104 protein-coding genes and 6 pseudogenes (2 of these 110 cut by a window edge) are annotated in these 113,671 nt (G+C 67.1%); 60 read left to right on the top strand and 50 right to left on the bottom strand.

Annotated elements, in window-relative coordinates:
- The 6 genes from HWX39_RS02630 to HWX39_RS02610 all read right to left on the bottom strand — a co-directional run.
- Positions 1–1,367, bottom strand: the 5' end (the start) of a protein-coding gene (locus HWX39_RS02630) for a hybrid sensor histidine kinase/response regulator (RefSeq protein ID WP_175965427.1). Its footprint begins 1,699 nt before the window's first position; only the first 1,367 of its 3,066 coding nucleotides appear in the window; it begins with the start codon at positions 1,365–1,367; its stop codon lies beyond the left edge, outside the window.
- Between the two features lie 181 nt (positions 1,368–1,548).
- Entirely contained in the window at positions 1,549–2,220 is a 672-nt protein-coding gene (locus HWX39_RS02625) for a response regulator (protein WP_175965426.1), read from the bottom strand.
- Between the two features lie 341 nt (positions 2,221–2,561).
- Positions 2,562–2,759 (bottom strand): hypothetical protein, encoded by a 198-nt coding sequence (locus HWX39_RS36060; protein ID WP_244134880.1) that lies wholly within the window; start codon positions 2,757–2,759, stop codon positions 2,562–2,564.
- A 104-nt stretch (positions 2,760–2,863) separates the two neighbouring features.
- Positions 2,864–5,968, bottom strand: coding sequence for an ATP-binding protein (locus HWX39_RS02620; RefSeq protein WP_175965425.1), 3,105 nt, complete (start codon positions 5,966–5,968; stop codon positions 2,864–2,866).
- Between the two features lie 584 nt (positions 5,969–6,552).
- On the bottom strand, positions 6,553–10,062 hold the full coding sequence (locus tag HWX39_RS02615; RefSeq protein ID WP_175965424.1) for a GLUG motif-containing protein: 3,510 nt from the start codon (positions 10,060–10,062) through the stop codon (positions 6,553–6,555).
- A gap of 63 nt (positions 10,063–10,125) precedes the next feature.
- Complete coding sequence (locus tag HWX39_RS02610; RefSeq protein ID WP_244134879.1) at positions 10,126–11,883, bottom strand: ShlB/FhaC/HecB family hemolysin secretion/activation protein; 1,758 nt, start codon at positions 11,881–11,883, stop codon at positions 10,126–10,128.
- Between the two features lie 304 nt (positions 11,884–12,187).
- Between HWX39_RS02610 and HWX39_RS02605 the strand changes: the two genes are divergently transcribed.
- The 3 genes from HWX39_RS02605 (at position 12,188) to HWX39_RS02595 (ending at position 13,649) form a co-directional block, all read left to right on the top strand.
- The gene (locus tag HWX39_RS02605) at positions 12,188–12,820 is read left to right on the top strand and encodes a LysE family translocator (protein ID WP_175965423.1); all 633 of its coding nucleotides are present in this window, start codon (positions 12,188–12,190) and stop codon (positions 12,818–12,820) included.
- Between the two features lie 188 nt (positions 12,821–13,008).
- Complete coding sequence (locus HWX39_RS02600; protein WP_175965422.1) at positions 13,009–13,377, top strand: type II toxin-antitoxin system RelE/ParE family toxin; 369 nt, start codon at positions 13,009–13,011, stop codon at positions 13,375–13,377.
- Positions 13,374–13,649 (top strand): helix-turn-helix transcriptional regulator, encoded by a 276-nt coding sequence (locus tag HWX39_RS02595; RefSeq protein ID WP_244134923.1) that lies wholly within the window; start codon positions 13,374–13,376, stop codon positions 13,647–13,649. Before HWX39_RS02600 ends, HWX39_RS02595 begins: the two co-directional genes overlap by 4 nt.
- 122 nt (positions 13,650–13,771) lie before the next feature.
- On the opposite strand, the gene HWX39_RS02590 is transcribed toward HWX39_RS02595, so the two are convergent.
- Both HWX39_RS02590 and HWX39_RS02585 read right to left on the bottom strand, forming a co-directional pair.
- Positions 13,772–14,341, bottom strand: coding sequence for a hypothetical protein (locus HWX39_RS02590; RefSeq protein WP_175965421.1), 570 nt, complete (start codon positions 14,339–14,341; stop codon positions 13,772–13,774).
- A gap of 232 nt (positions 14,342–14,573) precedes the next feature.
- Entirely contained in the window at positions 14,574–15,032 is a 459-nt protein-coding gene (locus tag HWX39_RS02585) for an Lrp/AsnC family transcriptional regulator (protein WP_012365188.1), read from the bottom strand.
- A gap of 124 nt (positions 15,033–15,156) precedes the next feature.
- Here HWX39_RS02585 and HWX39_RS02580 point away from each other — a divergent pair, with 124 nt between their 5' ends.
- The 3 genes from HWX39_RS02580 to surE all read left to right on the top strand — a co-directional run bounded on the left by HWX39_RS02580 (position 15,157) and on the right by surE (position 17,154).
- Positions 15,157–15,891: an AzlC family ABC transporter permease gene (locus HWX39_RS02580; RefSeq protein ID WP_175965420.1), complete on the top strand. Its 735-nt coding sequence runs from the start codon at positions 15,157–15,159 to the stop codon at positions 15,889–15,891.
- Positions 15,884–16,192, top strand: coding sequence for an AzlD family protein (locus HWX39_RS02575; RefSeq protein WP_069250570.1), 309 nt, complete (start codon positions 15,884–15,886; stop codon positions 16,190–16,192). The genes HWX39_RS02580 and HWX39_RS02575 overlap by 8 nt, the downstream gene beginning before the upstream one ends.
- A 182-nt stretch (positions 16,193–16,374) precedes the next feature.
- Complete coding sequence (gene surE / locus HWX39_RS02570; RefSeq protein ID WP_175965419.1) at positions 16,375–17,154, top strand: 5'/3'-nucleotidase SurE; 780 nt, start codon at positions 16,375–16,377, stop codon at positions 17,152–17,154.
- Positions 17,155–17,233: 79 nt separating this feature from the next.
- Here surE and HWX39_RS02565 read toward each other — a convergent pair whose 3' ends face one another.
- The gene (locus HWX39_RS02565; protein WP_175965418.1) at positions 17,234–18,061 is read right to left on the bottom strand and encodes an SDR family oxidoreductase; all 828 of its coding nucleotides are present in this window, start codon (positions 18,059–18,061) and stop codon (positions 17,234–17,236) included.
- A gap of 121 nt (positions 18,062–18,182) precedes the next feature.
- Here HWX39_RS02565 and HWX39_RS36750 point away from each other — a divergent pair.
- Positions 18,183–18,475 (top strand): annotated as a pseudogene (locus HWX39_RS36750) (metalloregulator ArsR/SmtB family transcription factor); the annotation flags it as partial.
- Positions 18,476–18,483: 8 nt separating this feature from the next.
- On the opposite strand, the gene HWX39_RS02555 reads toward HWX39_RS36750, so the two are convergent.
- Both HWX39_RS02555 and HWX39_RS36745 read right to left on the bottom strand, forming a co-directional pair.
- A complete protein-coding gene (locus HWX39_RS02555) occupies positions 18,484–18,951 on the bottom strand; it encodes a cupin domain-containing protein (protein WP_175965417.1) in 468 nt (155 codons plus the stop codon).
- Positions 18,952–19,070: 119 nt separating this feature from the next.
- Positions 19,071–19,202 (bottom strand): annotated as a pseudogene (locus HWX39_RS36745) (Zn-dependent hydrolase); the annotation flags it as partial.
- A 17-nt stretch (positions 19,203–19,219) separates the two neighbouring features.
- Between HWX39_RS36745 and HWX39_RS36610 the strand changes: the two are divergent.
- Positions 19,220–19,345 (top strand): hypothetical protein, encoded by a 126-nt coding sequence (locus HWX39_RS36610; RefSeq protein WP_279613057.1) that lies wholly within the window; start codon positions 19,220–19,222, stop codon positions 19,343–19,345.
- Between the two features lie 83 nt (positions 19,346–19,428).
- On the opposite strand, the gene HWX39_RS02550 is transcribed toward HWX39_RS36610, so the two are convergent.
- The 3 genes from HWX39_RS02550 to HWX39_RS02540 all read right to left on the bottom strand — a co-directional run bounded on the left by HWX39_RS02550 (position 19,429) and on the right by HWX39_RS02540 (position 22,162).
- Positions 19,429–20,781: a pyridoxal-dependent decarboxylase gene (locus HWX39_RS02550; protein WP_175965416.1), complete on the bottom strand. Its 1,353-nt coding sequence runs from the start codon at positions 20,779–20,781 to the stop codon at positions 19,429–19,431.
- Between the two features lie 20 nt (positions 20,782–20,801).
- Positions 20,802–21,101, bottom strand: coding sequence for a helix-turn-helix domain-containing protein (locus tag HWX39_RS02545; protein ID WP_175965415.1), 300 nt, complete (start codon positions 21,099–21,101; stop codon positions 20,802–20,804).
- 173 nt (positions 21,102–21,274) lie between these two features.
- A complete protein-coding gene (locus HWX39_RS02540) occupies positions 21,275–22,162 on the bottom strand; it encodes a LysR family transcriptional regulator (RefSeq protein WP_175965414.1) in 888 nt (295 codons plus the stop codon).
- A 130-nt stretch (positions 22,163–22,292) separates the two neighbouring features.
- Between HWX39_RS02540 and HWX39_RS02535 the strand changes: the two genes are divergently transcribed.
- Positions 22,293–23,330 (top strand): aldo/keto reductase, encoded by a 1,038-nt coding sequence (locus HWX39_RS02535; RefSeq protein ID WP_175965413.1) that lies wholly within the window; start codon positions 22,293–22,295, stop codon positions 23,328–23,330.
- Between the two features lie 33 nt (positions 23,331–23,363).
- On the opposite strand, the gene HWX39_RS02530 is transcribed toward HWX39_RS02535, so the two are convergent.
- Positions 23,364–25,025, bottom strand: coding sequence for an ABC transporter ATP-binding protein (locus HWX39_RS02530; protein WP_175965412.1), 1,662 nt, complete (start codon positions 25,023–25,025; stop codon positions 23,364–23,366).
- Between the two features lie 278 nt (positions 25,026–25,303).
- Between HWX39_RS02530 and HWX39_RS02525 the strand changes: the two are divergent.
- The 5 genes and pseudogenes from HWX39_RS02525 to HWX39_RS02505 form a co-directional block, all read left to right on the top strand.
- A pseudogene (locus HWX39_RS02525) lies at positions 25,304–25,537 on the top strand (zinc-binding dehydrogenase); the annotation flags it as partial.
- A gap of 263 nt (positions 25,538–25,800) precedes the next feature.
- Complete coding sequence (locus HWX39_RS02520) at positions 25,801–26,277, top strand: GNAT family N-acetyltransferase (RefSeq protein ID WP_175965411.1); 477 nt, start codon at positions 25,801–25,803, stop codon at positions 26,275–26,277.
- Between the two features lie 330 nt (positions 26,278–26,607).
- Complete coding sequence (locus tag HWX39_RS02515; RefSeq protein WP_175965410.1) at positions 26,608–27,603, top strand: hypothetical protein; 996 nt, start codon at positions 26,608–26,610, stop codon at positions 27,601–27,603.
- 220 nt (positions 27,604–27,823) lie between these two features.
- A complete protein-coding gene (locus HWX39_RS02510; protein ID WP_175965409.1) occupies positions 27,824–28,417 on the top strand; it encodes a DUF4410 domain-containing protein in 594 nt (197 codons plus the stop codon).
- A gap of 334 nt (positions 28,418–28,751) precedes the next feature.
- Positions 28,752–29,561 (top strand): TlpA disulfide reductase family protein, encoded by an 810-nt coding sequence (locus HWX39_RS02505; protein WP_175965408.1) that lies wholly within the window; start codon positions 28,752–28,754, stop codon positions 29,559–29,561.
- A 346-nt stretch (positions 29,562–29,907) separates the two neighbouring features.
- Here HWX39_RS02505 and HWX39_RS02500 read toward each other — a convergent pair whose 3' ends face one another.
- The 4 genes and pseudogenes from HWX39_RS02500 to HWX39_RS02485 form a co-directional block, all read right to left on the bottom strand.
- Complete coding sequence (locus tag HWX39_RS02500; protein ID WP_175956806.1) at positions 29,908–30,312, bottom strand: peptide ABC transporter ATPase; 405 nt, start codon at positions 30,310–30,312, stop codon at positions 29,908–29,910.
- A gap of 126 nt (positions 30,313–30,438) precedes the next feature.
- Positions 30,439–32,022, bottom strand: a complete 1,584-nt coding sequence (locus HWX39_RS02495; protein ID WP_175965407.1) for a DHA2 family efflux MFS transporter permease subunit — start codon at positions 32,020–32,022, stop codon at positions 30,439–30,441.
- Positions 32,019–32,877, bottom strand: a pseudogene (locus HWX39_RS02490) (HlyD family secretion protein). Before HWX39_RS02490 ends, HWX39_RS02495 begins: the two are co-directional and overlap by 4 nt.
- 87 nt (positions 32,878–32,964) lie before the next feature.
- The gene (locus HWX39_RS02485) at positions 32,965–34,383 is read right to left on the bottom strand and encodes an efflux transporter outer membrane subunit (protein WP_244134877.1); all 1,419 of its coding nucleotides are present in this window, start codon (positions 34,381–34,383) and stop codon (positions 32,965–32,967) included.
- Between the two features lie 134 nt (positions 34,384–34,517).
- Here HWX39_RS02485 and HWX39_RS02480 point away from each other — a divergent pair, with 134 nt between their 5' ends.
- Positions 34,518–35,291, top strand: a complete 774-nt coding sequence (locus HWX39_RS02480; RefSeq protein WP_175965405.1) for a helix-turn-helix transcriptional regulator — start codon at positions 34,518–34,520, stop codon at positions 35,289–35,291.
- A 423-nt stretch (positions 35,292–35,714) separates the two neighbouring features.
- Here HWX39_RS02480 and leuA read toward each other — a convergent pair whose 3' ends face one another.
- The gene (gene leuA, locus HWX39_RS02475) at positions 35,715–37,424 is read right to left on the bottom strand and encodes a 2-isopropylmalate synthase (RefSeq protein WP_175966050.1); all 1,710 of its coding nucleotides are present in this window, start codon (positions 37,422–37,424) and stop codon (positions 35,715–35,717) included.
- A gap of 945 nt (positions 37,425–38,369) precedes the next feature.
- Between leuA and HWX39_RS02470 the strand changes: the two genes are divergently transcribed.
- Positions 38,370–38,759: a fucose-binding lectin II gene (locus HWX39_RS02470; RefSeq protein ID WP_175965404.1), complete on the top strand. Its 390-nt coding sequence runs from the start codon at positions 38,370–38,372 to the stop codon at positions 38,757–38,759.
- Between the two features lie 119 nt (positions 38,760–38,878).
- Positions 38,879–39,712, top strand: a complete 834-nt coding sequence (locus HWX39_RS02465; RefSeq protein WP_175965403.1) for a fucose-binding lectin II — start codon at positions 38,879–38,881, stop codon at positions 39,710–39,712.
- 99 nt (positions 39,713–39,811) lie between these two features.
- Here the strand turns inward: HWX39_RS02465 and HWX39_RS02460 are convergent, their stop codons facing one another.
- Positions 39,812–40,096 (bottom strand): DUF3144 domain-containing protein, encoded by a 285-nt coding sequence (locus tag HWX39_RS02460; protein ID WP_175965402.1) that lies wholly within the window; start codon positions 40,094–40,096, stop codon positions 39,812–39,814.
- Between the two features lie 306 nt (positions 40,097–40,402).
- Between HWX39_RS02460 and HWX39_RS02455 the strand changes: the two genes are divergently transcribed.
- On the top strand, positions 40,403–41,242 hold the full coding sequence (locus tag HWX39_RS02455) for an AraC family transcriptional regulator (protein WP_175965401.1): 840 nt from the start codon (positions 40,403–40,405) through the stop codon (positions 41,240–41,242).
- Positions 41,243–41,535: 293 nt separating this feature from the next.
- On the opposite strand, the gene HWX39_RS02450 is transcribed toward HWX39_RS02455, so the two are convergent.
- Entirely contained in the window at positions 41,536–42,900 is a 1,365-nt protein-coding gene (locus HWX39_RS02450) for a M23 family metallopeptidase (protein ID WP_175965400.1), read from the bottom strand.
- Positions 42,901–43,241: 341 nt separating this feature from the next.
- Here HWX39_RS02450 and HWX39_RS02445 point away from each other — a divergent pair, with 341 nt between their 5' ends.
- The 6 genes and pseudogenes from HWX39_RS02445 (at position 43,242) to dbpA (ending at position 48,689) form a co-directional block, all read left to right on the top strand.
- Positions 43,242–44,111 carry a mechanosensitive ion channel family protein gene (locus HWX39_RS02445; RefSeq protein ID WP_175965399.1) on the top strand — a complete coding sequence of 290 codons (870 nt, stop codon included), beginning with the start codon at positions 43,242–43,244 and terminating at the stop codon, positions 44,109–44,111.
- 39 nt (positions 44,112–44,150) lie between these two features.
- Positions 44,151–44,298 (top strand): annotated as a pseudogene (locus tag HWX39_RS36740) (Lrp/AsnC family transcriptional regulator); the annotation flags it as partial.
- A 64-nt stretch (positions 44,299–44,362) separates the two neighbouring features.
- The gene (locus tag HWX39_RS02440; RefSeq protein ID WP_175965398.1) at positions 44,363–44,650 is read left to right on the top strand and encodes a hypothetical protein; all 288 of its coding nucleotides are present in this window, start codon (positions 44,363–44,365) and stop codon (positions 44,648–44,650) included.
- Positions 44,651–45,161: 511 nt separating this feature from the next.
- Complete coding sequence (mqo, locus tag HWX39_RS02435) at positions 45,162–46,823, top strand: malate dehydrogenase (quinone) (RefSeq protein WP_175965397.1); 1,662 nt, start codon at positions 45,162–45,164, stop codon at positions 46,821–46,823.
- A gap of 274 nt (positions 46,824–47,097) precedes the next feature.
- Complete coding sequence (locus HWX39_RS02430) at positions 47,098–47,295, top strand: hypothetical protein (RefSeq protein WP_175965396.1); 198 nt, start codon at positions 47,098–47,100, stop codon at positions 47,293–47,295.
- A complete protein-coding gene (gene dbpA, locus HWX39_RS02425; protein ID WP_060358332.1) occupies positions 47,292–48,689 on the top strand; it encodes an ATP-dependent RNA helicase DbpA in 1,398 nt (465 codons plus the stop codon). The genes HWX39_RS02430 and dbpA overlap by 4 nt, the downstream gene beginning before the upstream one ends.
- Positions 48,690–48,856: 167 nt before the next feature.
- On the opposite strand, the gene HWX39_RS02415 is transcribed toward dbpA, so the two are convergent.
- Entirely contained in the window at positions 48,857–49,684 is an 828-nt protein-coding gene (locus HWX39_RS02415) for a PhnD/SsuA/transferrin family substrate-binding protein (protein ID WP_175965395.1), read from the bottom strand.
- Positions 49,685–49,984: 300 nt separating this feature from the next.
- On the opposite strand from HWX39_RS02415, the gene HWX39_RS02410 reads away from it, so the two are divergent.
- Both HWX39_RS02410 and HWX39_RS02405 read left to right on the top strand, forming a co-directional pair.
- A complete protein-coding gene (locus tag HWX39_RS02410) occupies positions 49,985–51,010 on the top strand; it encodes a fatty acid desaturase (protein WP_175965394.1) in 1,026 nt (341 codons plus the stop codon).
- A gap of 182 nt (positions 51,011–51,192) precedes the next feature.
- Entirely contained in the window at positions 51,193–52,395 is a 1,203-nt protein-coding gene (locus HWX39_RS02405) for a benzoate/H(+) symporter BenE family transporter (RefSeq protein ID WP_175965393.1), read from the top strand.
- 34 nt (positions 52,396–52,429) lie between these two features.
- Here the strand turns inward: HWX39_RS02405 and HWX39_RS02400 are convergent, their stop codons facing one another.
- Positions 52,430–53,317, bottom strand: a complete 888-nt coding sequence (locus HWX39_RS02400) for an NAD(P)H-binding protein (RefSeq protein ID WP_175965392.1) — start codon at positions 53,315–53,317, stop codon at positions 52,430–52,432.
- A 217-nt stretch (positions 53,318–53,534) separates the two neighbouring features.
- On the bottom strand, positions 53,535–54,452 hold the full coding sequence (locus HWX39_RS02395) for an AraC family transcriptional regulator (protein WP_175965391.1): 918 nt from the start codon (positions 54,450–54,452) through the stop codon (positions 53,535–53,537).
- 193 nt (positions 54,453–54,645) lie between these two features.
- Between HWX39_RS02395 and HWX39_RS02390 the strand changes: the two genes are divergently transcribed.
- A complete protein-coding gene (locus tag HWX39_RS02390; RefSeq protein ID WP_175965390.1) occupies positions 54,646–54,852 on the top strand; it encodes a hypothetical protein in 207 nt (68 codons plus the stop codon).
- Positions 54,853–54,885: 33 nt separating this feature from the next.
- Here HWX39_RS02390 and HWX39_RS02385 read toward each other — a convergent pair whose 3' ends face one another.
- A complete protein-coding gene (locus HWX39_RS02385) occupies positions 54,886–55,839 on the bottom strand; it encodes a LysR family transcriptional regulator (protein ID WP_175965389.1) in 954 nt (317 codons plus the stop codon).
- A gap of 100 nt (positions 55,840–55,939) precedes the next feature.
- Between HWX39_RS02385 and HWX39_RS02380 the strand changes: the two genes are divergently transcribed.
- From HWX39_RS02380 to HWX39_RS02370, 3 genes are all read left to right on the top strand, one after another.
- Entirely contained in the window at positions 55,940–57,298 is a 1,359-nt protein-coding gene (locus HWX39_RS02380; RefSeq protein WP_175965388.1) for an NAD(P)/FAD-dependent oxidoreductase, read from the top strand.
- Positions 57,299–57,623: 325 nt separating this feature from the next.
- Positions 57,624–58,058, top strand: a complete 435-nt coding sequence (locus HWX39_RS02375; RefSeq protein ID WP_175965387.1) for a phosphatase — start codon at positions 57,624–57,626, stop codon at positions 58,056–58,058.
- A gap of 179 nt (positions 58,059–58,237) precedes the next feature.
- Positions 58,238–59,857, top strand: a complete 1,620-nt coding sequence (locus HWX39_RS02370) for a histidine-type phosphatase (protein ID WP_175965386.1) — start codon at positions 58,238–58,240, stop codon at positions 59,855–59,857.
- Between the two features lie 89 nt (positions 59,858–59,946).
- Here the strand turns inward: HWX39_RS02370 and HWX39_RS02365 are convergent, their stop codons facing one another.
- The 3 genes from HWX39_RS02365 to HWX39_RS02355 all read right to left on the bottom strand — a co-directional run bounded on the left by HWX39_RS02365 (position 59,947) and on the right by HWX39_RS02355 (position 62,435).
- A complete protein-coding gene (locus tag HWX39_RS02365) occupies positions 59,947–60,477 on the bottom strand; it encodes a YcxB family protein (RefSeq protein WP_175965385.1) in 531 nt (176 codons plus the stop codon).
- A gap of 229 nt (positions 60,478–60,706) precedes the next feature.
- Positions 60,707–61,153, bottom strand: coding sequence for a hypothetical protein (locus HWX39_RS02360; RefSeq protein ID WP_347879562.1), 447 nt, complete (start codon positions 61,151–61,153; stop codon positions 60,707–60,709).
- A 262-nt stretch (positions 61,154–61,415) separates the two neighbouring features.
- Entirely contained in the window at positions 61,416–62,435 is a 1,020-nt protein-coding gene (locus tag HWX39_RS02355; RefSeq protein ID WP_175966048.1) for a sterol desaturase family protein, read from the bottom strand.
- Between the two features lie 94 nt (positions 62,436–62,529).
- Between HWX39_RS02355 and HWX39_RS02350 the strand changes: the two genes are divergently transcribed.
- Both HWX39_RS02350 and HWX39_RS02345 read left to right on the top strand, forming a co-directional pair.
- Positions 62,530–63,576: an AraC family transcriptional regulator gene (locus tag HWX39_RS02350; protein ID WP_175965384.1), complete on the top strand. Its 1,047-nt coding sequence runs from the start codon at positions 62,530–62,532 to the stop codon at positions 63,574–63,576.
- A 74-nt stretch (positions 63,577–63,650) separates the two neighbouring features.
- On the top strand, positions 63,651–63,956 hold the full coding sequence (locus tag HWX39_RS02345) for a hypothetical protein (RefSeq protein ID WP_175966045.1): 306 nt from the start codon (positions 63,651–63,653) through the stop codon (positions 63,954–63,956).
- A 35-nt stretch (positions 63,957–63,991) separates the two neighbouring features.
- Here HWX39_RS02345 and HWX39_RS02340 read toward each other — a convergent pair whose 3' ends face one another.
- Positions 63,992–64,285, bottom strand: coding sequence for a hypothetical protein (locus tag HWX39_RS02340; protein WP_175965383.1), 294 nt, complete (start codon positions 64,283–64,285; stop codon positions 63,992–63,994).
- Positions 64,286–64,774: 489 nt separating this feature from the next.
- Between HWX39_RS02340 and HWX39_RS02335 the strand changes: the two genes are divergently transcribed.
- On the top strand, positions 64,775–66,349 hold the full coding sequence (locus tag HWX39_RS02335; RefSeq protein ID WP_175965382.1) for an EAL domain-containing protein: 1,575 nt from the start codon (positions 64,775–64,777) through the stop codon (positions 66,347–66,349).
- Positions 66,350–66,643: 294 nt separating this feature from the next.
- Here the strand turns inward: HWX39_RS02335 and HWX39_RS02330 are convergent, their stop codons facing one another.
- The gene (locus tag HWX39_RS02330; RefSeq protein WP_175965381.1) at positions 66,644–67,018 is read right to left on the bottom strand and encodes a nuclear transport factor 2 family protein; all 375 of its coding nucleotides are present in this window, start codon (positions 67,016–67,018) and stop codon (positions 66,644–66,646) included.
- A gap of 103 nt (positions 67,019–67,121) precedes the next feature.
- On the opposite strand from HWX39_RS02330, the gene HWX39_RS02325 reads away from it, so the two are divergent.
- From HWX39_RS02325 to HWX39_RS02310, 4 genes are all read left to right on the top strand, one after another.
- The gene (locus HWX39_RS02325) at positions 67,122–68,102 is read left to right on the top strand and encodes a LysR family transcriptional regulator (RefSeq protein ID WP_175965380.1); all 981 of its coding nucleotides are present in this window, start codon (positions 67,122–67,124) and stop codon (positions 68,100–68,102) included.
- Between the two features lie 334 nt (positions 68,103–68,436).
- Positions 68,437–70,821 (top strand): DNA polymerase II, encoded by a 2,385-nt coding sequence (locus HWX39_RS02320; protein ID WP_175965379.1) that lies wholly within the window; start codon positions 68,437–68,439, stop codon positions 70,819–70,821.
- Between the two features lie 153 nt (positions 70,822–70,974).
- A complete protein-coding gene (locus HWX39_RS02315; RefSeq protein WP_175965378.1) occupies positions 70,975–71,298 on the top strand; it encodes a DUF4148 domain-containing protein in 324 nt (107 codons plus the stop codon).
- 108 nt (positions 71,299–71,406) lie between these two features.
- Positions 71,407–72,534, top strand: coding sequence for a molecular chaperone DnaJ (locus HWX39_RS02310; protein ID WP_175965377.1), 1,128 nt, complete (start codon positions 71,407–71,409; stop codon positions 72,532–72,534).
- A 70-nt stretch (positions 72,535–72,604) separates the two neighbouring features.
- On the opposite strand, the gene HWX39_RS02305 is transcribed toward HWX39_RS02310, so the two are convergent.
- Together HWX39_RS02305 and plcR are read right to left on the bottom strand one after the other, a co-directional pair.
- Positions 72,605–73,981, bottom strand: coding sequence for a pectin acetylesterase-family hydrolase (locus tag HWX39_RS02305; protein ID WP_175965376.1), 1,377 nt, complete (start codon positions 73,979–73,981; stop codon positions 72,605–72,607).
- A gap of 66 nt (positions 73,982–74,047) precedes the next feature.
- On the bottom strand, positions 74,048–74,767 hold the full coding sequence (gene plcR / locus HWX39_RS02300; RefSeq protein WP_175965375.1) for a phospholipase C accessory protein PlcR: 720 nt from the start codon (positions 74,765–74,767) through the stop codon (positions 74,048–74,050).
- A gap of 430 nt (positions 74,768–75,197) precedes the next feature.
- Between plcR and HWX39_RS02295 the strand changes: the two genes are divergently transcribed.
- The 5 genes from HWX39_RS02295 to HWX39_RS02275 all read left to right on the top strand — a co-directional run bounded on the left by HWX39_RS02295 (position 75,198) and on the right by HWX39_RS02275 (position 81,549).
- Positions 75,198–76,424 carry an amino acid deaminase/aldolase gene (locus tag HWX39_RS02295; RefSeq protein ID WP_175965374.1) on the top strand — a complete coding sequence of 409 codons (1,227 nt, stop codon included), beginning with the start codon at positions 75,198–75,200 and terminating at the stop codon, positions 76,422–76,424.
- Between the two features lie 73 nt (positions 76,425–76,497).
- Positions 76,498–77,916, top strand: a complete 1,419-nt coding sequence (locus HWX39_RS02290) for a D-arabinono-1,4-lactone oxidase (RefSeq protein ID WP_175965373.1) — start codon at positions 76,498–76,500, stop codon at positions 77,914–77,916.
- On the top strand, positions 77,913–79,097 hold the full coding sequence (locus HWX39_RS02285; RefSeq protein ID WP_175965372.1) for an MFS transporter: 1,185 nt from the start codon (positions 77,913–77,915) through the stop codon (positions 79,095–79,097). Before HWX39_RS02290 ends, HWX39_RS02285 begins: the two co-directional genes overlap by 4 nt.
- 135 nt (positions 79,098–79,232) lie before the next feature.
- Positions 79,233–80,429 carry a porin gene (locus HWX39_RS02280; RefSeq protein WP_175965371.1) on the top strand — a complete coding sequence of 399 codons (1,197 nt, stop codon included), beginning with the start codon at positions 79,233–79,235 and terminating at the stop codon, positions 80,427–80,429.
- Between the two features lie 100 nt (positions 80,430–80,529).
- Entirely contained in the window at positions 80,530–81,549 is a 1,020-nt protein-coding gene (locus tag HWX39_RS02275) for an AraC family transcriptional regulator (protein WP_175965370.1), read from the top strand.
- Positions 81,550–81,563: 14 nt separating this feature from the next.
- Here the strand turns inward: HWX39_RS02275 and HWX39_RS02270 are convergent.
- From HWX39_RS02270 to HWX39_RS02240, 7 genes and pseudogenes are all read right to left on the bottom strand, one after another.
- Positions 81,564–81,656, bottom strand: a pseudogene (locus HWX39_RS02270) (allantoate amidohydrolase); the annotation flags it as partial.
- A gap of 29 nt (positions 81,657–81,685) precedes the next feature.
- Positions 81,686–82,591 carry a LysR family transcriptional regulator gene (locus tag HWX39_RS02265; RefSeq protein WP_175965369.1) on the bottom strand — a complete coding sequence of 302 codons (906 nt, stop codon included), beginning with the start codon at positions 82,589–82,591 and terminating at the stop codon, positions 81,686–81,688.
- Positions 82,592–82,667: 76 nt separating this feature from the next.
- Positions 82,668–83,912, bottom strand: a complete 1,245-nt coding sequence (locus HWX39_RS02260; protein ID WP_175965368.1) for an acyl-CoA dehydrogenase family protein — start codon at positions 83,910–83,912, stop codon at positions 82,668–82,670.
- A 36-nt stretch (positions 83,913–83,948) separates the two neighbouring features.
- The gene (locus tag HWX39_RS02255; protein ID WP_175965367.1) at positions 83,949–84,707 is read right to left on the bottom strand and encodes a glucose 1-dehydrogenase; all 759 of its coding nucleotides are present in this window, start codon (positions 84,705–84,707) and stop codon (positions 83,949–83,951) included.
- A 7-nt stretch (positions 84,708–84,714) separates the two neighbouring features.
- A complete protein-coding gene (locus HWX39_RS02250) occupies positions 84,715–85,479 on the bottom strand; it encodes an SDR family oxidoreductase (RefSeq protein WP_175965366.1) in 765 nt (254 codons plus the stop codon).
- A gap of 43 nt (positions 85,480–85,522) precedes the next feature.
- Complete coding sequence (locus HWX39_RS02245; protein WP_175965365.1) at positions 85,523–86,554, bottom strand: phosphotransferase; 1,032 nt, start codon at positions 86,552–86,554, stop codon at positions 85,523–85,525.
- A 19-nt stretch (positions 86,555–86,573) separates the two neighbouring features.
- On the bottom strand, positions 86,574–87,248 hold the full coding sequence (locus tag HWX39_RS02240) for a histidine phosphatase family protein (RefSeq protein ID WP_175965364.1): 675 nt from the start codon (positions 87,246–87,248) through the stop codon (positions 86,574–86,576).
- Positions 87,249–87,457: 209 nt separating this feature from the next.
- Here HWX39_RS02240 and HWX39_RS02235 point away from each other — a divergent pair, with 209 nt between their 5' ends.
- Together HWX39_RS02235 and HWX39_RS02230 are read left to right on the top strand one after the other, a co-directional pair.
- Positions 87,458–87,613 (top strand): DUF3309 family protein, encoded by a 156-nt coding sequence (locus tag HWX39_RS02235; protein WP_175965363.1) that lies wholly within the window; start codon positions 87,458–87,460, stop codon positions 87,611–87,613.
- A 142-nt stretch (positions 87,614–87,755) separates the two neighbouring features.
- Entirely contained in the window at positions 87,756–88,094 is a 339-nt protein-coding gene (locus tag HWX39_RS02230; RefSeq protein ID WP_175965362.1) for a hypothetical protein, read from the top strand.
- A 763-nt stretch (positions 88,095–88,857) separates the two neighbouring features.
- On the opposite strand, the gene HWX39_RS02225 is transcribed toward HWX39_RS02230, so the two are convergent.
- Entirely contained in the window at positions 88,858–89,871 is a 1,014-nt protein-coding gene (locus HWX39_RS02225) for an NAD(P)H-quinone oxidoreductase (RefSeq protein ID WP_175966043.1), read from the bottom strand.
- A gap of 173 nt (positions 89,872–90,044) precedes the next feature.
- On the opposite strand from HWX39_RS02225, the gene HWX39_RS02220 reads away from it, so the two are divergent.
- From HWX39_RS02220 to HWX39_RS02210, 3 genes are all read left to right on the top strand, one after another.
- Positions 90,045–90,938 carry a LysR family transcriptional regulator gene (locus HWX39_RS02220; RefSeq protein ID WP_244134875.1) on the top strand — a complete coding sequence of 298 codons (894 nt, stop codon included), beginning with the start codon at positions 90,045–90,047 and terminating at the stop codon, positions 90,936–90,938.
- A gap of 95 nt (positions 90,939–91,033) precedes the next feature.
- Positions 91,034–91,771, top strand: a complete 738-nt coding sequence (locus HWX39_RS02215) for a response regulator (protein WP_175965361.1) — start codon at positions 91,034–91,036, stop codon at positions 91,769–91,771.
- 2 nt (positions 91,772–91,773) lie between these two features.
- A complete protein-coding gene (locus HWX39_RS02210) occupies positions 91,774–92,859 on the top strand; it encodes an ATP-binding protein (RefSeq protein ID WP_175965360.1) in 1,086 nt (361 codons plus the stop codon).
- A gap of 39 nt (positions 92,860–92,898) precedes the next feature.
- Here the strand turns inward: HWX39_RS02210 and HWX39_RS02205 are convergent, their stop codons facing one another.
- Entirely contained in the window at positions 92,899–93,585 is a 687-nt protein-coding gene (locus tag HWX39_RS02205; protein WP_175965359.1) for a hypothetical protein, read from the bottom strand.
- A 193-nt stretch (positions 93,586–93,778) separates the two neighbouring features.
- Between HWX39_RS02205 and HWX39_RS02200 the strand changes: the two genes are divergently transcribed.
- Entirely contained in the window at positions 93,779–95,056 is a 1,278-nt protein-coding gene (locus HWX39_RS02200; RefSeq protein WP_175965358.1) for an MFS transporter, read from the top strand.
- Positions 95,057–95,460: 404 nt separating this feature from the next.
- Here HWX39_RS02200 and HWX39_RS02195 read toward each other — a convergent pair whose 3' ends face one another.
- Entirely contained in the window at positions 95,461–96,408 is a 948-nt protein-coding gene (locus HWX39_RS02195) for a LysR family transcriptional regulator (RefSeq protein ID WP_175965357.1), read from the bottom strand.
- Positions 96,409–96,523: 115 nt separating this feature from the next.
- On the opposite strand from HWX39_RS02195, the gene HWX39_RS02190 reads away from it, so the two are divergent.
- From HWX39_RS02190 to HWX39_RS02155, 8 genes are all read left to right on the top strand, one after another.
- Positions 96,524–97,579, top strand: a complete 1,056-nt coding sequence (locus tag HWX39_RS02190; protein ID WP_175965356.1) for a 4-hydroxythreonine-4-phosphate dehydrogenase PdxA — start codon at positions 96,524–96,526, stop codon at positions 97,577–97,579.
- 50 nt (positions 97,580–97,629) lie between these two features.
- Positions 97,630–98,802: an L-rhamnonate dehydratase gene (locus HWX39_RS02185; protein WP_089443636.1), complete on the top strand. Its 1,173-nt coding sequence runs from the start codon at positions 97,630–97,632 to the stop codon at positions 98,800–98,802.
- Between the two features lie 8 nt (positions 98,803–98,810).
- Positions 98,811–99,728, top strand: a complete 918-nt coding sequence (locus HWX39_RS02180) for a dihydrodipicolinate synthase family protein (protein ID WP_175965355.1) — start codon at positions 98,811–98,813, stop codon at positions 99,726–99,728.
- A 194-nt stretch (positions 99,729–99,922) separates the two neighbouring features.
- Positions 99,923–101,215, top strand: coding sequence for an MFS transporter (locus tag HWX39_RS02175; RefSeq protein ID WP_175956905.1), 1,293 nt, complete (start codon positions 99,923–99,925; stop codon positions 101,213–101,215).
- A 43-nt stretch (positions 101,216–101,258) separates the two neighbouring features.
- Complete coding sequence (locus HWX39_RS02170) at positions 101,259–102,206, top strand: YncE family protein (RefSeq protein WP_175956907.1); 948 nt, start codon at positions 101,259–101,261, stop codon at positions 102,204–102,206.
- Between the two features lies 1 nt (position 102,207).
- Complete coding sequence (locus HWX39_RS02165) at positions 102,208–103,179, top strand: amidohydrolase family protein (protein WP_175965354.1); 972 nt, start codon at positions 102,208–102,210, stop codon at positions 103,177–103,179.
- A gap of 62 nt (positions 103,180–103,241) precedes the next feature.
- Positions 103,242–104,261, top strand: a complete 1,020-nt coding sequence (locus HWX39_RS02160) for a MerR family transcriptional regulator (RefSeq protein ID WP_175965353.1) — start codon at positions 103,242–103,244, stop codon at positions 104,259–104,261.
- Positions 104,262–104,336: 75 nt separating this feature from the next.
- On the top strand, positions 104,337–104,624 hold the full coding sequence (locus HWX39_RS02155; protein WP_175965352.1) for a barstar family protein: 288 nt from the start codon (positions 104,337–104,339) through the stop codon (positions 104,622–104,624).
- 42 nt (positions 104,625–104,666) lie between these two features.
- Here HWX39_RS02155 and HWX39_RS02150 read toward each other — a convergent pair whose 3' ends face one another.
- From HWX39_RS02150 to HWX39_RS02140, 3 genes are all read right to left on the bottom strand, one after another.
- Positions 104,667–104,981, bottom strand: a complete 315-nt coding sequence (locus HWX39_RS02150; protein ID WP_175965351.1) for a hypothetical protein — start codon at positions 104,979–104,981, stop codon at positions 104,667–104,669.
- A gap of 82 nt (positions 104,982–105,063) precedes the next feature.
- On the bottom strand, positions 105,064–105,879 hold the full coding sequence (locus tag HWX39_RS02145; RefSeq protein ID WP_175965350.1) for an alpha/beta fold hydrolase: 816 nt from the start codon (positions 105,877–105,879) through the stop codon (positions 105,064–105,066).
- Positions 105,880–105,892: 13 nt separating this feature from the next.
- Positions 105,893–107,188, bottom strand: a complete 1,296-nt coding sequence (locus tag HWX39_RS02140) for an MASE1 domain-containing protein (RefSeq protein ID WP_175965349.1) — start codon at positions 107,186–107,188, stop codon at positions 105,893–105,895.
- Positions 107,189–107,320: 132 nt separating this feature from the next.
- Here HWX39_RS02140 and HWX39_RS36045 point away from each other — a divergent pair, with 132 nt between their 5' ends.
- Positions 107,321–107,716: a hypothetical protein gene (locus HWX39_RS36045; RefSeq protein WP_244134874.1), complete on the top strand. Its 396-nt coding sequence runs from the start codon at positions 107,321–107,323 to the stop codon at positions 107,714–107,716.
- A 12-nt stretch (positions 107,717–107,728) separates the two neighbouring features.
- On the opposite strand, the gene HWX39_RS02130 is transcribed toward HWX39_RS36045, so the two are convergent.
- On the bottom strand, positions 107,729–108,229 hold the full coding sequence (locus HWX39_RS02130; RefSeq protein ID WP_175965348.1) for a lipocalin-like domain-containing protein: 501 nt from the start codon (positions 108,227–108,229) through the stop codon (positions 107,729–107,731).
- 162 nt (positions 108,230–108,391) lie between these two features.
- Here HWX39_RS02130 and HWX39_RS02125 point away from each other — a divergent pair, with 162 nt between their 5' ends.
- Together HWX39_RS02125 and HWX39_RS02120 are read left to right on the top strand one after the other, a co-directional pair.
- The gene (locus HWX39_RS02125) at positions 108,392–109,297 is read left to right on the top strand and encodes a LysR substrate-binding domain-containing protein (protein WP_175965347.1); all 906 of its coding nucleotides are present in this window, start codon (positions 108,392–108,394) and stop codon (positions 109,295–109,297) included.
- Between the two features lie 128 nt (positions 109,298–109,425).
- Positions 109,426–109,863, top strand: a complete 438-nt coding sequence (locus tag HWX39_RS02120; protein WP_175965346.1) for a GNAT family N-acetyltransferase — start codon at positions 109,426–109,428, stop codon at positions 109,861–109,863.
- Positions 109,864–109,888: 25 nt separating this feature from the next.
- Here HWX39_RS02120 and HWX39_RS02115 read toward each other — a convergent pair whose 3' ends face one another.
- Positions 109,889–110,728, bottom strand: coding sequence for a peptidylprolyl isomerase (locus HWX39_RS02115; protein ID WP_175965345.1), 840 nt, complete (start codon positions 110,726–110,728; stop codon positions 109,889–109,891).
- Here HWX39_RS02115 and HWX39_RS02110 point away from each other — a divergent pair.
- A complete protein-coding gene (locus tag HWX39_RS02110; RefSeq protein WP_175965344.1) occupies positions 110,712–111,110 on the top strand; it encodes a hypothetical protein in 399 nt (132 codons plus the stop codon). The genes HWX39_RS02115 and HWX39_RS02110 overlap by 17 nt on opposite strands.
- Here the strand turns inward: HWX39_RS02110 and HWX39_RS02105 are convergent.
- Together HWX39_RS02105 and HWX39_RS02100 are read right to left on the bottom strand one after the other, a co-directional pair.
- Positions 111,085–113,019 carry an SMP-30/gluconolactonase/LRE family protein gene (locus HWX39_RS02105; RefSeq protein WP_175965343.1) on the bottom strand — a complete coding sequence of 645 codons (1,935 nt, stop codon included), beginning with the start codon at positions 113,017–113,019 and terminating at the stop codon, positions 111,085–111,087. The genes HWX39_RS02110 and HWX39_RS02105 overlap by 26 nt on opposite strands.
- A gap of 509 nt (positions 113,020–113,528) precedes the next feature.
- Positions 113,529–113,671, bottom strand: partial view of a dicarboxylate/amino acid:cation symporter gene (locus HWX39_RS02100; RefSeq protein WP_175965342.1) — the 3' end only. Its footprint extends 1,162 nt past the window's final position; the window shows 143 of its 1,305 coding nt (coding positions 1,163–1,305); the start codon falls outside the window, past its right edge; its stop codon occupies positions 113,529–113,531.

Genomic DNA, 113,671 nt, shown 5'->3' with positions numbered 1-113,671 from the left:
TTGCCGGCGGGCGCGCCGTCCCGGTACGCACGCCACAACCGCTTGCCGAGCGGTTCGCCCGACACGTCCCGCTCGTACGCGATCACCGCGTCGTTGCGCACGATCGCTTCGCCGTCGATGAACGACAGCAGCACGAGCCCGGCCGGCGCCGTGCGAATCAGCGTCCGGTTGAGCGCCTCGCTTTCAATCAGGCGAATCGCTCGCCGGTTCGCCGGACGCAGTGCGCGCTGGTCGAACGTCACGATTGCAACCCACAGCAGCACGATTGTCAGCAGCGCGGAACCGGCCGTCACGCCCACGCGCGTAGCGATGTCGCTCAGCACGCCGCGCCACGAGAAGGTCGCCATCACCACTTCGTCCGCCCCCGGGAGCATGTCGCTGACGAAGAAGTTCATCCCGACCCGATGTGCAACCGTTTTCTCGCCGGGCGCGCGGCGCGCATGACCGAGCGCACGGGCCACCATCGTGCTGTCGGGTTGTCTGCCGATCAGGAGATTTCCGTCGGAGTCGACGAGTGCATATTCCCTGCCGACGCCCGGCGAGCGCAAAATCTCGTCTGTCTGCGGCCGGCTGTTGATGACCAACCAGGCGACCGGCCTGCCGCTCGCGCCACGCATCCATTGCACCAGCCGCAGCACGGAGCGCCCGAGCACCGGGTCGAATCGACGGTCCAGCATAATCGTGTTTCTGCCGGGAACGGCCAGCGTCGCCGCTACGGACGCACCGTCTTTCATCGGGCTCAATTGCCGGATCAGTGCCCTCACGTCGAAACCGGCCGGCAACGCGAGCGATCGCTTCACCAGCGGATACCCGGTCTCGACGAGGAAATCGCCGTTCGGATCGATCATATAACCGGTCAACCCGGGATCGGCCGGTTGCGGCGGCGCCAGGACACCAGTCACTTCGACCCGCTCGAGAAAGCGCGCAAGGTACGGCAGGTGCGTGTTCGTCGAATCCGCCGACGGGATGTCGGCGAACGCGGCAACCGCCACTCGCCCGATCCGCCCGACGAACCGCTGCTTGCCGCGCTTGCCTTCGAGCAACCCGGGCTGGCCCGGCGCATTTTCAGCGACGCTTGCCCAAAGTAGCTCCATGTCCTCGACATAACGATTCTGCAGTGCCTTCATGACCTCCAGCTCGGCGACGAGCTCGGCCTTGCGCTCCGTGAACTCGATACGGAAGCGCTCGAGGGATTCCTGCACGTCGAGCAGCACGACGAGCGTCGCGCACACCAGAATGAACGCCGAGACCGCCGCGCCGCTTGCGTACAGCAGGAACTGCTGCTGCCGCCGGACGCGCCCCGGCTCGAATGGCTTGTGAACCGCCACGGCGACGTGAGAAACAAGTCTTTTCAGCTTTGCGGGCATGTCGTATCGATCTCGTCGCTCGTGGCCGGGCAAACCGCATCATTCGCCGATACTGGCGCGTCGGCGCCCTTGAAAACAGGGTGGTCATGTCGCGCGGCGTGCGTCCACCCACACGCATTGCTTCACTTCGGCGGCGTCAGCGCTGAAGCGGATCCAGAGCGGCAACTGGCCCTCGCGCGCGTCACGCCGCCGACGACGCATCGCCGTCAGGCGCGCCGGAGAGGTTTTGCTCGTCGTTGTAACGGATCAGATCCGCATCGCGAACGATCCCGAGTTTCTTCATCGCGCTCGACTTCTGCGAACTGATGGTCTGCTTGCTGCGATGGAGCTGCGCGGCGATCTCTCCCACCGTGTAGCCCGCGCCGAACAAACGGACAACCTCGATCTCGCGCGTCGTCAGTGCGCGGGCAGTCGGCTCGGAATTGATGTCCTGCAGGAGCTGCTTGATGTACGGCGACATGTAGTTCGCGCCGACGTACGCGGCATGCACGGCGCCGATCAGGTGCGAGATCGCGTCAGACTTGCTGAGGATGCAACTCACGCCCTGCTTGTGGATCGCACGCAGCACGCTCGGATTGTCGATCATCGTGATCGTCACGATATGCAGCGCCGGATAGCGACGCTGCAGGAACGACAGCAGCACGAGCCCGTCGCCATACTTGCCGCCCGGCATCACATAGTCGAGCACGAGCACGTCGCTCTGTTGCCCATCAAGCGCCGTGACCAGATCCGTCGAGTTCGAAACGGTGCCCACGAGCTTGATCGTGCTGTTGCCCTGCAATGCTTGCGAGATACCGAGCGCGGACGCCGGATGATCATCGGCTACCATCACGCGCACAAAGAATTCGTCCATGTTCCTGTTTCCCCGAGGCTTTCAGTCACGCATCCGGTCCCCGCCGCGACGGGGAGCATGCTCGCGCCATCGTGTCGATGGCTGGCCATATTCGGCGCACCGGACAAATAGTGCCTCAATTTTAAGATAAATCCCGGTTTGCCCCGCAATCGATGCGTGGCAGCATGGCCGCGCGGCGGACAATGCGCCGGCGCCCGCGGTACGCACGACGCGTCCGCACGGCCGCACGGCCGCACCGCGCAGATTTGCCGAAGCTCACGACGGCTCGAAGCCGTTACGGAAGGCTGCGACGTCGTCCTGCCGAACGCTCTCGTAGCGCGGCTGCGCCGCGCCCCGACGCGCTATTGGCGGCTCGAATCGCCGGGCAGGTCATGCGAGTTGCCATCCGCCCTATTTTTCCATTCGATCAGCGCACGTCGCCTCTGAATCGGTGACATCAGCAAAAACTCGTTCATCATCGTCAGGAATTCCCGGCGAGACTTCTCAGAAAGTGCGGCGAAATCGAGCAACAGTGCGAATATCTTCCCTACATGACGCACGATGTTCCCCTCCAGTATTGATTTGAAATCTGCCGCGCGACGTGCGTCGGCACCCTGCCGCTGTTGTTGTCTCGAATACTTGTCGATGCGTTCGTTGCTGTTGGCTATTTGTCATGCAAAACCGTTTCATGATTGGTTGAGCCCAATGGGCACGCGGCCGCGCATGGCTCCTTCGCCGAAGTCGCGGCACGCCGCTGCAACGCATGCGCAAGCGCGCCGCGCAGGTGCCTGAGCGTCACGGGTTTCGTCAATACGCGGCGAACACCGGCTGCCGTGCAGCGGTGCATGCCTTCAGGCGTCAAATGCGACGTCACGACCAGTACGTCGCACGCGGCATCGACGCCGCGTGCCGCTTCCGCCAGTTGGTGCGCGCGCATGTCGGGCAGATCGTCGCCGATCAGCAGCACGTCCCAGCCGCCGCTGGCCAGCGATTCGAGCGCCGCGCGCCCCGATCCGACCTTGGCTGCCGTGCAACCGAGCGCGTACAGTTGCTCGCTGAAAATCGAGCCGTTGATGGTTTCGTCGACTGCGACGAGTACGCGCAATACGCAACTGCCGTACGCGGCCGCATCACGCGACGTTGCGGCCGGCGCCGAATTGTGAGCGTGCGAATCCCCACCCCGCAGGTCATCGCCCGATACGCCATCGATCCCGCGTTCATCGCCCATCGTGCCGCCAAGCGCCAACGCGGCGCGCAAGCCGCGGAGCGAGTAACTCGACACGCGCACGGTGTCGCCCGCGCGATACGGTTCGAGCGGGCCGTCGGGTATCGCGAGTATCAGCGGCGCGCAATCGCCGAGGCTGTTCAGATCCGCTTGCGACCACGTGTCGGAATCGCCGAACAGCACGACCGCACCGCGTCGTGCCATGCCGGCCGGCAGACTCGCCGGGCTGTCGTACACGCTGACGTCGAAGCCCCATGCGTGTAGATGCGGCAATGCAAAATCGCGCCATCCGGGATGCGCGGCGATCAGCGCCAGTGCGTGTGGATGAGCCGTGCGCGGCCGGTCGAGCGCGGCGATGTCCATGCCGAGCGGCAGATGCACCATGAAACGGCTGCCGGCGCCCGGCTTGCTCTCCACCGCGATGCGGCCGCCCATCGCCGTGACAAGCCGGTCACACAGCGCAAGCCCGAGCCCGGTGCCGCCGTAACGCCGCGTGATCGACGCGTCGACCTGCGAAAATGCCTTGAACAGCTTGCGTCGATGTTCAGCGGCGATGCCGATGCCGGTGTCCTCGACCTCGACCGACAGTTCCGGCGCGTCGTGCCCTTCGGCAACGACCGCGACGCGCACGGTCACGCGACCGACGTCGGTAAACTTGAGCGCGTTGCTCAGCAGGTTGCGGAGCACTTGCGCGAACCGGGTCGGATCGCCGCGCATCTGTTGCGTACTGCTCGTATGGATCTCGCAGAATAGCTGTACCCCCTTCGCCTTCGCGATCGTCGCGAACGCGCTCAGTTCGCGCTCGACCACCGCGGTCACGTCGAACGCGATCGATTCGACCGACATCGCGCCGGCTTCGATCTTCGAGAAATCGAGAATGTCGCTGACGAGCGCGAGCAGGCTCGTCGCCGACGCCCGCAGCGTGTGCACGCGGTCATGCTGGACCGCATCGAGCGCCGAGCGCTCGAGCAGTTCCAGGTTGCCGAGAATCACGTTCAGCGGCGTGCGGATTTCATGGCTCATCGCCGCGAGAAACGACGACTTCGCCGCATTGGCCGAATCGGCCGCGCGCACGGCCTCTTCCAGCTTCTGCACGAGCTGCCGCTTGGCGGTCACGTCGGCAACCGCGACGATCAGCACGTCCGTGCCCTGATAGCGCGCGCCGCACGCAATGAACTCGAGGTGCATCGGCGCGGCTTGCACGTCGCCCAGCAGCAGGCCGTCGTGCTGCACGCCGCCTGCATCGCCGCGCGCCTGCCAGGCGTCGATCACCTGGCTCGACAGCGCGTGATAGTCGCCGCCGATCCGCCCGATCATGTCCGTCAGCGCGGGGCTCACGAGCATGAAACGCCCGTCGTCGCGCGCGATCAGCCCGAGTCCGATCGGCGCCATCTCGATCACGCTGCGGCACAGCGCTTCGCTGTCGAACACACGTTGCGAGTGCGCGTAGAGCGGCACGAACTCCCGCCGATGAAAACGCAGCAGCAACCCCCACATGACCATGAGCGCGAGTAGCGTCGCGGCGCCGAGCGTACCGGCCGAGCGCGCGACGCCGGCCGCGATGTCGGTCCACGACAGCGCATAGGCAAGCGTCCAGCCCGTCGATTCGAGCTTGCCGTGAAACAGCAGGAAGCCGTCCCGGAACACGGGCGCGCTCGACGACGACGCGCCGCCCCGCCACGGGTTCAGCTTCAGCAGGCTTTCCACGCGGCCGGTTTCGCCCGCCGTGGGATCCATCGTGACGAGGTGGCCATCGGCCGTCGTGATGTAGAACATGCCTTCGGGGCGATAGTCGGCGAGCCAGGACAGCAGGTAATCGGGCGGATACTCGGTGACGAGCACCGCGAACGGCTTGCCGTTGTCGCGCGCCTCGGCCGCGATCCGGATGCGCGGCTGCCCCGACACGGGATCGGTGAACGGCGCCAGCCAGCGCACGTGCGGGCGCGCGTCGACAATGCCCGGATAGGGGCGCTCGAAATCGACGCGCAGCGCATCCAGCACGCGTGCGCGGCTTTCCGGCGAAACCAGCGCCGGATCGTCGCGATCCCGATGGGGTATCAGCGCGAACAAGCCCGTGCGCGTGCTGTAGTGGTAGCCCTCCAGCGTACGGCCGCGATTGAGCGAACTGGCCGCGCAGATGCGTGCCAACAGGACCGACAGCGACAGATAGCGCGCGACTTCGGCCCGATCGCCGGTACGCGCAGGCACGCCGACGACGAGCGACGGATGCGGACGGGTCGCGACGCGCTGGTCGTTGAGGAAGAATTCGTCGACGACCGCCGCCGGCGCGGCGCTGGCCTCCTGCCAGATCAGTTGCGCATTCGCCACGCCGTTGCGGAACGAGGTTTCGCTTACCTGGATTTCGTTCAGCGTCTGCTCGAGGCCGTTCAGGTAGTTGCGCCGCTGCCCCTCGACATAGCCCGAGACGATCGACGCCATCCCGAGACCGCAAGCGATCAGGACAAGGACGGTAACGACGATGCCGCCGCCGAACACCGAAATGCTCTGATAGCGACGAAGGGATTGAAGCGGGCTCTGCGACATGGCGCGGCAACGATTGCGAGTGCCGGAACGACGTCGTTCCGGCACTCGCAATCGCCTCGGAAAACACCTGGAATAATGGGATTTCCGATCATGCCAAAGGCCTGCGGGGGTGTCCTCATCGTACGAACTATTTCGTACACGTCAAAACTGGCGGCATCAAAATTTCGGACTTGAACGAACTTTGACGCGGTAAATTCGAGTCGTTTGTTTCGCATTGCGTTGACAGAGCGTTCGGCGGGTTAGCCGCTCAGGCAACACATTGGGCTGGAGTTTTTTAGAGATAGCCCCGGCCGCGCGGCTAGCTGATGCGTAACGACGGCGGCCAATACCGACTGCCACTCGATTTTCCGGCCGTACCCGGCTCGCTGCCAAAAGAAAGGGTTCTTCGCGGATCGACGTGAAGAACCCTTGAAAAACATCGTTGCGGTGAAAACCGAGCCGGCGATGGCGCGCGTGCAGCCATCGCCAGTCGCCAACCCGTCCGGCACCTATGCCGAACGGGCGTCGCTCGAAGCCGCGACAACGCGATGTGCCCGGGAGGCGAGCGTCACTGCAACGAAACCCGCCTCCCGGAACGGGACCGATCAGTTCCGGATTCCGCCGAAATTGAGGCCCGCGAGCGGCACCGTCGCCGCGCTTCCGCTCACGCTATTGCCTTGCATCCAGCCGAAGTTGAGGCCGACCAGCCCGCCGTACCACTGGTCGTAGCCAGCCGTGTAGGCAATACGGCTGCTCGAGCTCGAACGATCGACGTTGCCGAAGTTTGCGCCTGCCACGCCGCCCAGGCGGGAACCGCGCCCGCCGGACACCGTACCTGACGACGACGACGACGCGACCTTGCCGTCGTTTTCGCCGACGAGGCCGCCGACATTACTCCAATCACCGCCCTTCGCGGAACCGGAGGCGTCGGACGCATCGATCGATGCGCTCATGACGCTCTGCCCGACCAGGCCACCGACGTAGCTATCGGCGCCCGCGACGACGTCGCCCGACGCGCTCGACGACGACACGCGGCCTTCGTTGCGCCCGACCAGGCCGCCGGCGCTGCCCGCACCGGCAATGTTGACACTCCCGCGCGCACTGGCACTCGCCACCTTGCCCGAGTTCTTGCCGACGAGCCCGCCTGCGATGCCGTTCGCAGCGGTCGATACACTGCCAGCCGCCGAGGAAGCGACCACCTCGCCGCTGTTTTCGCCGACCAGGCCGCCCACGGTGCTCGATACGCCGGCAATAACCGGACTGCGTGCATCGGACGACGTCACGCTTTTGGTGTTGACGCCGACCAGGCCACCCGCCACGCTCCGCGCGCCGACCTTGACCGTCCCCGTGGCCGACGAACCGTCAATCGCGCCGTCGTTCAAGCCGACCAACCCGCCGGCCTTCACGTTGTCGCGCCCGTCCACGTTGCCGTTCGCGCTCGACGCGATCACCTGGCCAAGGACGGCGTTACGGCCGACGAGGCCACCCAGTTCGCTGTCGGCGCCTGTGGAGACCTTGCCGTTTGCGGTGGATGCGCGAACCGTGCCCGCGTTGTATCCCACGAGCCCGCCCGCCACCGCGGAGTTACCGGCCTGAACGCCGCCGTTCGCCGTCGACGCCAGGATCGTCGCACTGTTGACGCCGGCGACCCCGCCGACGATGGCCGACTTGCCGGCGACGACATTACCACCCGCCGTCGATGCAGCGATCTTGCCGGCATTCTCCCCGACCAGGCCGCCCGCCTTGGCGTTGTCACCCACGGTCACGCCGCCGGTCGCGTCGGATGCCTCGATCGACGCGGCGTTGTAGCCGACGAGCCCGCCCGCCGTCGCGTCATGGCCAGCCCGCACGCTCGCGGACGACGAGGATGCCTTGATGCTGCCGCCTTCATGGTAGCCGACGAGGCCGCCGGCGCGCGCGCCGGCGGCAAGGGCGCTGACGCTGCCCGCGGCCGTCGACGCCGTGATGGCGCCCCGGTTGATACCGACCAGGCCGCCCGTAACGCCGGACGACCCGCTGCTGACCTGTACGTCTGCTTGGCTGTTGCTGATGGTCGCCTCGCCACGATCCGGCGAAAGGAACGTACGGTTTTCTCCCGCCAAACCGCCGACATACATCGCCTCCTTGCCGCCTTCGACGCGGCCCGAAACGGATGCACGATCGATCCGTCCGCTCAGGTTGCTGCCGACGAGACCACCAACGATCGCGCGGCCCTCGCCGCTCACCACGACGTTTTTCGCCTTCACGTTCGTGATATCACCTACGTTGTAGCCGGCCAATGCGCCGACGCTGACCGGCGAGCCGACTTGCCCGACCAGGCCGCGCGCCGTGATTTTGTCCAGCACGAGGTTGGAGATACGGCCGCCGTTGACCGCAAACAACCCGACGGTCGCGCTACCGGGATTCGAGACCGACAGATTGCCGATGGTATTGCCCAGACCGTCGAACACACCGCCGAACATCTCACGGTTGCCGCCGAGGCTGCGGAATTGTGCACCCTTGCCGTCGATCGCATTGCCCAGCACGTAGCGGCCGTTCATGTTGCCGTCGACACCACGCAGCCCCGCGAGATCGTGGATCACGCCATACGCTTCGCCGTTCGCCGAGAACGACGCGTTGCGACCCGACAGCGTCACCACCGCATCGTCGTTCGTCAGCGTATGGCCGCTGCCCGAGTTCAACGCCAGGCTCGCGTTTTCGCCCGTCAGCGTCACCTTGTTACCGACGCGAATCTGTTGCGCCGCGTTCATCGTCATGCCTGCGTTCGCGCCGCTCGCCGTCAGCGACTGCTTCACGTCGACGCTGCCCTTTTTCGACGTCAGCGCCAGCGCGTTGTTGCTCGCCCACGTCACCGCGTCGCCCACCGTCAGGTCGCCCGACGTGTTCGTCAGCGCAACGTTCGTCGTGCCCAGGTTGCGCGACAGCGTCTCCCCGTCGATCGCACCATCGGCGCTACCGACTATTACGCCTGTACCTCCGTTGCCGGTATTGCCGCTGATCCCGCCTCCGATGACGAGACCGCGCTTGCCGGCCCCCGCAACCGTGCCGCCGACCCCGGCGTTGGCCGCCTCGATCGTCCACAGGCCCGTTTGACCCGACGCCGCGCGCGTGTCCACCTGCGCGTCACGCGACACCGCCACCCGCTCGCCGCGCGTCGTCACCGTGCCGCCTGCCGTCGACGCGTCCTGCGCGCTCGCATCCAGCTTCCCGCCGACCTGAACCTCGCCGCCGTCCAGCGTGATCTTCCCGGCGCGGCTGCTCAGCCCCTTCGCCTCGATCGTGCCGCTGTTCCGGACCACCGAACCCAGCAGATCGCCTGCCGCGCGCGCCGTCATCAGCACTTCCCCGCCGTCCGCCTTCAGCAGCCCGCCGTTGTGCGCCTGCGCGTCCACCGCCCCGCCTTCGACCTGCAGGTTCAGCAGCCCGTTGCCGTCGAAGTTCACGTTGAACGCATTACCCGCGCCCAGCGCCACGCGGCCCATCTGCGCACGGATCACGCCCGTGTTCGATACCCGCGCACCCAGCAGCGCCACGCTGCCGCCGTCCGCCGCCGCGATCGTCCCGGCGTTCTCCACCGACTGGCCCGATGTGCCCGCGAACCGGTAGCGGCCCGCCAGGAAATCCGCGTCCGACAGGTTCTGCGTCGACGCCACCAGGCCGCCCACGTTCACCTGCGCGCCCGCGCCGAACATCACCCCGTTCGGGTTCACCAGGAACACGCGCCCGTTCGCGTCCAGTTGACCTTGAATCTGGCTGCCGTTCGCGCCGACCACCCGGTTCAGCGCGATCGACTGGCTCGTCGGCTGCTGGAACGACACCCGCTCGCCGCCGCCGATGCTGAAGTCCTGCCAGTTCGTGATCAGCTTGTCCGTGTGCTGGTTGATCGACATCGTCTTGCCGTCCGCCGACGTCGCGATGTCCGCCTTACCCGACGCAATCTCGCTGCCCGTCGGCAGCGCGTACGCGCCCGACGCTGCCGCCAGCCCCAGCAGCGACACACCCGCCGCAAGCAGGCGCTTGCCGCCGCTCTTCTTGCCGCGACGGCGCGCCGTTTCCCCGACTGCGCACCAGCCGCCTTGGGCTTCATTCCACACCAGTGAATAGGCCTTATTCATTTTGGTATCCTCTTCAATCTGCTTTATAGAACCCGCCTTGCCGGACGGACCGATCACGCACGCTCAGAAATACTGAGCGGCCTGAACCCATACGCTCGGCGCGCGGGTCGGCGAGCCGAACGCCGCGCCGAGCGGCCACGCGGCCGTCAGCGTCACCTGGCGCTTCGCGCCGAACCAGCTCGCGCCGACACCGCCGGCCTGCATGTGCTGCATGTTTCGCCCACGCGTCCACGGAAACTTGTCGGCCTGCACGCGCCCGGCGTCGACGAACGTGCTGACCTGCCATCCCGGCGCGACGAGATACCGCAACTCCGCGCTGGCCTGCCAGCCCTGGTCGCCGCTGCCGGCGCCGAGCGCGTAGGCGCGCACGCCGTACGGGCCGCCGAGACTGAACTTCTCCGATTCGTCGAGATTGCGCGACGCGAGCTGCGCGCTGAATTGCGTGTACAACTCGAACCGGCGCCCCAGCGCCTGCACCCGCAGCGCGCTCACGTTCAGCTTCGTGAAGCTGCCGATCGATTTTTTCAGTGCATCCGCTTCGAACGGATCGTTGCTGCGCAGCCGCCCGACACCGAACATCACCGAGAACCCGTTGCGGCCGCCGCCCAGCCAGCCGTCCTGACTGTTGCCGCTGACGCCGAAGGTCCACAGGCCGACGTTCTTGTCGCGCCGAATGTCGAACACGCCATAGTCGTCGCGCAGGTTCTTGTTCTCGTACTGGATCTGCGCGGTGACGCTCAGGTTTCGCGCGCGCACGAGCGGCTGCGTCACGTACGCGGTCTGCACGCTCGCCCGGCCGCTGGAATCGAGATCCGAGAATGCTCCGCCGAGCCGGTAGCGCAGCGACGAATACGCGACGCCGACTCGCGTAGACGCGGGGCCGACCGGTAGCTGGTACGCGGCACGGTAGTAGCGCTGCAGCTCGTTGCTGAGAAGCCCGCGCAGGCTCAGGCGATCGCCGAGCCGCAGCGGCGAATTGACGTCGACACTGCCGCCGACACGGTAGCGCCCGAGCGCTGCGTCGCCGAAGTTGTCGAATTCGAGCGACCCGGACGCGAGCGGCCCTTTGTCGGCGTCGACGACGAGATCGGTGGTGCCGGGCGTATCGCCCGGACGCAACGTGCCGCGCGCGGCGACGCCGGCCAGGTCGTCGAGCAGCAACAGGCTGCGCTCGAGAGCGGACCCGCGTACGACGTCGCCCGGATGCAGCGCGGCGAGCGGCTGGCGCAGCGCCGCATCGAACACGCGAGAATGATTCTGGATCGTGATCGAGCCGTAGCGCCCTTCGGCGATTTCGATCCGCACGACGCCGTCGTCGATGTCCTGGCGAGGCAGGTAGGCGCGCGCCAGCACGTAGCCATGGCGGCGATAGTAGGCGGTGATGCGCGCGGCGGCGCGCTGCAGATCGGCGAAACCCAGCGTGTTGCCCGCAAGATCGGCGACGAGCGGCTGCAACTCGTCGTTGCCGAACACGGTGTTGCCGTCGAGCGCGAATGCGCGAACGAGCACGCGAGGCCCCGACTCGGGTGCGCTCTCGGCGGCCTTTTCCGACGGCGCGATCGTAAGCTCGGGCGCGGTTTCAGGCGGCAGATCCGGCCGCGGCGTCTCGATATCGCGCATCGCGCGCCCCGCATCCGGCACTTGTGCATGAACCGGCTCGAACAGGCTCGCGGCACCGCCGCAGATCAGCGCCGCGCACAATACGCGGCGAACCCGCGGAACCACGCCGACGTTGTACGACACCGAACGCGAACCGGCCTCGCGCGACCGTGTCGCTTCGACGCGACCAATGTCGGCCCGACGGCGGTCGACGATTTGCATATGATCTACCCACATGGAACACATTCGGACCTTGCCGGCAAGGCACTTGCCAGCGGTAACTCAAGCGCCGAATGCTACAGACGGACATTTCGCATGTATTTAGATCACGTACGAAAATTCGTGACTAAATTGTTAATTGCTGGCGCGGCCGCACGAGGCGTGCGAATGGTAAAGACGGCGTCCGATTGATCGAAAGGATGGAAGCCGGCCGTCGACCCGATCATCGCGCGAGCACGGTTGACCACCTGCGGCGGCACGCCTAAAGTGGCATTCCTTTTACGCCGCTCACGCAAGAGGGACGCCCATGATCGACTTCTCCACGCTCGCATTGTTCTCCGGCGCATGTCTCGCGCTGACCGCCACGCCGGGCCCCGACATGCTGCTGATCGCGTCCCGCAGCGTGAGCCAGGGCCGGCGCGCGGGCTTCGCGACGCTTGCCGGCATTCAGGCCGGCACCTACTGCCATGCGCTCGCCGCCGCGCTCGGACTGTCGCAGCTCTTTCTCGCGGTGCCGATCGCGTACGACGTCGTGCGCTTCGCGGGCGCTGCCTATCTGCTGTATCTCGCGTGGAAGACGTTCCGTTCGGATGCAACCGCGCCGTCACCCGTCGCGTCGCAGCGCCGCCACTCGATCGCGACGATCTTCCGACAGGGGCTGACGACGAACCTGCTGAACCCGAAGATGGCGCTGTTCGTGCTCGCGCTGTTTCCGCAGTTCGTGCGGCCCGGGCACGGTTCGATCGCCGTGCAGATTCTCGTGCTCGCGACGGTGCTGAACCTGATCGGGCTCGTCGTGAACGGCGCGGTCATCCTGTCCGCGAGCCGGCTGAGCCGGCGGATCGGCGCCCGCCGCCGTCCGTCGAAGCTGCCGCAATACCTGCTCGGCGCGGTCTTCGTGGGGCTCGCCGCGCGACTCGCGGTGGCGGGACGGAACTGATCTCCCCGCCTCCCGAAGCACGCCGGCAGACCTGATATCCATTCGGACAACTAGTCGAATTCAGCCCGCCGGCAAACAATCTGGCTCGTACATCGGCAACGAAGCACCGGAGAAACGTCCAGACGTTTCTCCGGTGCTTCCGTGCATTCGACGAGCCGCCCTCATGACAGACGCGACGGCGCTCCTTCTTGCAAGGAAATAACAAATTTGTTACTACGCGAACCGTCGCGTATGAAATCCATTTCTTCAGCGAGCAAGTCGAGGCAGGCGTGTCTGCGTTGCCGAAGACGCTGACCGCCAGGTTCTTCGCACTCGCTGACCGTATGGAGCAGTACGGCCCGAATCCGGGCGAACCTCACACCAGGCCGATGGGCGACGGGTTGTATGAAATGCGCCGGAAGGGCCAGGAAGGTATCGCCCGTGTGTTTTACTGTGCGGCCGTCAACCGGCGGATCGTCTTGCTTCACTGCTTCTTGAAGAAGACGCAGAAAACGCCGCAGAAAGAGCTGGAAACTGCGCGCCGCCGATTGAAGGAGATTCGTGATGGCAACCTATAAGGCACTGCGCGAGCGCGTTGTCCGATCCGCAGGTACGTGCCGAATACGACCGGCTGAACCGCGAGGAATTCGCGCTGCTCGACACAATGCTGGCCGCCCGGCGAGCCGCCGGTCTTTCGCAAGCCGATGTGGCGGAGCGCATGGGCACGAAGGCGCCTGCCGTCACGCGGCTTGAACGCGCGCTCGCGACAGGCCGGCACTCTCCATCGATCGAGACGCTGCGCAAGTATGCCGCCGCGTGCGGCAAGAAACTCGTGATCTCGTTTGCCTGAATCGCACCCACGCCCGGCCATGCATGAATCGGCCGTCGGTGCGCGGGCGGGGATCAGCCGGGAGGCGAAGCAGGTGAGCCGTCAGTCGCACGCGACATCGTCGCGACGCGCGATGCCGGCCTTCAGCGCGTCGCGCCCAGCGCCACGCGCAGCCGCTCCATCAACTGCGTGTAGAAGCGCAACACGTCGTCCTTCGGCACGACATTCGCGGTCGAGAAGCGCTCGGACCACGCGGGCTTCCATTCGTACGAGCCGTGCACGCTCCGATCACCGTCGGGCGCCTGGATCAGCGAACGGATCCGCGCGTCGCGGCCCGGGCCCGTATGCATGTCGAACAGCGCGTGGATGTACGTGTGATACGCGTCGTACACGTCGTCGTCGAACAGGTAGCGGTAGATGTGGAACGTGCGGTCGAGGTCGCGCTTCGCGCGGATCACGTCGTCCGGCGAGATGTCCTTCCAGTAGCCGATCCACGTGTAGAAACACAGCAACGCATTGAGCTGCGGCGCAACCGCGTCGTATAGCGCGAGCCGCTTCTCGATCAATCGCTGGTTGGTCCACTGCACCAGTTCGAGCCGCTTCAGCCGGCGCGCGACGAGCCAGCCGAGACACGCGACCGACAACGGCGTCAGCACGCCCAGCACGAGCTTGACGATTTCCAGCGAATTCCACGGCGTGTTGATTGGCTGCATGAATGGCCCGACAAGAAGAAACGCCCGCGCCGGCGCCGGCGCATGACCCGGCGCGCGGCACCGCCTGCCCGATCGCGTCGGCATTGACCGTTAGTTGCTTGCGCATCGAACGTCGCGCGACAGCTCAGGCAACCGGTTCGAAGCGCTGCGATTCGTCAGTCTACCGACCGATTGTCACCGAGCCGTGACCGTTCGTCGACCCGTCCGTCGCATGACACGCACCCGCATCGAGCTAGGTCGGCAGCGCCGACGTGAGCTTGACCTTCTGCATCGGAATGTCGGTCTTCACGCTCAGCACGCCTGGAATGCGCGTGAGGGTTTCCATCTGGAAGCGCCGGTAGTCGTCGATGTCGGCCGCGACGACGCGCAGCAGAAAATCGCAATCGCCTGCCATCAGGTGGCACTCGACGACTTCCGGCATCTGCTGGACGGCCTCGGCGAAGCGGTTCACCGATTCCGCGTCCTGCCCCTTCAGCCACACGCGCGTGAAGATCGTCAGCCCCTTGCCGACTTTCGCGGGATTCAGCACGGCCACGTATTTCTCGATCACGCCGGCTTCCTCGAGGAGCCGTACGCGCCGCAGGCACGGCGACGGCGACAGCCCGACCTCGTGTGCGAGCTCCACGTTCTGCATGCGGCCGTCGCGCTGGAGCGCGCTCAGGATCCGGCGGTCGATGGCGTCAAGTTTCATTGGCATTCAATTCCAAAAAATTTGCTTATCACGCGTTCAATGCCAAATTTTGAGAAAAATCTGGCCACAACGCAACCCGATTCGAGTCAAAAAAGCAGACAATTCCTCCCCCGAAGGAGGAGTAATGAGCAGTAGCGTTTCAACGTCGTCAGGGCTTCGCGAGAAGCCCGCCTATGTCGCCGAGATGGGTCGCGGTTTGCGCGCGGCGCTGCCCGTCATGCTGGGTTTCGTGCCGTTCGCGCTCGTGCTGGGCGCGCAGGCCGCGCAGAAAGGGCTGAGCCTGTTCGAAGTGCCGATGATGACCGGCATGAACTTCGGCGGCGGCTCCGAATTCGCGGCGATCCATCTGTGGACATCGCCGCCGCATATCGCGCTGATCGTCGCGATGTCGTTCCTCGTGAATTCGCGCCACATCCTGATGGGCGCCGCATTCGAGCCGTATATCCGCCGCCTGCCGCGCCGCCGCGCGCTCTTCGCGCTGTTCTTCATGTGCGACGAAAGCTGGGCGATGTCGCTCGCCGACGCCCGGGCGCGCTCGGCCACGCACATCAGCGTGCCCTATTACGCGGGCATCTGCGTGGGGCTCTACCTGACGTGGATCTCGATGACCACGCTCGGCGCGGCGGTCGGCCCGACGATCGGCAACGTCGAGCAGTACGGCTTCGACATGGCGTTCACGGCGGTATTCCTGGTGCTGCTGCGCGGGATGTGGAAAGGGATGCGCGCGAGCCGCCCGTGGTTCGTGAGCCTCGTCGTCGCCGCAGCCACGCACCTGGCCGTGCCCGGCGCGTGGTACGTCGCGGCCGGCGCCTGCGCGGGGCTGATCGCCGCGCTGCTGTGGGAGCCGCGCGATGCCTGATTTCCCGGATTTCAGCACCGTCGCGACGATCGTGCTGATGGCGTCGACGACGTATCTGTCGCGCATCCTTGGCTACGTGCTGCTGCGCAACCGCACGCTGAGCCCTCGGATGGCGTCGGTGATGGAGAACGTGCCCGGCTGCGTGCTGATCTCGGTGATCGCGCCGGCCTTCGTGTCGACGCGCCCGGCCGACCTGCTCGCGCTGGCCGTTACGCTGATCGCGGCGACGCGCCTGTCGATCCTGCCGACCGTCATCGTCGGCGTCGTGTCGGCCGGCCTGCTGCGGCACCTGCTCGGCTGAACGGTTCCGGCCCGCCGCGCCCGTCGCGGCACGCACACCGACCAACGGGCGCGCGATGCGCCCGTTTTCGCATCCGCGCCAATCGCGCGACACGACGATCCTCACGCGGGAATGCTAGCCTTGTGGCTTGCGCCATACCGCACGCCCCCCTCTCATTGCCCATCTCCACGAGGATCGTCCCGATGCAAGAAACCCGCCCGCTATTCGATCGTGTGCTGCTCACCAACGACGACGGATTCGATGCCCCCGGCCTTGACGTGCTCGAACAGGTTGCCACGCAACTGGCGCGCGAAGTGTGGATCGTTGCACCGGCTGAAGACCAGAGCGGCACGTCGCATTCGCTAAGCCTGCACGACCCGCTGCGCGTGCATCGCAAGGGCGAACGCCGTTTCGCGGTGCGCGGCACGCCCGGCGATTGCGTCGCGATCGCGATCGGCCACCTGATGAAGGACGCGCGGCCCGACATCGTGCTGTCCGGCGTGAATCGCGGCGGGAACCTCGGTACCGAAACGGTGTTTTCCGGCACGGTCGGCGCCGCGATGACGAGCATGCTGGTCGGCGTGCCGGCCATCGCGCTGAGCCAGGCCTTCACCGATCGCAACGCGGTGCCGTGGGACACCGCGCTCGCGCTTGCGCCGGACGTCATTCGCCGGCTCGTTGCCGCCGGCTGGGACAGCGATGCGTGCCTGAACGTGAACTTCCCGCCGCGGCCCGCGCAGGACGTGCGTGGCCTCAAGGTGACGAACCAGGGCGCCGGTACGCTGCAGGGCGTCGAGATCGTGTCGAGGCGCGACCCGCGCGACTTCGAGTATCACTGGCTGAAGCTCGCACGTGCGCCGCGCGACGACGATGCGGATTCGGAAACGGTCGCGCTGGGTGAAGGGTATGTCGCCGTCACGCCGCTGAAGTTCGAGCGCACGCACGATCAGGCGCTCGCGCAACTGCGGTCACGCCTCGGCTGATCGCTTCATCCGGCCAGCAAGCGGTCGCGGTCAGCGCGCGCGAGACACCTGCGCGCGGGTGTGCGGCTGCTTCACCGCATCATGTCAGGTTCATTCCCCCGTCGAGCATCACGATCTCGCCCGTCACGTAGTCGGACGCGACGAGCACCGCGACCGTCTGCGCGACGTCGTCCGGCGTCGCCGCGCGGCGCATCGGCGCGCGCTCGCGCCAAAGCTGCTGCGCGTCCGTCCAGTCGGCCGTAAGCGGCGTATCGACGAGCCCAGGCGCGACCGCATTGACGCGAATCGCCGGTGCAAGCGTGCGCGCGAGCAGCCGCGTCGTGTGATTCAGCGCGGCCTTCGCCGCCGCATATGGAATCGACGCGCCTTTCGGCCGCACGCCCGCATGCGAGCTGACGTTCACCACGCACCCGGCCCGCCCGTGCGACGCCGCCTCGCGCAGCGCGGCCTCCGCCTCGGCGACGAGCCGGAACGGTGCGATCACGTTGATCTCGTGCATCTCGCGCCACACGTCGGGAGTCGCCGCGGCGAGATCGTCATGCGGAATCACGTGGCTGGCGCCCGCGTTGTTGACGAGCACGTCGAGCCGCCCGTGCACGGCAACGGCTTCGCGGATCAAGCGCACGCGCTCGGCGTCGTCGGCGAGATCGGCTTGCACATAGGCCGCACCGAGTTCGCGCGCCATCGCACGCCCCACGTCCGCCGAGCGGCGCGAATGCAGGATGAGCGCATGGCCGTCCGCCGCCAGCCGGCGCGCAACCGCCGCGCCAATCCCCGACGTCGATCCGGTGACGAGCGCGACCGGGCGATGCAGCCGCGACGCGCGCGGCTCGGCAACGGTTTCGGTCTCGGTTTCAGGTTCCGTTTCGGGAATCGGAACAGCGATCGGCGGAAGCGGCGCGTCCATATCGAAGAACCCTGCTAGTGGCGTTCCCGCATCATAATCGCGACGGCGCCCCTGACGCGAACGTCGCGGCGGCAAAGCCGAAGCGGTCGGCCATCAGGCCGGCCGACAGCGCGCCGGTCGCATGGCCGAGCTCGCGCAAGCGCCCGGTCATCCGAACCGGCGCGAATTGCCTGAGCACCGCGCACAGCGCGAGCGCTCGGTCGAGGCACTGACGGCGCTGTCGGGATGACGTTCGCGAACACGTCGCGGCACCTGCCGATCCTGCGGCGCGCGCGCCTCGTCGATACCGAGCGGCGCGGCCGGCACATCGTGTATCGCCTCGCCGGCGACAGCGAGTTCGTCTCGCCGATGAAGGCGTTCGGCCGCGTGGGCGAGCGCAACGTCGACGAGATCAACAAGGTGATGGGCGACTACTTGGGCGATCAAGGCCGCTTCGGCAGATCGACGTAGTCTTCGAGTTCGCCCGCGACATGGAGCCGCTTGCCGACTCGCGGGTATTCGCAGACGTCGTGCTCGAGCCGCTGCCCGCCGACGAGCAGCTCCAGCGGCGTATCGCCGGTGTTCTGCACCGTATGCGCTTCGCCGCCGCGCGGAAAGCCCAGGAAATCGCCGGGCCCGATTGCATCGGTGCGCTCGCCGATCGTGACCGCGCCGGTACCGGACAGCACGTACACGAACTCTTCTTCGTACAGGTGACGGTGATACTCGGCCGATTCGTGTCCGGGCATCAGCGTGAGCAGGTGAACACCGAATTGCGTCAGGCCGGTCAGGTCGCTGAGTTGTCGCTTGAGACGAACGGCATTGGGATTCAGCGAATGCACCGCGCGCACCGGTTCCATCTTCGCGATATCGGCGGCCTTCAACAGTTCCCGGGGAAAGGGAGTCGACATGGGGTTCTCGCAAGCGTGAATGCTTCGTTTGAACGCTGCGCCGGCGTGGCGCGCGCAGCGGCTATTTTCCGCCATTTTCACGCTTGCAGAGGCATTGCGAGCCCCGCCCTCGCGCGTGGCTAACGCACGCAATCGGCCAGCAGGTTCGCCAGCACCCGCGCACCTTGTGCGAGGGGCATCGGCTCGGCATTTTCAGCTTCGTCGTGGCTCAAGCCGGCCTTGCACGGCACGAACACCATCGCGGCAAGCGCGCATCGGCGTCGAACGCATGACCGTGCTCGACGATCGCGGCGATCTCGACGGTCATCTGGAGGTCGGGGAAGCGGAGATCGAGGGGCTGGCGGAAGCCGCGTTCGAGTTCCCGATGCACGCGCTTCCCGACCCGGTGCGCTGACGATGCGGCATATCCGGCGCATACGCGAAACGCGCCGCGCGTGACGGAGTGAACCTCCGCGCGCGCCGCCGCGGCGTCGCCGTTCAACGCACGTGCTCGCCGCGCAACTCCGTCAGCAATGCCACGAGACGATCGATGTGCGCGTCTTCGGTACGCCACGACGACACGCTGATCCGGAACGCCGGCCGCCCTTGCCACACCGTCGCGCCGAACCACACGTCGCCCGATGCCTGCGCAGCCTTGAGGATCGCAGCCGTCTCATCGTCGGTGCCGGCGCGCACGAGCACCTGGTTCAGCACGACGCGGTTCAGCACGTCGTAGCCGGCGGCACGCAGCCCGTCCGCGACGCGCGCCGCCTGCGCGCAATGCCGCTCGACCATCGTGGCCACGCCGGCACGGCCGAGCGAACGCAGTGCGGCCCACACGGGGATGCCGCGCGCGCGTCGCGAGAATTCGAGGTTCAGGTTCTTCTGCGCGTCCTGCGCGCCGCTCAGGTAGACGGCGTCGCTGTTCATCGCGGTCGCGAGCGCGGCCGCGTCGCGGCAGATCACCATCGCGCCGTCGTACGGCGTGTTGAGCCACTTGTGGCCGTCGGTGGTCCAGCTGTCCGCGCCGTCGATGCCGTCCGTCAGCGCGCGCTTCGACGATGCACGCGCCCACAGGCCGAACGCGCCGTCGACGTGCACCCATGCGCCGGCCGCCTTCGCGGGGGGAATCAGCGCCGCGAACGGATCGAACTCGCCGGTGTTCACTTCGCCGGCCTGTACGCAGAGGATCGTCATGTCGTCGAGCGGCGGCATCTGCGCCGGGTCGATGCGGCCGTGCGGGTCGACCGGCGCGACGACGAGGCGCTTCAGCCCGAAACCGAGCACGCGCAGCGCCTTCTTCACCGTGATGTGCGCGAGTTCGGAGATCACGACCTTCACCTCGGGCGCGCCGATCAGGCCGTCCTCGTCGACGTTCCAGCCCTTGCGCGCGAGCAGCGCGCGCCGCGCGGCCACCAGCGCGACGAGCGTGCAGGCCGTCGCGCTGGTGCCGAAGCCGACCGCGCTCCCTTCGGGCAATCCGAGCACGTCGACCACCCAGCGCGCGGCCTGGCGCTCGATCGTCGCGGCCACCGGTGAATTCGCATACGACGATGCGCACTGGTCCCACGCGAGCATCAACCGCTCGGCCGCCGCCGCGGCCGGCAGCGCGGCGCCGATCACGAAGCCGAAGTAGTTCGGTCCGTTCGACGCGACGGTCGCAGGCGTGCCGCGCTCGTCGAGCAGACGCAGGACGTCGTCGGCCGCGCGGCCCGTATCGGGCAGCGGCTCGTCGAACGCCGCAAGGCCGGCCAATGCAGCCGCGTCGGGAAACGCGCGCCGCTCGTTCGTCGCGGCCAGGTACGCGTGCGCGCGCCGGTCGGCGTCGGCCAGCAATGCAAGTTCGTCCATGTCGGTTGCCTTCGTGGGAGTCAGAGTTGCAAAAGATCGCGGCCGAGTTGCTGCAGCGCGCCGTCGATCCGCTTGTAGTACGTGAACTTGCCGACGCGGGTCGCCTGCACGAGCCCGGCATCCGCGAGGATGCGCATGTGGCGCGTGGTCGTGGCCGGCGCGATGCCGAGCTTCTCGGTGATGTACGTGCAGCACACGCCGAGCGCGTCGAAATCGCCGTGCGGCTGTGGCGGGAAATGCTCGCGTGGCTGCTTGAGCCAGCGCATCACGGCCAGGCGGCTTTCGTTGGCCAGTGCGCTGATGCGGGTGACGTCGTCCATGGGTTCGGTTTCATTTAACGTTTTGAATATTAGCCAAATGACGAAATGTGTGCAATCGCGCGAACGCCGGTTTCAACTGGCGGCATCGCGCCGCCGGATCGTCACGCCGGCCTTCGACACGATCGTGGCGAGACACGCGCCGCAACGCGCGGCAGACCGCATGAACCTGCCCGTTACGCCTCGCCCAGCGCCTGCGCCAACCTGTCGATCAGCGCACGCACGCGCCGCGGTTGCACGGCGTTGCCCGGATAGACGATCTGCAAATCGACGTCGCCCGGCGAGAACGCGCGCAGGATCTCGACGAGCGCGCCGGACGCCAGATCCTGCTCGACGTCGACCAGCGACTTCAGCGCGACGCCGTGCCCCGCGACGCACCATGCGCGCACGAGCGCGCCATCATTGGCCACACGGCGGCCGCGCACCGTCACGCGCCGGAGTTCGCCATCGATGCTGAACGGCCATTCGGCATACAGGTCCGGCCCGAAGCGCATCACGATGCAGTCGTGCGCGGCGAGTTCGTCCGGATGCTGCGGCGTGCCGTGCGCCGCGAGATACGCAGGCGACGCGCACACCACGCGCCGCGCCCGGCCGAGCGAACGGCTGCGCAGCGAACTGTCGGCGAGTGTGCCGCGCCGGATCGCGAAATCGAGCCCCTGCCCGACGACATCGACGTAACCGTCGCCGAGATGCAGATCGACCGTGACGCCAGGATGCTCGGCGAGGAACGCGTCGACGACGGGCACCACGCGCTCGCGCCCGAGATCGGCCGGCGCGCTCAGGCGCACGGGCCCGGACAGCGACTGCGCCCCCAGCCGTACGCGGCTTTCGAGTTCATCGGCCTCCGCCAGCAGGCGCCGCGCGCCGTCGACGAGCATGCGGCCTTCGTCGGTCAGGCTGATCGCGCGCGTCGTGCGCGTGAGCAACGCCGCGCCGTAGTGGCGCTCGAGCGCGGTCAGCCGCTCGGACACCGTGGCCGGCGACAGCCCGAACTCTCGGCCCGCCACGGCCAGCCCACCCTTCTCCACGATGCGCAGGAACAGCGCGAGATTATCGAGCAGCATTATTCGCCTCTTCCGAACGATATTTTCGAAGTCTGCCCAATTATCCGGAATATCCACAAGCGATACAGTGTGGCGACCCCTGGCCACGCGGCGCCCCTCGACACTGCGATTACCCAAAGGAAAACCCGCCATGGAATACCGCACCCTCGGCCGCTCCGGCCTCAAGGTTCCCGTCCTGAGCTTCGGCGCCGGCACGTTCGGCGGCACCGGCCCGCTGTTCAGCGCATGGGGCAACACGGGCGTCGACGAAGCGCGCCGCCTGATCGACATCTGCCTCGAGGCCGGCGTCAACCTGTTCGACACGGCCGACGTGTATTCGGACGGCGAATCCGAGCGCGTGCTCGGCGCCGCGATCCAGGGACGCCGCGACCAGGTATTGATCTCGACGAAGACGGGCCTGCCGACCGGCGCCGACCCGAACGACGCGGGCACGTCGCGCGCGCGGCTGGTCCGCGCCGTCGACCACGCGCTGCGCCGCCTCGGCACCGACTACATCGACCTGCTGCAACTCCACGCGTTCGACGCAGGCACGCCGGTCGAGGAAGTGATGTCGACGCTCGACGATCTCGTGCGCGCGGGCAAGCTGCGCTACATCGGCGTGTCGAACTTCGCGGGGTGGCAGATCATGAAATCGCTGGCGCTGGCCGATCAGCACGGCTGGTCGCGTTACGTGGCGAACCAGGTCTACTACTCGCTCGTCGGCCGCGACTACGAATGGGACCTGATGCCGCTCGGCGCCGACCAAGGGCTCGGTGCGCTCGTCTGGAGCCCGCTCGGCTGGGGCCGGCTCACCGGCAAGATCCGGCGCAACGCGCCGCTGCCCGAAGGCAGCCGCCTGCATGAAACGGCCGGCTTCGGGCCGCCGGTCGACGACGCGCGCCTGTACGACGTGGTCGATGCGCTCGACGCGATCGCCGAGGAAACCGGCAAGACCGTACCGCAGATCGCGCTGAACTGGCTGCTGCAGCGCCCGACCGTGTCGTCGGTGATCATCGGCGCGCGCAACGAGGAACAGCTGCGGCAGAACCTCGGCGCGGCCGGCTGGGCACTGACCGATGCGCAGATCGCGAAACTCGACGCGGCGAGCGCGGTGGAAGCACCTTATCCGTACTTCCCGTATCGCCGCCAGCAGGCGTTCGCGCAACTCAATCCGCCGCTGCGCGGGTAAGCGCCGACGGCCGGCGAAGGTGGCCGTGTCGCGCTAGGCGGGCACGCGCGCGTCGACGAGCCGCACGACCTTGTCGGCCGGCCCGATGACCGAGCGCCGGTGCGTGATCGCAACGACCGTGACGTCGCGGGCCAGCAGCCGCACGTGCTCCATGATGTCGCGCTCGGTGGCTTCGTCGAGCGCGGAACTCGCTTCGTCGAGAAACAGCACGGTCGGATCGCCGTACAGCGCGCGGGCAATCGCGATGCGCTGGCGCTCGCCGCCGGACAGCTTCAGCCCGCGGCCCACCGTGGTGCGGAAGCCGTCCGGCAGGCTCTCGATGAACGTCAGGATCGTCGCCTTCGCCGCCGCTTCGCGCAGACGCTGCGCATCGCGTGGCCGGCCGAGCAGGATGTTGTCCTCGAGGCTTTCGTTCAGCAGCACGACATCCTGCGGCACGACGGCGACCGCGCCGTACCAGTCGGCGCGATCGATCGCCGCGAGATCGACACCGTCGACGAGGATGCGCCCGCCGGTCGGCTCGATCGACTTCAGCGCGAGCTTGAAGACGGTGGATTTGCCCGCGCCGGTTTCGCCGACGAGGAACGTGATCGCACCCCGTTCGGCGACGAAGTCGACGTCGGACACGCCGCGGCCGTTGTCGTACGCGTAGGCGACGTGGTCGAACACGATGCGCCCGTCCCGCGGCGCAAACGCCGACACGTGCGACACCTGCCGCTCCTCGGGCGCCGTCCACAGCGCCGCGAACGGCCCGAGCGCCGCGCGGGAGCGTGCGCACTCGGCGACCGCGCGCGCGATGATTTCGAACGGCTGGTTCAGCTGCAGCAGCAACGTGTTGAACAGCACGATGTCGCCGATCGACAGCGCGCCCGCCGCGTGGCGCGGCAGCAGCAGCCAGAACGTCACCATGAACTGGATCGCGAGACCAAGACCCAGCACCGCAAGATAGCGGACATGCTGCAGCACATACGCGCGCCAGCTGTCGCGCACGACGCGCGCTTTCTCCGAGAAACGTTCGCTCATCCAGCGATGGCTACCGAAATGCCGCAGTGTCTCCATCGCATTGATCGCGCCGCCGACGAAGCGCGCATTCTCCTGCCCGGCCTCGATCGCGCGGTCGAGGAACGCGCGCGAGCGCCGCGCGCCAACGATCGCGATCGTCACCGCGACCGCACCGTAGGCGGCGGTGATGGCCACGACCTCGAGGTTGATCAGCGCGCCGAGCGTGACGAGCGTCAGCACGATCTGCAGCGTGCCGGGAATCAGGTCCATCAGGCTCAGCAGCACGAGCACCGACAGCGCCCGGCTGCCGCGCTGGTTCGCATTCTGGATTTCCGCGGGATTGTGCTCGACGAAGAACGCCGTGGTCTTTTTCAGGATGCGCTCGAAAAAGCGCGTGCTGGTGATGAAGCCCAGATTCTCCGAGCTCATGAACGCCAGGTACTGCACCACGCGTTGCAGCGCGCTGGAGAGGCCCAGCAGCACCGCGTAGATCACGAAGCCCGGGATCAGCGCGTGAAGCACGCCGCGGTGCGACAGCGCATCGATCAGGCGCGAGAACAGATAAGGGGCGGCTACCGCGCTCGCGCTCGACAGGACGACGACGGCCACGGCCGTCAGCAACATCAGGCGATCGGCCTTCCAGTAGGCCCGCAGGACCTCGGTGATCGGATGCGACGCACGAGTTTCGTTCATGGCGGGATGAACCGGGCACGGCGCAGCCCGGATGGCGGCGATGGGCGAAAAAGTCTAACAGAGCGAAAGGAATGGCGCGGGGGCATGGTGACGTTGGGGCGGCATGGCGGCGATGTCGCGCGGTTCCCGGAGGCCCGCTCCGTTCAACAGAACCCTTGAGCGGTTGATCACTGCCGTTCCAACGGATGCATGCGAATCCAGGCGCTGCGCCAGAACCGGGGCGACTCGACAGAACGGCGGCGCGCACTCACATTGACATATCGATAAGTCCCGATATCGCGAGTTATCACTTCGTCTTCACGCGACAAAACCGCGGCAAGCTGGATGAGTTGAGTGCATTGATCGAACGCGGTCACCTCCGGCCGCACGTAGGTGCCGTCTATTCCCTTGCCGACATTCCGCTCGCGCATGCCCTGCTGGAGCGTCCCAACAACGGGGTTCGAGGAAAAATCGCGATTGCGGTCGAGCCGTCGGCTTATCCCGAACGTGGTGCGAGATACCAAGGGGCGTGATCTGTTTTTCGCAGGTTGATCGTGCGAGCTGCGCCAACGGCTCAGGGATGCACGGGCTGAACCTTTCAGCCCCACGCGCAGCCGACGTTACCACCGCAGGTTCTGACGGTCAGCCAACCTCACAAGAATCGCGCGGATCGTGGCACCAAGAAAAGCCGTCGTCATGGGCCTACCCATGGGGCCGCGGACTTCCTATCGTAGAGACCTGCGACGCGCCTGCCGGACCGGCGACGCGCGCACTTCTCCTCGACAGGCCCGCCAGCATGAACGCCAACGACACCGGACTGACCGTACGCGCGGTCACGGAAGACGACTACGACCAGTGGCTGCCGCTATGGGACGGCTATAACCGCTTCTACGGCCGCTTCGGCGATACCGCCCTGCCGCTGCGCATCACGCAGCTCACGTGGTGGCGCTTCTTCGACGTCTACGAACCCGTGCATGCGCTCGTCGCCGAACGCACCGGCCGGCTCGTCGGGCTCGTGCATTTCCTGTATCACCGCAGCACGACGCTCGCCGGGCCGACCTGTTACCTGCAGGACCTGTTCACGCTCGACAGCGAGCGCGGCAAGGGCGTCGGCCGCGCGCTGATCGAAGCCGTGTACGACACCGCGCGTGCGCATCGCGCCGAACGCGTGTACTGGCAGACGCACGAAACGAATCACACGGCGATGCGGCTCTACGACACCGTCGCGGAAAAGCCGGGCGCCGTGCTCTACCGGAAAGAATTGTCGCGCTGAGCTGAACGGCGACGCGCGGGCAAGTGCCATCTCGTGGATTGCCCGGCCCGATTGAAGGCCATGATCGCTTCCGGGAACCGCCGCTTCGGCAAACCTTGTCACCCCGGGGATACATGGATCCTCCTTTCGGTCGACTTCCGTGCCCCCCCGGGCGACCCGCTCAAACCGCCGGCCGCGCCTCGATCCACAAAAACAGCGGCACGCGTGAGCAGCGGCATCGCGCAGCCGGTTTCCGTTTCCGGCGGCGACGTTCTACAGTGGCATAAAACGATCCGCGCCGCCGCGCGTCGTCCTCGCTCGGCGATGCGCACCCGATTCCGAGGAAATCCCATGCCGAGCATCCTGGCCGCGCCCGCCAATCTCCCGCCCAGCCCCGTCGCGGCGGAAACGCGCATGGTGCACGACGTCGCCACGCTGAAGCCGTCCGACTATCGGTCGGCGGACGGCGCGTCGTGGGTCATCTCCACCATCACGCCGGCCGCGGACAGCGGCGCGAACGTGACCGGCACGACGTACTTCGACACCGCGAAAGGCCAGACCGTCCCGGTACCCGACGCGCGGCGCCGCTATGCGAATCGCGGCACGTGGCAGGTCGTCGCGAGCTCAAGCCCTGCCGTGCCCGCCACCGGCCGCTACGACTGGCTGACGCTCGCCTGGCTGCCGATCAACCGGCGGCCGCTGCCCCAAACGCCCGAGCACCTGTATTCGCCGTTCATTCGCGGCGGCACGATCGTGTATCGCTGGAATCCGGCGGCGGAAGGCGGCGAACGGTTCGGCAACGTGCGGATGATCTTTCCGGAATGGACGCAGCAGGTGGCCGATGCGTTGCGGGCTGCTCCGGCAGCGTCGCCCGACGAGGCGAGCGCGTCGGCGCTCGATCGCCTGAAAGCGGACACGAATCCGATGACCGCCGTGCTCGACTTCAGCGATGCACTGCGCGATGAACCGGTCGAGCGGATCGTCGTGCGGCTGCCGGAGCTGCTGCGGGTGAAGGACCCGCACGAACTGTCGGCGATCGTGTTCCTGTGCCTGTCCGGATCACGCGCCGAAGACCGGCCGCGCTTCGCCGAAATGATCAATGGCGCGATCGCGTCGACTGACGACAGCGCGCGCCTGCTTGCGATTGCGTATGGCGCATTCGCGGCCGGCCGGGCGCGGCCGTCTCCGTTCAACGATGCGGGGCAGACGGCGCGTATCAACGACGTGTTCGGCGCGTTGAAGCGGCGGACAGCCGCGCTCAACGTGCCGGTTGGGGAAGGGTCGCCCTGGTACGAGTTCTTCACCGCGTATCGGCTCGGCGGTGCGGGGGCCGGCAACGGACCGTGATCGTCCGCAGTAATCAACCCCACGGCAGCAACGCCCGATTGCCAGCCCCCCACGCGCTCGCAACGCGGTCAACCGGCATTCCATTCGCGTACGACATCGCGATCAATAAATCCCGAATCGATTCTCGATCTATTCGACCTTTTGAATTGATTCGTCCGGTGTTAGATTCTCGTCCGGCCGCAGAGCCATTTCAAATAACCCAAACCAAAAAGACCAAATCATGAAATCTGTATTCCGTCATGCCGCTCTGGCACTGGTGACGATCGGCTTCCTGTCGGGCTGCGCGAGCAGCGTGACACGCGACGCCAGCGACCAGCCGGGGGCCATCGCAACTGCATCGACGCCCAAATTCGGCTCGAAACCCGTGATCGTTCAAGTCACGCTCGACAAAGCCGCGCAAGACGCGCTGAAAGACAATCTGAAATTCAGCCCCGAGAACCTGAAAGGGAAAATCGAAAGCGCACTGGCCGCACGCAAGTTGCTGGCAACGGCGGGTTCGACCGATGCGATGCACCTGAACATCGAGGTCAACGGCATTCGCGTGCGCTCGAGCTTCTCGGCAGTGATGTTCGGCTTCATGGCGGGCAACGATCACGTCGACGGCACCGTGACGCTCACCGACGCCGACAATCATCAGATCGACCGCTTCAAGGTGTCGGCTTCGTATGCGCTCGGCGGCCTCGCCGGCGGCATGGACGATACGCGCCTGAACTGGCTGTACGAGAAGTTCACCGAGAAGACGCTGACGACGCTCGATCCGGCGACCGACGCGCAGCAAGCGGACGCAGCGCCAGCCCCGTCGAGAAAGCTGTAATCGCCGACGCCCGACAGGCCACGCATGCACGGCCCGTCGGGCGTCGACCACCGCGCTCGCCGCTGCGACGACGAAGCGCATATCCGGCCCGTGTCGCGTTGATGAACGCGATTCCGCTGACCGTCGGGCCGGTCTGAGTTGCCGCCTGCGCGCCTGAAAATCGCGGCGTCCTGAACCTGCCTCTTTCGTCGAATTCGCAACGAGCCGTTACGTTCCCGGCGGGAACCCCCATACGCGGCGACCTGTCGAATCGCCGACACGACCGTCGACGGCTTCGTCGCCGTGGCGGACAATCCCGTCTCCAGCCCCGCTCGTCCGCACCCTATCCTTCCTCATGCTGAGCATTGGTCCCTTCTCGATCCGCGTCGTCGCGGTAGCCGTCGCGGCACTGCTCGCGTGGCTCGTCGCGCGGCTCATCCAGCGCCGCCCGCCTGATGGACACCACAAGACCGCATCGAGCCTGATCCTCGACACGCTGCTGCTCGGCCTGCTCGCCGCGCGTATCTGCTACGTCGCGCAGTGGCGGCACGAATACGCGGCCGCGCCGCGCTCGATCATCGCGCTGGGCGACGGCGGCTTCGACTGGCGCATCGGCCTCGCGGCCGCGATCGTGTTCGCGGGCTGGCGCCTGCGCCGCCTGCCCGCGCTGCGTCGCCCGGTGATGGCCGGCATGCTCGCGGGCGTTGCCGCATGGGGCATCGCGCAGGGCACGCTCGCCACGTTGCAGCACAGCGCGCCGCCGCTTGCCGCGTTGCGGCTCGAAGCGCTCGACGCCACGCCGGTGCCCGTGCAACGCTTCGCGGGCAAGCCCGTCGTCGTGAACCTGTGGGCGACGTGGTGCCCGCCGTGCCAACGCGAAATGCCGATCCTCGCGCAAGCGCAGCAGGATCATCCCGGGATGACGGTGCTGATGGTCAACCAGGGCGAAGACGCACAAGCGGTGCGCGCGTTCCTTGAACAGAAGGGGCTGCGGTTCGATCACGTGCTGCTCGATCGCACGCTGCACGCGATGCAGACCTACGGTTCGCGCGGGCTGCCGACGACACTCTTCTTCGACGCGAAAGGCAATCTCGTCGAATCGCACATGGGCGAGATCACCGCCGCACGGCTGAAGGATGCCGTGGCGGACCGCTTCGGCCAGTAACGCGCGCCGTCCGAAGGACAGCGGCGCCGCATCGTCACGCCCGAGCCATACGAGAGGCTCCGGAACGTTTCGCTGGAACGGCTGATGCAGACGCCGGCGTCGTCGGGCCAGCATGTGGAAATCGCGGTGCGGCCGGCGGGGCCGCCGCGTTCGGCAGGCATCACGGTGTCGGTCTGACGGCCGGCGGAATGAACGAAACGCGGTGTGTGTAGCGGGCCGGGCCCGGCCGCCGCCGAAGGCCCGTCACGGGCGAGCGGGAGCAACGTACCGGCGCTCCGCGATCACCCTCGATACACCGGCAACCTACCGATCGCCCCGGATTCCGGCGACGCGCCGGAACTGACGGTCAAGGCTGCGAAAACACCATCACGCGCCCTTGCACACGCTGGAGCTTCAGCCAGCCCATGTCGGCGGTGAAACGCAGTTGCTGCAGCGGGAAGTCGAACTGCGCATTCCCGGCGGCGCTCACGACCGCATTGGCGATCCAGCGGATCAGCGCCTTGCCCTCGTCGGTCGTCACGCTGCCATTCTGCACGCCGTAAAAATAGCGGTTCCCGGCGTTGACCTCGTTCTGCAACTGCATCCAGTGCCCCGGCAACCCTTGCAGGGTCTTGAACAGGTCGGCAACCCGTTGCGTCGTGAGACCGCGCGCCCACAGCGCGCCGTTCGCAGCCGGCCGCGCCAGGTTATGACGATCCGCGGCCTGGGCCTGCTCTTTGATCTGTCCCCTCAGAGAATCATCCTTCGTCATGCCACACTCCTCATCGTGATGGGCGCGGGAGAACAGCCTCGCGCGCGACGCATGCACGATACGCCCATTGCGGGAAGTCATCGCCTGTCAGCTATGTCAGGCTTCGCTGTCTGGCGTCTGTCCCCATCACGCGTTCTTCTTCCCCTTCAATACGAACGCAGCCGCCGTACACCCCACCATGGCGACACCCGCGATCAGGAACGTATCGCTGTACGCCATCAGCAGCGCCTCGCGCATCACGCGCTGATTCACGAGCGCGAGGGCCAGCTCGTGCGCGCCGCCGGTCGACGAACCCGGCAACGCATCGGCACGCGGCACGTGCACGCGCGACAGCAACCGCGCCAGCATCGCCATGCGTTCCTGAAAGGCGGCCGAGAACGGCGAAACGGCCTCGCCGATCCGCATCGCGTGCAGTTTCTGCCGCTCGACGACGATCTGGCTCGCCACCGCGATGCCGATCGCGCCGCCAACGTTGCGCACCATGTTGAACACGCCTGATGCCGAACCGAGCTGCGCCTTCTCGATTCCGTCGACGGCCATCACCGACAGCGCGATCACGACCAGCGACTGCCCGATCCCGCGCACGACGAGCGACGGCACGATCACATTCGATGCGGCGTCGGCGCTCAGGTGGATGTTCATCAGGCAGCCTGCCGCGACGAGCGCGAAACCGAGCACGATCGTCGCGCGCGGGCTCGTGCGGCGCATCAGCGGCGGCGTCAGGAACGACATCACGAACTGCACGAGCCCGTACGGGATCATCGCGAGACCGATGTCGCGCGCGCTGTAGCCGTGCAGTTCGGCGAAGTAGTTCGGCACGAGAAACACCACACCGAACACCACCGCGCCGAACAGGAACTGCATCAGGCTCGCGATCCCGAAGTTGTAGCGGCCGAGCAGCCGCAGGTTGATGAACGGCTCCTTGCGCCGCAGCTCGATCGCGACGAACGCCGCGAGCCCCGCCGCCGCGACGATCGACAGCTCGACGATCAGGTCGGACGCGAACCAGTCCTTGCGACCGCCCTCCTCCAGCACCATCTGCAGCGCGCTCAGGCCGAGCGCCATCGTCGCGATCCCGAACCAGTCGGCCTGGCGCAGCTTCGACAACTGCACGGGCACCGGGCGGATCGCCCATGCGATCGCCACGATCAGCGCGATCGCGGGCGGAATCTGCAGATAGAAAATCCAGCGCCACGAATACATGTCGGTAAGCCAGCCGCCGAGCGACGGCCCGGCCGCCTGCGCGACGTTGTTCGCCACCGCGAACAGCGCCATGCCGAACGGATGCTTCGACGGCGGCAGCTCGGTGACGATCAGCTGGAAAGACAGCGGAATCAGCACGCCGCCGAATGCGCCCTGCAGCGCGCGCGCGACGATCATCGACGAGATGTTCGGCGCGACCGAGCACGCGATCGAAAACGCCAGAAACCCCGTTGCGCCGACGAGCAGCACGCGGCGCGCGGAGAACACCTGCACGAGCCAGCCGGTGAGCGGAATCACGACGATCTCGGCGACGAGGTACGCGGTCGAGATCCACGACCCTTCCTCGAAGCTCGCGCCCAGCGAACCGCGGATGTCGGGCAGCGACGCGTTCGTCACGTGCACGTTCATCCCTGCCATGAAGCAGCCGAATACGCCGCCGAGCACCGCGATCCATGCGCGCAGCGATACGGCTTCGTCGTGCGCAGCCTGCGTTGCGGCCGCCGTCACGACCCGGCTCCCGGCGCGCCGCGCGTATCGACGCGCGCGATCACCGACATGCCGGGCCGCAGCACGAGGCCCGGCGGCGGTGCATCGAGGCGGATCTTCACGGGCACGCGCTGCACGACCTTCGTGAAGTTGCCGGTCGCGTTGTCGGGCGGCAGCAGCGCGAATTCGGCGCCCGAGCCCGGCGCGAGCCCGAGCACGCGTCCGTGCAGCGTGCGGCCCGAGTATGTATCGACGTCGATCTCGACTGGCTGCCCGTCATGCATCGCGCCGAGCTGCGTCTCCTTGAAGTTCGCGACGACGTACACGTCGCGCAGCGGCACGACCGCGAGCAGCGGCATCCCGACCTCGACGTACTGGCCCGCGCGCACCGCACGCTGGCCGATCGTGCCGTCGCGCGTCGCGCGGATCACCGTATGTTCGACATCGAGTTGTGCCAGCGCGCGCTTCGCTTGGAACGCCGCAAGCCGTGCACGCGCCTGCTCGATCGCAGCCGCGCTGCGTGGCGGCCGCGGCTTCCTCGGCCCGCAGTGTTGCCTCGGCCGCGGCGACGGCCGCCTGCGCATCGTCAAGCTTCGCGCGATAGTCGCGATCGTCGAGCGTGACGAGCACGTCGCCACGCTTCACCGGCTGGTTGTCGTCGACGGCCACGCGTGCGACATAGCCGGCCACGCGCGGGCTGACGGTCACGATGTCGGCGCGCACGTACGCGTCATCAGTGTGCTCGATGAAGCGGCCCACCGTCCACCAGCGCCAGCCGAACCAGGCCAGCGCGATGACGGTGATGAGGACGCCGGCGGCGATCCAGTGGCGCCGCGCGAAACGGGCGGATTTCTCGGGGACGACTGTGGTGCTCATGATCGGAATCGGAATGGTTGAGTGCGGGCGGAGTCACGAACGGCCGGTTAGGCACGTTCGCAAGCCCGTTATTAGCGTGAACAGGCCTTAACGCTGCCAGCCGCCCCCCAGTGCCTTGAAGACGGCCACCTGATCGAGCGCGACCTGTTGCGTCGATGCGGCCAGCGCGGCATCGACCGCGACGAGGCTGCGCTGCGCGTCGAGCACGCCGAGAAAATCCAGCGCGCCTGCGTCGTAGTTCAGTTCGGCCAGCCGGTAAGCGCGTGCGTGCTCGGCACGCGCGGTGTCGAGCGCGGCCTTGTGGCGCCACTCGGCGCCATAGCGTGCGAGCGCCTGCTCGGTTTCCTTCAGTGCGCGCAGCACTTGCGCATCGAACGACGCACGCGCGGCGGCATCGTCCGCGCGGGCCTGCGCGAGTTGCGCGCGACTCGTTGCAACATTCGGAAAGCGCCAGGTGATCAGCGGCCCGACGCCCCACGCGATCGCGTACTTGTCGCCGAGCGACGACGGATCGCCGGTCGTCGACAGCCAGTTCACCGAACCGCCGAGCACGATCGACGGATACAGCTCGGCCGTCGCGACACCGATCCGTGCGTTCGACGCGGCGAGCCGCCGCTCGCTTTCGCGCAGATCGGGCCGGCGCCGAAGCAGCGCGGCGCCGTCGCCGACCGGAAACGGTCGCGCCAGCGACGGCGTCGCGCGACAGCGCGCGGCCGCGTCGGGAATCGCGCCGGGCGCGTGCCCTGTCAGCACGGCCAGTTCATACAACGCGGCACGGCGCGCGCCTGCGAGCGCGGGCAATTCGGCGCGCGTGTCGTCCGCGAACGCGCGTGATCGCGCGACTTCCAGATCGGACACGAGGCCGTGTGCGCGTTGCCGGGCGGTCAGCGCGGCGAGGCGGTCGGCGATCGCGACCGAGCGCTCGGCCACGTCGATCCGCTCGCCGTACGCGCACGCCTGCGCATAGGCGGCCGTCGTTTCGGCGGCCACCGCGACGCGCATCGCATCCGACGCAGCCTGCACGGCCTCGGAATCGGCACGCGCGGCGTCGACGAGATGGCCGACGCGCCCCCACAGATCGACTTCCCACGACACCGCGAACGACGGCGCGAAACCCCAGCGCGTGCGCGCATCGGTGCCCTTCGCGCTCGCGACGATCTGGTCGGACGCGTGCTTGCCGTAGTCGGCGCCGAAGCCGGCCGACGTATCGGGCAACCGCGCGGCGCCTGCCTCGTCGAGCACGGCCCGCGCACGCGCGACGCGCGCCGCGGCCACCGCGAGATCGCGGTTCTGCGCGAGCGCTTCGCGCACGAGTGCGTCGAGCGCCGGATCGTCGAACAGCTGCCACCAGCGATCGGGCAACGCCCCGCCGGACGCGACAGGTGCATCGGCCGCCGCGTCGAACGGCGCCGTGCGCGCCGCGTCGGCCACCGGCGGACGGTACGGTGCGCCGACCGAGCAGGCGGCAAGCGTCGCGGCGCTCAGCAGCGCGGCAGCAACGGACAAACGGGAGGAAACCGGAGGAAATGGCGAGGCGCGCATCGTGCAATGGCAGTCGAGCAAACGATGGGCCTATGGTAATTTCGACCCATTCGGTCGATCTCGCGCGCAAAGCGCATTCGTCGTCGAGAAATGGACACATGGATCAATTTTTCAGCGCGCTCGAGCACAAGGACAAGCACAAGCAGATCGCCGTCGTCGCGTCCGACGCGGCGGCCGGCATCGCGTATCCGCCGCATTCGCATCGGCATGGCCAGCTGATTCACGCGATTTCCGGCGTGATGCTCGTGCATGCGGACGCCGGCAGTTGGGTCGTGCCGACGGGGCGTGCGGTCTGGGTGCCGGGCGGCACGCAGCACGAGATCCGCATGGCCGGCGACGTGCAGATGCGCACGGTGTTCGTCGCGCACGAAGTGCGGCCGAGCCTGCCACGTGAATGCCGCGTGATCGAGGTCGGCACGTTGCTGCGCGAACTGATCGTGACCGCGAGCGAACTGCCGCCGGATTACGACCTCTCGCATCGCGCGGGCCGCGTGCTCGCGCTGATCCTCGACGAAATCGAGATCGCGCCGCTGCTGTCGCTGCACGTGCCGATGCCGCGCCATCCGGCGCTCGCCGCGCTGTGCACACGGCTCATCAACGAACCGTCATCGGTCGTCACGCTGCAATCGTGGGCGCGCGACGCGCACATGAACGAGCGCACGCTCGCGCGCACCTTCAAGCGCGAAACGGGGATGACGCACGGTGCGTGGTGCCGCCATGCACGCCTGCTGCTGAGCCTGCCGCGCCTCGCCGCCGGCACGCCGATCCTCGAACTCGCGCTCGAACACGGCTACGACAGCCCCAGCGCGTTCGCGGCGATGTTCCGCAAGGCACTCGGCGTGCCGCCGAGCGAGTACTTCCCGCGGCGCTGAACCGTACTGCCCGTATCGCGACGATCGCGCGCCGACGTGCGCACGCACATGGACGCTGACACGCGGTACGTATTCGGCAACGATCGCATTCGAGCCGGCGACGACGGCCGACGTTGCGACATCGCTCGAGATCGCGGTTCGGGAAGGGCCGGGAAAGGGCGGGAATCGGCCTGCTGCCGGCGTGCGTCGCGGACGACGGACTACGTTCAGGCGCGTGGGTGCGTGTACGGCCCGATTGCCGGGCGGAGGAAGTGGGCGTGTTTCTGGCGTATCCGTCGCGCAAGCATCTCGACGCCAAGACGCGCGTGGGTGAATTTCATGAAGACGGAACTGCGCGCCAAGCTTGCCGTCCGTGCGGCAGCAACCGCACGGACGACGACACGGCCGCGCCGGACCTGGCCGGCGCGGCCGCCAAGCCGCCCGTTACGCGACGGCCTTCACCGCCTGCTGAGCACCAAAAAACGTCGCCTGCGCCGCTTCGTCCGCGCGCGCATACGCGCGGTTGATGCCGCTGATCACCGCGCGAATCGACGCGGTCGTCAGGTTCGCATCGATGCCGACGCCGAACGCGCTGCCGCGCACGCCCGTGCCGGACAGTTCCGCGATCGCGATCGCCTTCGCATCCGCGCCCTGCGACAACGCGCGCTCCTCGTAGTGCTGGATCCGCAGCGGCGTACGCAACGCGTGCATCAGCGCGTCGAGCGGGCCATTGCCTTCACCGCGCAGCATGCGGCGCTCGCCGTGCACATCCGCGGTCAGCACGATCGTCTCGCGGCCGTCGCGCTCGGTCAGCTCATGGCCGACATATCGCAGCAGCGCGTCGCCTTCCACGTATTCCTGCTGGAACAGCGACCAGATCTGCGCGCTCGTCACTTCGAGCCCGCTGTCGTCGGTCAGGCGCTGCACGGCCGCGCTGAAGTCGACCTGCAGGCGGCGCGGCAGCACGACGCCATAACTCTGCTCGAGCAGGAACGCGATACCGCCCTTGCCCGACTGGCTGTTCACGCGAATGATCGAGTCGTACGTGCGGCCGACATCGCTCGGATCGATCGGCAGGTACGGCATTTCCCACACGGCATCGGGGCGCTGCACCGCGAAGCCCTTCTTGATCGCATCCTGGTGCGAGCCGGAGAACGCGGTGAACACCAGGTCGCCGACATACGGATGGCGCGGATGGATCGGCAACTGCGTGCATTCCTCGGCCATGCGCGCGACTTCGTTGATCTGCGAGAAATCGAGGCCCGGATCGACGCCCTGCGAATAGAGGTTCAGCGCGAGCGTGACGAGGTCGACGTTACCGGTGCGCTCGCCGTTGCCGAACAGGCAGCCCTCGATCCGGTCGGCGCCCGCCATCACCGCGAGCTCGGCCGCGGCGACCGCCGTGCCGCGGTCGTTGTGCGGATGCACGGACACGATCAGCGCATCGCGACGCGCGAGGTTGCGGTGCATCCATTCGATCTGGTCCGCGTAGAAGTTCGGCGTGCCGACTTCCACGGTGGCCGGCAGGTTCACGATCGCCTTGTGCTCCGGCGTCGGCTGCCACACGTCGAACACGGCGTCGCAGACTTCCTTCGCGAAATCGAGCTCGGTTGCCGTGAAGGTTTCGGGGCTGTATTGCAGCGTGAAATGCGTGTCGGACGCGGCATCGGCGAAGCGCTTGATCGTGCGCGCGGCGTTCACCGCGAGCGCCTTCACGCCATCGCGGTCGAGGCCGAACACGATCTTGCGGAATTCCGGCGCGGTCGCGTTGTACAGGTGCACGATCGCGCGCTTCGCGCCGCGCAGCGAGTCGAAGGTGCGCTCGATCAGGTCGTCGCGCGCCTGCGTGAGCACCTCGATCGTCACGTCGTCGGGAATGTGGCCGCCTTCGATCAGTTCGCGCACGAAGTTGAAGTCGGTCTCCGACGCCGACGGGAACGCGACCTCGATCTCCTTGAAGCCGATCGCGACCAGCATCTTGAACATCCGCATCTTGCGCGCCGCGTCCATCGGCTCGAACAGCGACTGGTTGCCGTCGCGCAAGTCGGTGCTCATCCAGATCGGCGCTTGCGTGATCGTACGCGTCGGCCACGTGCGGTTCGGCAGGTTGACGGGCGTGAACGGTCGGTACTTCGTCGCGGGGTTCTTCAGCATCATGATGTTCGGTCCTCGGTCGGTTTGTCGGGAAACCGCCGCGCGCTGGCCATCAGTCGTGAGGGCTGGCGGCGCGCGGCGATGAAAACGGGAGAAAACGGCACAACGGCAAAGCGGTACGGCGAACGACAGCCTTGGCGGTTGAGCGACCGGGACGGAGCGGAACGATTCGAAAGAAGGACGAACTCAGGCGCCGGTCGACAACCGGGGCCAGGTCGGTGATGCGGGGGAAATCTGGCGCTTCAGGAAAGAAGCAGATGGAAAGCGCGCAGCCGCAGACCCAGCCCGGAGAAACGGGCTAGTAGTCGTAGCGAGAAGAGGGGCTGGGCAGCTTGCATGGCCGAAATCAAATCACAGGGGGACGGGGGCTGTCAACTGGCCGCGCGCGCATGGCGTTGCATCTGATCGCTCAGAATCAGTCCAGTCCGATAGGCGGCGCGGCGCCGCGTCGATATGCTTCATGGGTGCGGCGCCGGTGAGGTCCCTGTTCACGTTCGGAGTGAGTTGGTCAACGTACTTCGCCGGTTGCCGCACCCCCTTCCCTGTCGCGATCGGGTTTCGGTGCGGGCGTTCGGTGGTGGCCGGTGGGCGCGGCCACGACTGAGATGCTGATGTTGAAACCAACGCTGCCATATGCGAACGCCGAGCGCCCGCGCCCAAGCCCGATTGCTCCCATCTCCCGGCCCGCCCCGCCTGTACCGTCGCGCATCATTCAGAAAATCGACACACCCGCCGATATAATTTCCTGAATATATCGAAACACCACCCATTAAATACATTTCACTCAATCGATTAATCTTGATTTTCGATTGACTGAACAATAGCCATTCCCCGGCGAATATTTTCTTATTTATTTTTCGGCATGCTCGGTACGTCGCATTTCAAACGGCAAACGTTTGCGCGACACGGCTTGAAGCCTTACCCATCATTCCTCAGGAGGAAAGCATGGCCGATTTTCAAACGTCATCCAATCGCGCCGGCGAGTTTTCGATTCCGCCGAATACCGATTTCCGCGCGATTTTCTTCGCAAATGCCGCCGAACAGCAGCACATCAAGCTGTTCATCGGCGACAGCAAGGAACCCGCCGCTTATTACAAGCTGACCACGCGCGACGGCACGCGTGAAGCGACGCTGAATTCCGGCAACGGCAAGATCCGCTTCGAAGTGTCGGTGAACGGCAAGCCGTCGGCCACCGATGCGCGCCTCGCGCCGATCACCGGCAAGAAATCGGACGGCTCGCCGTACACGGTCAATTTCGGGATCGTCGTGTCGGAAGACGGCCACGACAGCGACTACAACGACGGTATCGTCGTGCTCCAGTGGCCGATCGGCTGACCTGACACGCGCGTGACGACCGACCACCGCCGGCCGCCAGCGCGGCCGACCGGCGGTGACGCGCCGCGTTCAGCAGCCCCCTTTTTGCGTCTGAACCCGACCTAACAACGGAGACATCCATGCCCCTCCTTTCGGCTTCGATCATCAGTGCACCGGTGGCGACATCGGAAACCTACGTCGACATCCCGGGCCTGTACATCGACATCGCCAAGGCAGAGATTCGAAACGGAAAACTGCAGGTCATCCTCAACGTGCCGACGCCGTACGCGACCGGCAACAACTTCCCCGGCATCTATTTCGCGATCGCGACCAACAAGGGCGTCGTCGCGGACGGCTGCTTCACGTATTCGTCGAAGGTGCCCGAAGCCACCGGGCGCATGCCGTTCACGCTCGTCGCGACGATCGACGTCGGCACCGGCGTCACGTTCGTGAAGGGCCAGTGGAAAAGCGTGCGCGGCAGCGCGATGCATATCGACTCGTACGCGAGCCTGTCCGCGATCGGGGACACGGCCGCGCAATCGTCGTCGACCGGCAGCGGAAGCGGCGAAACCGGAGCGGGCGGCAACCCGGGCGGCACGGGTAGCGGCACGATCGGCGGCGGCGGCGAGCGCGACGGCACGTTCAACCTGCCGCCGAACGTCAAGTTCGGCGTCACCGCGCTCACCAACGCGGCGAACGACCAGACGATCGACATCTACGTCGACGACAACCCGAAACCGGTCGCCACGTTCAAGGGCGCCGGCGTGCAGAACCAGAACCTCGGCACCAAGGTGCTCGATTCCGGCAAGGGACGCGTGCGCGTGATCGTGATGGCGAACGGCAAGCCGTCGCGGCTCGGCTCGCGGCAGGTCGATCTCTTCAAGAAGACGTACTTCGGGATCGTCGGCTCGGAAGACGGCACCGACGACGACTACAACGACGGCATCGTGTTCCTGAACTGGCCGCTGGGTTAAGCAGCGTCACGCAGCGCCCCTCGCCACGCCGCCCGGCGTGGCGATTCATTTCAACGCGCGCGCCCGTCCCCTCTGCCACGCGCGACAGCCCTGACGCCTTCAGTTCGGCCGCATGTAACGATCGAAATTGTTGATGTATTCGTCAAGGTGAAGTTCCAGTGCCTTCCTGTATTCATCGCAGAAATACTGGACCGTTTCGTCCCGCGTCGCGGCCATGTCCGCACCGGACTCATGGCCGGATGCGCTGAGCCATGCGTTGAATCGTGCGGTCGCATACATCATCGATGCGCTGACTTTGCCACGACTCGGCGCTTTTTGAAGCTGCTCGTTCGATAGCTCGATGTGCTCGTCTGCACGAGCATAGAAATTTTCGTCGACTTCCATGGCTTATGCGCTGCGCGTGAAGTAAGAGTCCTTGTCCCGTATTTCAGGGGGCTGCGCCCGTCGCGATTCCGATCTTCGCGAAACGCTTCGGGGTCAACGTGTCCGAACCGGGGCGCGATCGTCGGCACGAAAGGCCGCTCGAACGACGATTGCGACGAAGGCATCGTGTTCCCGAACCGGCCACCGAGTCAAGATCGGCATCCTGCCTTCCGCCGCCACGCCGCCCGGCGTGGCGATCCGCAAGAACGATCAAATGCCCTCGCCGCCGATACCATATAGTCCGCCCGACACCCTCATTGGCTCATCATGAATCCGGTAGGACAAGCGCTCTGGTTTATCGAAACCGAACTGGACAGGGAACTGACACTGGACAGGATTTCCGCGAATTGCGACATGACGCGCTTCGGCTTCTCGCGCCTGTTCTCGATGAACACCCGCTGGCCGGTGATGCGCTACGTCCGGTCGAGACGACTGACGCGTGCGGCCCGCACGTTGGCGCAAGGCGCGCCGGACATCCTGCATGTGGCGCTCGATGCCGGCTATGGCTCCCATGAGGCGTTCACACGCGCCTTCCGCGATCACTTCGGCATGACGCCCGAAGACGTGCGGGCACGGCGCACGCTCGACGGCTTGTCTCTTGTGGAACCGCTTCGCATGAAAGAACTGAAGATCATCGACGTCGAACCGTCACGCTTCGAAACCGCCGGCAAGCGGCTGATCGCCGGCATGAGCGACCGCTACACCTTCGAAACCAACGAAGGCATTCCGGCGCTGTGGCAGGCGTTCATCCCATACATCGGTACCATTCCCGGCCAGGTCGACTGCGTGACCTACGGCGTGTGCTGCAACCCGGATGCGGATGGCAGCTTCGAATACATCGCAGGCGTGGAGGTCACGAGCCGCGACCGACTGACCGCCCCCTTGCGCTGCGTCGAACTCGAACCGCAGCGGTATGCGGTCTTCGAACACGGCGGGCATGTTTCCACGCTGCACCAGACGTTCTACAGCATCTGGAACGGCTGGCTGCCGACGTCGGGGTTCAACGCGGTCGACGCACCCGAGTTCGAGCGCTACAGCGCGGACTACGACCCGGTGACGGGCGCCGGAGTGCTCGAAATCTGGTTGCCTGTCGAACCTGCGGCGTAAGCGGCCCGCCTCGATTGGACGCGACGGGGCTCGTCGCGGCCGGTCGATCCCTGTACCACAGCGGCGAGCAAGCAGGAACGCAGGGCGGTTGACATTACCGAGTTTCAGGCCAACCTTGATTCGATGAAGAAGATGATGTGAAGCATCCGGCAAATTTGACGCCATTCGGCGATCGATTGGCCACGCAATGGATGCGCGTCAATCCGGCCATGTTGCTTCGCACGATGACCGGCAATTCGGCATTGCATGCGCGCACATCGACGCGCGCATGCAACGATGCCGACCGTCAACCGTCAACCGGCCCGCGATCCGGCAGGCTTCGACATCGCCACCGGTTGCGACCACGCAGCCGACGCCAGGCGCGTGCGCGCATCGAGCACCACGCGGTTGAACGCCACACGCCGTTCACCCCTCAGCTTCGCCGTCTTGCCCGCCTGCACCAGCGCGACCGGGTCGACGAGCCGATCATGCCGCCGGACCTCGAAGTGCAGATGCGGCCCCGTGGCCGTACCCGTGCTGCCGACCGCGCCGACACGCTGGCCGCGCGCGACCCGCGCGCCGGTGCGCAGCGACGGCTCGAATGCCGAAAGGTGCGCGTAGTACGACGCATAGCCGCCGTCATGGCGGATCACCACGTACTTGCCGTAGCCGCGTGGCTCGGTGCCGATGAACGTCACGACGCCGCGCTCCGACGCATGAACCGCGCGCCCGGCCGGCGCCGCGAGATCGACGCCGGAATGCACGTGACGCGCGCCGGTCACCGGATGCACGCGCGCACCGAAATGCGAGCTGATGCGGTTTGCGCTGACCGGCATCGCAAACCGCGCGCCGGCGAGCGGCACGCCGTCGAGGTCGTAATAGGCGCCCGGCGAACGGGCATCGGGCGCAAACCATACGCCCGCGATGTGCTGGCCGCGCAAGCGAAGCTCGAGCGCCGTCACGCGCACGCCGCCCGGCAGTGTCGCGTGGCTGTCCGGTTCGTATGCAACGCGGAAGGTGTCGCCAAGCGCACCGCGCTGTTTCAGGTCGACGCGGCCGGCGAGCATGCGGGTGATCTGCGCGGCAACGCCGGCCGGCAGATCGGCGCGCGCCAGCGACGCCTGCAGGCTGCCGACGATCGCGCCGCCACGCGCGCCGCGATCGGCTTCCGCGAGCACGAACGGCTCGGCCGCGGCCAGATCGACGGGACGCCGCTCGAACGCAGCCTGCTCGCCCGTCACGGGCAACGCCGACGCAAGACCGTAGTCGAACCTCGATGCGTACGCGCGTTCGACCGCCCCGCGCGCCGCGTCGCACAGCACGCGGTAAGCCACGCATGCACCGAAGCGCGCCACCGGGTCGTCGCGTTCGCCGGCCGTCGGCACGGTCAACGCATGAGACCCGTAGGCAACGTCGAGCGGCGCGGCCGTCGATGCATGCAAACCGCCCCACGTCGTGCGCGCGGCATTGAAAAAGGGCACGTCGACAAGGTCGGCCATCACGGGCGAAAACGGCGCGTCGTCGTGCGACGCGTGCGCCACTGCGCCCGGTGCGCCGGCCACACAGGCCGCCGCGATGACGCCGCGCAGCAGCGTGCGGCGCATCGGGACACCGCGAACGCCGCGCTGTGCGGGTTGACCTTGCTCGCGTGCGAGACGGAAACGCAGGTCTAACCGCATGACGTCGTCACTCGCTGTCTATCAGTGAAAAATCGGGAAAGAGCCGGGTATCGCGGAGGAACGATCGGTGCGACCCGGCAACGTAAAACCGAGTGTATCGGCGTGATCGACGCAGCTGAATAGGACTAGTCGCATTTGAACGCACAGCCGCTTAGTACTAAATCGAAATCGCGATTTCGCGGCACGGTGACCCGGCTACACGGCATTCGACCCCACCTATTCACGCGAACCATTGTGCGCCGTGTACGGTCGAACGCTGCCGGCGCGTCAGCCGCAAGCCTGCCCGACCACGGCGGGCACGCGACGCATCGCGCACTGTGTCTTCAAACCGGAATCCCGTCATGTTGCTCGATCACCTGCACCCGGAACGCTGGACGTTCCTGTGGAACGCGCTGTCCACCCTCTCCATCAAGCTATGCGCCGGCCTGGCGCTGCTCGTCGCCGGCTGGTGGCTGTCGAAACGCATCGGCAACTGGCTGAACCGTCTGCTCTCCAACAAGGAACGCGTCGACGACACGCTGCGGCCGATCCTCTGCGACGTCGCCGTCTGGGGCATCCGCATCGTCGCGATCGTCGGCGCGCTGTCGCAGCTCGGCATCGAAACCGCGAGCATCGTCGCGGTGCTCGGCGCGGCCGGCCTCGCGATCGGGCTCGCGCTGCAGGGCACGATGCAGAACATCGCGGCCGGCATCATGCTTCTGCTGCTGCGGCCATTCAAGGTCGGCGACTATATCGACGGCGGCACGGGCGTCGCGGGCACCGTCGACGAGGTCGGGCTGTTCATGACGCGGCTGACGAAGCCGGACGGCATCTGCGAATACGTGCCGAACAGCGCGTTGTGGGGCAGCTCGATCCGCAACTACACGCGCAACCCGACCCGCCGCCTCGATCTCGAAGTGGAAGTGTCGGTGCATGACGATATCGATCGTGCGCTCGACGCGCTGCGCGCGCTGGCCGCGGCCGATCCCGACGTGCTGCAGGATCCCGCGCCGGACGTGATGGTGATGCGCTTCGACGACAGCACGGTCGTCGCGAACATCCGTGTGTGGACGCATACCGACAACTTCTGGGCGATGCGCTGGCGCATCGCGCGCCAGGTGCGCAAGACGCTCGCCGACGCGCATTGCGCGCTGCCGATCCGCACGCGCGAGCTGCACGTCGTGCACGACACGGAGCGTCGCGCCGACCGCGCACAAACGCGCGCGCTCTAAACGGCGAAGGCCGCGAAGCCCGGCATCTTCTCGAGCGCGATGCAGGTCGTCGCGGCCGATCTCGATCGCGTACGCGGAATTCGTCGAGCGCGTGCTGCGCAAGCAGGCCGGTGGTTCGTCGATTCAGTCGAGCCTCGCGTTGCGCGAGGTAAAGTTCTCGTCACGCGTGCCGGTGCCAGGCGACTGAACGGCGCGACGAACGTGCAAGCCGCCCCCGACTCTCCGAAACTCATCCCATGGAGCGCTACTTTATGACGCGATTCCTCCCTTCCGTGTCGCTGGCCGCCACGCTGGCCTGCGCGCTGGCACTGAGCGCCTGTGCCGCGCAATCCACGCCGCCGGCTCCATCGCCGGCGCCGGCCGCACCGCCGATGGTCGGCAGCGATCGCGATGCGCACGGCTGCATCCCGTCGGCCGGCTATTCGTGGTGCGAAACAACGCAGCGATGCGAGCGCCCGTGGGAACTCGCCAAGCAAAAGGGCTTCGCGAATTCGGCGCAAGCATACGACCAGTTCTGCCGGAACGGCGCCGCGCAGTAAAGTGACGTGACGTCACGCGATCGTGTCGCGGCGCACCGCCGCGACACGACGCGACGCCCCCCCGAAATTCCCTCCCGATCCCGCTCGATCACCCCCCTCTTTCCCGCTTCCCGCGACCGTCGTTCCGGAAACCCGGACACGCAAAAAACCCCACAAAAACAACGGTATTTTTCGTTTGTGACACAGCAAACGAGTTCGGTTACATTACGCGCCCCTTGCCACCCCGCTCCCGCAAAACGCGTCGCGCGCGGCCTCTTTCCACGCAGCCTGAAGCGCCTTCCGCCCAGGCTTGCCGCAAGGGCCCGGGCGCGTTGTGCGCCACTGTGACGCAGGCGCTTGCCTGCCCGCAGGAAGCCGATCCGAAGGTGTCCTTCCGACGGCTTCGCGTGCGCAAATGCAACGGCGGGCCGCGTCGATCCGGAATTCCGGATTCGCGATCCGGATCTCCGGATACGCGATTCGCCGCGATCGACACACGCGCCGGGCGGCTTGGCAAACCGATGCATCCAAGTTGAAAAAGGGATCTGCTGTGATCAAAACGTTACGGGTAATACTGTCGGCGCTCGCGCTGTGCGTCGCCGCGTCGTCCGCGCATGCCGCCGATACGAAGAAGGTCGACGTCCTGCTGGTGGGCGGCGGCATCATGAGCTCGACGCTCGGCGTCTGGCTGCACGAGCTTCAACCTGACTGGTCGATGACGATGGTCGAGCGCCTCGACGGCGTCGCGCTGGAAAGCTCGAACGGCTGGAACAACGCCGGCACCGGCCACTCTGCGCTCGCCGAACTCAACTACACGCCGGAAAAGGCGGACGGCAAGATCGACATTTCGAAGGCCGTCGAGATCAACGAGTCGTTCCAGATCTCGCGCCAGTTCTGGGCGTGGCAGGTCAAGCAGGGCGTGCTGAAGAACCCGCACTCGTTCATCAACTCGACGCCGCACATGAGCTTCGTGTGGGGTGACGACAACGTCCGCTTCCTGAAGAAGCGCTACGAAGCGCTGCAGGCCAGCCCGCTGTTCCGCGGGATGCAGTATTCGGAAGACTACGACCAGATCAAGCAGTGGGTGCCGCTGATGATGGAGGGCCGCGACCGCAACCAGAAGGTCGCGGCAACGTGGACGCCGATCGGCACCGACGTGAACTTCGGCGAGATCACGCGCCAGTTCGTCGGCTACCTGAAGACGCAGCCGAACTTCACGCTGTCGCTGTCGAGCGAAGTGCGCGAGATCAAGCGCAATGCCGACGGCACGTGGCACGTGACGTGGGTCAAGCTGCACTCGGATGAACCGGCGCAATCGGTCGACGCGAAGTTCGTGTTCATCGGCGCGGGCGGCGGCGCGCTGCACCTGCTGCAGGCGTCGGGCATCCCCGAGGCGCAGGACTACGGCGCGTTCCCGGTCGGCGGCTCGTTCCTCGTGACCGACAACCCCGACGTCGTGAAGCAGCATCTCGCGAAGGCATACGGCAAGGCATCGGTCGGCTCGCCGCCGATGTCGGTGCCGCACCTCGACACGCGGATCATCGACGGCAAGAAGATCATCCTGTTCGGGCCATTCGCGACCTTCTCGACCAAGTTCCTGAAGAACGGTTCGTACTTCGACCTGCTCAAGAGCACCAACACGCACAACGTCGCACCGATGATGCGCGTGGGCGTGGACGAATTCCCGCTGGTCCAGTACCTCGCCGGCCAGCTGATGCTGTCCGACGACGACCGCTTCAACGCGCTGAAGGAATACTTCCCGAACGCGAAGAAGGAAGACTGGCGCCTGTGGCAGGCCGGCCAGCGCGTGCAGATCATCAAGCGCGACCCGGTGAAGGGCGGCGTGCTGAAGCTCGGCACCGAGATCGTCGCGTCGCAGGACGGCAGCATCGCAGGCCTGCTCGGCGCATCGCCGGGCGCGTCGACGGCCGCGCCGATCATGCTGAACCTGATGAAGAAGGTGTTCAAGGACAAGGTCGCGACGCCCGAGTGGCAGCAGAAGATCCGCCAGATCGTGCCGAGCTACGGCACGAAGCTGAACGACAGCCCGGCGAAGGTCGTCGAGGAATGGACGTACACCAGCGACGTGCTGCAGCTCTCGCCGCCGCCGAAGATCGACGTCAACGTCCCGTCGCAGGCGACCGGCGCCGCGCCGGCCCGCCCGGCGAAGGCGGCGACCGACATGGCGCTGTAACGCGCAAGACCGCCGCGCGGCGCCGTTGCGCCGCACGACATGGCCGCCCTCCGGGGCGGCCATTTTTCATGGCACGCGCCGGAGGCACGGGCGGCGTCGCCCGCTTCCGCTAGAATTGCGGCACGCGCGACCCTGTCGCCGCCCGATCCATCATCCGCATCGACGCGATCCAAGCGACGCCCGGTGCGGCCCGCGCCCGAGCCGCGCGAGCGCCGCCCGCCGTTGCCGCGCCCGCCCGGGCGCGCCATCAACCGAATTCAGCTGGAGAAAGACCGTGTTTACCTGCCGAAACCAGAGCTGCGGCACGCAGTGGGAGCAGTCCGAGGTCGTCATCAAGGACGAAGGCCAGGGGCTGCTGTTCCGCTGCCCGCTATGCGGCGCGCGCAACTACCTCGAACGCTTCGAGGGCGACGACGGCACCGTCGTCTACGAACAGATGGAAGGCAAGCCTTACCTCGGAGACCTCGAATGACCCAGCCGACCGCCACGCCGTTCAGCGCGCTGCCGTTGACGCCCGCCACGCTCGCCAACCTCGCGCAGCTCGGCTATGTCGACATGACGCCGATCCAGGCCGCGAGCCTTCCGGTCGCGCTGGCCGGCCAGGACCTGATCGCACAGGCGAAGACGGGCAGCGGCAAGACCGCCGCGTTCTCGCTCGCGCTGCTGGCGCGCCTCGATGCGCGCCGCTTCGACGTGCAGGCGATGATCCTGTGCCCGACGCGCGAACTCGCCGACCAGGTCGCGCAGGAAGTGCGCCGCCTCGCGCGCGCCGAAGAGAACGTGAAGGTGCTGACGCTGTGCGGCGGCACGCCGATGCGCCCGCAGGCGCAAAGCCTCGAGCACGGCGCGCATATCGTCGTCGGCACGCCGGGCCGCATCATGGATCACCTCGATCGCGGCAACCTGAAGCTCGACGCGCTGAACACGCTGGTGCTCGACGAAGCCGACCGGATGCTGGACATGGGCTTCTTCGACGACATCGCTAAGGTCGCACGGATGTGCCCGACCACGCGCCAGACGCTGCTGTTCTCCGCGACCTATCCGGACGGCATCGCGAAGCTGAGCCAGCAGTTCCTGCGCAACCCGAAGGAAGTGAAGCTCGAAGAGCGCCACGACAACAGCAAGATCCGCCAGCGCTTCTATGAAGTGACGGAAAACGAGCGGCTGCATGCGGTGGGCCAGTTGCTGAACCACTACCGGCCGGTGAGCACGATCGCGTTCTGCAACACGAAGCAGCAGTGCCGCGACCTGCTCGACGTGCTGCACGCGCAGGGCTTCCACGCGCTCGCGCTGCACGGCGAGCTCGACCAGCGCGAACGCGACCAGGTGTTGATCCAGTTCGCGAACCGCAGCTGCTCGGTGCTGGTGGCAACCGACGTCGCCGCGCGCGGGCTCGACATCGCGCAGCTCGAAGCGGTGATCAACGTCGACGTGACGCCCGACCCCGAAGTGCACGTGCACCGCATCGGCCGCACGGGCCGCGCCGATCAGGACGGCTGGGCGCTGAGCCTCGCGAGCATGGACGAGATGGGCCGCGTGGGTGCGATCGAGCAGGCGCAGAAGCGCGACGTCGAATGGCATCCGCTCGCGGAACTGAAGCCGGCCGACGACGGCGTGCTGACGCCGCCGATGGAAACGCTGCAGATCCTCGGCGGGCGCAAGGACAAGATCCGCCCGGGCGACGTGCTCGGCGCGCTGACCGGCGACGCCGGGTTCGACGGCAAGCAGATCGGCAAGATCAATGTGACCGAGTTCTCGACCTATGTCGCCATCGAGCGTGGCGTGGCGCGCGACGCGCTGCGCAAGCTCAATGCAGGGAAGATCAAGGGCAAGCGGGTCAAGGTCCGGTTGATGGACGAAGAGTGATGCCGGCGCGCGCCGTGACAGCCACGCGGCGCGCACGCTCAGCGACCATGCGTACCACCCGCTTCGCCAGCACATCATCGACGGGCACGACCCGCCCGGTGCGACGCTGCACGTCGCGCATCTGAAGAACGTATGCGGCGTCGGCGCGGGCACGCTGCCCGCGGCGCTCAGGCCAGCGCGGGATAACCGTACGCTGCCGCCTGCTGCTCGAACCGCGCAATCGTGTCGTAATCGGCTGGCGACAACCGTTCGAATCCCTTCAGCCGCAGCACGCGCGCCCGTTCCGCATCGGCCGACACCGCGCGGTCGAGCGCATCCTGCAACGCGGCGGCCTGTGTGTCCGCCAGCGCCCGCGATGCGATGAACGGCAACCCCGGTGCGGATGCCGTCATCCCGATGATCCGGATGTCCGCCAGCAATCCGGGCAGCGCGTCGCGCACGTACGCGAACGTCACGCAGTCGATCGCCGCACAATCGGCCTGCGCCGAAGCCAGCGCACGCAGCACGTTCAGATGCGAGCCGAGCACGGCAACCGATCCGAAGAATCGTCCGTCGCGCGCATGCGGCGCGACCGCATGCCGGAGCGCGTTCATCCCGCTGTGCGAATCTCGGCCGTTGAAGGCGGCCCGCAGCCCCCGGCAAGCGGCGAGCGTCGTCGCGCCGCCCGCATGCGCGCGCGCCGACACGGCCAGCACGCTGCTGTAGTGCGCGCCGTGGCAACCGTACGCATCGAACACGGGGGTCGCGATCAGTCGCACGACATCGCGCAAGCCCAGCATCCGGTACGGATAGCCGCAGGTCTGCGACAGCAGCAGATCATCGCGCCGCCAAAGCGCATGCAAGTCGTCGAAGGGTTCATCGGGACGCGCCACTTCGGCGGGCCCGCCGCCCGCGCTTGCGAACGCATCGAGTGCATCGCGCAGCAGCGCGCGCCACAGCGCGTCGTGGCGCGGCGTCACGTTGTACATCGGCAGGGCGGCGATCCATGGGCTCATGCGGGCATTCTACGCATTGCCGCTCGCGCAGCGGAATCCGGTTCGATCCCGGCAAAACGGGGGCCGAACGGGGCGCCGCGCGCCCGAAGCTTATCGGCCGCGCGACGATAAGCAAATGCGAATCGATTGGTTGGCCGCGCGGCGCGATCCCGGTACCGTTGTGATGCCTGCCCGCGCTTCGCCACCGCGCATGATCCCGGACAGGCCGACCGTGATCCGCGAGACACCTGCGCACCCGGGCCGAGCGCACCGGTTCAACCGCTCGTTCTCCGCACTGCCGTTCAATCCCGCCTCAACGCCATGGCCGAATACTTCGACGTCGACCACGCGCGTGCGATCGCCGCGCTCGACACCCGCTTCACCGCCCGCACCGAGTGGCCGACCTGGCTGCTGGTCGTCGCGATCTACGGCGGCTGGCTCGCCGTGCTGCTGCTCGTACGCGACGGAACCCTGACGCTCGCGGCCGCGACACCGCCGCTGATCCTGCTCGGCGCGTGGCACCTGTCGCTGCAACACGAGCTGCTGCACGGCCATCCGACGCGCTCCGCGCGTGTGAACAAGCTGCTCGGCTATCCGCCGCTGACGGTCTGGTATCCGTACACGCTGTATCGCGACACGCATCTCGACCATCATCGCGACGAGGACCTGACGGTGCCGGGCGTCGATCCCGAAACGAACTACGTCACACGCGAACGCTGGGCGCAGCTGCCGCGCTGGCGGCGCGTGCTGACGGTCGCCCGCAAGACGTTCATCGGACGATGCGTCGCCGGGCCGCCGCTGAGCATCGCCGCGATGTGCGTCGACGCATTCGCCGCGTTCCGCCGCGGCGACTTCCGCTATCTGCCGATGTGGGCGACGCACATCGCCTGCGTGGTTGCGCTGCTCGCGTGGCTGCAATGGGCGATCGGCGTGCCGTGGTGGTATTACCTGCTCGCGGTCACGTGGCCCGCGTTGTCGATTGCGATGATCCGCTCGCTGTACGAGCACCGCGCCGCGCCGCATCCGAAGGCGCGCATCGCGATCAATGAAGCCGGCTTCGCGATGCGGCTGCTGTACCTGAACAACAACTATCACCTCGTCCATCACGACCTGCCGAAGCTGCCGTGGTATGACCTGCCGCGCGCATACCGGATGCGCCGCGACGCGTATGCGCAGAAATGCGGCGGCTTCGTGATTCGCGGCGGCTATCGTGAGCTGCTCGCGCGCCATGCGTGGACGCCGACCGATACGCCCGTGCACCCGTTCGATCAGGGCACGGCGTCGTTGTCGACGGGGAGCGGGATCAAGGTGGCAGTGGTCGACAAGGTGTTGCAGATCAGTACGTGACGGGCGGCGAAGGCGCCGATTCGTCCGCCCGCCGCACCTTCCTTACGAAACGCCGACAACATCACTCCCGTCCGCGCATTGCCAATTGCGTCGGCAATGCCCAGAATGACGGCTCGTCCGGGGCTTCCAACCATCATTCGCCCCGGCTCTGTCCCGGCCGCGCGCCGCACGCCCCCACGACGATGCAACTGAACACCCCGCCCGGCGCAATCCGCGCGATCGGCAACGACTGGTCCGTCTCCGCGATTACCGCAGGCTTTCTCGCAGTACTAATTTCGTATGCGGGCCCGCTCGCGATCTTCTTCCAGGCCGCGCAGGCGGCGCATGCGTCGAACGCGATGGTGTCGTCGTGGGTCTGGGCGATCTCGATCGGCGCGGGCATCTCGGGCCTGTTCGCGAGCTGGAAGCTGAAGGTGCCGGTCATCACCGCGTGGTCGGCACCCGGCACCGCGCTGCTCGTCGGCCTGTTTCCGCAACTGACGCTCAACCAGGCCGTCGGCGCGTACATCACGGCCGCGCTGATCATCCTGCTGATCGGCGTCACCGGCTATTTCGACCGGCTCGTGCGCCACATTCCGCGCGGCATCGCGTGCGGAATGATGGCCGGCATCCTGCTGCCGTTCGGCACGCATGCGTTCGCTGCGGCGTCGGAGCAGCCCGCGCTCGCGTTCGGGATGATCGCGGCCTACGTGATCTTCAAGCGCGCGCTGCCGCGCTACAGCATCGTACTGGTGCTGCTGACGGGCGCCGCGCTGGCGACGTTGCTCGGGATGACGCATCTCGGCAACGTGTCGGCGAGCATCGCGCACCCGATCTTCATCGCGCCCGAATGGACGCTCGGCACGACGCTCAGCCTCGCTCTGCCGCTCGTCGTCGTCAGCCTCACCGGCCAGTTCCTGCCGGGCATGACGATCCTGCGCGTGTCCGGCTATCACACGCCCGCGCGACCGATCATCACGGCGACCAGCGTGATGTCGCTCGTGGTCGCGTGCTTCGGCGGGATCACGATCGTCGTCGCGGCGATCACGGCCGCGCTCTGCACCGGCAAGGACGCGCACGAAGATCCGCACCGGCGCTACATCGCCGGGCTCGCGAACGGGGCAATCTACCTGATCGGCGGGCTTTTCGCGGGCACGATCGTCGCGGTGTTCTTCGCGCTGCCGAAGGCGTTCGTCGCGATCCTCGCGGGGCTCGCGCTGATCGGCGCGATCGGCGCGAACGTGCACGGAATCTTCGAGGACGAGAATCACCGCGAGGCGTCGCTGATCACGTTCCTCGCGACCGCGTCGGGCATGACGTGGCTCGGGCTCGGCTCCGCGTTCTGGGGGATCGTGATCGGGTCGCTTTCGTATGCGGTACTGAACAAGGTGCGGCGACAGGCGTGATGCACGTGGTGCGCATCGCGCGCCGCCGCTTCGGTCACCGCGCGTGCTGGCGCACCAGCTGCGCGAGCGCATCGGTCAGCGTGGTCGTGCCGTAAAGCCGCTCCGACACGCCCGCCTCGACGTCGATTTGCCCGGCGTTGTGCACGTCGTAGAGATCGACGATCAACTGCGCATGGCGCTCGCTGAGGCCCGCACGCAGCAGCGTCGCGGCCCAGGTGTCGCGCGGCAGTTCATGCGCGACGATGGTCCGGCCGGCCGCCGCGCCGAGCGTGTCGGCGATCGCCGTCACGCTTACCCTTCGCGGCCCTTCGACACTGACGATGCGCGGCCCGTTGCCGCCTTCGGGCGCATCGAGCAGCAGCCGCGCCGCGATCACCCCCACATCGGGCGCCCAGACTGTCGGGAACACCTTGCCGACCGGATGGTGAAAGCTCGGCAGCGCGCCGGTGCCGAGCGCGACCGGCAGGATGCGCGTCCAGTTCTGCAGATGCTCGGCCGAACGCAGCAGCGTCACGTGCGTCGGGATCGTCCGCAGCCGCTCCTCGAAGTGATGAAACAGGCGGGTGATGCCCGTATTGCCGTCGCGTTCCGCGCCGTAGTCCGACAGCGCGAGCAGCACCGGCGGCGGATTGGCCGCGAGCGCGGCGGTCGCGACATCGATCGTCCGCGTCATCGTCACGGCCGGATCGGGGTCGGCGACGGGCACCGGGCACAGTATCTGCACGGCCTGTGCGCCGTCGATTGCCGACGCGATCGCGTTCGCGTCCGTCAGCTCGGCCATCACGACGTCGCAGCCGAGCTGCGCGAAACGTTCACGATGGCGTGGGTCGCGCAACACCGCGCGCACGGGATGACCGGCCTTGCGCAAGGCGGTCACGGTCGACTGGCCGACGTTGCCGGATGCACCGAAGATCACGAACACGATTCGCTCCTGGGGGAGATGATGGTGAGGTGATTGTCGGGTCGGACAGAGGGAACGGCGCGCAAGGAGGGATGAATACAGCAGGAAAAGATGGCGGATTCGGTGGCAGCTGCCATGCGGGTTGCCCACTGCTTCGCCTGTCGCTTCGAATCGTACAGTCTGCCTCGAGCCGAAGGCGCACGCGGCACCTCATATCCGGCGCGGCGCAATCGCTTCGCTATGCCTCGTTTCCGCTGCCCTCACCGTCATATGCGAGCCGCAGCCCCCCACGCGCCCCCGATCGCGCAATCTCGGTCGGCGTCGCGCCCAGCACGCGATTCATCCAGTTCGCCATGTGGCTCTGGTGTGCAAACCCCGCTTCGAGCGCGATCTGGCTGATACTGAGCCGCCCTTCGAGCAGCAACGCCTTCGCGCGCTCGACCCGCCGCCTCACGACGTACTGGTGCACCGGCATCCCGAGCGTTTCGCGGAACAGCACCTTGAAATGCGGCACGCTGATCGACGCGAGCGCCGCGAGTTCGGCGAGCGTCATGCGCCGGTCGAGGTTCGCTTCGACATAGTCGATCACGCGCGCGGCCGCTTTCGGCGCGAGCGTGCGGCGGCGCTCGCGGAACGCCGGCTGGCCGTCGACCAGCCGCGCGACGAGCGCCGTGCACAGGCTTTCCGCATAGAGCGGATCCGACGCGTCCTCCGCTTCGAGTTCGGCGGCCATCGCCCATGCGATGTGCTGCAGGCGCGGGTCGCGCACCTGCAGCCGGCGGCGGATCTGCCCCTGCGACGACTTCAGCTCGAGCTGTTCGACGGTCCGCCGCACGAAGGTGTCGCTGAGCGCGATATGGAGGATCCGGCAGTCGGCGCTGTCGGTCCACTGGCCGGGCAAGCCTGCCGGAATCACGTCGACGTCGCCATGCGCCTGGATGCGCGACACGCGCTCGCCGTCGCACACGCAATCCGCGCGAACGGGCGACCCGATATGCACGCCGATCCGGTGATGCTCGGCCGCCGGAATCCGGTAAGTGCCCGCGCGGATTTGCAGCAGCGACGCGCCGAAGCCCTGCCAGCCGAGCCCGCGGCTCGAGCGCAGGCTGACCGGGACGCCGTTGTCCGTCGGCGCCGCGAAAATCGCATCGCTCATGGCCTTCCTCCAGTGGATGGGGATGTCGAACGCGCATTGTGACGCGTTTTCGGGCCGCCTGCCGGCCCGCCGGCGGCGCGCCCGGGTCGAGCAGGAAAAGATCATCCGTTCCTGCTCATGGCCATCCTTGCGTGCGCGCCGGCGGGCGCCGCGCCGCTTACGATGACCCCATCCGACACCTACGGAGACCGTCATGCCCCATCAGTGCCTTGTCCAACGCGCAGCGTTCACCGTGCGCTCGCCCTCCGCCGCCCCGCGCCCGTCATCCGGCTCCCGCTCACGCTCCCGCGACGACCGCACCACGCTCGCCGCCTGGTGCCTGCGTATCGTCGGCTGGTACCGGCTCGAACGGCTGCTCGCGTCGATCCCCGACAGCAACGACGACTTCGGGCTCGTCTGACCCGCGCGTGGCCATCCGGCCTGCATCGTCCACCTACCTGCGCCGCCGCTCGTGCAGCGCCACCATCGCGCCGTCGATCACCGGTGCGCCCTGCTTGATCAGGAAATCGCGGAACAGCCCCGTGACCTGCGAAATGCGCCGGTCGGCGAGCGTGACCACATACCATTCGCGCTCGATCGGGTTGCCGGGAAACGGCAGTTGCCCGAGCAGCCCGGTGCGCAGTTCGAGTGCACACGCGTGCAGCGACAGGAACGCAACGCCGAGCCCCGCTTCGGCCATCTGCTTGATGGCCTCGTTGCTCGACAGTTCGGAGCCCACATGGAACCGGTAACCGGCATTCTTGAACAGGCTCTCGACGGTTGAGCGCGTACCCGCGCCGCGTTCGCGCACGAGCAGGTGCGCGGATTCGAGATCCTTCAGCGCGACACGCTTGCGCTGCATCAGCGGGTGCCCGGGCGCCGCGACGAACACCATCGGATGCTTCGCGAATTCGACCGCATGCGTGCGCAGTTCCTTCGGCGCGCTGCCCATCACCGCGAGATCGATTTCATGCGTTGCGAGCATGCGGATGATGTCGTCGCGATTTCCAACCTTGAAATAGGTTTTCACATGCGGACGCGTCGCGGTGAATTTCACGAGCAGCGGCGGAATCAGGTACTCGGCCGTCGTGATCGCTCCGATCCGCAGCGTGCCGCCGAGATCGCCCGTCAGCGCGGCCACTTCGTCGCCGGCCTCGCTCCATAGATGCAGGATCTCGCGCGCATAGCGCGACACGATCTCGCCGGCCGCGGTCAACTGCACCCCGCGCCCCACCCGTTGCAGCAACGCGGCGCCCACCGCCTCCTCGAGCAGGCGAACCTGCAGCGACACGGCCGGCTGCGTCAGGTTCAGCTCCTCGGCCGCCCGCGACACGCTGCCGAGCCGCGCAATCATGTCCAGCGCCTTCAGCTGCCGGAACGTCGCGGTCTTTCCTATAAGTGAATACATATGAGTCGCTTATAAACATTAAATTGTTCGCGTAGGTTCAAAACTATATCGTCGGTTCTTGAGCAATGTCATCCGAATCGTCATTCAGCGGGAGCCCAACATGGACAACAGCACGCCCAACCTTGCAACGGGCCGCGCACCGCGCCTGCCGCGCATCGTGATCGTCGGCGGCGGCGCCGGCGGCCTGCATCTCGCCACGCGTCTCGGCGATACGGTCGGACGCCGCGGGCAAGCCGAAGTCGTGCTCGTCGACCGCTACCCCACGCACTTCTGGAAGCCGCTGCTGCACGAAGCCGCGTCGGGCCACCGCGACCCGGCATCGCACACGATCGAATACGCGGCGCAAGCGAAGCGTCACGGTTTCCGCTTCGTGCAGGGCGCGTTGCAGCGGGTCGACCGCACGGCCCGCACCGCGACGATCGCGGCCGTGCAGGACGCGGACGGCACGGAAATCCTGCCGCAGCGCGAGCTCGGCTATGACGATCTCGTGCTCGCCGTCGGCAGCGTGACGAACTTCTTCAACGTGCCGGGTGCGGCGCGCCACGCGCTGCCACTCGAAAACCTCGACCAGGCCGAGGATTTCCGCCGGAAGTTCCTCGCGGCCTGCACGAAGGCGAATCACCTGGCCGAGCAGCAGCCCGCGCGGCGCGCGGCGCCGATCTGCATCAACGTGATCGGTGCGGGCGCAACGGGCGTCGAGCTGGCAGCGGCCTTGCGGGATGCGATCCAGCAACTGACGACGTACCGCTTCAAGGCGCTGGTGTCCGCGCGCGACGTGCATATCCGGCTGATCGAAGGCGGCCCGCGCATCCTGCCGGCGCTCGACGAGCGGCTGTCCGGCAAGATGCACGCGCAGCTTCGCGCGCTGAACGTCGACGTGCTGACCGATACACGCGTGGCGGAAGTCGGCGCGGACGCCGTGACGACCTCGACCGGCGAACGGCTCGCGAGCGACATCACGATCTGGGCGGCCGGCGTGGCAGGCCCCGCGTTCCTGCAGCAGATCAGCGATATCGCGCTCAATCGTTCGAACCAGGTGATCGTGACCGATACGCTGCAGACGCCGGACGACCCGCACGTGTATGCGTTCGGCGACTGCGCCGCATGCCCGACGGCCGGTGCGAACGGCTTCCTGCCGCCGCGCGCGCAGGTCGCCCATCAGCAGGCCGTGTACCTGGTGAACGCATTCGCGCGGCGGGTCGCCGGCAAGCCGGTGGCCGGCTTCACGTTCCGCGATGCGGGCACCGTCGTGTCGCTCGGGCACGCGGGCGCCGTGTACCAAGCCGACATCAGCGTGCGTTCGCGCTCGCTGATCGTCGATGGGCTTGCCGCGATCGGGCTGTACAAGTTCCTGTATCGCAAGCACCTGTTCAGCGTGGTCGGCGTGAAGCGTGCGCTGTTCCAGTCGCTGAGCCACTGGCTGCAAAGCCGCAACCAGCCATCGATCAAGCTGCACTGATCGCACCCGTTCACACGCGGTGTCGCAAGACGGCATATCGGGCGTGCATTGCTCGATATGCCGTTTTTCATGCGCACCTGTGCGGTGCATGCACCGCGTGCGCGAATCGGGTGCATCACATCGAAGGCCGTCGATACGATGCGCTTCGCGCGGAACATGCGGTGCGACACGCATTCCGCGCCCGCATTGGCTCGCCACCCCATTCATTAGCCGAATCGTATGGGTCGGATATAAATATTAATTGGTCGCGTTTTCGGGATCGACGCTAAGGTGTGTGGCATTCCCGTCGGCGAACGGATCATCACGTCTCTGAAGAGGAATCACCGTGGTTATCGAAGCCATCGTCACCCGTCTCGACGCAGCATTCGCTCAAATCGAAGCAACGCCGGATTCGCATGAGTCGCGCCATCAACGCGACGCGATCATCCAGTGGCTCGACCGGGCATCGGAAGAAGGATATCGACTCGGTCTCGTCACGACGCTGCCGGCCGCACGGCTCAGCGACATGTTCGAAGGCCAGTTCGGCCGCGCGAACCTCGACCGCTTCTCGGTCGTCGTCACGGACGCCAATCAGCAGGACTCCGGATCAAACCGGCATCCTTTCGACGTCGCGCTGCAGGCACTCGGCGTGCCGCCCGAGCGCGCGGTGGCGATTGCGAGCAGCGAACCGGAACGCCGCGAAGCTGAGCATTTCGGCCTGTCGCGCTGCGTGAACATCACCGACACCGTGCGCTCGATCGTATCGGCCGGCCTGCACTGAACGCCGGCACACGGGCCGGCGGTGGCCGGCCTGCCGCGATCCGGCGGCAATCCGACGATTGCCCGACTCATTTCTGACATTCTGCTGTCAAAGTCGCTTGCAACACTTCCGGGCTTGACCGATCCCTCCCGGAGACGGGACGACGCGAACCTGCATCGTCCCGCCCGTTGCACGCCACGATGACACGCCCGATCCGCACCGCCACCGCCTTCGCGATTACCTGCCTGCTGCTCGCCGCCTGCGGCGGGGACGACTCGACACCCCTCGCGGCCTCCGCCGACAACAGCGGTTCGACGCCCGCGCCGCAGCCGCAGCCTCAGCCCAAGCCGACACCCGCGACTTATTACCAGACGAAGACGCCGTACCGGCCGCAGCAGGACGCCGCAACGTACGAAGCGCCGCCCGCCGGCTACGCGCCCGTCTATACGGAACTCGTCGCGCGCCATGGCTCGCGTGGATTGTCGGGCTTCAAGTACGACGGCGCGATCTACGCGATGCTGGTCAAGGCCGAGGCCGACGGCGCACTGACCGCGCTCGGCGCGCAGCTCAAGGCCGACACGTACGCGATGATGAAGGCCAATGCGCTGCTCGGCTATGGCGTGGCGGGCATCTCGACGCCCGGGTATGGCAACCTCACGCAAACCGGCATCCGCGAACACCAGCAGCTCGCCGCACGTCTCGCGCAGCGGCTGCCCGCGTTGTTCACGGCCGGCAACCGGCAGGTCGTCGTCGTCAACTCGGGCCAGGATCGCGCGGTCGACAGCTCGACGGTTTTCTCCGCGTCGCTCGTGGCTGCACAGCCGGCGCTGGCCACGGCGATCACGCTGCCCGCCGCGCCGTCCGGCTATCCCGCGAACGCGCCGGTCGCGCAGCCGGCCGGCACCAACCGCTTCCTGCTGTATTTCCACTCGCTGAAGCCGGCCACCGATCTCGTGACCGATACAGGCAATCCGTACTACGCGACCTACCAGGCGAGCCAGGCTTACCAGGCCTATGCGAACGACGCGACGGTGGCCGCGAAGCTCAACGCGATCAAGGCCGCGCCGCAGGCAGCCGACATCGCGCAAACCGTGTTGTCCACACTCGTGTCCCAGGTATTCATCGCGAAGCTCGGCACCGACGGCTACACGTTCGCGAACACGGGCACCTATGCATTCACGTCGGCGGACGGCAAGTTCACCAACACGCTGAAGGGCGACGGCAAGACGAAGATCGCGACGGCCGTCGATGCGGTGAACGTGCTGTACAACCTGCTGCAGGTCGCGCCCGCGATGACGGCGGAAACCGGCGGCGTCACGATGGAAAAGTACATCGGTGCCGAGCAGGCGCAGTACCTCGCATATCTGCAGGATGCCGAGGACTACTACCAGAAGGGGCCCGGCATCCAGGAAGCGAACCCGGTCACGTACCGGATGGCGAAGGTGTTGCAGGACGATTTCTTCGGCGAAGTCGATGCGATCGCACGCGGCGACCTGACCCGCGCCGCGAAGCTGCGCTTCACGCACGCGGAGGTCGTGATTCCGTTCGCATCGATCATGAACCTGAAGAACGTGTTCGTGCCGACGCCGCAGGCGCAGACCTACACGTACGCGAACAACCCGTGGCGCGGTGACCAAGTGTCGCCGATGGCCGCAAACATGCAGTGGGACGTCTATCGCAACGGCTCGCGTCTCATCGTGAAGATGCTGTACAACGAACGCGAAACGGATTTCCAGGCCGCGTGCGACGGCGCGAAGATCGCGCCGGGCAGCCACTTCTACGACTACGCGGGGTTGAAGCAGTGTTACGGGTATCAGTGAGGTGACGCGGGACGCGCATGCCGCGACAAGCACGTTCGAAACCCGCACGACGCAGCGCGTCCGGGTTTCAGCGTGCGCTCGCCGGTTCGCTAGATCTTGCGGACGCCGTTCTGAAGCAGCGTCCGGTGCAGCGCGGCCAATTGCGGCTCCGCAAGCCCCCGCTTCGGTATGAGGCGGAACATCACCGCCGATTGATAAAGCAGGATCACATAACGATCCTCGCTCCAGTGAACCAGATCTTCACAGCGAAGTGTCTCGCGCGAGGTCGGGGTTTCGACGACGAAACATTCGCTGCGCCAGACGACCGTGTGCGGCTGATGGAGTGTCTTTTGCTGGTGGTAGATCTTGCGAGCGGCACGACGCAACGCCAGATGATTGAGCAACGGCACGCCGATCGTCACCACCGCCGCGATTCCCGCTATCCACCAGACATTGCGCCATTCCAGCCAAGCGCCCGTTACCACCCGGAAGCCACCGAAAAACAGGACGATGTACGCGATCACCACGATCGCGAATGACTTGAGCAGATATTTCCAGTGATATCTGCGCCAAAGATTCAGGCGGTAAGCGTGGACCAGGTCATCCACGGTCAATTGAAATACGATCTCGGTATCGCTCATGCGCGGGCTCGGAATGGTCGCTGTTTTTATGCTTGCGCGGGATGTTTCACCACAAGCGCCGCGATCCGGACAGCCGGCGACGCGTGCGCAGGGTGACCTGCAACCGAAGCCACGCGAAATCGCCGGCCATTCGATGCATGGGCCGTCAATATACATGTGCGGAACAAGGGCTTTGCCGAATTGCGTATCGGTGACGGCCCTCAGCCTTTCGGGCGCGCCCTTCCGAGGGTCACGAAACCTTCTCGCCCCGCCGCCCGCCGGCCCTCTCCGGTTCGACCAGCATGACCTCGATCCGCTCCTTGCCCTTCCCGGTATTCCTGCGCTTGAGCGTCAGCATGCCGATCTCGCCGGTCGACGCCGGATGCGTGCCGCCGCACGCCATCGTCGCGAAGCCGTCGACTGTCCAGTATCGGCGTTGTGCGTCGACGTCGCTGAAGTCGGTCACGATGCGCAGGTCGCGCTTTGACAGGTCGACCGCGGCCGATTCGATCTCGGGAAACAGCGGCGCCAGGCTCGCGTCACTCGCGAAATCGATGCGCGCCTTGTCCTGCCCGATATGCGCACCGATGCGCTCGATGCCGGGCCTGAGCCGATAGACCAATTGCAGCACCATTTCCGCCGCGAAGTGCAGACGCATCAGCCGGTACCGCCGCGTCCAGTCGATGCGCCAGGTCACGCGATCGCCGACGCTCAGCGAATGATCGCGCGGCAGCGTATAGACGATGTCGAGGCCCTGCTTTTCGGACCGGATAGCCGCCCAGCGACCCCGAGTCGCTTTCCTGTCCGCCCGAAAACGCAAAGAAGAGGGTCGCGTCCACCTGCACGCGATCGCCGTCGACGTGGCTGACGACGGTATCCAGCGTCGTCCGGTAGGGATCGTCCCAGAATACTTTCTTCGTCATTGCCCGCCGTGCCTTTCGCCGAGGAAAACACGCAGGCTAGCCGGATCGCGTACCCGTGGCTTGTACGATCTTGCGCCCTTGTGCCGACGCCCCCTCGTCAGGCATCGCATACGATGCTGTCGCGGTCTCCCCCTCGCCCTTGCGCTCGACACGCCACGTACGAATCGACCGATGCCCCGGCCGCTCCCATTCGGGCGGCATCCACAGGTGTTTCAGCCGCTGCAGGACGGGCCCGGGTGCAAGCACGTCGCGCCACATGTCGACGAATTCGTGCAGGTTGAGCACCAGGAAGTTGTACGAACGAATCTGCTGCGTGATCCCGTAGTCGACCGGTTCCGTTTCCTCGACGTACGTGCCGAACAGGCGATCGAAGATGATCAGCACGCCGCCATAGTTCCTGTCGATGTAACGCGGATTGCGGCCGTGATGCGCGCGATGGTTCGACGGCGTATCGAACACGTACTCGAACCAGCGCGGCAGCCGCCCGATCGCTTCGGTATGCACGAAGTACTGGTACGCGAGATCGACCGCGAGCAGGAACAGCACGACCGCGGGCGGGATGCCGAGCCATACCGGCGGCAGGTAGAACACGAACACGCCGACGAACGCGTTCAGCAGCGACTGCCGCATCGCCGTCGTGAAGTTCATCACTTCGCCGCTGTGATGCGGCACGTGCGCGGCCCAGAACCAGCGCACGCGGTGCGACGTGCGATGAAACCAGTAGTAGCAGCACTCCACGACGACGAAGATCGGCACGATCGTGAAGCCGTTCACCGGCACGTCGAACAGCCGGTGCCGGTAGACCCACGCGAAGATCGCGCCCGTGAACAGGAGCCCCATCACGGTCTCGGCCACCTGATAGCCGGCGCCGAGCGACAGGTTCGCGACGATCTCCTTCCAGCGAAACGGCGCGCGGCGGCCGCGTCCGGTCATCACCGCGTATTCGATCGCGAACGCGATCAGGAAGACCGGCGTCATGCCGATCAGCAGCACCTGCTTCCAGTCCACGTCGTTACCCAGGAACGCATGGAGCCACGTCATCCACTCGGTCGGCATGTTCACGGCCTCGATCAGGAACTGACCGGCAGTATGGTCGCGCACGGGTCGCCCCGCGTTGACACTTGCCGACGATTACTTGACACTTTCCGCCATGCCCGCCGCCTCCCCGCTATCGACGCAGCGCATCTACTACTCGAGCACCTACGTGCGGCTGCTGTTCGACTATCTGTCCGAGCAGGGCAAGGATGCCGCGCACGTGCTCGGCGAGGCGCGGCCACCCGACGACGATCGCGGGCTGACGCTGTACGCGAGCGCCCACTGGCGGCGCCTGCTCGAACGTGCGGTCCGTGCGCTCGACGATCCGCTGCTCGGCCTGCACGTCGGCCAGCGAATCACGCCCGCCCATCTCGGTGCGCTCGGCTACGCATTGCATGCCTGTCGCGATGCCGGCACCGCACTCGCACGCTGGCAGCAATACGAACACCTGATCGCAAACGTCGCGCGCATGGAAGTGCGAGTCGGGGAGACGTCGGTCGAGATCGAATGGCACGACGCGCCCGAGCCGCTCGGCCCGCTCGTCGACGAAGTCGCGCTGACGGCCATCGTCCAGTTCGCGCGCAACATCACCGGCACGCGTCACGGGCCCGACGAGGTCTGCTTCGTGCACCCGTCGCCCGCCGACGAACGGCCGTATGTCGACTATTTCGGCTGCCCGGTGCGGTTCGGCCAGCCGGTGAACCGCCTCGCGTTCCCGCTGCACCTGCTCACGCAGCCGCTGCGCCAGCCGGATGACGCGCTGCTGCAGATGATGGAACGCCAGGCGAGCGCGCTGCTTGCCGAGCTGCGGCAGACGGACGATCTCGAACAGTCGGTGCGCGAAGCCGTCGCGCGCCTGCTGACGCAGGGCGAAGCAAGCGTCGAACAGATCGCGTCGGACCTGCATGTGTCGTCGCGCACGCTGCATCGACGCCTTGCCGAACTCGGGCTCAACTTCCGGATACTGCGCGAGGACACGCGGCGGCGGCTCGCGATCGACCATCTGAACGATCCCCGGCTGACGCTCGCGGAAATCGCCTGGCTGCTCGGCTATTCGGAACACAGCGCCTTTACGCGCGCCTTTCGGCGCTGGACCGGCGAATCGCCGCGGCAGTGGCGCAGCCGTCAACCTGCGCGGGCAGCGAAGGTCGCGCGCGGCTGAGCGCGACGCGCCAGCGCGCCGCCGACGAACTCGCGTCCGCCCGCGCGGTCGAACGAGCATCGCCGGAGAATCCCATGAAACACGTTGCCACTGCCGCTGTCCTGACCCTGCTGGTCGCCGTCAGCTTGCCGGCCATCGCCGGCGCACCATCCGGCAGCGCCGAGCCGGCGCCCGTTCAAGCGCACGCGAAAAACTGCGTCCCGTCCCGCGACGCCACGCGCGACACCGGCTCGCCGTCGAAGGCGCCGCCGATCCGCGTATGCGTCAGTGACGCCAATACGCAACTGAACCTGCCGTGGTTCCTGACCGACGTGCTCACCGCAGTGGACACGCATCAGTCGGGCGGTGATCTGCTCCGCAAGATGCGCAACGATTTCTGAATCGCGGCTCGCGCGACGCGCCGGCACCGTATCGTTCACTCACCTTCAGACGCTCGCAGCACCTGCATGAATGCGCCGACCCTGCCGGCCCGCATCGCGGAGGCGGCAATGCTGCACAGCAGCGCGAGCCATTCCTTTCGCTCACCTTTCGAAGGCGACCCATGTTCACCGCTGATGGCGTTGTAGCGCGGCGTACCGCGCGAAGCGAGCGCGCGATCGGGCAAGACGTTGCGGGCCTGCCCGTTCACGTCGATGCGGATCCACAGCGAACCGCCGTCGGCTGCGGCTGCACCATCGGTCACGATGACCGTGGGCACGGCATCTTCCATCCCGAAGCTCGGGCAAGCCGCGCGACCATATCGCGCGGCGACCGATCGCAGGCCGCCGGCAGGTCGACAAAGACAGCATCCCGAAAGAGTGTTTCGTGTCGAGACACAATCACAAAAATACACTAATTGTTGAATAACAATATTACGTAATCTCTCATCGCATCTTATACTTGCCGCGCACCATCCTCGTGCCAAGAGACGGTGTCTTTTCGTCCCGGCCGCAAGACCATGCGGCCGGGGTTTTTTTCGGTGTGCTACGTCAATATTCATGCGCCATAGGCACATGTTCATCGACGCAAGCCTCCGAAATGAATGGCCGATTGCGACGGGGCTGCCGCACATACCCGTCGCGACCGTAGAATCGATCGCATCGCGATACCAGCGCGCACAACGTATCGCCCGACCCAGGCATGACGCGTGCGCGCCGTTCGCGTGTCGACCGGCTCGACTTGCCTCTCCCTACACACAACACCGAAGGCGACCGCGGGAATGTCGGCGTTCACGCCAGGCTCGAAGGCAGTTTTCCAGCACAGCGGTGCGTGGCCGCGAGTCGTCTTTTTCGTCGCCGTAATCGTTTGCGTGCTCGTGCCGGCATGCGCGATCGCGCTTGCCGACCGCTATGCGCGCGATGCCGTCACCGAGCACGAACGCGTCATCGCGAACGACATCGTGGCCTCGGTGGACCGCATCCTCGACGGTGCGCGCCTGCGCCACGTGGACGAACTGACCGCGCTCGTCGGACGGCCATGCCCGGCAGTATTCCGGACGCTCGCCGAGATAAGCACTCGCCTGCGCTACCTCCGCGCCGTTGCGCTGGTGCACGACGGTCGCGTCATGTGCTCATCGGCGCTGGGGGCGATCGACTTGCCGCTCGACGCGTACATACACGAGCCGGAACCGGGATCGACGCGCGTCACGTTATTGCGCCAGACGCCGTTCCAGCAGGGCATCCCCGTGCTGCCCGTGTTCTACGCCACCGCGCCCGGTGCGGGGGTGCTCTACCTGATCGAAGGCGACTACGTGGCCGACGCGCTCGCGCATGGCGCCCGCTACGGGACGGAAACCGCGACGCTGTCGATCGCGGGTTCGGGCCATCTCGATCAGCACGGGAAGTTTTCGCCGGAATCCGCCGCGGAACCCGCGGGCGGAAGCACGATCATGTCGCTCCGCTGGCCGTTCACGGTGCAGGTTGCCGCATCCGCGCGCTATACGTCGCAGGTCCGGCAACACTATCGGCTGATCGGCATCACGATCGTGCTGCTGGCGGATGGCCTCGTGATGGCGGCCTACCTGCTGGCGATGGCGCCGCGCCGGCTGCTGCTGAAGGCCGTGCGCAACGCACTCAGGCGCGACGAGCTCCATGTCGTGTACCAGCCGATCGTCGATGTCGGGACGCGCAGGACCGTCGGCGTCGAGGCGCTGCTGCGCTGGCAGCATCCCAAGTGGGGGGCCATCAGCCCGGCGGTGTTCATCCCGCAGATCGAATCGAGCGCGGTGCTGCCGAAAGTGACCGAATTCGTGCTGCGGACAGCCGTGTCGGAGCTGTCCGCGCTGACGCCGTCCGCGCCGCTGCGCATCGCCGTCAACATCGCGCCGAAGGATCTCGAGCGCACGCGGTTCGTGTCCGTCGTCGAGGAGGCGATTCGCGCGCTGCCGCCCGGCTTTACGCTGGTGCTCGAAGTCACCGAGCGCATCCTGCTCGAGAAGAACGCGCGGACCACCGCGATCTTCCACGCGCTGAGGGCAAAAGGCGCGAAGTTCGCGATCGACGATTTCGGCACGCATCACAGCAATCTCGACATGCTGTCGCGCTTTCCCTTCGACTACGTGAAGATCGATCGCCAGTTCGTTTCGCAACTGAACGGCGGCAGCGTGAGATTGATCGAAGGGATCGCGTCCGTTGCGCATCACTACGACCTGAAGATCATCGCGGAGGGGGTGGAGACCGAAGTGCAGCATCGTGCGCTGCATGCGGTCGGGATTCACTATGCGCAGGGCTATCTGTATCAGCGGCCGCAGCGGCTGGCGCATTTGAAGCAAGATTTCGCGTGGGCGCCGCTGTAGGGGCGGCGTCGCCGACACATCCGCACCGACGGCTGCTCATCGACGCGCACGCGGCTCTTTGCCAGGGTGACATCACCGACGGGGCATGATGGAACGATCGAGCACGACGGGCGTGTTTGGGATGCCGGTTCGAGTCCGGTCCCCGGCACCCGCTTCAAGTCAGTCAACGTTCGATCGCGTAAAAAACCCGGGAAATCGCCGAGTTTCCCGGGGTAGTTTGTTCGCCGGTGCTGACGTGCGTGCCTTCGCGCGCTCATGTATCGGGGCTGTCATCCGCATCCGCCGCGCGGCGTGTCAGTCGAACGTACGCACCAAGGCGGACGCCTTGGTTGCGATCAACCAGTTGCCCTCCACCTTATGCATGACGAAGTGATCGTTGAACAGCCTGTTTCCGATCCGCACCCGCACCGTCGCCGTTGAAAGGCCGTCCGAGATATTCTCCATCGAGAGGATCGCTTCATCTCTCGGCGCGCCCGTCGATCGCGGACTCGGCCTCCCGTTGATGAGCGCCGCATACTCCCGCGATGACAGGATGCGCAACTGGCCCTCATCCAGCCACTGAATCAGGCAACTCGGGTGAAAGACCTTGTCGAAGTCACGGCTCTTCGGCTCATAAGCCAAATTGAAGTAGTCCTCGATCAACGCGGCTACGGCTTGGGTCTGGGTCATGGCTGGCTTTCCTCGGTAGTGAACGGCTCGTATAGTGAGCGACCCTCCCCACCCTCGGCTACGGCGACCCGGTTATCGCTGCCATTACAGGAACACATGGATCATGGAAGACCTCGATGGGGGACTCGTCAGCGGCTTGCTCGTCCTCGCAGCCCTGGCCGAATCCGGGAGCTTCGGCCGTGCGGCATCTCGTCTGGGCAAGACGCAGCCGGCGGTCAGTCGCGCCATCCAGCGACTGGAGGATCGTCTGCGTGCGAAGCTCGTGCATCGCACCAGCCGGCACGTCGAAGTGACGGACGCCGGCCATGCGCTGCTGTCGAAGGTGCTGCCGTTGCTCCAGGGAATCGAAGAGGCGACCACCAGCGCCTCGGACCAGACCTCGATTGTCAACGGTACGCTCCGCGTGGCGTGCGATGCCGTGTTCGCCCGCCTTGTGCTGGCACCGGAGCTGGCCCAGTTCATGAAGGCCCACCCCGCCCTTCAACTGAAGCTGGAGACCCGCAACGACCTCTCGGACCTGGTAAGCGACGGATTCGATCTCGCCATCCGGTTCGGACCGCCAACCGTTTCAACCCTGGTTTGCCGCCGGCTATACAGTCCGCGGGTCCTGACTGTAGCCGCGCCGTCGTACCTGGAGCAACGCGGTCGGCCGAGGTCGCCGCAGGATCTTGTCGATGATGGCCATGAATGCATACTTGCCATCGACCCGGCTACCGGCAGACCCTTCGAATGGGAGTTCTGGCGTGGCAACGAGAAAGTGAAGGTGGCCGTCAGCGGGAACCTGACGCTCACGGACGCGGGCACCAAAATCGGCGCCTGCGTTGCCGGCTACGGGATCGCTCAGGTAATCGACCTCGGGATCGACACGCACCTGCGTGCGGGCACGCTGGAGCCGGTTCTGACGGACTGGCGCGACGAGACGTTCCCCCTTTACGTCTACTATCCCAGCCGGAACCATGTTCCGGCCAAGGTCAGGGCGTTCATCGACTTTGTTGCCGGCATGATGCCCGGACTACAGTCGAAAAACCCTGGCGAGTGCCGGCAGCCGTCGCCCACCCTGCTCGAGACGCTGCGGCGCGAGTAGTCCCCTTCTTGCCGTCGCGCGCCTGACCTTCCGTTTCAACCGTTATCGCCATGTCCTCTCGTCCATAGCGTGGCGTGGATATCGCCCGGCGGTCGATTCATCTTTTCGTCGGCACAGCCCGGGTCAGATGCGAAACGGCATCCTCATTCGCCTGCCCGCGAACGGTCGGACCTGCCGTCAAGCGCTTCGAGAAATCGGGGCGCTGTCCGGCCCGCACAAGATCGTGCCTCGCTCAATGGCTTCCTGCCACCTGTTGCCACACACGCCGCCGCCGGCACGACCTCCATTCAAGCGCTAAAATCCGCCGCCTGGGCATCCACGACGGGCAAGCGTTTTGACGGAGTTCGAGCAGGGTTTCATCCTCACCCGCCACTGGCGGGACACCGCGTCCGGCATCGAGATCGAGTTCTGGCTGGCAACCGGACACGGTCCGCGCCGCGTGCGGTTGCGCCCGCAGGAAGCCGTCGCGTTCATTCCGGCTGAACAGCAGACGCTCGCCGAACGCGCGCTGGCCGGCGAGCGCGAGGCCGAGTTGCGCCCGCTCGCGCTGCGCGACTTCCGGCAGCGCCCGGTCGTCGGCCTCTATTGCAAGCGTTATCGCCACCTGTCCGGGCTGCAGAAGCGCCTCGCGGCAGCCGGCGTCGACGTCTACGAAGCCGACGTGCAGCCGCCCGACCGCTACGCGATGGAGCGCTTCATCACGGCATGCGTGCAGTTTCGCGGCCAGCCCGGCCGCAACGGCACACTGACCGACGCCGAACTGAAAGCCGCGACCGGCTATCGCCCGGCGCTGCGCTGCGTATCGCTCGACATCGAAACCAGCGTTCACGGCGAGCTGTATTCGATCGCGCTCGAAGGCTGCGGGCAACGGCAGGTCTACATGCTCGGCCCGCCGAACGGGGGCGACGGTGACGAAGCGGGCGCGATCGACTTCCGCCTCGACTACTGCGACAGCCGGCCCGCGATGCTCGCGCGGCTCAACGAATGGTTCGACGAACACGATCCCGACGCGGTGATCGGCTGGAACCTCGTACAGTTCGACCTGCGCATCCTGCACGCACACGCGGAGCAATACGGCGTGCCGCTGAAGCTCGGGCGCGGCGGCAGCGTGCTCGACTGGCGCGCGCACGGCCAGCAGCCCGACCACTTCTTCGCGGGTGCGGCCGGCCGGCTGATCCTCGACGGCATCGACATGCTGAAATCCGCGACGTGGACGTTCCCGTCGTTCAGCCTCGAATACGTGTCGCAGGCCCTGCTCGGCGAAGGCAAGTCGATCGACAACCCGTACCAGCGGATGGACGAGATCCAGCGCCGCTTCGATCACGACAAGCCGGCGCTTGCGCGCTATAACCTGAAGGACTGCGAGCTCGTCACGCGCATCTTCGACAAGGCCGACCTGCTGTCCTTCGCGCTCGAACGCGCGAGCGTGACGGGCCTCGCGGCCGATCGCACCGGCGGGTCGGTCGCGGCCTTCACGCACCTGTACCTGCCGCGCATGCACCGGCTCGGCTATGTCGCGCCGAACCTCGGCGACGTGACGGGGCAGAACAGCCCCGGCGGCTTCGTGATGGATTCGCGCCCCGGGCTGTACGACTCGGTGCTCGTGTTCGACTACAAGAGCCTCTATCCGTCGATCATCCGCACGTTCCTGATCGATCCGGTCGGGCTGATCGAAGGGCTCGCGAACCCCGGCGACGATGCATCGGTGCCCGGCTTTCTCGGCGCGCGCTTCTCGCGCACCGCGCACTGCCTGCCCGATATCGTGCGCCGCGTGTGGGAAGGCCGCGACGATGCGAAACGACAGCGCAACGCACCGCTGTCGCAGGCGCTGAAGATCATCATGAACTCGTTCTACGGCGTGCTCGGCTCGACGGGCTGCCGCTTCTTCGACCCACGCCTCGCGTCGTCGATCACGATGCGCGGGCACGAGATCATGCACCGCACGCGCGAGCTGATCGAAGCGCAGGGCTACGAAGTGATCTATGGCGATACCGATTCGACGTTCGTGTGGCTCGGCCGCGCGCACGACGACGACGCAGCCGGCGCCAAGGGCCGCGCACTCGTCGAGCACGTGAACCGCTGGTGGCAGACGCACCTGCGCGACCACTTCGGGCTCGAGAGCGCGCTGGAGCTGCAATACGAGCGGCACTACCGCCGCTTCCTGATGCCGACCGTGCGCGGCGCGGAGGAGGGCAGCAAGAAGCGCTACGCAGGTCTCGCGGCAGCGGCCGGCGGCGGCGAGGATCTCGTCTTCAAGGGGCTCGAAACGGTGCGCACCGACTGGACACCGCTCGCGCAGCAGTTCCAGCGCGAGTTGTACCGGCGCGTGTTCAACCGCGAGCCGTACCAGGATTTCATCCGCGACACCGTGCGGCGCACGCTGGCCGGCGAATTCGACGACCAGCTCGTCTACCGCAAGCGCGTGCGCCGGCCGCTGCGCGAATACGAGCGCAACGTGCCGCCGCACGTGCGCGCGGCGCGGATCGCCGACGAGTTCAACCAGGCACAGGGCCGGCCGCTGCAGTATCAGCGCGGCGGCTGGATCAGCTACGTGATGACGACGGCTGGCCCCGAGCCGCTCGAAACCATCCGCTCGCCGATCGACTACGCGTTCTACCTGAGCCGCCAGCTGCAGCCCGTCGCGGACGCGATCCTGCCGTTCCTGCGCGACGATTTCGAACGCGTGATTTCCGGGCAGGGGCAGTTGTTTGGCGACTGATGCAACGGCACCGCGCTGCCCACTCTTGCTCGTTCTGAAACACTGCAGTCACGGATTCTCCATTTATCCGGGCGGTCCGGGTTCCTAAACTCGTCTCGTCGGTTCAGCCAAGCGAATGCGTGCAGGACCGTAACGAAACCGTCTGAGGAAATCGTGAAATCCATCATCGTCACCATCGCCACCGTCGCCGCTACCGCCACCGTTCTCCTCGCCGCACCGGCCGTGTCGTACGCGCAGTCGTCGCACTCGACGCTCACGCGCGCCCAGGTACGCCAGGAGCTGTTCGACCTCGAATCGGTCGGCTACGACCCGATCGCCGCCGATGACGAGAACTATCCGGGCGACATCGTCGCCGCGCAGGAGCGCCTGGCCGCCAAGCGCCTCGCCGAACGCAAGCATGCCGAAACGGCCTATGGGTCGAACGGCGTACCCGTTACGGAGTCGAGCGCGCCGGCCGTGGCCGCGGTGAAGCAGTAACGCGCCGCCGGTCGCGTCGGGGAAGCACGCCCTGGCGTGCCTCCCGCGGCCCATCCGGCTAAAATACCGGCCTGCTGCGCCTCCCGCCGCGGCCGGAGGACATTCAACATGACCGCACGTCGCGGTGCCGCGGTCGTCATCGCACCCGGCCATCAGACAGCCAGCCTGTCGAACGCCCAGAAAACGTTCAATACGCTCGTCAAGCAAATCGAGCGGCGGCGCGAGCGTCTCGGCGCGTGGGAAGCCGTCATGCCGGCCTTCCAGAAGAAATTCGTCGACGGCCTGCTGCCGCTCGAGCAGGCGTCGACCGCATTGCGGATCCGCTTGCTCAATCTGCTCGACGACGCATTCCTGCAAAAAGGATTGAGCAAGGCCGAGCAACGCACCCTTTCCGAACTGATCGCCGGGATGGCGCGCGACCTGCTCGACGTGAGCGATGACGCGCAGGTGAAAATCATCCATGACCGGCACAGCGCATCCGGAGACGATGCCACCGCGCCGGTCGATCGCGCACCGGCGAAGCCGGAACCGGAGCCGATGCCCGGCGTTGCACCGGCAGACGATCTCGACACGCTGTCGCCCGACGAACTCGCCGAGCGCATGCAGGCCGAACTCGACGAGCAGTTCAGGCGTGACATGGCCGCCCACGAGGCCCGCGAGGCGCAGCGCGCGAAACGCAAGAAAGCGCCCCGGCAATCGGCAGCAGCGGCGAAGCGCGAAGCCGAGCAGGCCGAATCGAGCAAGTCGATCCGCGAGGTCTATCGCAAGCTCGCGAGCGCGCTCCATCCCGATCGCGAGACCGATCCGCAAGAGCAGGCGCGCAAGACCGTGCTGATGCAGCGGGTCAACCACGCGTATGCGAAGGGCAATCTCCTGCAACTGCTGGAACTGCAGCTGGAAATCGAACAGATCGACCGGCGCGCAATCGACGGCCTGAGCGAAGACCGGCTGACACGCTACAACGGCATTCTCGAGGAGCAGCTCCGCGAGCTGGATCAGGAGATCCAGCACGTCGAAACCGGCTTCCGGCGGACTTACGGGATCGCGCCGTCGGTCAAGGTCGCGCCCGACACCGTGATGCGCATGCTCACGCGCGACATCGCCGGCATGCAGCGCAGCAACCACGACCTGACCGTGGCGCTGCACGCATTCGACGACCCGGAAAAGGTCCGGGACTGGCTGAAGGACATGAAGCGCCGACCCGCTTCGTCCCGGTTCGACGACGAGCCGTTCTGAACGCGCACGCGCCTCCGGCCGAACGGAACGGCGGCACGCGGGCCGCCGTCGCTTGCTCAAGCGTCCCGCGTCACGCCCGGTGCCCCGAGATCGGCCCCGCTTCGCCGGTCAGGTTGAAGATGCTGTCGATCCACGCAAGAAACGTCGAGAACGTGAAGTCCGACCACTGCTGCGTGCGGAACGCCTTCATTACCGGCGTATCGGCCGGGTCCTGCTGGTTCAGCAGGTTGTCGACGAACGTACCGATATCCGCGTCGATGCCGTTCTCGTGGATCCCCGACCCGGTAAAGCTGACCGCCGTCACCTGGTGGTTGTCGATGAAGTCGTTGCGCGCCCACGGCATGAAGTAACCGAAGTTCGGCAGCGGGTTCAGCGTCTGCTTCAGCCCGTCCAGCTCCTGGTCGAACATCGCGAGCGACAGCGCATCCTTCGTCGCGTCGTCGGGCGCCGCGATCACGGCCGGCACGAACGCGCGATAGTGATACGCGGCGATGATCTTGTCGCGCCGGTAGCTCGAGAAGCCGAAGCGGTCGTGCGGGAATGTCGCCGACAGCGCCGCATACGCGCTCCCCATGTTGCCCGGATCGAAATGGCGGGTCAGCCGGCTGTTCACGGTGATCATCCCGTCGGGGCCCGTCATCCCCCACTCGGTGCGCACCCGGTCGTACAGGCCGACCGACGGATGCGTGGCCGCGTCCGCATCGAACGGCGTGTTGAACACGGTGCCGGCGTCGTCGAGCAGCGAACTATGCGCCTGCGGCTGCAGCGTGTTGCGCAGCGTCGCGTAGTTCGCGAGCGTGCCGTAGCCGCCCGCGCTCATCCCGTACACGAGCAGCCGGTTCGGCTTGCCGAAGCCGTGCGACGTCAGCCACTGCGCGACGGCCTGGATGTTCTTCAACCCGCTGTAGTGCTGCAACCGCCAGTCGCCGCTCGGCGACGTGTAGTTGCGCACGGCGCTGCCCATGTGGATATCTCCGGTGCAATAGGGCACGAAAACCTGTGTCCACTGCTGCGTCTCGACCTTCGGTTCGCCGACGAGAATGTGCGCGAGATCCATCCGCGTGAGCAGCGGCGACAGGAACGACGACAGCAGGCTCTCGTTCGCCGTGCCGTTCATGTAGTTGTGCGGGATGCCGTCCGGGTTGAAACCGCCGAGGCCGGCCTCGGCGCCGGTCGATGTCTGCGTGCAGGTGCCGTAGTCCCAGCACGCGCCGCCCGGCTCCATCATGTACAGCAGGTTGTCCGACTGCGCGCGATTGATGTAGAAGCGCATCGGCGTGCCGTTGCCGCACGATGCACCGGTGCTTTCTGGCAACGTCACTTCGTACCACGAATAATAAGGAATCGACGGATCCGGCATCGTCGTATCGGCCGCCTGGCCGTTCAGTGCCGCGCAACCGAGCAGCGCGGCAACGGCCGCGCGCAGCAGGCATCGTGCTGTGGACATCTCCCCTCCTTGTCGATGGACATGACGCGGCCGCCGGGCGCCGTCCCGGCGTCGCGGATTCGGCGCTCAGTGCACGCCGGACGGTGAAGCGCCGTCGAACAGCTGGACACGCAACGCCTGCAGGCGCTGCGCGATGACGGCTTGCTGCTGGTCGGGATCGGGAATGCTCGCCTGAACCTGCCGGACGACGTCGCGGCTCTGCTGTTCGTACGAAAGATAGCGCGGGTCCTGCGCCGGCGACGGGCCGAGCGTCTGCTGCGCATAGGCGTCCCATTGCGCACGCATCGACCGGATCGCCGCGCTGCGTGTCGCGGGATCGGCTTCGGTATCGGTGAGCAGCGCCGCGCTCAGCGCTTCGGCCTGCACGGGCACGATCTCGTTGCGCGCGACATGGTCGGGCAGTTCGTCGAGAATCCGGCGCGCGAGTGCGGCGCGCTCCGCTTGCGGCATGCTGTTGCGGCGATCGCCGTACGCGGCGACCTCGTCGCGAAAGCGCGCGAATGCGACGATGCGCTTCACTTCGGCATCCGCATCGGGCCGCCCTGCCAGGCTGCGACGCAGGGCATCGACGTCGAGCCGCCGTTCCTCGGGGCCGCGCGTCGCGGCGCCGGCGCCGGTGCCGAACGATTCGGCCGCGCCTGGCGCCACGCTCGCCGTCGCAGCCGGTGTGCCGGATGACGCGGCTTGCGCCGGTGTCGTCGCTTCATATCGCCAGACTGCAACGACGGCCACGCCGATCGCCGCGATCGCGCCCGTGCGCCGCCAGAGTGCCCTGTTCTTCTTCACGTCGCCTCCTCGTCACGTCATGCCGTTCTTCGCCGGTGCATCCGCGAGTAGGTTCTAGGTCGAATCCGGCATGCAGTCAAAAGCGGCGCTAGAACGCAGGCACTAAACCCGGTCGCGTTGGCCACCTCCGGCAACACGTTTGAAACGCATTTCGTTGTCGCACGGCCAGGCGCCCAATGTCGCGCGCCACGCCCGCCCGGCGGTGGTTCGGGCCAACACGCGCGATGTGTGCCGCGACGCCAAGCAAGCGGCGATCCAGCCGCGCGCAGCGCGAGGGCCCTGCATCGGCGTGGCCGATACGAATGGCCGGAAAAGACCCGTCGAACGACCCGCTGAGCGCTTGGTCGTGATTTTGGCGCGCCCTATGCTGGTTTCCGACACGCGCCGAACGGTCGGCGCGACACACCCCCCACCCAGTCGAGCCCGTTCCATGAGCCGTGCAGACCTTCCGCATCGCGCGCCCGCCGCCGTCCACGACTATCCGACCTATCGCGACGCGCTCGCGGGCCGCCGGCTGCCTGCCGCATTCGTCGACCTCGACTGCCTCGACGCGAACCTCGCCGACCTGAAGCGCCGCGCACGCGGCCTGCCGATCCGGCTCGCGACGAAGTCGGTGCGCTCGCGCGAACTGATCGGCGCGGTGCTCGCCGCCGGCCCGTTCATGCAGGGGCTGTTGTGCTACTCGGCCGCGGAAGCCGCGTGGCTCGCGGACGGCGGCTTCGACGACATCGTCGTCGCGTATCCGACCGTCGAGCCCGACGACCTGCGCGCGGTGGCCACGCAGCTCAGGCGCGGCCGCTCGATCACGCTGATGGTCGACGACGCCGCGCAGGTCGACGCGATCGACCGCATCGCGGAAGAGGAACGCGTGACGATCCCGCTCGCGATCGATCTCGACATGTCGTCCGCGTATCCGGGCCTGTACTTCGGCATGTACCGCTCGCCGGTGCGCGACGTGGCCGGCGTACTCGCGCTCGCGAACCGGGTCGGCGAGCGGCAGCACGTGCGGCTCGACGGGCTGATGGGCTACGAAGGACAGATCGCCGGCCTGGCCGACACGGCGCCGGGCAACGGCGCGCGCAAAGCGCTGGTGCGCCACCTGAAGCGTCGCTCGGCGCGCGAGATCAACGCACGCCGCCAGGCGGCCGTGCAGGCGCTTGCGGCGGCGGGCCGCCCATTGCGCTTCGTGAACGGCGGCGGCACCGGCAGCTTCGAAAGCACGCTCGGCGACGCATCGGTCACCGAACTCGCGGCCGGCTCCGGCCTCTACGCGCCGGCGCTGTTCGATCACTACGCGGCGTTTCATGCGCAGCCGGCCGCCGGCTTCGCGCTGCCGGTCGTGCGGATTCCGCGGCCGGGCATCGTGACCTGTTCGGGCGGCGGCTATATCGCGTCGGGCCCGGCCGGCAAGAGCCGCCTGCCGCGGCCGTGGCTGCCGGCCGGCTGCACGCTGATCGACAACGAAGGCGCGGGCGAGGTGCAGACGCCCGTGCGCGTGCCGCGCGGCGTCGCACCGGTGATCGGCGACCCGATCCTGTTTCGCCACGCGAAGGCCGGCGAACTGTGCGAGCGCTTCAACACGCTGCTGCTGATCCGCGGCGGCCGTGTGGTCGGCGAGGCGCCCACCTATCGCGGCGAAGGCAAGAGTTTTTTCTAGCGGGCGCGCTGCGCGTCGTTCCAACCGGTCAACCCGTTAACCCCATTCAAGCGACAACCACGGAGACAATGCCATGTGGCGCAACTGGTCGGGATATGTCTGCAGTCCTGATGCAACCGTGTCGACGCCTGCGTCGCACGCCGGGCTCGCGGCGCTGCTGCGCGACGCGGCGGCAGCCGGCGCCACCGTGCGCGCGGCCGGCGCCGGTCATTCGTTCTCGCCGCTCCTACAGACCGACGACGTGATCCTGTCGCTCGACGCGATGCAGGGCGTGATCGACGTCGACCGCGACCGGCGCGTCGCGCGCGTGCATGCAGGCACGCGGCTGCGGGCGCTGGGCCCGGCGCTCGCCGCGCACGGCCTCGCGATGGAGAACCTCGGCGACATCAACGTGCAGTCGATCGCCGGCGCGACCAGCACCGGCACGCACGGCACCGGCATCACGCTCGGCAACCTGTCGACGCAAATCGACAGCCTGACCTTCATGTGCGCGGACGGCAGCGAGATCCGCGCGAGCGCCGATACGCATCCCGACCTGTTCGCCGGCGGCCGGATCGGGCTCGGCGCGCTCGGCGTGCTGACCGAGATCGGCCTGCGCCTCGTGCCCGCGTTCAGGCTGCGCCTCGAGCGCGGCGGCATGCGGCTCGACGACTGCCTCGCGCAAGCGGACGCGCTGATCGCGAAGCATCGCTCGTTCGAGTTCTACTGGTTCCCGCATACGGACAGCGTGCTGACCAAGGCATGGGACATGACCGACGAGCCGGCCGACCCGGTGCACTGGGCGAGCCGCGCATCGGAATCGTTCCTCGAGAACACGGTGTTCGGCGCGCTGTGCGGGCTCGGCAAACGCGTGCCGTCGCTATGCCCGGCGCTGAGCCGGCTGTGCGCATCGACCGTGTCGGCCGGCCGGCACGTGGATGCGAGCTACGCGATGTTGTCGACGGTGCGCCGCGTGCGCTTCAACGAAATGGAATGGTCGGTGCCGGCCGAACGCGGCGCCGACGCGTTGCGCGAAATCCGCGCGTTCATCGCACGCCGCAGCTTCCCGCTGATGTTCCCGATCGAATACCGCTGGGTGCGCGGTGACGACATCTGGCTGAGTCCCGACTACGGGCGCGACAGCGTGCGCATCTCGGCGCACCAGTATCGCGGGATGCCGTTCGACGCGTACTTCTCGGGCGTGCAGGCGATCTGCCGCAATCACGGCGGGCGGCCGCACTGGGGCAAGGTGCATGCGATGAAAGCCGCCGAGCTGGCGGCGTGCTATCCGCACTGGGACGATTTCCTCGCATTGCGCGAACGGATGGACCCACACGGCCGCTTCCTGACGCCGTACCTGCGCACGCTGTTCGGCCTGCCGCGAAGCGCAAGCGCGGCCGCAGCCGCATCCGCCTCCGCTGGCGCCACACCGGCCCGCCGAGGGACACACCCGATACACGAAACGGCCGGCATCGCACACGATCGGCCGCGATCCGACCAGGAGGCCTCATGAGCACAGCAACGCTGCACGCGGCCGCGCAGGCGCGTCCCGATCCGTCGGCCGGCGCCGTCGTCCGCCTGGCGCTCGCGTTCGCGGCGGCCACCAACGGCCTGATCCTGTCGCCGTTCCTCGTCGCAGCCGTGATGACGCGCTTCAGGCTCGACGAAGGCACCGCGACCGCGCTCGTCAGCGCCGAGATCCTCGGCATCGCGATCAGTTGCGCACTGCTGTCGCACCGGATCGCACGCGCCGCGCGGCCGTTCACGCTGGCCGGCCTGGTCGGCACGATCACCGGGCAGGCGCTCAGCGCGGTCGCGCCCGAGATCGTGTCCGCGGCAGTCGCGCGCGGGATGACGGGGCTGTTCGAAGGAATGCTGTTCGTCGTCGTCGCATCCGGCGTGTCGCAGCGCGCGTCGACCGACCGCCTGTGGGGGCAAATCAACCTGCTCGCGGGCGTCATCAACGGCGGCATCCTCGTGCTGATCTCCGCGTTGCCGGCCGGCTGGCTCGGGCACTGGGTCTTCGCGCTGCTGGCGGCCGTCGTCGCCATGCTGGCGCCCGCGATCCGCGGCATCGACGCATTCGCGAGCGCGCCCGCGCAAACCCACGTGCGCGCCGGCACGCTGCCGTGGCGGCCGGTGATCGCGATCTGGGTCGTGACCGCGCTCGTCTACGGCGTGCAGGCGTCGCAATGGGCGATCGCCGGCTTCGTCGGCGAGCGCGCCGGGCTGTCGCCCACGACGATCGGCGTGCTGCTGTCGGTGTCGTCGCTGCTCGGCTTCGTCGGCGCGGCGATTCCGTCGCATCCGGCCAGCCACCCGCACCGGCTCGCGCTGATCTGGGCCGCGCAGCTCGCGATGATCGCGTCGATCGAATGGTTCTTCAGCGCGCGCGGCGGCAGCGCGTACTTCCTGAGCCAGTTCGTGCTGAACAGCGCGTTCTTCGTGATCGTGCCGTTCCTCACGGGGATGCTGTCCGACGTCGACCCGGACGGCTCGCTGGTCGCGCGCACGCTCGTCGTCACGTTCTTCGCGGCCGGCATCGGCACCGCGCTGTCGGGCGCGCTGCTCGGCCGCTTCGGCGGCACGCGCGTCGCCCACGTGCTGTGCGTGGCCGTGCTGGCCGCCGCCCCGTTCGTGCGGCTTGCGCTGCGCCGCGCGGCGCCCGGTGCGGTGGCGCGCGCGTCGCCCTGAGCGCACTGCGTCATGCGGTGGCCGCGACGCACCACGAGATTGGCCGCCGCGGCCTTGGCCCGCGCAAATTTGGCTTTCTACAGTCGTTTCCGGCGGTGCGAGCCGCCTCCCCATGTCGATGCGGAGTCCAGAATAATGAATCGTCACGATAGCGTTCGCGCCGCGTGCTGCGCGATGTTGGTCCTGGCCGGTACCGGCGCGCACGCGCAAAGCAACGTGACGCTGTACGGCGTGATCGATGCGGGCATCCGCTACGAAACGCACGGCGTGTCCTACGGCGCCGACGGCTCGCCGGTGTCGACGGGCCGCAGGATCTCGATGGCCGACGGCGGCGGCCTGACGGAAAGCTACTGGGGCCTCAAGGGGCAGGAGGATCTCGGCGGCGGGCTGTCCGCGCAGTTCAACGTCGAGAGCCACTTCGGCCCGAACAGCGGCAGCATCGTGCCGGCCGGCTCGCCGAACTTCTTCCAGGTCGCGTACGTGGGGCTGACGTCGACGTCGCTCGGCCAGCTCACGCTCGGCCGCCAGTACAACGTGCCGTTCGAGATGGTGTCGCTGACCTACGGCTCGAACCTGTGGGCCGGCCCGCAGGATCCGTACTTCAACCTGTTCAAGCCCGAGCAGACGATGCTCGCGGCCGCACGCACCAGCAACATGATCCAGTACGGCGCGCAGCTCGGCAGCCTGTACCTGCTCGCGCAGTACTCGCCCGGCGGCCATGCGGGCGGCGGCGTGCTCGGCGCCCAAACCGGCGCGGCGGTCGCGTATGCGCCGGACAAGGGGCCGTTCACGATCGGCGCATCGTTCATGCGCAGCTGGGACGACGTCACGCACGGCAAGTTCGACGTCTACGGCGGCGACGGCTCGGTGACCCTGGGTAACGCGACCGTCAACGCCGGCTATATCGAGAACGCGCGCGACAACGACTTCACGTCGTTCGAGAACGGCCCTTTCGGCCCGACCGATCTCGCGGCGCTCGGCATCATCTCGCCCGCGCAGGTGGTCGATCCGTCGGTGCCCGGCGGGTTCCGCCGCCGCAAGATGGCGCTCGCGGGGCTGACGGTCCGCTTCACGCAGACGTTCACCGCGGCCGTCAACGCATGGTGGACCACGCAGTCCGGCTATACACCGGACTTCGACGGCCGCGCGCGCCAGTTCCAGGTGATCGCCGGCTACAGCCTGTCGAAGCGCAGCATGCTGTATGCGGAGGTCGACTACGCGATCTATCGGGGCGGGCTGATCGGCGCGCAGCTCGTCGGCATCAACGGGCAGGCACCGAGCACGAGCACCACGCAGCTCGGCGCGACGGTCGGCCTGCGGCACTACTTCTGAAGCGGCGCCGCGCGTGATGTGGGCAATCGTGACGGGGGCGGCGCCAGGCCTCCGGCCGGGCGGGACGAGTACAATCCATGGAAAAAAATACGGAGCATCCATGGACGATACCGACCGTTATACGACGGCGAATCTGCCGGTCCATCTGTTGCGGTGCCTCGCGGAGACAAGCAAGGAGCTGGGCATCGACCCCACGCGGCTGTGCCTCGGGCTCGGCTTCGACGTCGCGGACCTGTCGAATCCGTCGTGCCGGATTTCGTTGCGCCAGGCGAGCACGATGATCCGCCGCGCGCTCGACATGGCGCCGGGGCGGGCGCTCGGCCTCGAACTCGGCACGAGCGAGACGATCGCGTCGATCGGCCTGGTCGGCTATGCGATGCTGACGAGCCCGACGCTGAAGGATGCGATCGTGGTCGGCATCGAGCTGCAGCGCCACACGGGGCCGCTGATGCGCTTCGAGGTTGTCTCGGATGCGCGCACGCTGTCGGTCCGCGCGACCAACGTCTTCCTCGAACCGGACATCGAGGCGTTCCTCGTCGAGGAGGCGTTCGGCAGCTTCATCAAGATCGGGCGCTCGCTCGTCGGCCCCGCGTTCCAGCCGAAGGTCATCGATCTCAGCTACCCGCCGCCGGCCTATGCGGAGCAATACGCGCGCGTGTTCCCGTGCCCCGTGCGGTTCGAACAGGAGCAGAACCTGTTCTCGTGCGACGCCGCACTCGGCAACCGCCCGATCGCGACCCACGATCCGCTCGCGCATCGCCAGGCGCTCGAATTCCTGCAGGACGCGCTGCCGCCCGAACCCGAAGGTACCGAATTTCTCGAATCGATCGAACGGATCATGCGGCGCGACCTGCGCCATGCGCCGTCGCTCGCCGAGATCGCCGCGCAGCTGTGCATGAGCGAGCGCACCCTCCGGCGGCGGCTTGCCGATCAGGGAGTGTCGTATCAAACGGTGATCGACACGATCCGCCGCAAGCGCGCATTCACGCTGCTGAGCAACCCGCGGCTGTCGATCGAGGACGTCGCGCACGAAGTCGGGTTCAGCGACGCGCACAACTTCCGGCGCGCGTTCAAGCGGTGGACCGGGCACGGGCCGAGAGAGGGGCAACGGGCGGTGTAGCGACCCGGCCGCCGTTACGCCGCGCCCGCGAGCGAACGATCGAGCGCGACGAGCGTGTGATACAGCACGCGCGTGCCGTCGAGCAACGGCTGCGGCTCGATCCATTCGAGCAGCACGAGACGCGCAACCGCCTTCGTCACGCCGCGTCGCCGCTCCCGCCCATCAGCGTCATCAGTTGCTCGCGCAGCCACCGGCTGCCCTGATCCTGATCGGCGCTGCGATGCCAGTAGCAGAAGTATTCGAGGGCAGGCATCTCGAACGGCAGTTCGAGAATGCGCGCCGGATAGCGCTGCAGCAGCCGCAGCGGCGCCGTCAAGGCGAGATCGCCGCGCATCGCGATCAGCGGCGCGACCATGTAGTGCTGCACGCGCATCTGGATGGTGCGGCGCAGGCCAAGGCGCGTCAGTTCCGCGTCGACGTGCCCGCTGCCCTTGCGGCGGCTCGACACGTGGGTGTGCCCCATCGACAGGTAGTCGTCCATGGTGAGCGTGTCGCCCTTGAACGGGTGACCGTCGCGGATCATGCATGCATAGCGGTCGCGCACGAGCAGCGCCTGGTGCAGGTGCGGATCGCCGATCAGCGGTGCGTCGATCGCGAGGTCGACGGAGCCGTTCGCGAGCGCGGTCGCCACTTCGCGGCGGTCCATCGTATAGCTGCGCACGTGCATGCCGGGCGCCTGCGTCTGCAGCAGTTCGCCGAGCGCGGGCAGCAGCAGCGCTTCGGTCAGGTCGCTCATGCTCATCCGGAACACACGCGTAGACGACGCCGGATCGAACACGTCGCCTTCGTGCGCGCTCGAATCGAGCAGTTGCATCGCCTCGCGCACGCGGCCGACGATGTTCTCGGCCAGCGGCGTGGGCATCATCCCGGCCGGCGTGCTGACGAACAGCGGATCGTTCAGGGTCTTGCGCAGCCGCGCAAGCGCGTTGCTGACGGCCGGCTGCGTGAGGTTCAGCACCTCGGCCGCCCGCGTCAGGTTGCGCTTGGTGTAGATCGCATCGAATACGACGAACAGGTTCAGGTCAATCTTCGAAAGGCGCATCGCCGGATCTCCTTGCCGGCATCTTACGGCGTGCGCCTCCCGTTCGTCCACGGCCCTGCGCATCGCGGCGCGACGCTCAGGCGCGCGGCGGCGGCGTCAGGTACGGGGCCGTCGAACCCGGCTCGCCGCCCTTGATTTCCATCCGCGCGATCGCCTGCAGGTGCACCTCGTCCGGGCCGTCGGCGAAGCGCAGCGCGCGGCCCCAGGTCCAGAGGTCGGCGAGCGGCGTATCGGGGCTCAACCCCGCCGCGCCGAATACCTGCATCGCGCGGTCGCACACGTCCGTGTACACGGTCGGCACCAGCGCCTTGATCATCGCGATTTCCTTGCGGGCGGCCTTCGCGCCGACCTTGTCGATCATCCACGCGGCCTTCAGCACCAGCAGGCGCGCCTGCTCGATCTCGATGCGCGAACGCGCGATCCATTCGCCGACCGTGCCGTGCCGGTTCAGCGGCTTGCCGAACGCGACGCGCGACTGCGCGCGGTCGACCATCAGCTCCAGCGCGAGCTCGGCCGCGCCGATCGAACGCATGCAGTGGTGGATGCGGCCAGGCCCGAGGCGGGCCTGCGCGAGCGCGAAGCCGCTGCCTTCCTCGCCGAGCAGGTTGCTCGCCGGCACGCGCACGTTGTCGAACGTGATCTCGCAGTGCCCTTCCGGCGCGACGTGATTGACCACCGTGATGTTGCGCACGATCGTCACGCCCGGCGTGTCGCGCGGCACGAGGATCATGCTCTGCTGCTGGTGCGACTCGGCCTCGGGATCGGTCTTGCCCATCACGATGAAGATCCTGCAGTTCGGATGCGCGGCGTTCGTGATGAACCACTTGCGGCCGTTGATCACGTACTCGTCGCCGTCGCGCTCGATGCGCGTCGTGATGTTCGTCGCATCCGACGACGCCACATCGGGCTCCGTCATCGCGAACGCCGAGCGGATCTCGCCGCGCAGCAGCGGCTTCAGCCACTGTTCGCGCTGCGCCGGCGACGCGAACATGTGCAGCAGTTCCATGTTGCCCGTGTCCGGCGCGTTGCAGTTGAACACTTCCGACGCCCAGCCCACCCGCCCCATGATCTCGGCGAGCGGTGCGTATTCGAGATTCGTCAGGCCCGTGCCAGGCTCGTCGTCCTTCAGGTGCGGCAGAAACAGGTTCCACAGCCCTTCCGCCTTCGCGCGCTCCTTCAGTTCCTCCATGAACGACACGGGATACTGGCCCGCGTGCACTTCCTCGTTCCACTGGCGGATGCGCGGCACGATGTGCGCGTCCATGAATGCGCGCACGCGGCTGCGCAGTTCTTCCACTTTCGGGGTGTAGCCAAAGTCCATGATCGACTCCTCGGGATTCCGTGTTCCGTTCGTTCTTCAGAAGGCCGAGACACCGCCGTCGACGGCGACGGCCTGCCCGGTCAGATAAGTGTTTTCCTTCGCGCACAGCGTCAGCATCGTCGCGACGATCTCCTCGGGCCGGCCGAGCCGCTTCATCGGCGAGCCCTGCGCGAGGAAGTCCCGGCGCTCGCCGATATCGCTGTCGGTGACCATCGGCGTCGTGCTGTAGAACGGGCACACCGCATTCACGCGAATGCCGTGACGCGCGTATTCGATCGCCGCCGTCTTCGTGAGCCCGACCACCGCATGCTTCGACGCCGCGTAGGCCGCCAGCTTCGGCGCGCCGCCGAGCCCGGCCATCGACGCGACGTTCAGGATCACGCCTTCGCGCTGCGCGAGCATCTGGCGGATCTGGTGCTTCATCCCGAAGAACACGCCCTTCGCGTTCACCGCGAAACTCAGGTCGAGATCGGCTTCGTCGGTGTCGATCAGCGCCTTCATCGGCGGTGCGATGCCCGCGTTGTTGATGCCGACGTCGAGCCGGCCGAAACGCTCGGCCGCCGCGTGCACCAGCGAGGCAACCTCCGCCTCGACGCGCACGTCGCAGCGCTGCGCGATCACGTCGGCGCCGGCCGCGCGCAGCGGCGCGGCCACGCGTTCGAGCGCTTCGCCGTTCAGGTCGCCGAGCGCGACGCGCGCGCCCATCGCGGCCAGCTCGCTCGCGAGCAGCGCGCCGAAGCCGCTCGCGGCGCCGGTGATCATCACGGCCTGCCCGGCGTAGCTGTCGATCTTCATCGCGCGCTCAGATCGTCAGGCCGCCGTCGACGACGATGCATTCGCCGTTCGTGTAGCTCGCCGCGTCCGACACGAGATACAGCACGGTGCCGGCCATTTCGCGCGGCTCCGCATGGCGGCGCAGCGGGATCTTCCCCATCCAGGTCTCGTAGATGTCCTTGTCGGCGAACAGCGCGCCCGCGAACTTTGTCTTCGTGAGACCCGGCAGCAACGCGTTCACGCGGATGCCGAGCGGCCCGCATTCCTTCGCGAACGCCTTCGTCATGTTGACGACCGCGGCCTTCGTGATCGAGTAGATGCCCTGCCGGTCGCCCGGCTGCAGCGCATTCACCGACGCCGTGTTGACGATCGCGCCGCCGCCGTGCGCCTTCATCAGCTTGCCGGCCTCGACCGACATGAAGAAGTAGCCGCGGATGTTCACGTCGACGGTCTTCTCGTACGCGGCGAGGTCGGTATCGAGGATGTGCCCGAAATACGGGTTCGCGGCCGCGTTGTTCACGAGGATGTCGAGCCGCCCGTGCTTGCCGCGGATATGCTCGAACGTCGCGGCGATATCTTCCAGCCGCCCGACGTGGCACGCCAGCGCCTCGGCGCGGCCGCCCGCCGCGACGATCGCGTCGGCCACGGCCCGGCAATCGTCGAGCTTGCGGCTCGACACGATCACGTGTGCGCCCTGCTCTGCAAGCAGCTTCGCGATTTCCTCGCCGATGCCTCGGCTCGCGCCCGTCACCAGTGCGATCTTGCCCGTCAGGTCGAACAGGTTCGTTGCCATGTTGCTGTGCTCCTCCATTGATGTGTTGTCGTGCCCGGCGGCTTCAGCGATGCGCGTCGATCACGCCGACGGCCAGTTCGGCGAGCCGCCCGGCCATCGCGCCGACGCGCAGCGCCTGCTCGCTCGACGCGTTGCCCTGCAGCGCGCGCGCCTTCACGCCCTGCGTGATCGACGCGAGCCGGAAGAAACTGAAGGCCAGATAGAAGTGCCAGTCGCGGATCGGCTCGATGCCGCGCAGTTCGCAATAGCGCGCGACGATCGCCGCTTCGTCCGGCACGCCGAGTTCGGCGCGATCCTGGCCCGCGAGCCCGCGCACCTGCCCGCCGGACGGCAGCCGCAGGCACATGCAGAAATACGCGAGATCGGCGAGCGGGTTGCCGAGTGTCGACAGTTCCCAGTCGAGCACGGCCTTCACGCGATAACTGTCGCGCGCGAACATCAGGTTGTCGATCCGGAAATCGCCATGCACCAGCGCCGGCCGGCCCGTGTCGGCGGGGCACGCCTTCGGCAGCCAGTCGATCAGCGTTTCCATCGCGTCGAGGCGCTCGGTTTCGGCCGCGCGATACTGCTTCGTCCACACGCCGATCTGGCGCTCGAAGTAGTTGCCGGGGCGGCCGTAGTCGGCCAGGCCCACCGCGTCGACATCGACGTCGTGCAACGCGGCCATCGTCTGCAGCAACGCGTCGTAGCACGCCGCGCGATCGGCTTTCGGCAGTTCCGGCAGCGCGGGATCCCAGAAGATCCGGCCGTCCTCGTAGCTCATCACGTAGAACAGGCTGCCGATCACGTCGCGGTCCTCGCAGAGGTGATACGGACGCGCGACCGGCACCGCGGCGCCCGACAGCGCGCTCAGCACGCGGAATTCGCGGTCGACCGCATGCGCGGACTTCAGCAGTTCGCCCGGCGGCTGGCGGCGCAGCACGTAGCGGCCGCTCTTCGCACGCAGCAGGAAAGTCGGATTCGACTGGCCGCCGGCGAACTTCTCCGTGTCGACCGGGCCTTCGAAGCCCGGCACGTGCGCTTCCAGATAGCGCGTGAGGCGGGCTACGTCGAGTTGCTGGGTAGGGTTCGTCATCGTCGCGATCGTTCGTGGGTCAGCCGTAGGTTCGCAGCGCATGTCGTTCGGGATCCTCCAGATGCGGGATGCCGTTGAACGACGCGAGGTGGAACGCATCGGCGTTGAAGAAAAACTGCGAAAGACTGCAGTTGCGGATCTGCAGGTTCAGCGCGATCGCGCTCGACGGCGGCGCGGCCAGCACCTGCTGCACGGTGACCGCGATCGGGCCGCCGGAGCTCACCGCCAGCACGCGCTGGCCGCCGCCGTGGCGGATGGCCGCGCGGGCGTCGGCCACGCGCTGCTGGAAGTGCGCCCAGGTCTCGGGGGCCGAATCGCCGAGCTTGTCTTCCGACCAGAGCTGCAGCACCTGCCGCAGCGCGCGGAAATGCTCTTTCATCGAGCCGGCCGCGAGGCGGGTGATGTCCGGGTAGTCGTGCGCGGCGGCGGCGAACAGCCCGTGGAAGTCGTACTCGTTCAGGCCCGGGTGGCGCTCGACCGGCGCGCCTTCGCGGCCCATCCCGCGCAGGATCGCGTCGACCGTCTGCGCGTGGCGGTTCAGCGTGCCGCAGATCACGCGGTCGAATGTGAGCGCTTGCTGCGCGAAGTATTCGCCGAGCCAGACGCTCTGCTGCTCGCCCGCCGCGGACAACCGGTCGTAGTCGTCCGCGCCGAAGGACGCCTGCCCGTGCCGTACCAGAAAAAGTTCAGCCATTGCATGCCCGCCAGATCAGAAGGATTCAGCATAGGGGGCAGGGGCGCATTTTTAAACTTTATTTTCTGAATCCGGGGGTATTCATCTCGTGAATTCGCGTCCCGTCCGGACCTTGCCGTTGCCCGGCGGGCGCCATCGCGGCACGCAGCTTGCTCCAGTCGCATTCGGCGGGAGAACCGCGATGTCCAATCCGTTCCAGGAGGGGTGCGATGCTCGGTACGATCCTTATCATCATCCTGATTCTCATACTCATCGGTGCATTTCCTGCATGGCCCCACAGCCGAAGTTGGGGCTATTGGCCCTCGAGCACCGTCGGGCTGATCGTCATCATCGTCGTCATACTGGTGCTGCTGGATCGCATCTGAGGCCGCGGCGCGTCAGCCGGGCAGGCCGCGTCGCTTATGAAACAATGGCGGCCGGCCCTGCCGGCCATCCCCGAAGCGCCCGTCCCGACGCCGGGATGGCCGGCAGCCGATTCACGGGCATGACGCGCGAGACGAGCAACCCATGACCTCCAACGGCGAAACGAAGCTGGACCAGGCGGCAGGTTCGGACGAGTGGTGCACAATCGACGATCCGTCACGCGCGTGCGATACCGATCACACACGCATCCAGGCGGAACTTGAAATCGAAATCCACCCCGGGCATCCGTTCTACCGGCGGAATCTGAAAGTGATCGCTCACGCACTGGGTTGCGATGACGTGATCTGCACCCACGTCGACGAGCCCGACCGTTATTCGGTGCTGCATCTCACCTGGGGCGGGCGCCCCGAGATCGGCTCGTGTCCCACCGTCGATTTCGATGGTGACAGGCACGGGGTCGCGAAGTATTTCGACTATCCATAGCGTACTCACCGCGCGTCCGGCGTCGTGGCGCTACGCTTGCAGAAACTTCCGTGCGCTCGCGGCCGTTCGCCGCCAGATCGCCCCGAGCTGGAGCGGCAGGCTAGTGCCGGGTACCCGCCCCTTAACGAGCATCTCGAAGACCTCACACCTGATGTCAGACCGGCACACGAGCATCTGGACGATCCCTTCGCCCGCTCCTTGGAATTGAATCTTGAATCAGACCGTTATAGTGTGCGCGGCTTGTCGAGCGCCGCCGGCATCGGTAAATCCGAAGTGAGCAACGCACTTTGGCGCTGCTGTGCGAATGGCCTCGCCAGGCCACCGCGGCATGGTGTTCGGCCAGTCGTTAACCGCCGGGGACTTGAGGAATTTCTTTCGTATGGCGTGAAATTCGTATTTCCGGCGCAGACGCTTGGTCTGACGCGAGGTATTCCGACAGGGCTTACTGCGCAGCGCCGGAGAGCACTCCCCCTGTCTGGCGCGATCCGCATGGGGACACGCTCGGGCTCGCAGTGGAACCGATATACAAGTCCGTGACAACCGCAGTTCGTGGCGATGAAACGCTCTATAAACTGCTGGCGGTGGTGGATTCAATCCGCCTCGGCCAACCTCGCGAACGCAAACTTGCCACCGAACAACTACGCGAACTCCTGAATTTCTTGTATGACAACCATCGACGATCCCCTCACGATGATTCGTGCCGTCGCGTGACGAGGCAAGCCCTTCAGCCCCCCAACGTCTGCGGGGCTGAAGCGCGGCCCGATCACGCCGAATGCTTGCCGTCTGCGGCGGAAGCCCGCGTGCGCAGCACGATCTTGCCGATGTGGCGGCCGGAATCCATCAGCGCGTGCGCCGCGCTCGCGTCGCGAAGATCGAAGGTCCGGTAGACCTGCGGCTTCACCGCGCCCTGCCGGATCAGCGGCCACACGGCTTCCTCCAGCTCGCGGATGAGCTGCGCCTTCTCCTCGTAGGTACGCGAGCGCAGCGTCGAGCCGATGTGCGTGAGACGCTTGGTGAGCATCGGGAACAGGTCGAGCTCCTTCGCCGGCCCGTTGATCACGCCGATCTGAACGATGCGACCGTTTATCGCGGCTGCCGCGAAATTGCGCGCGACGTAGTCGCCGGCGATGATGTCGACGATCACGTCCACGCCCTTGCCGTCGGTGAAGCGCTTGACCGCGTCGACGAAATCCTCGTTGCGGTACTCGATCGCAAGATCCGCACCGAGCCGCAGGCTCGCGTCGCGCTGCGCTTCCGAGCCCACCGTCGTGATGATGGTCGACGCGCCGAACGCCTTCGCCAGCATCGTCGCGGTCGTGCCGATGCCCGACGCGCCGCCGTGAATCAGCACGCTGTCGCCGGCCGCGAACCGGCCGCGCTGGAACAGGTTCAGCCAGACGGTCATGAAGGTTTCGGGCATCGCTGCCGCTTCCGTCATGTCGAGGCCTTCGGGAATCGCGAGCGTATTGCTCTCGGCCGCTACCGCGTATTCCGCGTAGCCGCCGCCCGGAATCAGCGCACAGACTTCGTCGCCGATCGCGAAGCGCGTGACATCGCGGCCAACCGCGACGACTTCGCCGGCGACCTCGAGACCGGGAATGTCGGACGCGCCGGGCGGCGGATCGTACAGCCCCTTGCGCTGGAACACGTCAGGGCCGTTTACGCCTGCCGCATGAATGCGGATCAGCACTTCGTCCGAACCCGGCGACGGCACGGGGCGCGTGGTCGGCACGAGCACCTCGGGGCCGCCTGGGCGCACGATTTCAATCGCCGTCATGTCGGCGGGCAGGGTTTTCACGTCATCAGTCACGATATGATCCTCAACGTTCGTCGATGCGCGGCCGATTCGCGGACCGTCCTCGAATCGCGGCATCACAATGGGTGTGAAGACAGTCTAGGGACGGTGCCGCTCGCGGGCACGCAGTGAATTGCCGAACGAGGAATGCAAAAATGCATCAGTCAGCACAATCGATGAACTGGGACGACGCGCGCGTGTTCCTCGCAATTCATCGCGAACGCACGTTGCGCCGCGCGGCGCAAACGCTCGGGGTCGACCAGGCGACGGTCGGGCGCCGGCTCGCGCAGCTCGAGCACATGCTCGGCGCGACGCTGTTCCTGCGCTCGTCGAAGGGCTACCTGACCACGCCGGTCGGCGAGCTGGCGCTGCGCGCCGCCGAGGCGATGGAGCAGCACGCGCACGAACTCGTCCGGCTGACGCAGGGTGTCGACCGGCGGCTCGCCGGCGAGGTCAAGATCACGACGACCGATGCGCTCGCGCTCGAATTCGTGATGCCGTCGATCGCGCGGCTGCATGCGAAGCATCCCGACGTATGCGTATCGCTGAACACGTCGACTCATATCCTGAACCTGGCGAAACGCGAGGCCGACATCGCGGTGCGCACCGTGCGGCCCGACAACCCCGATCTCGTCGCGCGCCGCCTCGCCTGCTGGGACATGGGCCTGTTCGCTTCGCACGACTACCTGCAACGGCATGGCGAGCCCGCGCGCGGCAGTGCGTTCGCGGGGCACGACCTGGTCGTCTACCAGCCGTATGTCGAGGCGAGCCGGAAGCCGGCGATCGCCGGCGAGCCGATCGACGCCGGGCGCATCGTCGCGCGGATGAATTCGAGCCTGATGATGCGCGCCGCGCTGCGCTCGGGCCTCGGCATCGGTGAGGTTCCGGTGCACATGGGCGAACGCGACGGCCTCGCCCGCATCTGGCCCGCGCAGATGCGGGACGCGCCGTACGAGGTCTGGCTCGTCACGCATCGCGACCTGCGCCACACCGCACGCATCCGCGCGACGATCGACGAGATCGTGTCCGCGTTCGACGCACATCGGTAAAACACGCCGCCGCGCACCACCGCCCCGCCTCCGTTCGACGGCGTTTCCCATGCGGTAGTATGGCGGCTCGATGGAAACCCGATGGACTCACTCGAATGGCCCTGCCTGATCTCCCGCCCCCTTCCAGCGCCGGCCAGGACGCCCAGGCGCTCGTCCTCATCGCCGAGGACGAACCCGAGATCGCCGAGATCCTGACCGCCTATCTCGCGCGCGGCGGCCTGCGCACCGTGCACGCGGCCGACGGCCGCCGCGCACTGGAGCTGCACCTGCAGCTCAAGCCCGACCTCGTGCTGCTCGACGTGCAGATGCCGCACGTCGACGGCTGGAAGGTGCTCGCCGAAATCCGTCATCGCGGCGACACGCCGGTGATCATGCTCACCGCGCTCGACCAGGACATCGACAAGCTCACCGGCCTGCGCATCGGCGCCGACGACTACGTGGTCAAGCCGTTCAATCCCGCCGAAGTCGTTGCGCGCGCGCAGGCGGTGCTGCGCCGTTCGATGGCCGGCTCCCGCCAGGAAGAACAGCGCGTGCTGCGGGTCGCGCCGTTCGAGATCGACCTCGAACACCACGAAGCCACGCTCGAAGTGGGTAGCGAACGGCACCGGCTCGTGCTGACGCTGACCGAGTTCAAGCTGCTCGCGCAGCTCGCGCGTGCGCCGCGGCGCGTGTTCAGCCGCGCCGAGCTGATGGCCGCCTGCCTGCCGGAAGGCGACGCGCTGGAGCGCACGGTGGACAGCCACGTCAGCAAGCTGCGCAAGAAGCTGGACGATCTCGGCGTGCGGGGCGTGCCGGTCAGCGTGCGCGGCGTCGGCTACAAGCTCTGGAGTTGAACGTGAAGCTCGACGGCCTGAGCCGGCAGATCGCGCTGACGATGGCCGGGATGGTGTTCGGCGTGACGCTGCTGATGGTACTCACCGCCATCCTCTTCTACTACGTCGCGTTCAACTACTGGCCCACGCATTTCAACACGAAGAACTGGCTGCCGACCGCGCCGGAATGGCTGTGGCTGATCGCAACCACGTCGGTCGGCCTCGTGCTGTCGGTCGCGGTCGCCGTCAATCTCGCGCGCCGCATCCTCGTGCCGCTCAATTCGGTCACGGACAGCATTCGCCGCGTCGCGCGCGGCGATCTCGGCGCGCGCGCCGTCGCGGGCGACCGCTCGCTGCACGAAGCCGCGCTGCTCGCCGACAACTTCAACGCGCTCGCCGACGAGCTGCAGCGCGTGACCAACGAGCAGGCGATCTGGAACGCCGCGATCGCGCATGAGCTGCGCACGCCTGTCACGGTATTGCGCGGGCGCCTGCAAGGGCTCGCCGAAGGCGTGTTCGAGCCCGACGAAGCGCAGTTCCGCAGCCTGCTCGCGCAAGTCGAAGGGCTGACGCGGCTGATCGAGGATCTGCGCGTGGTCAGCCTCGCGGATGGCGGCCATCTGAGCATCGAGATCCGCGAAGCCGATCTCGCCGCCGACGTGCGCGCCGTGGTCGATGTGTTCGCCCATGCGCTGCAGGCCGCCGGCCAGCATCCGGTGCTCGACCTCGACACGCGGCGCATGCGCTGCGACCCGGTGCGCATCCGTCAGGCGCTGCTCGCGCTGCTGGAAAATGCGCGCCGCCACGCGGTGCCCGGCACGATCCGCATCCAGACGCGGATCGAACAAGGCATCTGCCGGCTGCGCGTCGAGGACGACGGCCCCGGCATCCCGGCCGATTTCGCGCCGCACGTGTTCAAGGCGTTCCGGCGGGTAGACGAATCGCAGCCCGGCGGCAGCGGCCTCGGGCTTGCCGTCGTCGCGGCGATCGCCCACGCGCATCATGGCGAAGCCGTCTGCGTGCCGACCGGCGCGGGCGGTACGCGGTTCGAAGTGCAGTGGCCCGACAACCTCGTGGCGGCGCCGGACAACGCGCGCTTTCCGGCTTAGGACGCCGCCTTTACGTCGCCGTTACACCGCCTTTAACCGTCACGCACGCGGTTCGCGCCCGACCTGTTCGAGCGGCGGGTTGAACCCGAGCACCGTGTACTCCAGCACGGACACTTTCCCTTTCCCGGCCGCGCCCTGCACGACGACCGCGCGCACGGCGCCGGCCCGGTCGAATATCAGCTTCGTGCCGACGGTCGCGTTGCGCAGCGCCTCCAGCTCCTCGATCCGCGCGATCGCCAGCTTGCGCACCGCGCCGGACACGTACACCGGCAGGAACACCAGCGCGATGAAGATCGACACCGCCTCCTTCGACACGCTGTCCAGCACCGGCTGCCCCGACATCACGAGCGACAGCGAGGTCGCCGCGACGAAGATCGCGAGCACCGTCGCGCCCACGCCGAGCGACGAGAACCGCTCGGCCGCCTTCTTCATGCGTGCCTTCACGAGCGCGCGCGTGGTCGCGGAGGGCACCAGCCATTCGCGCTGCGCGCCGTGGTAACCGGCGAAGCCGAGGAACAGCGTCGCGACGGCGCTGATGCCGATGCTGGTGTACAGCGCGTCGAACAGCATGCAAAGGAATTCGAGCACGAACACGATCACCGGCGGCCACAGCAGCAGACGAAACGAATAGCCGTCGCGGCCATGCCCGCGGATCCACCATTTCACCGGCGGCAGTTCCCAGAAGCGGCTCTCGCGGCGGAGTGAAAGTTCTTCGTCGTCGGTCAATTCTTCACCTGTGGTGTTCCATTGCGTCGGGTACGGCTGCTGCGAATGATGCGGCGGAAACGGGAATGAATACCTGGGGTTATCGATTGATCCCAAAGATTCATTAGACAGCGTCCGCGCGGCCGCGCGATGCTGGCCCGGCCAGTGAACGCGGCGTCATTGCCACGCCGCGCACGAGAATGGAGTGAGACACATGCCCAACGACCCTCGTCAACGGCGCCACACGTTGTGGCTGCTGTGCGCGCTTTCGTTCATCCTCTACGTCGACCGCGTCAACCTCGCGACCGCGGCCGGCGCGATCAAGGCCGAACTCGGCCTGTCGAATACCGAACTTGGCGTCGCATTCTCCGCGTTCGCGTATTCGTATGCAATCTGCCAGGTCGGCGGCGGCTGGATCGCCGACCGGTTCGGCGCCCGCATCACGCTGATCGGCTGCGGGCTGATCTGGGTCGTGTCGACCTTCACCACCGGGTTCGTGCACAGCCTCGGGCTGCTGTTCGCCGCGCGCCTGCTGCTCGGTATCGGCGAAGGCGCGACGCTGCCCGCCCAGGCCCGCGCGATCACCCACTGGTTCCCGCGCGAGCGGCGCGGCGTCGTGCAGGGCTTCACGCATTCGTTCTCGCGGCTCGGCAACGCGGTCACGCCGCCGATCGTCGCCGCGCTGATGACCTGGCTGTCGTGGCGCGCGGCGTTCTTCGTGATCGGCGCGGTGACGCTGGTGTGGCTCGCGTGGTGGATCGTCGGCTTCCGCGAGTATCCGCTCGGCGACGAAGCCGGCCATGGCCGCCCGCGTGCCGCGCGCCCCGCGCCGCCCGCCGGCCCGACGCCGTGGGGGCCGCTGTTCCGCCGGATGGCGCCGACCATCTTCGTCTACTTCTGCTACGGCTGGACCGCGTGGCTGTTCTTCACGTGGCTGCCGACGTTCTTCCTGAACGGCCAGGGCCTGAACCTGAAGTCGACCGCGCTGTTCGCATCCGGCGTGTTCTTCGCGGGCGTGGCCGGCGACACGCTCGGCGGCTGGCTGTGCGACCGGATCTACCGGAAGACCGGCAACCTCGCGCTGTCGCGCCAGAGCGTGATCGTCGCGAGCTTCGTCGGCGCGCTCGTGTGCCTGCTGCCGCTCGCGGTCGTGCACTCGACGGCTGGCGTCGCGCTGTGCCTGTCGGGGTCGTTCCTGTGCCTCGAACTGACGATCGGGCCGATCTGGGCCGTGCCGAGCGACATCGCGCCGACCCACGCCGGCATCGCGAGCGGGATGATGAACGCGGGCTCCGCGATCTCGGGGATCCTGTCGCCGATCCTGTTCGGCTATCTCGTCGATCGCACGGGGAGCTGGACCGTGCCGTTCATCGGCTCGGTCGCGATGCTGCTGATCGGCATCGTCGCCGCGCTGCGGATTCGCCCGGAACGCACGCTGTCGGCGTCGATGCCGACACTCGCCGACGCGCCCGCCGCGCCGTCGGCACACTGAAGCGGGTCGCTTCGGGTTCGCCTGCGTCGGCGGTCTTGCCGGCGGCGGCGTCACGATTCACTGCGGTTCGCGATGGTGGTGGCTTGGCTTGCTTGGCTTGCTTGGCTTGCTTGGCTTGCTTGGCTTGCTTGGCTTGCTTGGCTGGTTCGGTTGGCTCGGTTGGCTGGTTCGGTTGGCTCGGTTGGCTCGGTTGGCTCGGTTGGCTCGGGTGGCTCGGGTGGCTCGGGTGGCTCGGGTGGCTCGGGTGGCTCGGGTGGCTCGGGTGGCTCGGGTGGCTCGGGTGGCTCGGGTGGCTCGGGCGGTTAGGCTGATTCGGCCTACCCGGCTGACTCGGCCAGCGCGGCTGGTTCGGCCACCTCGGCCGTCGCGGCTGGCTCGGCCGCCGGGGCTGGCAAACCGCGCCGTTACGCGCCGCCGTCATCCCCGGCCCCGTCCCGGTGAAAAAGCGCGAGAAACTGCTGCGCGGGGATGCTCAGCGGCCGGTCGCGCCGCACGAGGCTGCCGTACGACGGCAGCTTCTGTTCGAGCGTGTAATCGATGATCGCGACGAGCCCGTGCGCCGCATTGCGCCGCGCCACCGTCAGCGGAATCACGCCGAGCATCGGCGAACGGTCGACGAGGTTCATCGTGGTCAGGATCGACCCCGTTTCGACCAGCCCGCGCGGCATCGGCTGATGCCGCGCGTTGAACTCGCGCTCGACGACCTCGCGCGCCGGGCTACCGGCCGGCTGCAGGATCCACGCGTAATCGAGCAGCGCGTCGAATGCCACCGGCCCCGCGCCCGCGAGCGGATGGTCGCGGCCCGCGATGATCGCGAGCGCCTCGTCGTCGACCACACGGAAGTCGCAATCGGTCCCGACGTGGCGCCCGATCACCACTTCGAGCACGCCTTCGCGCAGCTGCGGCATCAGCCTGTCGCTCGTATCCACCGCGATGTCGATCGCCAGCAGCGGGTAACGCGCCTTCAACTGCACCAGCGCCTCGGTGAGCCGCCCCGGCGACGCCGCCATGATGCTGCCGATCGCGAGCCGCCCCGCGCTGCCGAGCTGCAGCTCGCCAAGCTCGCGATTCAGCGCCTCCATGCTGCCGCGGATGCCGCGGAAATAGCCGAGCACGCGCTCGCCGGCCGGATTCAGCACGAGCCCGCGCCCGACACGGTCGAACAGCCGCTGGCCGAGCGCGCTCTCCAGCTCGGCCAGCATCTTCGTCGCGGCCGGCTGCGTGAGGCCCATCTGGTCGGCCGCCGCGCGCAGCGTCGAGCACTCGTCCACGGCCAGCAGCAGCGCGATCTGCCGCATGCGCAGCCGGTTCAGCAACTGCGGGGTCGAGTCTCGTCGGTCGATCGAGCCCATCTCTGATTACTCCAGGTTATCGATTCATCAAGAGTTTTCAATTTACCGACTCATTCCGTCTACCTAGCATCAACCCCATAGACAAACGGCCACGCGCCGCCACCGGAGACACCGCATGACCACCCCTTCGCCCGCCGCCCCCCTGCCCGTCGTCGCGCTGACGCTCGGCGACCCCGCCGGCATCGGCGCCGAGCTGATCGCGAAACTGCTCGCACGCCCCGACGCCACCACCCGCGCGAATCTCGTGCTGATCGGCGATCGCTGGCTGTGGGAAGCCGGCCAGCGCGTGGCCGGCGTGACGGTCGACGTCGAGCCCGTCGCGTCGCTCGCCGCCGCGCGCGGCCGGCGCTCGACCGCGCGCGCCGCGTTCGTCGCCGTCGACACGATCGCCCCGGCCGACGTCACGGTCGGGCAGCCCGGCGCGGCCGGCGGCCGCTCGACGCTGACCGTGCTCGACCTGTGCCTCGACGCGGCGCTCGCCGGCGACATCGACGCGATCTGCTTCGCGCCGCTGAACAAGTACGCGATGAAGCTCGGCGGGCTGAAGCACGAGGACGAGCTGCACCACTTCGCCGAAGCGCTCGGCGTGACCGGCTACTTCTGCGAATTCAACACGCTCGGCGAGCTGTGGACCGCGCGCATCTCGTCGCACATTCCGCTCAAGGATGCGCCGCGCTACCTGAGCATCGAGCGGATCGAGCAGGCCTCCGAACTGATCTACCGGTCGCTGCTCGCGAACGGTGTCGCCGCGCCGAAAGTGGCGATCGCCGCGTTCAACCCGCACGGCGGCGACGGCGGCAGCTGCGGCCGCGAGGAAGTCGACATCATCGAGCCGGCGGTGCGCAAGCTGCAGTCGCGCGACTGGCCGACCGACTCGCCGTTCCACGGCCCGTTCCCCGCCGACACGATCTTCCTGAAGGCGCAGGCCGGCGACTACCAGGCGATCGTCACGATGTACCACGACCAGGGGCAGATCGCGATCAAGCTGCTCGGCTTCTCGCGCGGCGTGACCGTGCAGGGCGGGTTGCCCGTGCCGATCACGACGCCCGCGCACGGCACCGCGTACGACATCGCAGGCCGCGGCACGGCCGACGTCGGCGCGACCTGGCAAGCGCTGCAGATCGCGTGCCGGATGGGCGCCGCGCGCCGCACTACCACCGTTTCGGCGTGACGTTCGCGCGCCTCCCGCACCCGCCAACATCAATTACCGGAGACACCATCATGAAAATCCGTTCCGTGCGCGCACGCGTATTCCAGTGGAAAGGCAAGACCGTTCCGCCCCAGGGCAACTTCTGCTCGAACGCGATGGATCTGCTGTACGCGCCGCAGGAAACGATGAGCACGTTCCGCTTCCACTCATGGACGGTCGTCGAAGTCGAGACCGACGACGGCATCGTCGGCCTCGGCAACGTCGCGCTCGCACCGCATGTCGCGAAGGTGATCATCGACCAGTACCTCGCGCCGCTCGTGATCGGCCAGGACCCGTGGGACTACGAATACCTGAACCAGCGGATGTATCGCGCGACCCACGCGTGGGGCCGCAAGGGCATCGGCATGGCGGCAATCTCGGCGGTCGACATCGCGATCTGGGACATCCTCGGCAAGAGCGTCGGCAAGCCCGTGTTCAAGCTGCTCGGCGGCCGCACCAAGGAAAAGATCCCCTGCTACTACTCGAAGCTCTACCGCACCGACCTGAAAGAGATGCAGGACGAGGCGCAGCGCTACCTGAAGGAAGGCTTCCGCGCGTTCAAGATGCGCTTCGGCTACGGGCCCGCGCACGGGCAGCAAGGCGTGACCGAGAACCTGAAGTCGGTTGCGGCGATCCGCGAGGTGATCGGCTACGACAACGACCTGATGCTCGAGTGCTACATGGGCTGGAACCTCGAGTACGCGAAGCGCATCCTGCCGAAGCTCGAGAAATACCAGCCGCGCTGGCTGGAAGAACCGGTGATCGCCGACGACATCGACGGCTATGCGGAGCTGAACCAGCTGACGCGCATTCCGATCTCCGGCGGCGAGCACGAGTTCTCGCTGTACGGCTTCAAGCAACTGCTCGACCGCAAGGCCGTGTCGGTCGTCCAGTACGACACGAACCGCGTCGGCGGGATCACGATGGCGCACAAGATCAACGCGCTGTGCGAGGCGTACAGCGTGCCGGTGATTCCGCATGCGGGCCAGATGCACAACTATCACCTGACGATGAGCACGCTCGCGTCGCCGATGAGCGAGTACTTCCCGATGTTCGACGTCGAGGTCGGCAACGAGCTGTTCTACTACATCTTCGACGGAGAGCCGGTGGCCGAGAACGGCTTCGTGCAACTGCGCGACGACGTGCCGGGCCTCGGCCTCACGCTGAAGACCGAGTTCCTCGATCAGTTCGACATCGTCGAGTGAGGCCCGCCATGCACGCACGCTACCAGGGCGTCTTTCCCGTCGCGCCGACGATCTTCGACGCGCACGGCGCGCTCGATCTCGACGGCCAGCGCCGCTGCCTCGACTTCATGATCGACGCCGGTTCGCAGGGCATCTGCATCCACGCGAACTACTCCGAGCAATTCGCGCTCGGCGACGACGAACGCGACCTGATCACGCGCACCACGCTCGAGCACGTCGCGGGCCGCGTGCCGGTGATCGTCACGACGTCGCATTTCAGCGCGCGGATCTGCGCGGCACGCAACCGGCACGCGCAGGCGCTCGGCGCGGCGATGGTGATGGTGATGCCGCCATACCACGGCGCGACGTTTCGCGTGCCGGAAGCGCAGGTGCGCGCGTTCTTCCGCGAAGCCGCCGACGGCCTCGACATTCCGCTGATGATCCAGGACGCACCCGCGAGCGGCGTCGCGCTGCCGGCAGCGCTGCTCGCGTCGCTCGCCCGCGAGATCGACGCCGTGTCGTACTTCAAGATCGAGACGGCCGGCGCCGCGTCGAAGCTGCGCGAGTTGATCGCGCTTGCCGGCGACGCGATCGAGGGGCCGTGGGACGGCGAGGAAGGCATCACGCTGCTGGCCGATCTCGATGCCGGCGCGACCGGCGCGATGACGGGCGGCGGCTATCCGGACGGGATTCGCCGGATCACCGACGCGTATTTCGCCGGCCGCCGCGACGAAGCCGTCGAGCAGTACGCGCGCTGGCTGCCGCTGATCAACTACGAGAACCGCCAGTCCGGCTTCCTGACCGCGAAGGCGCTGATGCGCGAAGGCGGCGTGATCGCGTGCGACGCACCGCGCTCGCCGTGGCCCGAACTGCATCCCCAGGTGCGCGCCGGCTTGCTCGACACGGCGCGGCGGCTCGACCCGCTCGTGCTGCGCTGGGGGCATTAGACGTCCGGACGCCTGCGGTGTGCGCTTCACGGCTGCGGCCCGACGCGTACGCCACGCAGCCGGACAGACGTTCGCGCCGATGGGAAATGCGTACCTGCGTTGCACATCGGCGGTTAGCCCCGTGCGGATTCGTCACGGCGTGACAGCGGTCCATCAGAAGATCGCTGCCGCAGATCGACAATATTGGAGACATCATGAATTCGTTGAACCCGGCCACCCCGGCATACGAAGCCGGCGAAGCCATTCCGCGCCGCCGCTGGCTGCGCGTGATTCCGCCGCTGCTGCTCGCCTGCATCATTTCCTACATGGACCGCGTGAACATCGCGTTCGCGATGCCCGGCGGGATGAACGCCGATCTCGGCATGGACGCGACGATGGCCGGCCTCGCCGGCGGCATCTTCTTCTTCGGCTACCTGTTCCTGCAGATTCCCGGCGGCCGGCGCGCGGCGCTCGGCAGCGGCAAGACCTTCATCGCGTGGTCGCTCGTGAGCTGGGCCGTGCTGTCGGTGCTGACCGGGCTCGTCACGCATACCTGGCAACTGCTGACGCTGCGCTTCCTGCTCGGCGTGGCCGAGGGCGGGATGCTGCCCGTCGTGCTGACGATGGTCAGTCACTGGTTTCCCGACCGCGAACGCGGCCGCGCGAATGCGATGGTCATCATGTTCGTGCCGCTCGCCGGCATGATCACCGCGCCGCTGTCCGGCTTCATCCTCGCCGCGTACGACTGGCATCACCTGTTCTTCAGCGCGGGCGCGCTGTCGCTGCTGTGCCTCGTCGTGTGGCTGCTGTTCGCCGACGACGGCCCGGAGACCGCGCGCTGGGTGTCGCCGCGCGAAAAGGCCTACATCCTCGACGCGCTGCGCGACGAACAGGAACGCAAGCGCGCGGCCGGCACGCCAGCCGCCGCATCGTTCGGCGAGATGCTGCGCAACCCGACGATCTGGCTGCTGATCGCCATCAACTTCTGCTATCAGGTCGGCATCTACGGCTATACGATGTGGCTGCCGACCCTGCTGAAAAACCTCACGCACACCGGGATGGGCAAGGTCGGCCTGCTCGCGATGCTGCCGTATGTCGCGATGGTGATCGGGATGTTCGTCACGTCTTATTTGTCTGATCGAACCGGCAAGCGCCGCCTGTTCGTGCTGCTGCCGCTCGTCGGCTTCGCCGCGTGCCTGGCGCTGTCGGTGCTCACGCATGCGTCGATGGCCGTGTCGTTCGCGTTCCTGATCGGCTGCGGCTTCTTCCTGCAGGCGGCCGCCGGCGTGTTCTGGGCGATTCCGCCGAAGCTCTGCAGCGTCGAGACGGCCGGCAGCGCGCGCGGCCTGATCAACGCGCTCGGCAATCTCGGCGGCTTCTGCGGCCCGTATGCGGTCGGCGTGCTGACCCAGCACGTGAGCGCGGCGGCCGGCGTGTACAGCCTCGCGATCACGCTCGCGGTGGCCGGCCTGCTCGCGCTGACGCTGCCGAAACGCTGCGAGGACTGAGACCGGATACGCGGGACACCGAACGAAATTACGGAGACTCACCATGAACGACATCCTGTTGCTGGTGCAGAAATGCGCCCATACCTTCAGCTTCTACGACCTCGACACGAAAGCCGCGCTCAAGCACGTCGTGCTGCCGAACTTCCCGCACGAGTTCACCGTCGACGTGAACGAACGCTTTGCGTACGTCGGCATCTTCGGGATCGAGACCGCTTGGTCGCGCGGCCATGAAGGCGACCACCGGATCGCCGAGATCGATCTCGCCGCACGCACGCACACGCGCATGCTCGACCTGTGGCCGTACTACCGGCCGCACGGGATGGCGAGCGACCGCGACGGCCGGCTGTACGCGATGAGCGAGGCGCACGACATGCTGCTCGTGTTCGACGAGCCGACCCAACAGCCCGTGCCGAACATGGCCGTGCCGTCCGGCGGCGTGAAGACGCACCTCGTCACGCTCACGCGCGATGCGAGCCGTGCGTACGGCGTGCACCTGCTGTCGAATACCGTCACGCAGTTCCATCCGCGCGACGCGACGGTCGCGCCGCGTGCGGTCATGCCCGGCCCGCGCCCCGAAGGCAATGCGCTGTCGAGCGACGAGCGCACGCTGTTCGTCGCGAATCGCGGTGACGACACGCTGGTCGAGATCGACACCGAAACGATGACCTGCGGCCGCCGCGTGAAGACGCGCAGCGATCCGAACCGCATCTACCGCACGACCGCGCCGGACGGCCGCGACCTCCTGCTGCTCACCAACTCGGGCGAGCGGTCGATCTCCGTGTTCGATGCACGGCAGCTCGAGGAAATCGAGCGCATCGCGCTGCCCGCGAACCCGACTGCGCTGTCGTTCCATCCGTCGCGACGCGTCGCGTACGTGTCGTTCCAGGACGACTACGTGCGCGAGCTCGATCTCGATACCTGGCGTTTCGTCGGCGCACTGGCGACGCTGCGCGAGCCCGATGCGTCGTACGTGCTCGCCGGGGCACGCTGACATGCGCGACCCGTCGCCGCTCGACGGCATGCCGGATGCGCTCGTCGATGCGCATCACCACCTGTGGCGGCTCGATGCGGGCGCGCACTATCCGTGGCTGCAGGAGGACTACGATCCGGCGCGCTTCATGTTCGGCGACTACGCGGCGCTGTGCCGCGATTTCGGGGTGGACGATCTCCGGCACGCGGCGCAGGGTGCGCCAATCGTCGCCAGCGTGCACGTCGAGGCCGAACGTGCGCGCGACGAGGCACTGGCGGAAACGCGCTGGCTGCACGAGGTCGCGGCGTCGCACGGGCTGCCGTCGGCGGTCGTCGCGTGGGTCGACCTGCTCGCCGGCGATGCGGATGTACGGCTCGCCGAGCAAGCCGCATGGCCGCGCGTGCGCGGCGTGCGCTTCAAGCCGCGCACCGCGGCCGCGCCGGATGCATCGGTCGACGGGCCGGGCACGCTGCGCGATCCGCGCTGGCCGGCCGCGCTGGAACGCCTTGTCGCGCATCGCCTGTGCTGGGACCTGCGTGTGCCGTTCTGGCATCTCGAGGAGGCGGCCGCGCTGCTGGCCGATGCACCTGATGTCGACGTCGTGCTCGAACATGCGGGGCTGCCGTGGGATCGCTCGGATGCAGGGCTCGCGCACTGGCGGCGCGGCATGGAGGCGCTTGCCGCGTCGCCGCGCGTGACCGTGAAGATTTCCGAACTCGGCTTGCGCGACGCCGAGTGGAACGACGCGGACAACGCGCGGATCATCCGCGACACGATCGCGATATTCGGCGCGCAGCGCTGCCTGTTCGCCAGCAACTTTCCCGTGGCCGGGCTGCGCGTGTCGTATCCCGCGCTGCTGCGCACGTTCGCTCGTGCGATGACGCACCTCGCCGACGCCGAGCGCCGCGCCATCTGGCATGACAACGCGCTACGGGTGTACCGGATCGACGTCGGTGCGCCCGCGTTTCATCGATTCACGCGCCGTCGCGCTTGACCCGGCCCTTGGGATCGCCTTTATGCTGAGCGCAACGAATCGACAGCAGAGAGAGGTGACGGATGAGCACGTCCACGCCCCGTTTGAGCGCATCGGCCGCCGCCGCGCGGCTCGGCGTATCGATCAAGGCGCTGCGGCTGTACGAGCGGCACGGCCTCGTCACGCCGGAGCGCACGCCGGCCGGCTACCGCGCGTATGGCCCGGACGCGCTCGCCCGCGCGGCCGACATCGCGGCGCTGCGTGCGCTCGGCCTCAGTCTCGCGCAGGTGGCCAGCGTGCTCGACGGTGACGCGCGCAGCCTGGACGACGCGCTGGCCGCTCACGAAGCGGCGCTCGATCACGGCATTCAGGATCTCGTGCGCAAGGTCGACCGCGTGCGCGCGATCCGCGCCGGCCTCGCACGCGGCCGGATGCCGGCCGACGGCGAACTGACGCGAGTCGTCGACGACAACAGTGCCGGCGTGGCATTCAGCCTGCCGTGGCCGTGGGGCGGCGAATGGTTCGAGTGTCGTGACATCCGCCCGTTGAACTACATCATCGGTTCACTCGGCAGCGGCAAGACGCGGCTGGCGCGCCGGCTCGCCGACTCACTGCCCGGCGCCGTGTTCGTCGGCCTCGATCGGCTGGAAAACGACGGTGCGGATGCGATTGCCGCGCTGCGCGCCGATCCTTCATTGAAGTCGCGTGTCGAGCGCGCCTCGGCGTGGCTCGCCGAAAGAGGTGCGACGCCATCGGCGGCGCTGACCGCGCTGCTCGCCAGTCTCGAAGCCGTAGGCCCGCGCGCGCTGGTTGTCGACATGATCGAACAGGATCTCGACCGGCCCACGCAACAGGCACTGATTGCCCGTCTGCGTGAACACGCCGCCGCCGGCATGCGGCCGCTGTTCCTGCTGACGCGCTCGTCGGCGATCCTCGATCTGTCGGCGGTCGGTCGCGACGAAACCCTGCTGCTGTGCCCGGCCAATCACAGCCCGCCTTCGCGCGTGGCGCCTTACCCCGGTGCGCCCGGCTACGAAGCCGTGGCCACGTGCCTGGCGTCGCCTGAAATCCGGGAGCGGATCGCACGCCGGCCGGAAGCCTGACGGCCAACCGCGCGCTATCATGCTTCGCACGGGTCGGAAAATGAATACTGCGCGACCTATCCGTCGGAGACCATGATGGCACGCGACAAGCTGGTGGAAATCGAACTTGACGATATTGAATCAACCGCGCAACTGCACATGCGGTTGATGGAACGTTTGAACTTCCCGCGCTGGTACGGAAGAAACTGGGATGCTTTCTGGGATGCCATTACCGCGCTTGTCGATATGCCGCTTGTTCTTCGGCTGAAGGGCTGGCCTGAATTCGAACGCCGCTTTCCCCATGACGCGCAGCTGATGAGCGACTGCCTGCGGAACATGGCGCAGCAATACCCCTCCTTCGCTTCCCATGTCGAGTACGAATGACCGAACGGCACCGCGAACCGGGACATCCCGGTTCTTTCTGCACTAGTTTTTTTCCAGGACGTTGAGCGCCTCTTCCATCGTATCGAAATAGGCATTCACCAAATCGTAGTACATCTCCCAGCCGGGCTTGCCCGGACCGGCGGGAACTTCCTTCATGAAGCGTCGGCCCCTATCGATGAGTGTCCTCAACGGCACATGGTTTTCGCTCAACCAGCAAGCGATCGAATGATTCACGGTACTTGAAAGCTGATAGATGTACGCGTCACGCCGGTAGATGCGAAGCTCGAGAAACCGCTCGCTGTTCAATTGGCGTTGCATCGCCTTGATCCGCCCGGACAGTTCTTCAAATGGATTCATGATCCCAATAACCTGATGTCATTCCAGACTGGGCGCGGGGCCACTGCCGCAGCCGTACCGTCGGCTCGCTTCGCACGACGTCTCACGACGCCAGCCGCCCCATCCTGCGCGCCATCGCCGGGCTCACCGCATGCACCGGATCGAACCCGAAGAATTCGAGCACGTGGCGCGCGACGTCGTCGCGATCGTTGTCCGCGCAGATCATGTGATAGCTGTTCTCCAGCACGATCCCGCGCGCGTCGGGCATCTTTTCCAGCAGGAAATCGGCCGAGCGCAGGCTCGTGAGTTCGTCCTCGCGCGCATGCACCACGAGCGTCGGGCACGGCGTGCCGGCCGCGGCCTCGAGCGCCCAGCCGCGCATCCGGTCGACCTGCCGCACGCACGCGAGCGGCACCCACGCATAGTGAAAACTGTCCTCGCGCTCGAACTTCTTCTTCACGATCGCGCGGATCGTCGCGTTCTTGATGCCGAACGGATCGCCTTCCTCGACACGCATCCGTTCCGCCACACCCGGCACGCGGTACAGCACATGCCGCAACGCCCGGTACCACGGCGTCGACCAGCCGTCGATGAACACCGGCGTGGCCAGCAGCGCAAGCCGGCCGCGCGCGTGCTGCACACGGTGGCACAGCAGCAGCGCGACCAGCGCGCCCATGCACATGCCCGCGACATGCAGCGTGTCGTAGTCGTTTTCCAGCGCGCGATACTGCTCGGTCACCGCGTCGAGCCATGCCTCCGCGCGCACGCCGACCAGATCCTCCGGGCGTGTGCCGTGCCCCGGCAGCGTGATCATGTGCGTATCGCCGCCCGCGCGCCGCATCGCCTTGTGCAGCGAACCGAGATCGTATTGCGTGCCGCCGAGCCCGTGGATCAGCAGGACGCCCGTGCGGCCGCTCATGACGCGCGTCCGCTCATTCGTCCGCCGCCGGCCACACGCGCTCGAGCTGCCAGACGCCCGCCACCACCGTCACGTCGACATTCGAATCGAGCAGCGGCGCGCCGTGATCGGTGATCGTCTGCGTGCCGCCGTCGCGCTGCACGATGCGCAGCGACAGCGACGCGCGGTCCTCGCCTGCAATCTCCGCATCCCAGTAGTCGCGCAGCGCCTCGCGGTCGCCCGGCTGCACGCGCTCGAGCACGAGCGGCACGCTCGCGATCTGCGACGCATCGACGCCGACGCCGAACACGCGCTCGACGTCGCCGCTCCACTCGATCCGCCCCGATTCCGGATCGAGCACGTACGCGATCTGGCCGGCGCTCGCGAGCGCGAGCTCCATGTTGTTCTGCAGGACCGCCGCATGCTCGTGCACGCGTTCGCGCGTCGTCTTCAGCGTGCTCACCGTCAGCACCAGCAGCGACGCGACCGCCAGATAAAGCTGCGCCTCGAGCAGCGCACTCCCGTAATGCTCGTGAAACGACGAGAACGGGCCGTCACCCTGCGCGGTCTGCTCGATCACGATCAGCGCGAGCGCGAGCACCGACGACGAGCCCGCGCGGCCGCCGAGCAGCAGCGTCACCGCGACGGTGAGGAACAGCGGGATGTACGTCAGCGCGAAGCCGGCGCCGGTGCCGAATTTCCGCGACGTGTCGCCGTCGAAGATCACGAGCGCGACGACCACGACCAGCACGAACGAGACCATGCCGAGCACCAGGTCGAAGCGTTCGTGGTCGCCCGAGCGGTGCGCGCGAAAGCGCGACCATGACGCGAGCACCGGCGTGACCAGCAGCACGCCGACGAAATCCGACGCGCCCCACACCGACCACACGTCGAAGAACGGCGCGCCCTTGACCACCGTGTACCAGGCCGCGCCGCCGATCGCGCCGACCACGCCCGCGATCAGGCCGGCGAGGATCACCGAGCGCAGGAAGTACAGCCCTTCGAGCGAGAAGCGCACGCGCTGGACGAGCCACACCGCGAGCGCGGCCGCACCGACCTCGTCGACCGTGAACAGCACCGCGTTGACCAGATTGCCCTGTTCGATGCCGCTCAGCGCGAGCTGCCCGACCAGGAATGCGCCGGCCAGCGTCAGCCACTCGCGCATCGGCCGCAGCATGAACGCGCCGACCGTCACGCCGGCCGGCAGCCAGATATAGCCGGTCAGCCGGACGGGGCCGTTGAACTGGTGCGAGATGTAGCCGGTCGCGAGATACAGCGCCGCCCAGAGCAGCGCGGCGGCGAGGCCCGGCCGCGATCGTTTGGTGTCCATCGAGAATCCCTGTGTGCTGCGCCTGCGGGCGGCAGGCGCGCGATGTGCGAATGATATTCGGACGGGGCGGGCCGGGGAATACCGGAAGCCGGAAGCGCGTGCGGGCGACGGTGCGCCCGCACGCTGGCGGTTGTGACCGGGAAAATATCGGAAAAGTTCGGTGTGTGCCCGGTACGTCAGGGGCATGTCGGAACGTCGTTTTGGCCGGGCGGCCAAAATCGCCCGCGGCCGGTGGATCGTACCCGGCATCAGCGGCATCAGCGGCAGCAGCGGCAGCAGCGGCGGCAGCGGCGGCAGTACGACGGCACGGCGAAGATTCACGCGGCGATCACCGACGCCGGCTTCCTGTCGTGCATGAACTATGACTATGGTCAGATCAGCTTCAGCAAGGGCAACGTGCTCGCCCGCCAGGTACGCATGCCGCAGTGGCAGTGGCAAACCTCGGACCAAGCAAAAACCGAATACGCAGTCACGGATGGCCTCGAACATCGCCCGGCCGGCCTGCAGGTTCAGTCGCCGGGGCCGTGACGCCCTCTCGCGTCAATCCACTCGCCGCCACACCGAGATCGGTATGTCGCCGTTGGCACGCGGCGGCACGCGGTAGCTCAGTTCGCCGTCCTTCAATTGATAGCGTCGCGTCTGCGTTTGCCCGGCCCAGTTCGGGTACGACGCATTGCTGATGTGAAACGCGAGCTTGTGGTTCGCGGGATCGACGGTCAGCGTGCCGTAGTGGGTGCTCGAGCCGAGCACGACTTCCCGGAATTCGTCCGGCGTGCCGGTCGCCTTGTCGTTCGACGCAAAGCGCGGGCGTTCCGACCTGAAGATCTGCAGCGAATAGTTCCCGTGCGCGTCGATCAGCAGCAGCCCCTTCGGATCGGCACCGAAGTCGCGTCCGATCGTACCGTCGGGATGTTGTACGTCTGCCGCGACCAGCGTCCACGTCCCCGCGAGCGACGGCGCGGCCGATGCGTCGCCGGGCATCATCGATGCGGCCAGCAGCATGCCGGGAAAGCCTTGGCGGAATATCGAGCGGATGTTCATTCACTGTCCTCGTCAAAAAGAAGGGAAGCAACCTCACGGAGATCCACAGCCGCGTACCGCGCGCATCCCCGTGAACCGGAACGACCGGTTCACTTGATGGTAGCGACGAGAATGTGCAATAAATACGATAATTCGAAATCGATTCATAAGTAAAACCGAATCATGACGCTTCCGAATCTCGACATGGATGCGCTGCGCACGCTGCTCGCCGCGGATCGGCTCGGCAGCCTCAACCGCGCCGCCGACCGGATCGGCCGCTCGCAGTCGGCGGTCAGCCAGCAGATGCGCAAGCTCGAAACGCAGATCGGCCAGCCGCTGTTTCGCCGCCAGGGGCGCGGCCTCGTGCCGACCGAGGCCGGCGAACTGATGCTGTCCTATGCGCGCCGCATTCTCGAACTGAACGACGAGGCGGTCGGCGCGATCCGCGGCGCGGCGATCGAGGGGGCCGTGCGATTCGGGCTGCCCGGCGACTTCGCCGAATCGTGGCTGCCCGTCGCGCTCGGCCAGTTCAAGCGCACGCACCCGGGCGTGCGCGTCGACATCGTCGTCGACGGCAACGGCGCGTTGCTCGACCGGCTCGATGGCGGTGAACTCGACATCGTGCTCGCGATGGGCCGCGGGCATCGCGCCGACGCCGAACACCTGGTCACGCTGCCGATGGCGTGGATCGGGCCGCAAGGCATCGACGTGCGTCCGCGCGCCGGCGCGCCGCTGGATCTGGCGCTGTACAAGCCGCCGTGCCTGTTCCGCAAGGCGGGCACCGATGCGCTCGACCAGGCCGGCATCCCGTGGCGGCTTGCTTACACGACCGGCAGCCTGCAAAGCCTGTGGGCCGGCGTTGCGGGCGGACTGGGCATCACGGCGAGAACGATGGCGGGGGTGCCGCCGACGCTGCGGCCGCTCGGCGAGCGCGACGGCCTGCCGCCGCTGCCGTCGGTCGACGTGTGCGTCCACGCGGGGGGAGGCGAGGCGCCTTCCGCGCTCGTGAGCCTGAAACGCGTCGTGGTCGACACGCTGATCGCCAATCTCGCCGATGTGCAAAAGGCGTCCGGCCGGCACGCCGCATGACCGGCCACGCATGCGCGCCGGATTCGGCGCCGCGCCCTTTGACTGGCTGCCCGCCATCGGGAATGATGCGCCGCGGGGGCCACCTTCCCGTCGTCGATCCCGAATGCCCGAACGAACGAGTCCGCCCGATGACACACGCAATCCGCCTGCGCGCGGCGTCTGCCGCCGACCTGCCGTTCCTGTTGAACCTGCGGCGCCTGACGATGACCGAGCACCTGCAACGCGTTGGCGCGCCGACCGATGACGAAGCGCACGACCGGCGCATTCGCGCGAATTTCGACGATGCGATGATCGTCTGCGAAGGCGACGACGCCATCGGCTTGCTGAAGGTGACGCGCGCGACCGACGAGTGGCACGTTCACCAGATCCAGATCCTCCCCGCGCGCCAGGGCCGGGGCATCGGCGAAGCGGTGCTGAACGCCCTACTGAGCGACGCCGCACGCGCGCACGTGCCGGTATCGCTCAGCGTGCTGCATGGCAACCCGGCGCGGCGGCTCTACGAACGGCTCGGCTTCCACAGCGAATCGGAAACCGAAACGAGTGCGAGCATGGTCTGGCGCGCGTGACGTCCGGCGTGTCGACGTCGCCGCATTACTGCGTGATCTTCGCGTCCTTCAGCAAGTTGCCGATCATCTGCGCACTCGCCTTCTCCACGGCGGCCGCCTGCAGTTGCTGCTGAAGCCCCGGTTTCGCGGTCGCGAAGCTCGGCACCTGCGTCGGCCGCTTCGCATCCAGCTTCACGATCGCCCGCACGCCATCGACCGGAATCGAATCGCTCGTCGCGGCGCCGACCTTCAGTTTCTCGAGCGCCTGCGCGACCGGCAACGGCAAGCCGGACGTCTTGCCTTCCGTCGCCGGCGTGTGGAAGCTCACCCACGGCAGTTCGCCGCCGGCATCGCGGCTCGGCGCCATGCTGTACTGACGCGCCAGCCCTTCGAACGACTTGCCCGCCTTCAGCTCGCTCAGCACCGTCGCGGCCGTCACCGGGTCCTGGACGATGATCAGGCGCGGCTTGTACTCGTTCTTGCCGAGCGTGGCCACGAGTTCGTCGTAGCGCGCCTTGACCTGTTCCTCGGTCACCGGCTCGGGCTTCACGTTGTCGCGCAGGTAAAGCTGCACTTCGGCATTCGCTTTCGCCTGCTGCACCGCCGCCTTGACCTCGGGCTTGTCGGCGTAGTTCGCCTTCTCGGCGGCCTGCTGAACCAGCACGCGCGTGATCAGCTGGTTCTTGATCGCCTGGCGGATCTGCGGCGAATCGGGTTGACCGGACGCGCGCAGCAACGCATCGACGTCGGCCTGCGTGATCGGTGTGCCGTTGACCGTCGCAACGGTCGCCGTGGGCGCCGCCGTCTCTGCGTGGGCAGTACCGCTCAGCGCGCCGGCCAGCATGGCGATCAGCAACAGGCGGTTCGGTGTGGTTTTCATCTTCATCGTTTCGTCACTTCGGCTCAAAAAACACGGCATGGGGCTGCCGCGCACATTCGCCGGCGCTGCAATGCGCCGGCGCTACCAGTCAGTCGATTCGGTTCATCGTCGCGGGCACGCGCAGTGCGTGCCGGTGCCGCTGTCATTGTGCCCGGAACCGATTTTCCGCGTCGTGTGGTTGGGGGACGGCCGCCCGGCGGGCGATGAGGCGCGCGTTGCGCACGCCGGTCATGACAAACGCGTGATGTGGAAATTCGATGGAAACGGCGTGGAAATCCGGCGAAATCGCGACGAATGCCGTCATTGCTTCGCGCGCCCGGCCGCCGACCGGGGTCGAGGCGGCCGCGCGCGCCTCGTCAAGGTCAGGGCGTCCACCGGTACACGGTGATGCTGTTTCCTTTCACGTTGTTCTTCATCACCACGTACTCGCCGTTCGATCGACGGTACGCGCGGATGCTGTACATCGCATCGATGGCGCTGCTGGTATCCACGGTGGCGGGGCTCGCGTTGACCAGCGTGGTGTCGAGGTTGCCGGTGGTGAGGTTGAACGCGTCCACGTTCGGCCACATCGGCCCGCTGCTGCTGAACCAGTAGCCGACAAACAGATGGTTGCCCACCGCGTCGATCGATTTCGCACCGCTGTGCGGCAGCGTGATCACCGGGTCCGGCTTCGTCGTGTTGCCCGCGCGCCAGCCGTGATACACCTCGATGCGCGTGCCGATCGAGGTCCAGTCGTTGCTCCCGACGGCGCCCTGCGCGAGCACCATCGTGTCGCTGTCCGCGAGATAGACGATGCGCGTGAGCGGCTGGATGCTGTCGGGCACGCGGGTCGCGACGCCCGGGCCCCACGACGGCTTGCCGCTCGCGTCGAAGCCGGCCAGCGGGTAGTGGGTAATCGCGCCGGTCTTGTCGAGGCCGGCCCACACGTCGCCCTTGCTGTCGATGCTGAAGCCGCTCGTCACGCGCCGCGTCGTGTTGAACGCGGGGCCCGGGATCGAGCCGTCCGGGATCGCGATATAGCCGTTCGCCGCGTCGAAGTGGAAGAAGTAGAAAATCGGCGGGTTCTGGCCCGCCGCGACGAGAATCCGGTTCGCGCCCACCGACGCGAGCAGCCCGAAATGCTCGTCGCGCTGCGTGTCGCTCATGTCGATGCGCGGATCGGCCGGATACGTGAACGGGTCGACCGTATTCGCGACGAACGTGCCGCCCGCGCTGCCGCGGTACACGTGCGTGCCGCCGTAGAACAGCGCGCCATCCGTGACCGGATCCGGTGCGGCGATGCCTTCGAAGTTCAACGACTGCAGCGTCCACCGCAGGCTGCCGGTGCTGCTGTACGCATGGATGTCGGTCGCGCCGTTGCGGCCGAGATCCCAGCTGCCGCCCCACGGATTGTTGAGCACGTAGAGCGTGCCGCCGGTGTCCTTGCCGAGCCCGACGATGCGCGTGAAGCGCTGCGCACCGACCTGCCCCTTGATGCCCGTCGTCGTGTCGAGATAGCCGCCGCGCACGCCGAATGTGCCAGCCAGCGCGGGCCGGCCCGACACGGTATAGCGCTTGATGTTCTGGTCGGGGCCTGCGTCGCCCACCAGCAACTGCCCGGCCGCCGCATCGAAATACAGCGCCGACGGCTGCGACCCGGCCGGCATCCGGATCGTGTTCAGCAGCGCACCGGCCGGGCTGAAGCCGACGATCGAGCCCGCGCGCTTCTGCGCCACCCACACGTTGCCCGCGCCGTCCACCGCGAGCGCGCCCGGCTCCGATACGCTGATATCCCGCTGCCACAGGCCGTCGGTGGTGAACACGCGCACGCGATTGCCGTAGAAGTCGCTCGCATAGAGCAGCGAGCCGGCCGTCGCGAGCCCGGTGACGACGTCGATGCGTGGCTGGTTGGTCGCCGCGCTGACCTGGATGACGCGGTCGCGATATTTCGTTGCGCGGTTGTAGCGCCCCACCGCGCCGCTGCCGTACGTCTTGCCCGCCTGCAGCGCGACGAACAGCGAGGTCGCGTTGCCCGTGATCGCGCTGCCCTGGAACTCCGAGTGCGTGCCGATCGAGCCGGCGCTCTTGCCGTTCCGGTAGATCGCGACACCCCCCTCATCCTCGTCCCACATCGATGCCGTGTAGATCACGCCTTCGGGCGCGACCCACATCGAGCGCGCGACGTTTCCGACGTGGGCCGCGAGCGTGCCATACGTGTTCGCCAGCCAGTCGGTGGTGTTGCGTGCATGAACGCAGGGGGTAATCGCGGCGATCGCTGCGGCAAGAAGTGCAGCCTGAAACCGTTGTCTGGCGACCATGACGGATGCGCTCCTGAAGGGTGCGAACATTCACATGAAGGGCCGGCCGGATGGCTTGAAAGCCGCGAGGCGTCAATATTTCCCCTGAATCATCCGGCGCAGTCGGTATTACGTGCCGCATGGGTTCGATCATGCGCAGCGCGAGAATAGCGCCATATAAATCGAAAAAAATTGCGGACCGCTCGCGCCGTTGCGCTTTTCACGGGTTCGGCCTCGATGCATTGCCTGTCGCGCTCATGCGTGCTGACGGCGAGCGCGGCTGCGCGGCAGTGAATGGTCACTTACGCGTCGGATCGGGGATCGGGAAAATCGCCGCTCGATCAACGACGACCGGTTGAAACGGCGAGCGCCGGCTTCAGGGAATCGGGGCAGTCCGCCGCATTCAGGGTGGAATGATTCCGCCAAACACAATCGCCGACCTGAATCCATATCGAATCCAGGCCGGCGATCATCGATTACCGGCGAGCAGCCAACGCGCCACTACCGCTGCGCTGCCGCACGGCCGTGCCTCATGCCGATGCCGAGGTCTCCGGCACCTTCACCTGCATGCCGCGTCCGTTGTCCGGATCGTTGTCGTCGCGCGGGTCGTCGAGCTGCCCTTCCCACTTCGCGACCACGGCCGCCGCGATCGAGTTGCCGACGGCGTTGGTGG

Origin of the sequence: Burkholderia sp. BCC0322 (genome assembly GCF_902833045.1) — a bacterium.
Classification (GTDB): domain Bacteria; phylum Pseudomonadota; class Gammaproteobacteria; order Burkholderiales; family Burkholderiaceae; genus Burkholderia.
The sequence above is the reverse complement of the archived record's forward strand: the minus strand, read 5'-3'. Positions and strand labels throughout refer to the sequence as shown.

Excerpts from the sequence above, each read along its gene's own strand:
- HWX39_RS02625 (WP_175965426.1), bottom strand. The coding sequence starts at position 2,220 with ATGGACGAATTCTTTGTGCGCGTGATGGTAGCCGATGATCATCCGGCG.
- HWX39_RS02620 (WP_175965425.1), bottom strand. The coding sequence starts at position 5,968 with ATGTCGCAGAGCCCGCTTCAATCCCTTCGTCGCTATCAGAGCATTTCG.
- HWX39_RS02615 (WP_175965424.1), bottom strand. The coding sequence starts at position 10,062 with ATGAATAAGGCCTATTCACTGGTGTGGAATGAAGCCCAAGGCGGCTGG.
- HWX39_RS02610 (WP_244134879.1), bottom strand. The coding sequence starts at position 11,883 with ATGCAAATCGTCGACCGCCGTCGGGCCGACATTGGTCGCGTCGAAGCG.
- HWX39_RS02605 (WP_175965423.1), top strand. The coding sequence starts at position 12,188 with ATGATCGACTTCTCCACGCTCGCATTGTTCTCCGGCGCATGTCTCGCG.
- HWX39_RS02590 (WP_175965421.1), bottom strand. The coding sequence starts at position 14,341 with ATGCAGCCAATCAACACGCCGTGGAATTCGCTGGAAATCGTCAAGCTC.
- HWX39_RS02585 (WP_012365188.1), bottom strand. The coding sequence starts at position 15,032 with ATGAAACTTGACGCCATCGACCGCCGGATCCTGAGCGCGCTCCAGCGC.
- HWX39_RS02580 (WP_175965420.1), top strand. The coding sequence starts at position 15,157 with ATGAGCAGTAGCGTTTCAACGTCGTCAGGGCTTCGCGAGAAGCCCGCC.
- HWX39_RS02575 (WP_069250570.1), top strand. The coding sequence starts at position 15,884 with ATGCCTGATTTCCCGGATTTCAGCACCGTCGCGACGATCGTGCTGATG.
- surE (WP_175965419.1), top strand. The coding sequence starts at position 16,375 with ATGCAAGAAACCCGCCCGCTATTCGATCGTGTGCTGCTCACCAACGAC.
- HWX39_RS02565 (WP_175965418.1), bottom strand. The coding sequence starts at position 18,061 with ATGGACGCGCCGCTTCCGCCGATCGCTGTTCCGATTCCCGAAACGGAA.
- HWX39_RS02555 (WP_175965417.1), bottom strand. The coding sequence starts at position 18,951 with ATGTCGACTCCCTTTCCCCGGGAACTGTTGAAGGCCGCCGATATCGCG.
- HWX39_RS36610 (WP_279613057.1), top strand. The coding sequence starts at position 19,220 with ATGACCGTGCTCGACGATCGCGGCGATCTCGACGGTCATCTGGAGGTC.
- HWX39_RS02550 (WP_175965416.1), bottom strand. The coding sequence starts at position 20,781 with ATGGACGAACTTGCATTGCTGGCCGACGCCGACCGGCGCGCGCACGCG.
- HWX39_RS02545 (WP_175965415.1), bottom strand. The coding sequence starts at position 21,101 with ATGGACGACGTCACCCGCATCAGCGCACTGGCCAACGAAAGCCGCCTG.
- HWX39_RS02540 (WP_175965414.1), bottom strand. The coding sequence starts at position 22,162 with ATGCTGCTCGATAATCTCGCGCTGTTCCTGCGCATCGTGGAGAAGGGT.
- HWX39_RS02535 (WP_175965413.1), top strand. The coding sequence starts at position 22,293 with ATGGAATACCGCACCCTCGGCCGCTCCGGCCTCAAGGTTCCCGTCCTG.
- HWX39_RS02530 (WP_175965412.1), bottom strand. The coding sequence starts at position 25,025 with ATGAACGAAACTCGTGCGTCGCATCCGATCACCGAGGTCCTGCGGGCC.
- HWX39_RS02520 (WP_175965411.1), top strand. The coding sequence starts at position 25,801 with ATGAACGCCAACGACACCGGACTGACCGTACGCGCGGTCACGGAAGAC.
- HWX39_RS02515 (WP_175965410.1), top strand. The coding sequence starts at position 26,608 with ATGCCGAGCATCCTGGCCGCGCCCGCCAATCTCCCGCCCAGCCCCGTC.
- HWX39_RS02510 (WP_175965409.1), top strand. The coding sequence starts at position 27,824 with ATGAAATCTGTATTCCGTCATGCCGCTCTGGCACTGGTGACGATCGGC.
- HWX39_RS02505 (WP_175965408.1), top strand. The coding sequence starts at position 28,752 with ATGCTGAGCATTGGTCCCTTCTCGATCCGCGTCGTCGCGGTAGCCGTC.
- HWX39_RS02500 (WP_175956806.1), bottom strand. The coding sequence starts at position 30,312 with ATGACGAAGGATGATTCTCTGAGGGGACAGATCAAAGAGCAGGCCCAG.
- HWX39_RS02480 (WP_175965405.1), top strand. The coding sequence starts at position 34,518 with ATGGATCAATTTTTCAGCGCGCTCGAGCACAAGGACAAGCACAAGCAG.
- leuA (WP_175966050.1), bottom strand. The coding sequence starts at position 37,424 with ATGCTGAAGAACCCCGCGACGAAGTACCGACCGTTCACGCCCGTCAAC.
- HWX39_RS02470 (WP_175965404.1), top strand. The coding sequence starts at position 38,370 with ATGGCCGATTTTCAAACGTCATCCAATCGCGCCGGCGAGTTTTCGATT.
- HWX39_RS02465 (WP_175965403.1), top strand. The coding sequence starts at position 38,879 with ATGCCCCTCCTTTCGGCTTCGATCATCAGTGCACCGGTGGCGACATCG.
- HWX39_RS02460 (WP_175965402.1), bottom strand. The coding sequence starts at position 40,096 with ATGGAAGTCGACGAAAATTTCTATGCTCGTGCAGACGAGCACATCGAG.
- HWX39_RS02455 (WP_175965401.1), top strand. The coding sequence starts at position 40,403 with ATGAATCCGGTAGGACAAGCGCTCTGGTTTATCGAAACCGAACTGGAC.
- HWX39_RS02450 (WP_175965400.1), bottom strand. The coding sequence starts at position 42,900 with ATGCGGTTAGACCTGCGTTTCCGTCTCGCACGCGAGCAAGGTCAACCC.
- HWX39_RS02445 (WP_175965399.1), top strand. The coding sequence starts at position 43,242 with ATGTTGCTCGATCACCTGCACCCGGAACGCTGGACGTTCCTGTGGAAC.
- HWX39_RS02440 (WP_175965398.1), top strand. The coding sequence starts at position 44,363 with ATGACGCGATTCCTCCCTTCCGTGTCGCTGGCCGCCACGCTGGCCTGC.
- dbpA (WP_060358332.1), top strand. The coding sequence starts at position 47,292 with ATGACCCAGCCGACCGCCACGCCGTTCAGCGCGCTGCCGTTGACGCCC.
- HWX39_RS02415 (WP_175965395.1), bottom strand. The coding sequence starts at position 49,684 with ATGAGCCCATGGATCGCCGCCCTGCCGATGTACAACGTGACGCCGCGC.
- HWX39_RS02410 (WP_175965394.1), top strand. The coding sequence starts at position 49,985 with ATGGCCGAATACTTCGACGTCGACCACGCGCGTGCGATCGCCGCGCTC.
- HWX39_RS02405 (WP_175965393.1), top strand. The coding sequence starts at position 51,193 with ATGCAACTGAACACCCCGCCCGGCGCAATCCGCGCGATCGGCAACGAC.
- HWX39_RS02395 (WP_175965391.1), bottom strand. The coding sequence starts at position 54,452 with ATGAGCGATGCGATTTTCGCGGCGCCGACGGACAACGGCGTCCCGGTC.
- HWX39_RS02390 (WP_175965390.1), top strand. The coding sequence starts at position 54,646 with ATGCCCCATCAGTGCCTTGTCCAACGCGCAGCGTTCACCGTGCGCTCG.
- HWX39_RS02385 (WP_175965389.1), bottom strand. The coding sequence starts at position 55,839 with ATGTATTCACTTATAGGAAAGACCGCGACGTTCCGGCAGCTGAAGGCG.
- HWX39_RS02380 (WP_175965388.1), top strand. The coding sequence starts at position 55,940 with ATGGACAACAGCACGCCCAACCTTGCAACGGGCCGCGCACCGCGCCTG.
- HWX39_RS02370 (WP_175965386.1), top strand. The coding sequence starts at position 58,238 with ATGACACGCCCGATCCGCACCGCCACCGCCTTCGCGATTACCTGCCTG.
- HWX39_RS02365 (WP_175965385.1), bottom strand. The coding sequence starts at position 60,477 with ATGAGCGATACCGAGATCGTATTTCAATTGACCGTGGATGACCTGGTC.
- HWX39_RS02355 (WP_175966048.1), bottom strand. The coding sequence starts at position 62,435 with ATGCCGACCGAGTGGATGACGTGGCTCCATGCGTTCCTGGGTAACGAC.
- HWX39_RS02350 (WP_175965384.1), top strand. The coding sequence starts at position 62,530 with ATGCCCGCCGCCTCCCCGCTATCGACGCAGCGCATCTACTACTCGAGC.
- HWX39_RS02345 (WP_175966045.1), top strand. The coding sequence starts at position 63,651 with ATGAAACACGTTGCCACTGCCGCTGTCCTGACCCTGCTGGTCGCCGTC.
- HWX39_RS02340 (WP_175965383.1), bottom strand. The coding sequence starts at position 64,285 with ATGGAAGATGCCGTGCCCACGGTCATCGTGACCGATGGTGCAGCCGCA.
- HWX39_RS02335 (WP_175965382.1), top strand. The coding sequence starts at position 64,775 with ATGTCGGCGTTCACGCCAGGCTCGAAGGCAGTTTTCCAGCACAGCGGT.
- HWX39_RS02330 (WP_175965381.1), bottom strand. The coding sequence starts at position 67,018 with ATGACCCAGACCCAAGCCGTAGCCGCGTTGATCGAGGACTACTTCAAT.
- HWX39_RS02325 (WP_175965380.1), top strand. The coding sequence starts at position 67,122 with ATGGAAGACCTCGATGGGGGACTCGTCAGCGGCTTGCTCGTCCTCGCA.
- HWX39_RS02310 (WP_175965377.1), top strand. The coding sequence starts at position 71,407 with ATGACCGCACGTCGCGGTGCCGCGGTCGTCATCGCACCCGGCCATCAG.
- HWX39_RS02305 (WP_175965376.1), bottom strand. The coding sequence starts at position 73,981 with ATGTCCACAGCACGATGCCTGCTGCGCGCGGCCGTTGCCGCGCTGCTC.
- HWX39_RS02295 (WP_175965374.1), top strand. The coding sequence starts at position 75,198 with ATGAGCCGTGCAGACCTTCCGCATCGCGCGCCCGCCGCCGTCCACGAC.
- HWX39_RS02290 (WP_175965373.1), top strand. The coding sequence starts at position 76,498 with ATGTGGCGCAACTGGTCGGGATATGTCTGCAGTCCTGATGCAACCGTG.
- HWX39_RS02285 (WP_175965372.1), top strand. The coding sequence starts at position 77,913 with ATGAGCACAGCAACGCTGCACGCGGCCGCGCAGGCGCGTCCCGATCCG.
- HWX39_RS02280 (WP_175965371.1), top strand. The coding sequence starts at position 79,233 with ATGAATCGTCACGATAGCGTTCGCGCCGCGTGCTGCGCGATGTTGGTC.
- HWX39_RS02275 (WP_175965370.1), top strand. The coding sequence starts at position 80,530 with ATGGACGATACCGACCGTTATACGACGGCGAATCTGCCGGTCCATCTG.
- HWX39_RS02265 (WP_175965369.1), bottom strand. The coding sequence starts at position 82,591 with ATGCGCCTTTCGAAGATTGACCTGAACCTGTTCGTCGTATTCGATGCG.
- HWX39_RS02260 (WP_175965368.1), bottom strand. The coding sequence starts at position 83,912 with ATGGACTTTGGCTACACCCCGAAAGTGGAAGAACTGCGCAGCCGCGTG.
- HWX39_RS02255 (WP_175965367.1), bottom strand. The coding sequence starts at position 84,707 with ATGAAGATCGACAGCTACGCCGGGCAGGCCGTGATGATCACCGGCGCC.
- HWX39_RS02250 (WP_175965366.1), bottom strand. The coding sequence starts at position 85,479 with ATGGCAACGAACCTGTTCGACCTGACGGGCAAGATCGCACTGGTGACG.
- HWX39_RS02245 (WP_175965365.1), bottom strand. The coding sequence starts at position 86,554 with ATGACGAACCCTACCCAGCAACTCGACGTAGCCCGCCTCACGCGCTAT.
- HWX39_RS02240 (WP_175965364.1), bottom strand. The coding sequence starts at position 87,248 with ATGGCTGAACTTTTTCTGGTACGGCACGGGCAGGCGTCCTTCGGCGCG.
- HWX39_RS02235 (WP_175965363.1), top strand. The coding sequence starts at position 87,458 with ATGCTCGGTACGATCCTTATCATCATCCTGATTCTCATACTCATCGGT.
- HWX39_RS02230 (WP_175965362.1), top strand. The coding sequence starts at position 87,756 with ATGACCTCCAACGGCGAAACGAAGCTGGACCAGGCGGCAGGTTCGGAC.
- HWX39_RS02225 (WP_175966043.1), bottom strand. The coding sequence starts at position 89,871 with ATGACGGCGATTGAAATCGTGCGCCCAGGCGGCCCCGAGGTGCTCGTG.
- HWX39_RS02220 (WP_244134875.1), top strand. The coding sequence starts at position 90,045 with ATGCATCAGTCAGCACAATCGATGAACTGGGACGACGCGCGCGTGTTC.
- HWX39_RS02215 (WP_175965361.1), top strand. The coding sequence starts at position 91,034 with ATGGCCCTGCCTGATCTCCCGCCCCCTTCCAGCGCCGGCCAGGACGCC.
- HWX39_RS02200 (WP_175965358.1), top strand. The coding sequence starts at position 93,779 with ATGCCCAACGACCCTCGTCAACGGCGCCACACGTTGTGGCTGCTGTGC.
- HWX39_RS02195 (WP_175965357.1), bottom strand. The coding sequence starts at position 96,408 with ATGGGCTCGATCGACCGACGAGACTCGACCCCGCAGTTGCTGAACCGG.
- HWX39_RS02190 (WP_175965356.1), top strand. The coding sequence starts at position 96,524 with ATGACCACCCCTTCGCCCGCCGCCCCCCTGCCCGTCGTCGCGCTGACG.
- HWX39_RS02185 (WP_089443636.1), top strand. The coding sequence starts at position 97,630 with ATGAAAATCCGTTCCGTGCGCGCACGCGTATTCCAGTGGAAAGGCAAG.
- HWX39_RS02180 (WP_175965355.1), top strand. The coding sequence starts at position 98,811 with ATGCACGCACGCTACCAGGGCGTCTTTCCCGTCGCGCCGACGATCTTC.
- HWX39_RS02175 (WP_175956905.1), top strand. The coding sequence starts at position 99,923 with ATGAATTCGTTGAACCCGGCCACCCCGGCATACGAAGCCGGCGAAGCC.
- HWX39_RS02170 (WP_175956907.1), top strand. The coding sequence starts at position 101,259 with ATGAACGACATCCTGTTGCTGGTGCAGAAATGCGCCCATACCTTCAGC.
- HWX39_RS02165 (WP_175965354.1), top strand. The coding sequence starts at position 102,208 with ATGCGCGACCCGTCGCCGCTCGACGGCATGCCGGATGCGCTCGTCGAT.
- HWX39_RS02160 (WP_175965353.1), top strand. The coding sequence starts at position 103,242 with ATGAGCACGTCCACGCCCCGTTTGAGCGCATCGGCCGCCGCCGCGCGG.
- HWX39_RS02155 (WP_175965352.1), top strand. The coding sequence starts at position 104,337 with ATGGCACGCGACAAGCTGGTGGAAATCGAACTTGACGATATTGAATCA.
- HWX39_RS02150 (WP_175965351.1), bottom strand. The coding sequence starts at position 104,981 with ATGAATCCATTTGAAGAACTGTCCGGGCGGATCAAGGCGATGCAACGC.
- HWX39_RS02145 (WP_175965350.1), bottom strand. The coding sequence starts at position 105,879 with ATGAGCGGCCGCACGGGCGTCCTGCTGATCCACGGGCTCGGCGGCACG.
- HWX39_RS02140 (WP_175965349.1), bottom strand. The coding sequence starts at position 107,188 with ATGGACACCAAACGATCGCGGCCGGGCCTCGCCGCCGCGCTGCTCTGG.
- HWX39_RS02130 (WP_175965348.1), bottom strand. The coding sequence starts at position 108,229 with ATGAACATCCGCTCGATATTCCGCCAAGGCTTTCCCGGCATGCTGCTG.
- HWX39_RS02125 (WP_175965347.1), top strand. The coding sequence starts at position 108,392 with ATGACGCTTCCGAATCTCGACATGGATGCGCTGCGCACGCTGCTCGCC.
- HWX39_RS02120 (WP_175965346.1), top strand. The coding sequence starts at position 109,426 with ATGACACACGCAATCCGCCTGCGCGCGGCGTCTGCCGCCGACCTGCCG.
- HWX39_RS02115 (WP_175965345.1), bottom strand. The coding sequence starts at position 110,728 with ATGAAGATGAAAACCACACCGAACCGCCTGTTGCTGATCGCCATGCTG.
- HWX39_RS02105 (WP_175965343.1), bottom strand. The coding sequence starts at position 113,019 with ATGGTCGCCAGACAACGGTTTCAGGCTGCACTTCTTGCCGCAGCGATC.